The sequence below is a fragment of the Halpernia frigidisoli genome (assembly GCF_900113805.1).
GTDB classification, from domain to species: domain Bacteria; phylum Bacteroidota; class Bacteroidia; order Flavobacteriales; family Weeksellaceae; genus Halpernia; species Halpernia frigidisoli.
The window spans coordinates 1-115,343 of record NZ_FOQT01000005.1 but is presented as its reverse complement, the minus strand read 5'-3'; the positions used below and the strand labels follow the sequence as shown (position 1 = coordinate 115,343).

General features: G+C 32.7%; 117 protein-coding genes, 1 tRNA gene and 1 other RNA gene (1 of these 119 running past the window's edge). 62 read left to right on the top strand and 57 right to left on the bottom strand.

The features are described 5' to 3' along the window. From BM238_RS12835 to BM238_RS12800, 9 genes are all read left to right on the top strand, one after another. On the top strand, positions 1–90 hold the 3' end of the coding sequence (locus BM238_RS12835; RefSeq protein WP_090082012.1) for a hypothetical protein. The gene continues 1,848 nt to the left of window position 1, outside the view; the window shows 90 of its 1,938 coding nt (coding positions 1,849–1,938); its start codon lies beyond the left edge, outside the window; it ends in the stop codon at positions 88–90. Between the two features lie 5 nt (positions 91–95). Beyond that, positions 96–1,046: a hypothetical protein gene (locus tag BM238_RS12830; protein ID WP_090082008.1), complete on the top strand. Its 951-nt coding sequence runs from the start codon at positions 96–98 to the stop codon at positions 1,044–1,046. Positions 1,047–1,133: 87 nt separating this feature from the next. Continuing rightward, positions 1,134–2,402, top strand: a complete 1,269-nt coding sequence (locus BM238_RS12825; RefSeq protein ID WP_090082005.1) for a hypothetical protein — start codon at positions 1,134–1,136, stop codon at positions 2,400–2,402. 128 nt (positions 2,403–2,530) lie between these two features. Continuing rightward, positions 2,531–3,427: a DUF3828 domain-containing protein gene (locus BM238_RS12820; RefSeq protein WP_177205475.1), complete on the top strand. Its 897-nt coding sequence runs from the start codon at positions 2,531–2,533 to the stop codon at positions 3,425–3,427. 97 nt (positions 3,428–3,524) lie between these two features. Beyond that, positions 3,525–3,701, top strand: coding sequence for a hypothetical protein (locus BM238_RS14440; protein WP_177205474.1), 177 nt, complete (start codon positions 3,525–3,527; stop codon positions 3,699–3,701). Positions 3,702–4,147: 446 nt separating this feature from the next. Next, positions 4,148–5,218, top strand: a complete 1,071-nt coding sequence (locus BM238_RS12815; protein ID WP_143093396.1) for a hypothetical protein — start codon at positions 4,148–4,150, stop codon at positions 5,216–5,218. A 13-nt stretch (positions 5,219–5,231) separates the two neighbouring features. Continuing rightward, on the top strand, positions 5,232–6,404 hold the full coding sequence (locus BM238_RS12810) for an SH3 domain-containing protein (RefSeq protein ID WP_143093395.1): 1,173 nt from the start codon (positions 5,232–5,234) through the stop codon (positions 6,402–6,404). A 33-nt stretch (positions 6,405–6,437) separates the two neighbouring features. Further along, positions 6,438–6,920 (top strand): DUF4280 domain-containing protein, encoded by a 483-nt coding sequence (locus BM238_RS12805; protein WP_090081990.1) that lies wholly within the window; start codon positions 6,438–6,440, stop codon positions 6,918–6,920. A gap of 16 nt (positions 6,921–6,936) precedes the next feature. Continuing rightward, positions 6,937–7,548: a hypothetical protein gene (locus BM238_RS12800; RefSeq protein ID WP_090081987.1), complete on the top strand. Its 612-nt coding sequence runs from the start codon at positions 6,937–6,939 to the stop codon at positions 7,546–7,548. A 42-nt stretch (positions 7,549–7,590) separates the two neighbouring features. Here BM238_RS12800 and BM238_RS14435 read toward each other — a convergent pair whose 3' ends face one another. Next, positions 7,591–7,743 carry a hypothetical protein gene (locus BM238_RS14435; RefSeq protein WP_177205473.1) on the bottom strand — a complete coding sequence of 51 codons (153 nt, stop codon included), beginning with the start codon at positions 7,741–7,743 and terminating at the stop codon, positions 7,591–7,593. Between BM238_RS14435 and BM238_RS12795 the strand changes: the two genes are divergently transcribed. The 3 genes from BM238_RS12795 (at position 7,734) to BM238_RS12785 (ending at position 11,585) form a co-directional block, all read left to right on the top strand. Then, on the top strand, positions 7,734–9,080 hold the full coding sequence (locus BM238_RS12795; RefSeq protein ID WP_090081984.1) for a DUF5675 family protein: 1,347 nt from the start codon (positions 7,734–7,736) through the stop codon (positions 9,078–9,080). The two genes, BM238_RS14435 and BM238_RS12795, sit on opposite strands and share 10 nt — an antisense overlap. Next, positions 9,073–10,329, top strand: coding sequence for an SH3 domain-containing protein (locus BM238_RS12790; protein WP_090081980.1), 1,257 nt, complete (start codon positions 9,073–9,075; stop codon positions 10,327–10,329). The genes BM238_RS12795 and BM238_RS12790 overlap by 8 nt, the downstream gene beginning before the upstream one ends. A 386-nt stretch (positions 10,330–10,715) precedes the next feature. Beyond that, positions 10,716–11,585, top strand: a complete 870-nt coding sequence (locus BM238_RS12785) for a hypothetical protein (RefSeq protein ID WP_090081976.1) — start codon at positions 10,716–10,718, stop codon at positions 11,583–11,585. A gap of 215 nt (positions 11,586–11,800) precedes the next feature. On the opposite strand, the gene tssR is transcribed toward BM238_RS12785, so the two are convergent. From tssR to BM238_RS12740, 9 genes are all read right to left on the bottom strand, one after another. Beyond that, positions 11,801–14,170: a type VI secretion system protein TssR domain-containing protein gene (tssR, locus tag BM238_RS12780; protein ID WP_090081973.1), complete on the bottom strand. Its 2,370-nt coding sequence runs from the start codon at positions 14,168–14,170 to the stop codon at positions 11,801–11,803. A 14-nt stretch (positions 14,171–14,184) separates the two neighbouring features. Beyond that, complete coding sequence (locus BM238_RS12775) at positions 14,185–15,114, bottom strand: PKD domain-containing protein (RefSeq protein ID WP_090081968.1); 930 nt, start codon at positions 15,112–15,114, stop codon at positions 14,185–14,187. 13 nt (positions 15,115–15,127) lie between these two features. Further along, on the bottom strand, positions 15,128–15,655 hold the full coding sequence (tssO, locus tag BM238_RS12770) for a type VI secretion system TssO (RefSeq protein WP_090081964.1): 528 nt from the start codon (positions 15,653–15,655) through the stop codon (positions 15,128–15,130). A 10-nt stretch (positions 15,656–15,665) separates the two neighbouring features. Beyond that, positions 15,666–16,190: a type VI secretion system TssO gene (tssO, locus tag BM238_RS12765; RefSeq protein ID WP_090081959.1), complete on the bottom strand. Its 525-nt coding sequence runs from the start codon at positions 16,188–16,190 to the stop codon at positions 15,666–15,668. Between the two features lie 7 nt (positions 16,191–16,197). Further along, complete coding sequence (locus tag BM238_RS12760; protein WP_090081955.1) at positions 16,198–16,869, bottom strand: response regulator transcription factor; 672 nt, start codon at positions 16,867–16,869, stop codon at positions 16,198–16,200. A gap of 71 nt (positions 16,870–16,940) precedes the next feature. Beyond that, positions 16,941–18,086, bottom strand: a complete 1,146-nt coding sequence (locus BM238_RS12755; RefSeq protein WP_090081951.1) for a hypothetical protein — start codon at positions 18,084–18,086, stop codon at positions 16,941–16,943. A 5-nt stretch (positions 18,087–18,091) separates the two neighbouring features. Continuing rightward, the gene (locus BM238_RS12750) at positions 18,092–18,994 is read right to left on the bottom strand and encodes a TssN family type VI secretion system protein (RefSeq protein ID WP_090081948.1); all 903 of its coding nucleotides are present in this window, start codon (positions 18,992–18,994) and stop codon (positions 18,092–18,094) included. A 34-nt stretch (positions 18,995–19,028) separates the two neighbouring features. Then, a complete protein-coding gene (locus BM238_RS12745) occupies positions 19,029–19,973 on the bottom strand; it encodes a hypothetical protein (protein ID WP_090081944.1) in 945 nt (314 codons plus the stop codon). Between the two features lie 12 nt (positions 19,974–19,985). Then, the gene (locus BM238_RS12740; RefSeq protein ID WP_090081940.1) at positions 19,986–21,860 is read right to left on the bottom strand and encodes a type VI secretion system baseplate subunit TssF; all 1,875 of its coding nucleotides are present in this window, start codon (positions 21,858–21,860) and stop codon (positions 19,986–19,988) included. Positions 21,861–22,158: 298 nt separating this feature from the next. Between BM238_RS12740 and tssD the strand changes: the two genes are divergently transcribed. The 4 genes from tssD (at position 22,159) to BM238_RS12720 (ending at position 26,847) form a co-directional block, all read left to right on the top strand. Continuing rightward, on the top strand, positions 22,159–22,566 hold the full coding sequence (gene tssD / locus BM238_RS12735) for a type VI secretion system tube protein TssD (protein WP_090081936.1): 408 nt from the start codon (positions 22,159–22,161) through the stop codon (positions 22,564–22,566). Positions 22,567–22,792: 226 nt separating this feature from the next. After that, a complete protein-coding gene (locus BM238_RS12730) occupies positions 22,793–24,757 on the top strand; it encodes a type VI secretion system Vgr family protein (RefSeq protein ID WP_090081933.1) in 1,965 nt (654 codons plus the stop codon). A 12-nt stretch (positions 24,758–24,769) separates the two neighbouring features. Next, positions 24,770–26,041, top strand: a complete 1,272-nt coding sequence (locus BM238_RS12725) for a zinc metalloprotease (protein WP_090081930.1) — start codon at positions 24,770–24,772, stop codon at positions 26,039–26,041. Next, on the top strand, positions 26,038–26,847 hold the full coding sequence (locus tag BM238_RS12720; RefSeq protein ID WP_143093393.1) for a hypothetical protein: 810 nt from the start codon (positions 26,038–26,040) through the stop codon (positions 26,845–26,847). Before BM238_RS12725 ends, BM238_RS12720 begins: the two co-directional genes overlap by 4 nt. A gap of 970 nt (positions 26,848–27,817) precedes the next feature. On the opposite strand, the gene BM238_RS12715 is transcribed toward BM238_RS12720, so the two are convergent. Both BM238_RS12715 and BM238_RS12710 read right to left on the bottom strand, forming a co-directional pair. After that, a tRNA-Leu gene (locus tag BM238_RS12715) sits at positions 27,818–27,899 on the bottom strand. 172 nt (positions 27,900–28,071) lie between these two features. Continuing rightward, on the bottom strand, positions 28,072–28,839 hold the full coding sequence (locus BM238_RS12710; RefSeq protein WP_090081923.1) for an MBL fold metallo-hydrolase: 768 nt from the start codon (positions 28,837–28,839) through the stop codon (positions 28,072–28,074). 54 nt (positions 28,840–28,893) lie between these two features. Here BM238_RS12710 and BM238_RS12705 point away from each other — a divergent pair, with 54 nt between their 5' ends. Both BM238_RS12705 and BM238_RS12700 read left to right on the top strand, forming a co-directional pair. Then, positions 28,894–30,321 (top strand): nicotinate-nucleotide adenylyltransferase, encoded by a 1,428-nt coding sequence (locus tag BM238_RS12705; protein WP_090081919.1) that lies wholly within the window; start codon positions 28,894–28,896, stop codon positions 30,319–30,321. 11 nt (positions 30,322–30,332) lie between these two features. Beyond that, positions 30,333–30,782 carry a GAF domain-containing protein gene (locus BM238_RS12700; protein ID WP_090081915.1) on the top strand — a complete coding sequence of 150 codons (450 nt, stop codon included), beginning with the start codon at positions 30,333–30,335 and terminating at the stop codon, positions 30,780–30,782. Between the two features lie 28 nt (positions 30,783–30,810). Here BM238_RS12700 and BM238_RS12695 read toward each other — a convergent pair whose 3' ends face one another. The 3 genes from BM238_RS12695 to BM238_RS12685 form a co-directional block, all read right to left on the bottom strand. After that, positions 30,811–31,533, bottom strand: coding sequence for an ABC transporter substrate-binding protein (locus BM238_RS12695; RefSeq protein ID WP_090081911.1), 723 nt, complete (start codon positions 31,531–31,533; stop codon positions 30,811–30,813). Positions 31,534–31,542: 9 nt separating this feature from the next. Then, positions 31,543–32,859, bottom strand: a complete 1,317-nt coding sequence (gene mgtE, locus BM238_RS12690) for a magnesium transporter (RefSeq protein ID WP_090081908.1) — start codon at positions 32,857–32,859, stop codon at positions 31,543–31,545. 77 nt (positions 32,860–32,936) lie between these two features. Next, positions 32,937–33,515: a hypothetical protein gene (locus BM238_RS12685; RefSeq protein WP_090081905.1), complete on the bottom strand. Its 579-nt coding sequence runs from the start codon at positions 33,513–33,515 to the stop codon at positions 32,937–32,939. Between the two features lie 164 nt (positions 33,516–33,679). Here BM238_RS12685 and rpsO point away from each other — a divergent pair, with 164 nt between their 5' ends. After that, a complete protein-coding gene (rpsO, locus tag BM238_RS12680) occupies positions 33,680–33,949 on the top strand; it encodes a 30S ribosomal protein S15 (RefSeq protein ID WP_090081901.1) in 270 nt (89 codons plus the stop codon). A 142-nt stretch (positions 33,950–34,091) separates the two neighbouring features. On the opposite strand, the gene BM238_RS12675 is transcribed toward rpsO, so the two are convergent. After that, positions 34,092–34,334, bottom strand: coding sequence for a GlsB/YeaQ/YmgE family stress response membrane protein (locus BM238_RS12675; protein WP_090081883.1), 243 nt, complete (start codon positions 34,332–34,334; stop codon positions 34,092–34,094). Between the two features lie 324 nt (positions 34,335–34,658). On the opposite strand from BM238_RS12675, the gene BM238_RS12670 reads away from it, so the two are divergent. After that, positions 34,659–36,929 (top strand): polyribonucleotide nucleotidyltransferase, encoded by a 2,271-nt coding sequence (locus BM238_RS12670; protein ID WP_090081879.1) that lies wholly within the window; start codon positions 34,659–34,661, stop codon positions 36,927–36,929. A 78-nt stretch (positions 36,930–37,007) separates the two neighbouring features. Here the strand turns inward: BM238_RS12670 and BM238_RS12665 are convergent, their stop codons facing one another. Beyond that, complete coding sequence (locus tag BM238_RS12665; RefSeq protein ID WP_233741965.1) at positions 37,008–38,132, bottom strand: ATP-binding protein; 1,125 nt, start codon at positions 38,130–38,132, stop codon at positions 37,008–37,010. A 320-nt stretch (positions 38,133–38,452) separates the two neighbouring features. Between BM238_RS12665 and BM238_RS12660 the strand changes: the two genes are divergently transcribed. Beyond that, positions 38,453–39,811, top strand: coding sequence for an acyl-CoA dehydrogenase family protein (locus BM238_RS12660; protein ID WP_090081875.1), 1,359 nt, complete (start codon positions 38,453–38,455; stop codon positions 39,809–39,811). A gap of 34 nt (positions 39,812–39,845) precedes the next feature. Here the strand turns inward: BM238_RS12660 and BM238_RS12655 are convergent, their stop codons facing one another. Continuing rightward, entirely contained in the window at positions 39,846–41,033 is a 1,188-nt protein-coding gene (locus tag BM238_RS12655) for a hypothetical protein (RefSeq protein WP_090081872.1), read from the bottom strand. Then, positions 41,030–43,258, bottom strand: a complete 2,229-nt coding sequence (locus BM238_RS12650) for an AAA family ATPase (RefSeq protein WP_090081870.1) — start codon at positions 43,256–43,258, stop codon at positions 41,030–41,032. Before BM238_RS12650 ends, BM238_RS12655 begins: the two co-directional genes overlap by 4 nt. Before the next feature lie 118 nt (positions 43,259–43,376). On the opposite strand from BM238_RS12650, the gene BM238_RS12645 reads away from it, so the two are divergent. Next, positions 43,377–44,714, top strand: a complete 1,338-nt coding sequence (locus BM238_RS12645; RefSeq protein WP_177205472.1) for a cytochrome P450 — start codon at positions 43,377–43,379, stop codon at positions 44,712–44,714. A gap of 47 nt (positions 44,715–44,761) precedes the next feature. Here the strand turns inward: BM238_RS12645 and BM238_RS12640 are convergent, their stop codons facing one another. The 3 genes from BM238_RS12640 to BM238_RS12630 all read right to left on the bottom strand — a co-directional run bounded on the left by BM238_RS12640 (position 44,762) and on the right by BM238_RS12630 (position 48,047). Beyond that, complete coding sequence (locus BM238_RS12640) at positions 44,762–45,820, bottom strand: DNA polymerase beta superfamily protein (protein ID WP_090082743.1); 1,059 nt, start codon at positions 45,818–45,820, stop codon at positions 44,762–44,764. Positions 45,821–45,824: 4 nt separating this feature from the next. After that, positions 45,825–46,574, bottom strand: a complete 750-nt coding sequence (locus tag BM238_RS12635) for a nucleotidyltransferase domain-containing protein (protein ID WP_090081864.1) — start codon at positions 46,572–46,574, stop codon at positions 45,825–45,827. 84 nt (positions 46,575–46,658) lie between these two features. Next, entirely contained in the window at positions 46,659–48,047 is a 1,389-nt protein-coding gene (locus BM238_RS12630; RefSeq protein ID WP_090081860.1) for an RtcB family protein, read from the bottom strand. Positions 48,048–48,483: 436 nt separating this feature from the next. Between BM238_RS12630 and BM238_RS12625 the strand changes: the two genes are divergently transcribed. Together BM238_RS12625 and BM238_RS12620 are read left to right on the top strand one after the other, a co-directional pair. Further along, on the top strand, positions 48,484–48,816 hold the full coding sequence (locus BM238_RS12625) for a HopJ type III effector protein (protein WP_090081856.1): 333 nt from the start codon (positions 48,484–48,486) through the stop codon (positions 48,814–48,816). A 114-nt stretch (positions 48,817–48,930) separates the two neighbouring features. After that, a complete protein-coding gene (locus tag BM238_RS12620) occupies positions 48,931–49,950 on the top strand; it encodes a helix-turn-helix transcriptional regulator (protein ID WP_090081853.1) in 1,020 nt (339 codons plus the stop codon). A 202-nt stretch (positions 49,951–50,152) separates the two neighbouring features. On the opposite strand, the gene BM238_RS12615 is transcribed toward BM238_RS12620, so the two are convergent. Continuing rightward, a complete protein-coding gene (locus BM238_RS12615) occupies positions 50,153–51,343 on the bottom strand; it encodes a DUF1501 domain-containing protein (RefSeq protein WP_090081848.1) in 1,191 nt (396 codons plus the stop codon). Positions 51,344–51,414: 71 nt separating this feature from the next. Beyond that, entirely contained in the window at positions 51,415–52,791 is a 1,377-nt protein-coding gene (locus BM238_RS12610) for a DUF1800 domain-containing protein (protein ID WP_090081846.1), read from the bottom strand. Positions 52,792–53,043: 252 nt separating this feature from the next. On the opposite strand from BM238_RS12610, the gene BM238_RS12605 reads away from it, so the two are divergent. From BM238_RS12605 to BM238_RS12575, 6 genes are all read left to right on the top strand, one after another. Further along, a complete protein-coding gene (locus tag BM238_RS12605; protein WP_090081843.1) occupies positions 53,044–53,601 on the top strand; it encodes a hypothetical protein in 558 nt (185 codons plus the stop codon). A 113-nt stretch (positions 53,602–53,714) separates the two neighbouring features. Continuing rightward, positions 53,715–54,767 (top strand): glucokinase, encoded by a 1,053-nt coding sequence (locus BM238_RS12600; protein WP_090081841.1) that lies wholly within the window; start codon positions 53,715–53,717, stop codon positions 54,765–54,767. A 69-nt stretch (positions 54,768–54,836) separates the two neighbouring features. Then, positions 54,837–55,403: a YceI family protein gene (locus tag BM238_RS12595; protein ID WP_090081837.1), complete on the top strand. Its 567-nt coding sequence runs from the start codon at positions 54,837–54,839 to the stop codon at positions 55,401–55,403. Positions 55,404–55,462: 59 nt separating this feature from the next. Further along, entirely contained in the window at positions 55,463–56,104 is a 642-nt protein-coding gene (locus tag BM238_RS12590) for a hypothetical protein (protein WP_090081834.1), read from the top strand. Between the two features lie 396 nt (positions 56,105–56,500). Continuing rightward, entirely contained in the window at positions 56,501–57,919 is a 1,419-nt protein-coding gene (locus BM238_RS12585; RefSeq protein ID WP_090081830.1) for an L-serine ammonia-lyase, read from the top strand. A gap of 121 nt (positions 57,920–58,040) precedes the next feature. Continuing rightward, entirely contained in the window at positions 58,041–58,745 is a 705-nt protein-coding gene (locus BM238_RS12575; protein WP_143093392.1) for a hypothetical protein, read from the top strand. 18 nt (positions 58,746–58,763) lie between these two features. Here the strand turns inward: BM238_RS12575 and BM238_RS12570 are convergent, their stop codons facing one another. From BM238_RS12570 to BM238_RS12550, 5 genes are all read right to left on the bottom strand, one after another. Further along, positions 58,764–59,606 carry a prephenate dehydrogenase gene (locus BM238_RS12570; protein WP_090081821.1) on the bottom strand — a complete coding sequence of 281 codons (843 nt, stop codon included), beginning with the start codon at positions 59,604–59,606 and terminating at the stop codon, positions 58,764–58,766. 103 nt (positions 59,607–59,709) lie between these two features. Then, positions 59,710–60,078 (bottom strand): hypothetical protein, encoded by a 369-nt coding sequence (locus BM238_RS12565; protein WP_090081817.1) that lies wholly within the window; start codon positions 60,076–60,078, stop codon positions 59,710–59,712. Continuing rightward, a complete protein-coding gene (locus BM238_RS12560) occupies positions 60,079–61,275 on the bottom strand; it encodes an alanine dehydrogenase (RefSeq protein WP_090081815.1) in 1,197 nt (398 codons plus the stop codon). 37 nt (positions 61,276–61,312) lie between these two features. Next, entirely contained in the window at positions 61,313–61,720 is a 408-nt protein-coding gene (gene tsaE, locus BM238_RS12555) for a tRNA (adenosine(37)-N6)-threonylcarbamoyltransferase complex ATPase subunit type 1 TsaE (RefSeq protein ID WP_090081812.1), read from the bottom strand. A gap of 34 nt (positions 61,721–61,754) precedes the next feature. Further along, positions 61,755–62,417: an HD domain-containing protein gene (locus BM238_RS12550; protein ID WP_090081808.1), complete on the bottom strand. Its 663-nt coding sequence runs from the start codon at positions 62,415–62,417 to the stop codon at positions 61,755–61,757. A 169-nt stretch (positions 62,418–62,586) separates the two neighbouring features. On the opposite strand from BM238_RS12550, the gene BM238_RS12545 reads away from it, so the two are divergent. Next, the gene (locus tag BM238_RS12545; protein ID WP_090081805.1) at positions 62,587–63,441 is read left to right on the top strand and encodes a YicC/YloC family endoribonuclease; all 855 of its coding nucleotides are present in this window, start codon (positions 62,587–62,589) and stop codon (positions 63,439–63,441) included. Between the two features lie 123 nt (positions 63,442–63,564). Continuing rightward, positions 63,565–64,125 (top strand): guanylate kinase, encoded by a 561-nt coding sequence (gene gmk / locus BM238_RS12540; protein WP_090081802.1) that lies wholly within the window; start codon positions 63,565–63,567, stop codon positions 64,123–64,125. 45 nt (positions 64,126–64,170) lie between these two features. Here the strand turns inward: gmk and clpP are convergent, their stop codons facing one another. The 5 genes from clpP to BM238_RS12515 form a co-directional block, all read right to left on the bottom strand. After that, on the bottom strand, positions 64,171–64,863 hold the full coding sequence (gene clpP / locus BM238_RS12535) for an ATP-dependent Clp endopeptidase proteolytic subunit ClpP (RefSeq protein ID WP_090081798.1): 693 nt from the start codon (positions 64,861–64,863) through the stop codon (positions 64,171–64,173). A 62-nt stretch (positions 64,864–64,925) separates the two neighbouring features. Beyond that, positions 64,926–65,222, bottom strand: coding sequence for a type II toxin-antitoxin system RelE/ParE family toxin (locus BM238_RS12530; protein WP_177205471.1), 297 nt, complete (start codon positions 65,220–65,222; stop codon positions 64,926–64,928). Next, a complete protein-coding gene (locus BM238_RS12525) occupies positions 65,219–65,434 on the bottom strand; it encodes a hypothetical protein (protein ID WP_090081791.1) in 216 nt (71 codons plus the stop codon). The genes BM238_RS12530 and BM238_RS12525 overlap by 4 nt, the downstream gene beginning before the upstream one ends. Positions 65,435–65,487: 53 nt before the next feature. Next, positions 65,488–67,449 (bottom strand): DNA primase, encoded by a 1,962-nt coding sequence (gene dnaG, locus BM238_RS12520; protein ID WP_090081788.1) that lies wholly within the window; start codon positions 67,447–67,449, stop codon positions 65,488–65,490. Positions 67,450–67,645: 196 nt separating this feature from the next. Then, positions 67,646–68,539 (bottom strand): Brp/Blh family beta-carotene 15,15'-dioxygenase, encoded by an 894-nt coding sequence (locus tag BM238_RS12515; RefSeq protein ID WP_090081786.1) that lies wholly within the window; start codon positions 68,537–68,539, stop codon positions 67,646–67,648. A 139-nt stretch (positions 68,540–68,678) separates the two neighbouring features. On the opposite strand from BM238_RS12515, the gene BM238_RS12510 reads away from it, so the two are divergent. After that, on the top strand, positions 68,679–69,401 hold the full coding sequence (locus tag BM238_RS12510; protein ID WP_090081783.1) for a bacteriorhodopsin: 723 nt from the start codon (positions 68,679–68,681) through the stop codon (positions 69,399–69,401). A gap of 72 nt (positions 69,402–69,473) precedes the next feature. Here the strand turns inward: BM238_RS12510 and BM238_RS12505 are convergent, their stop codons facing one another. The 5 genes from BM238_RS12505 to BM238_RS12485 form a co-directional block, all read right to left on the bottom strand. Then, on the bottom strand, positions 69,474–70,148 hold the full coding sequence (locus BM238_RS12505; RefSeq protein WP_090081780.1) for a hypothetical protein: 675 nt from the start codon (positions 70,146–70,148) through the stop codon (positions 69,474–69,476). A gap of 109 nt (positions 70,149–70,257) precedes the next feature. After that, positions 70,258–71,454 (bottom strand): efflux RND transporter periplasmic adaptor subunit, encoded by a 1,197-nt coding sequence (locus BM238_RS12500; RefSeq protein ID WP_090081777.1) that lies wholly within the window; start codon positions 71,452–71,454, stop codon positions 70,258–70,260. Between the two features lie 30 nt (positions 71,455–71,484). Beyond that, positions 71,485–72,753, bottom strand: coding sequence for an ABC transporter permease (locus tag BM238_RS12495; RefSeq protein ID WP_090081774.1), 1,269 nt, complete (start codon positions 72,751–72,753; stop codon positions 71,485–71,487). Positions 72,754–72,856: 103 nt separating this feature from the next. After that, entirely contained in the window at positions 72,857–74,086 is a 1,230-nt protein-coding gene (locus BM238_RS12490; RefSeq protein ID WP_090081771.1) for an ABC transporter permease, read from the bottom strand. After that, positions 74,087–74,779: an ABC transporter ATP-binding protein gene (locus tag BM238_RS12485; RefSeq protein ID WP_090081768.1), complete on the bottom strand. Its 693-nt coding sequence runs from the start codon at positions 74,777–74,779 to the stop codon at positions 74,087–74,089. Positions 74,780–75,204: 425 nt separating this feature from the next. Here BM238_RS12485 and BM238_RS12480 point away from each other — a divergent pair, with 425 nt between their 5' ends. From BM238_RS12480 to BM238_RS12435, 9 genes are all read left to right on the top strand, one after another. After that, complete coding sequence (locus BM238_RS12480) at positions 75,205–76,179, top strand: ribonucleotide-diphosphate reductase subunit beta (protein WP_090081762.1); 975 nt, start codon at positions 75,205–75,207, stop codon at positions 76,177–76,179. Positions 76,180–76,349: 170 nt separating this feature from the next. After that, a complete protein-coding gene (locus BM238_RS12475; RefSeq protein ID WP_143093391.1) occupies positions 76,350–76,667 on the top strand; it encodes a hypothetical protein in 318 nt (105 codons plus the stop codon). A gap of 250 nt (positions 76,668–76,917) precedes the next feature. Beyond that, complete coding sequence (locus BM238_RS12465) at positions 76,918–78,573, top strand: ribonucleoside-diphosphate reductase subunit alpha (RefSeq protein ID WP_090081746.1); 1,656 nt, start codon at positions 76,918–76,920, stop codon at positions 78,571–78,573. Between the two features lie 73 nt (positions 78,574–78,646). Then, positions 78,647–79,246: a hypothetical protein gene (locus BM238_RS12460; protein ID WP_090081743.1), complete on the top strand. Its 600-nt coding sequence runs from the start codon at positions 78,647–78,649 to the stop codon at positions 79,244–79,246. Between the two features lie 85 nt (positions 79,247–79,331). After that, positions 79,332–80,219, top strand: coding sequence for a DUF72 domain-containing protein (locus BM238_RS12455; protein ID WP_090081740.1), 888 nt, complete (start codon positions 79,332–79,334; stop codon positions 80,217–80,219). 155 nt (positions 80,220–80,374) lie between these two features. Then, entirely contained in the window at positions 80,375–82,129 is a 1,755-nt protein-coding gene (locus BM238_RS12450) for a cbb3-type cytochrome c oxidase subunit I (RefSeq protein WP_090081737.1), read from the top strand. An 87-nt stretch (positions 82,130–82,216) separates the two neighbouring features. After that, entirely contained in the window at positions 82,217–83,212 is a 996-nt protein-coding gene (locus BM238_RS12445; protein ID WP_090081733.1) for a cytochrome c, read from the top strand. A gap of 7 nt (positions 83,213–83,219) precedes the next feature. After that, entirely contained in the window at positions 83,220–83,483 is a 264-nt protein-coding gene (locus BM238_RS12440; RefSeq protein WP_090081730.1) for a hypothetical protein, read from the top strand. Positions 83,484–83,495: 12 nt separating this feature from the next. Further along, positions 83,496–83,909, top strand: a complete 414-nt coding sequence (locus tag BM238_RS12435; RefSeq protein ID WP_090081727.1) for a cytochrome C — start codon at positions 83,496–83,498, stop codon at positions 83,907–83,909. A gap of 99 nt (positions 83,910–84,008) precedes the next feature. Here BM238_RS12435 and tyrS read toward each other — a convergent pair whose 3' ends face one another. Together tyrS and BM238_RS12425 are read right to left on the bottom strand one after the other, a co-directional pair. Then, positions 84,009–85,304, bottom strand: coding sequence for a tyrosine--tRNA ligase (gene tyrS, locus BM238_RS12430; RefSeq protein ID WP_090081722.1), 1,296 nt, complete (start codon positions 85,302–85,304; stop codon positions 84,009–84,011). Positions 85,305–85,577: 273 nt separating this feature from the next. Next, entirely contained in the window at positions 85,578–85,931 is a 354-nt protein-coding gene (locus tag BM238_RS12425) for a hypothetical protein (RefSeq protein WP_090081718.1), read from the bottom strand. Between the two features lie 137 nt (positions 85,932–86,068). Between BM238_RS12425 and hutH the strand changes: the two genes are divergently transcribed. Next, positions 86,069–87,556, top strand: a complete 1,488-nt coding sequence (gene hutH, locus BM238_RS12420; protein ID WP_090081714.1) for a histidine ammonia-lyase — start codon at positions 86,069–86,071, stop codon at positions 87,554–87,556. 2 nt (positions 87,557–87,558) lie between these two features. On the opposite strand, the gene BM238_RS12415 is transcribed toward hutH, so the two are convergent. Continuing rightward, complete coding sequence (locus tag BM238_RS12415) at positions 87,559–87,930, bottom strand: potassium channel family protein (protein WP_090081711.1); 372 nt, start codon at positions 87,928–87,930, stop codon at positions 87,559–87,561. Positions 87,931–88,081: 151 nt separating this feature from the next. Here BM238_RS12415 and BM238_RS12410 point away from each other — a divergent pair, with 151 nt between their 5' ends. The 4 genes from BM238_RS12410 (at position 88,082) to BM238_RS12395 (ending at position 91,349) form a co-directional block, all read left to right on the top strand. Next, entirely contained in the window at positions 88,082–88,930 is an 849-nt protein-coding gene (locus tag BM238_RS12410) for a 1,4-dihydroxy-2-naphthoyl-CoA synthase (protein ID WP_262490324.1), read from the top strand. 85 nt (positions 88,931–89,015) lie between these two features. Continuing rightward, the gene (menA, locus tag BM238_RS12405; protein ID WP_090081704.1) at positions 89,016–89,939 is read left to right on the top strand and encodes a 1,4-dihydroxy-2-naphthoate octaprenyltransferase; all 924 of its coding nucleotides are present in this window, start codon (positions 89,016–89,018) and stop codon (positions 89,937–89,939) included. A 2-nt stretch (positions 89,940–89,941) separates the two neighbouring features. Next, on the top strand, positions 89,942–90,655 hold the full coding sequence (locus BM238_RS12400; protein WP_090081703.1) for a phytanoyl-CoA dioxygenase family protein: 714 nt from the start codon (positions 89,942–89,944) through the stop codon (positions 90,653–90,655). Between the two features lie 13 nt (positions 90,656–90,668). Then, the gene (locus BM238_RS12395; protein WP_090081700.1) at positions 90,669–91,349 is read left to right on the top strand and encodes a metal-dependent hydrolase; all 681 of its coding nucleotides are present in this window, start codon (positions 90,669–90,671) and stop codon (positions 91,347–91,349) included. A gap of 43 nt (positions 91,350–91,392) precedes the next feature. On the opposite strand, the gene ffs is transcribed toward BM238_RS12395, so the two are convergent. Then, positions 91,393–91,490, bottom strand: an RNA gene (gene ffs / locus BM238_RS12390) — signal recognition particle sRNA small type. A 46-nt stretch (positions 91,491–91,536) separates the two neighbouring features. On the opposite strand from ffs, the gene BM238_RS12385 reads away from it, so the two are divergent. The 13 genes from BM238_RS12385 (at position 91,537) to BM238_RS12325 (ending at position 101,307) form a co-directional block, all read left to right on the top strand. Next, complete coding sequence (locus tag BM238_RS12385) at positions 91,537–92,115, top strand: DUF4199 domain-containing protein (protein WP_090081697.1); 579 nt, start codon at positions 91,537–91,539, stop codon at positions 92,113–92,115. A gap of 46 nt (positions 92,116–92,161) precedes the next feature. Continuing rightward, positions 92,162–92,452: a DUF6364 family protein gene (locus BM238_RS12380; protein WP_090081695.1), complete on the top strand. Its 291-nt coding sequence runs from the start codon at positions 92,162–92,164 to the stop codon at positions 92,450–92,452. Positions 92,453–92,454: 2 nt separating this feature from the next. Next, positions 92,455–92,877 (top strand): type II toxin-antitoxin system VapC family toxin, encoded by a 423-nt coding sequence (locus tag BM238_RS12375; RefSeq protein ID WP_090081692.1) that lies wholly within the window; start codon positions 92,455–92,457, stop codon positions 92,875–92,877. A gap of 13 nt (positions 92,878–92,890) precedes the next feature. After that, the gene (locus BM238_RS12370; RefSeq protein WP_090081689.1) at positions 92,891–93,841 is read left to right on the top strand and encodes a glycosyltransferase family 2 protein; all 951 of its coding nucleotides are present in this window, start codon (positions 92,891–92,893) and stop codon (positions 93,839–93,841) included. 2 nt (positions 93,842–93,843) lie between these two features. Next, a complete protein-coding gene (locus BM238_RS12365) occupies positions 93,844–94,245 on the top strand; it encodes a DUF5684 domain-containing protein (protein WP_090081687.1) in 402 nt (133 codons plus the stop codon). A gap of 38 nt (positions 94,246–94,283) precedes the next feature. Beyond that, on the top strand, positions 94,284–94,985 hold the full coding sequence (locus BM238_RS12360; protein WP_090081684.1) for a GIN domain-containing protein: 702 nt from the start codon (positions 94,284–94,286) through the stop codon (positions 94,983–94,985). A 130-nt stretch (positions 94,986–95,115) separates the two neighbouring features. Next, complete coding sequence (locus BM238_RS12355; RefSeq protein ID WP_090081682.1) at positions 95,116–96,828, top strand: phospho-sugar mutase; 1,713 nt, start codon at positions 95,116–95,118, stop codon at positions 96,826–96,828. A gap of 47 nt (positions 96,829–96,875) precedes the next feature. After that, positions 96,876–98,129: a pyridoxal phosphate-dependent aminotransferase gene (locus tag BM238_RS12350; protein WP_090081679.1), complete on the top strand. Its 1,254-nt coding sequence runs from the start codon at positions 96,876–96,878 to the stop codon at positions 98,127–98,129. A 59-nt stretch (positions 98,130–98,188) separates the two neighbouring features. After that, positions 98,189–98,656, top strand: a complete 468-nt coding sequence (locus BM238_RS12345; RefSeq protein ID WP_090081675.1) for a DUF2384 domain-containing protein — start codon at positions 98,189–98,191, stop codon at positions 98,654–98,656. A 9-nt stretch (positions 98,657–98,665) separates the two neighbouring features. Then, positions 98,666–99,130 (top strand): RES family NAD+ phosphorylase, encoded by a 465-nt coding sequence (locus BM238_RS12340; protein ID WP_090081671.1) that lies wholly within the window; start codon positions 98,666–98,668, stop codon positions 99,128–99,130. Positions 99,131–99,193: 63 nt separating this feature from the next. Beyond that, positions 99,194–99,928 carry a 3-deoxy-manno-octulosonate cytidylyltransferase gene (gene kdsB, locus BM238_RS12335; protein ID WP_090081668.1) on the top strand — a complete coding sequence of 245 codons (735 nt, stop codon included), beginning with the start codon at positions 99,194–99,196 and terminating at the stop codon, positions 99,926–99,928. 95 nt (positions 99,929–100,023) lie between these two features. After that, complete coding sequence (locus BM238_RS12330) at positions 100,024–100,689, top strand: histidine kinase (RefSeq protein ID WP_090081663.1); 666 nt, start codon at positions 100,024–100,026, stop codon at positions 100,687–100,689. Between the two features lie 96 nt (positions 100,690–100,785). Next, complete coding sequence (locus tag BM238_RS12325) at positions 100,786–101,307, top strand: glutathione peroxidase (RefSeq protein WP_394333979.1); 522 nt, start codon at positions 100,786–100,788, stop codon at positions 101,305–101,307. A gap of 44 nt (positions 101,308–101,351) precedes the next feature. On the opposite strand, the gene BM238_RS12320 is transcribed toward BM238_RS12325, so the two are convergent. Beyond that, the gene (locus BM238_RS12320) at positions 101,352–102,005 is read right to left on the bottom strand and encodes an NAD(P)H-binding protein (protein WP_090081655.1); all 654 of its coding nucleotides are present in this window, start codon (positions 102,003–102,005) and stop codon (positions 101,352–101,354) included. A gap of 76 nt (positions 102,006–102,081) precedes the next feature. Here BM238_RS12320 and BM238_RS12315 point away from each other — a divergent pair, with 76 nt between their 5' ends. Beyond that, a complete protein-coding gene (locus BM238_RS12315) occupies positions 102,082–104,160 on the top strand; it encodes a M13 family metallopeptidase (RefSeq protein ID WP_090081650.1) in 2,079 nt (692 codons plus the stop codon). 86 nt (positions 104,161–104,246) lie between these two features. Continuing rightward, positions 104,247–105,086, top strand: a complete 840-nt coding sequence (locus BM238_RS12310; protein WP_090081647.1) for an alpha/beta hydrolase family protein — start codon at positions 104,247–104,249, stop codon at positions 105,084–105,086. A gap of 3 nt (positions 105,087–105,089) precedes the next feature. On the opposite strand, the gene BM238_RS12305 is transcribed toward BM238_RS12310, so the two are convergent. From BM238_RS12305 to BM238_RS12240, 13 genes are all read right to left on the bottom strand, one after another. Continuing rightward, on the bottom strand, positions 105,090–105,911 hold the full coding sequence (locus BM238_RS12305) for a flavin reductase family protein (protein ID WP_090081644.1): 822 nt from the start codon (positions 105,909–105,911) through the stop codon (positions 105,090–105,092). Between the two features lie 132 nt (positions 105,912–106,043). Continuing rightward, on the bottom strand, positions 106,044–106,460 hold the full coding sequence (locus tag BM238_RS12300) for a GxxExxY protein (protein ID WP_090081640.1): 417 nt from the start codon (positions 106,458–106,460) through the stop codon (positions 106,044–106,046). Between the two features lie 101 nt (positions 106,461–106,561). Continuing rightward, the gene (gene fahA / locus BM238_RS12295; RefSeq protein WP_090081635.1) at positions 106,562–107,809 is read right to left on the bottom strand and encodes a fumarylacetoacetase; all 1,248 of its coding nucleotides are present in this window, start codon (positions 107,807–107,809) and stop codon (positions 106,562–106,564) included. 152 nt (positions 107,810–107,961) lie between these two features. After that, entirely contained in the window at positions 107,962–108,426 is a 465-nt protein-coding gene (locus BM238_RS12290) for a hypothetical protein (RefSeq protein WP_090081631.1), read from the bottom strand. A gap of 46 nt (positions 108,427–108,472) precedes the next feature. Further along, entirely contained in the window at positions 108,473–109,603 is a 1,131-nt protein-coding gene (gene hppD / locus BM238_RS12285; RefSeq protein WP_090081626.1) for a 4-hydroxyphenylpyruvate dioxygenase, read from the bottom strand. Positions 109,604–109,871: 268 nt separating this feature from the next. Beyond that, positions 109,872–110,351 carry a hypothetical protein gene (locus BM238_RS12275; RefSeq protein ID WP_090081617.1) on the bottom strand — a complete coding sequence of 160 codons (480 nt, stop codon included), beginning with the start codon at positions 110,349–110,351 and terminating at the stop codon, positions 109,872–109,874. A gap of 109 nt (positions 110,352–110,460) precedes the next feature. Beyond that, positions 110,461–111,303: a GLPGLI family protein gene (locus BM238_RS12270; protein WP_090081613.1), complete on the bottom strand. Its 843-nt coding sequence runs from the start codon at positions 111,301–111,303 to the stop codon at positions 110,461–110,463. After that, the gene (locus BM238_RS12265) at positions 111,287–112,042 is read right to left on the bottom strand and encodes a GLPGLI family protein (RefSeq protein WP_090081608.1); all 756 of its coding nucleotides are present in this window, start codon (positions 112,040–112,042) and stop codon (positions 111,287–111,289) included. Before BM238_RS12265 ends, BM238_RS12270 begins: the two co-directional genes overlap by 17 nt. Before the next feature lie 74 nt (positions 112,043–112,116). Further along, a complete protein-coding gene (locus BM238_RS12260) occupies positions 112,117–112,368 on the bottom strand; it encodes a hypothetical protein (RefSeq protein WP_090081603.1) in 252 nt (83 codons plus the stop codon). A gap of 352 nt (positions 112,369–112,720) precedes the next feature. Continuing rightward, positions 112,721–113,050, bottom strand: coding sequence for an SdpI family protein (locus tag BM238_RS12255; RefSeq protein WP_090081599.1), 330 nt, complete (start codon positions 113,048–113,050; stop codon positions 112,721–112,723). Then, positions 113,023–113,883: a sporulation-delaying protein SdpB family protein gene (locus BM238_RS12250; protein WP_090081596.1), complete on the bottom strand. Its 861-nt coding sequence runs from the start codon at positions 113,881–113,883 to the stop codon at positions 113,023–113,025. Before BM238_RS12250 ends, BM238_RS12255 begins: the two co-directional genes overlap by 28 nt. Beyond that, positions 113,880–114,401 (bottom strand): SdpA family antimicrobial peptide system protein, encoded by a 522-nt coding sequence (locus BM238_RS12245; RefSeq protein ID WP_177205470.1) that lies wholly within the window; start codon positions 114,399–114,401, stop codon positions 113,880–113,882. The genes BM238_RS12250 and BM238_RS12245 overlap by 4 nt, the downstream gene beginning before the upstream one ends. After that, a complete protein-coding gene (locus BM238_RS12240; protein ID WP_143093390.1) occupies positions 114,388–115,122 on the bottom strand; it encodes a sporulation delaying protein family toxin in 735 nt (244 codons plus the stop codon). The genes BM238_RS12245 and BM238_RS12240 overlap by 14 nt, the downstream gene beginning before the upstream one ends. Between the last annotated feature and the right edge of the window lie 221 nt (positions 115,123–115,343).

The window sequence follows — 115,343 nt, the reverse complement described above, 5'->3', positions numbered from 1 at the left end:
AAATTTTTAAGTGAAATGACAAAGCGTCCCGAATTAGATGTAATATTAATTGAAAACAATTGCTATCACACCCAAATAAACCAAAAATAGTAATCATGAAAAACCTAATCATAATTAGCACGTATTTTTTCTTTTTATCAGGTTGCAAAAAAGAACAGATTGTTTCTGCCCAAAATACTATAAGTACAAAAAAAAAACCTGATACTGTAAAAATTGAGGACAAAAATATCGTTATTTTTATAAATCCAACATTACCATATATTGACAGTTTAAAAAATTCATATAAAAATAAAGATGATTTTTATACCGTTGCAGATGATGCTAATTTTTATACCGCTGAAGCGGGAGATTATATCATTAAAAAAGGTGTTGATACAATTAATATCAATAATCGAAAAATATTAAAAATAGGTACAAAAGTTATAAATATTTCTAAATACAAACCTTGGACATTATTGCTTTATAAAAAAGGAGAATCACAAGTAAAAAATATTTTTTCGCTGGATATTGAGAATGAGTTTTCAAATTATTATGTAAAAAATAAAGAAAATAGTGATGGTGATTTAGAAAGTGTATTAATCAATAATAAATTTAATCCTTCAAATATTCTATTTAAAAATGAATTTGATTTTAATACTGATGGGTTAAAAGATTATATTTTAATATTAAACAAAGAAGATAATCTGAAAACGATTATTTTAATTGAACGAACGAAAAATAATTATTCATTATCATTTGCAAATGACAATGCAATTCCTTGTGAAGAGTGTGGTAATGGTGCAGAATCATTTTATGATTATAAAGTTGAAAAAGACAATATATTCTTTAGTTCTTCTTACAAATCAAATGAAAATATTTATAAAATAGATTTTAAATTTAAAAATAATAAAGACAATGCTTTTATTCTTGATAAAGTTATTATTTATAAAAGCGAGATTGGAGAATCATCCGAAAATAAAATCGTCTTAGATAAAAGCACCTTCGGTTTAAAAACATTAAAGGATTTCAATTATTCTAATTTTATTTCAAAATACATTCTTAAATAAATCCAAAACCCGCCAAAAGAAAAACCCACAGTAAAAAGTTCACCTGCAGAAAGCAAACCAGCAAGTAAGAAAGAGGAAGTCGGAATTATGGAAACGATTTCTAAAAAATGGGACGAACTTTGGGATTGGGGAGAAAGTTTGGGTACTGCGATAAAAGATAAAATGCCTACTTTTTCTGTGCCGGAGGGGAAAAGTCCTGCGGTGGTGAAAGGGGAAAAAGCAGAGAAGAAGGAGGAAAAAAATAAAAATGAATGCTGTATAATTGATGCAGAATATTTCGTTACAAACTATGAGAAAGAGTTCCCCCAAAAAGACAAAAAAGGAAATGCAATACCACTATCTTCGGTTGTAAAAAATAGTTTAACAAAGGTTTTCAAAAGTATTTCTGAATATTATGGGAATGAAAAGAAATGTTGCAATAAGTATAGGATTGCTTACATGCTAGCTACTGTAAAACATGAAACTGGACACACCTTTAATCCTGTTGAAGAAGCTAATTGGTTAAGCTGGAAAGTTAGAAAGAAATATTTTGAAGAGATGTATGATCCAATTTTAGGAAAAAATGAAGCAAGGAAAAATAAGGCCATTGAAATTGGTAATACTTCTCCTGGAGACGGGGTAAAATATTATGGTAGAGGTTATGTACAAATCACAGGGAAAACTAATTATCAAAAAATGAAGGATAAATTTAATGTAAATTTTGTAAATGACGTGACGAAAGTAACAGAGCATGAATGGGCAATGAAGATTTTGATATATGGGAGCGAAGATGGTGTTTTTACTGGAAAAAAATTGTCTAAATATATAAGTGATAATAAACAAGATTATACCAATGCAAGACGAGTAATTAATGGAACTGATAAAGCAGGAACAATTGCTGGATATGCTGAAAAAATTGAAAAATGTTTGAAAATTAAAGAATGTAATTGTGGTGATTTAGCAGTAAAAAAAGAGGAGGCTAATTCGACAATACCAAAAAAAGAATATGATGTGGATAATGCAGTTTCAAAACTAAATGTAAATGCTGAAACAAAGTCATTGGGAAAATGTGCAAAATATGTGAGATTGGCTATTAATGCGGGTGGAATAAAAAATATATTTGGACACGCTACAGAATATTACGATTCTGATAAATTACTAAAATATGGTTTTACTAAGGTAGGAACAAATTTAGATTCTGTAAGTTTAGAAAAAGGTGACATTGTTGCTTTCGGATCAGTTAAAGGACATCCTTACGGTCATATCTCAATGTGGAATGGAACAAATTGGGTTTCAGATTTTAAACAAAAATCTTTTTGGGTGGCAAAACAATATTCTATCGATAAGAAATATGCAATCTACAGATGGCATGAGTAGATTTCTACTCAATTTATTAAAATTTTAAAAAATCAATTTTTGTTATGAAAAACTTATTTTCTTTATTAATATTTATTTCTGTGCTTATAAGTTGCAAGCAAGAAACAAAAAACTTTAGTAAAATTGAATTGAAAAAAGATACAGTTGGTGTTATTAAATCAAAAGATGCAGTAAATACACTTAAAGAATATTATTTTAAATTCTATGGTTCAGACAAAACTATAAACGACAGGAAATTGTTGCAAAAATATGTTTCCGAAAGAGTATTGAAAAGAATAGATAGTTTAACCGCGAACCCAGAAAATCTTATTTTAGATTATGATCCCTTTATAAAAGGTCAAGATTATGATGGAAATGCAATTAGAAAAACTTTAAAAATAGAACCATTACAAAATGAAAACGAATACAGAGTGAGTTTTTCACAATTTGGTACACAAAATGAAAAATATACTGACATAGATTTACAATTAAAAAAAGGCAAAAAAAATAATTTTGTAATAGATGCTATTTTGAATGATGAATATTTAAATTTTAATAAAAATTCTAAAAAAAACGAACATATTAAATTTTACGTTTTAGATAGTGCTAAACTACAATTGCAAAAATACAGCTATAAAATATCTGTTTTAGAAAAAAATGAAAATAAAAATAAAGATAATGTTCAACATAATTCAAACCCAATAATCCTTTTTAAAGGAAATCAAAAAATTTCTGAAAATGATAATTTAATATTTTCATATAATGATAATTGTCCTGCAGATGGATTTCAACGGATAGTCTCAAAAAACAATTACTTTACAATTGAACAAACATATTGTAAAGACTTTTTAATTGCACATTCTTATACCACTTTCAAAGTAAATGAGAATGGAAATATTATTCTGTATAAATATGGAGAAGAATACAATGATAGAAGTAATCCTGATAAAGATATTAAATCTGTAACAAAAACTTCAAAAGATTTTGGAGATATAAAATTTGAGAATGTAACTGAAAATTTTCTTCACAATTTAATTCAAAATTGAATTTTTTGAAGAAGGCGCCTCAGATGATGACAAATACAAGAATCCGAAAAAAGCACGGGTAAATAAAAACGGAATTGCAGAAGTAAAGTTTAATTTGATGGAATACGCTTCGCAACCACTATTAATGCAGGTTTTTAATTTTAATTCTAAAACGATAAAGAAATTTTTTGTTACCGCAGTTTACGACAATAAGAAAGCCACAAACAAAGGCGCGGTAGAAGCGAGTGACGGAAATACACCAGAACAAAAAAAGATGATTTTGAGAGTATTTTAAGTAAAACTTCTGAAGTTTTAGGAGAAGGGTGGAAGAATATTGTAGAAGCGGTTGAAAAAGCCATAACGGCGTCGAGTGTTGATAATCAACAAACTGAGAAAGATAACATTGGTGGTTGTCCGAGATGTAAAAACAATTTTACCTTAGAACAAATTAAAGGAATTTGTGTTGGCAAAAAAGATAAAAATGGAAAAGAAGCATCTCTAATCAAAGATGATACTTTTATTAAATCTGCTTTACCATATTTAAATGATTACAGAAAAAAAGCAGGAATAAACACATGTATAACAAAAGCACATTTCTTAGCACAGATTTCTCAAGAAACCAAATTTTATGATCTCCAAGAACGCTTTAAATATACAAATCCTGAAAGAATGCGAAAGTTGTTCTATTCTTATTTTAAAAAGTTTGGCACGTTAGAAAAGCAACAAACAGAATCTAAAAGATTGTCAGATTTATCACTTAATTCCATTAACTGGATGGAAGTCGCAAATGCTATTTACGGAAAAACTCATCCTAATGGAAAATATAATACAGATAAAGATGACGGTTGGAGATATAGTGGAAAAGGATATAAACAGATTACTTGGCGTGATAATTATTCTTCTCTGCAAGTTGTCGCTAAAAATACTTTTGGAGTTGATGTAACTTGGATTGATAATGACAATCCTTATAAATTAAAGAATAACCAAAAGGATGCAATCCTTTCTGGATTAGCTTTTTGGAAACTAAAAAATATAACTGGAGTTGCAACTGAAATTAGCGATACTGCGGTAAAAAATGTAACCTCACTTATAAATCCAGCGTTAGCAGGATTAGATGAAAGAAAAAGATTCTTCAAAAAAGCTGTTGAAATTTTAGAAGTCGAAAAATGTAAACCAAAAGGAAAAATTAATATTTCTGATGAAAACGGAACAGTTGTAATAGTTTCAGGTACGGATACAAAAATAGAAAAGGATGCTTTTAAACCAACTGAATTTTCTTGGGTTATGTATAAAACTATTGTATTTAAAGACATGTCTTTGAAAACATATTATGAATTAGAAAAAGATAATCAACTTCCTTCGCCTGACTACGCAACATATTTAAGTAGAGATACACATCAAACATCAACTTCTAAAGGAAAAATTTTAAAACATTCTGATAAAAGATTTGGTCAGTATAATGAAATTCCTCCCGGTGAATATTTTTTAGTACCAGGTGTTTCTGGGCAGAAATATAAAATTTATGTAATTGATTCTGAAAGTAAATCAGCTGCTTCTGAAAATGGCATTGATGGACCAGATGGTTCAAGAGGTGGTGTTGCACTTCATCAATATTCGCCACGTTTTTCCGTGGGATGCTTTACATTTAATTCAGGAAAGAATACGAAACCAATACAAGATTTAATAGACAACATTCCCGATTTGCCAATTGGAGATAAAAAACCAGTAAGGTTTATTATTGAGCCTCGCAAAATTACAGAAAGCACTTGGGACGATTCAAGTTTTGGAACTAAAAAATGGAAAGGAATTTAAAATAAACTTGAATATGAAAATAATAAATTTATGCATCACAAGCATTTTTTTCCTTTTTCTTTCCTGTAATGGACAAGATAAAGATAAAAGTAAAAGTGTAGAACAATCAAAAATAAACAAAAAAATGAATTCTTTAAAAGAAGCACCTTATAATATTTCTGACGAAGGCGACGGAACAAAATCTAATTATGACAATCTTTCGCTAGAGTTTATTAATAAAGCGAAAAAAATACTAGAACAAAGAAGATTTCAATTTCCAAACGAAGAAAACTTTAATTTAGGAATTCAAGAAGTTTTCGGTTTTCAACTTTCTGAATATCAAAATATAATTTTTGCATTACAACCTTCAATGTTTCCCGAAGTTGCAATAAGAAAAGAAAATTTTGTTTTTATACAAGATCCGAGTGCTAATTCACCTGAATATTTGAATCCTGATTTATTATATCATTTCAATTCATATATATTTTATAATACACCAGTTTCCTATCTTTGGCTACAAACTCATGAGCAAGATGTTTTGTATAATTTGGTTATACATTACGGATATAACAAGGATAAAAAACTTGTTCAAACTGTTTTTAAAAAATTTGATTTCAACAGTTTATCTAATATGGAAGAATTAATTTTCAAAGATGATAATTCTCGAAAAATATTAAAAAAAGATATATTTGATGATATTGAAAATATAATATATAAAGGCCCTGTAGAAGATTTTTCTTATGCAAAAGAGGGGAATGGTTATTTGAGAATTGGTGATATTATTGATAAAATTTCTTTAAATCCTCAAGAATATGTCGAACCTGACCAAATCAAATCTTATTTATTTGAAAGAGAGTTAAATGTAGGAATACAAGGTGATATTGAAAGTTATCTTAATAAAAATAAAAACTATAAATCTATTTTAGAAAAAAATAACTATTATAATTTACCAAAACTGAAGGATTACGTGGACGTAATTTATCAATCTCCAAAGGATTTAGAAATGGAAAATACTACTTTTACCATCCAGGACCCAGATGGTTTTACCAACCTCAGAAAAGAAAAAAATTCCACTTCAGAAATTTTACAAAAAATAAAATCCGGAGAACATATCGATGTTTTAGATAATTCAGGAGATTGGTTTTTAGTAAAAACAAAAGAAGGAAATCAAGGATATGTTCATAAAAGCAGAATAAGATTTAATTAATAAAAAAAGCATTCGAATGAGTGCTTTTTTAGGATCACGTTCATTGAAATTTCGATAAAAAACCTTCCTGAAAAAAGAAAGTGCAATTGCAACCAGGGCTTCAAATTCCCAAAATTTAAAGTTACCAGTCACCAAAAATATTATTGGAATGATGCAGAAGGCAGCGCAGATCATCTGGCTTTTACTGAAGACGATTTCCAATTTAATCATCCTGCAACACCTTTTGGCAGTTGTGCGGTAAAAAACGGCAATCCCTGCACTTATGCACCGGCAGGAAAATGGATGAAAACGTACGACAAAGTAAAGGTAATGGGCAAAAGCTGCCTCACCGAAAAATCTGAATTGATGTGTACGACTGGTGGAAAAATTACTGTTATGAAACATGGGCAACAGAGTGAAGCGGGGAAAAGTAATTTGAAAAAAGCAGATGCAATTGAACAGCATATTTATAATCCGATTGTAAATTTTGATGAGTTTCAGGAAGAAACCACTGGAAACGAAGCAGAAGTTTGGTAACAAATAATTAGAAGTTATGGCAAAGAATGGAGTTTCAGCAATCTCGGGAATAACAGCACCTGTTGTGGGTGAAAAGCAAATTTATAATATTGTAAGTTGGTATCCATCAACACTAGATTCAGATAAAAATCCTGAAAAAGTAACCTGGGAACTTTTTAAAAAAAGAAGTTCTGGCGAATTTACAACTACCAATATAAAAAAAATTGGCAGGAGTGATTTTACTTTTGGAGAATCTTCTGCAGGCGAAACCTATAAATTGCAGGCATATCTTTACAATCCAGAAGGCGGCGGATTGATCATTACCCCAAAACCTGCAAAAATCCCGAAAATAAACAAAGTAGAATTATTTTATGTGGATGATACCAAAGGCAGTATTTTTAATTTTATGGAAAAGTTGCGGGCAAAAGCCAACTGCGTTAATATGCTTGGAAAAGAATTAATATTTACACTTTGGGAAGACGATGCTAAGGGAGCAGGACATAATTCAAAAAATCTTCCGATTGCAACACAAAAAGCACGCGTGAATCCGCAGGGTTTGGCAACGGTGGATTTTTCACTTTCACCACTTTTAATGCTTAAAGCGGCAAAAGGAGAACAGGATTCAAAGTTAGAATTTTACGTTACGTAGAATATTTTAAAAATAATAAGCATGCTACAAATAATGTAGATGTTAAAAATCCATTTCCTCAAACCCCGGCATCTCAAACCCCGGCATCTCAAACTCCGGCATCTCAAAAACCCAATGTTCCACCAAAAGCGAAAGATTCTCCGGCTGCTGCAAAACCTGCGAGCAAAAAAGAAGAGAAAGGAATAATGGGCACAATTTCCGATAAGGCCAGCGAACTTTGGGACTGGGCAGAAAGTGTAGGAACAGCAATGAAAGATAAAATGCCTACTTTTTCTATTCCTAAAGAGATAAGCACTGCGATCGTTAAGGCGGTAAATATAGAGAAGAAAGAAGATGTTAAAAAAGGAAAATGCTTTTGTAATAGGGACTTCACACCTGAAGAATTTGAGAGAATTATCCACGGTCTAAGAGATAGTGAAACAAGTGTAAAAAAAGGAAGTGAATATGCCTTATTTGATGCCAGTAATTGTAAATTGAAAACTGAAGAGAAAACTATAGATAAGTTGCGAGATCAGATAAATAGTATTTTTAATAAGTTTACAATAAACACTTGTATTAGAAAACTTCATTTCTTAGCACAGATATATCATGAAACTGATCGTCTGAGAACAACATTAGAATACGCAACTAATAAAGACTATAAACCCTATTTTGGAAGAGGATTGATGCAATTAACTTGGAAAAGTAATTATGAAGTCTATAAAGCATATAATGGTGTAGATTGTGTGAAAGACTATGATTTAATTTCAAATAATCTCACCTATGGTAGTGATTCTGCTGGTTGGTATTGGAAACAAGGAAAAGTTTTGAATGTTGGAAAAAGATGGAAAGGACCCACTGATGCTCCTGCCTATGTTAAAGTTCATAAACCAGATTATCCAAAGACTACTATATCATACAAAAAAGGAGATAAAACTGTGAAATATGGAACAGTTGATTTGGGCTTAATTGCTGATGATGATAAAGTTGACTTGATAAGTTATTTAGTCAACGGCGGTTCTAATGGTTTAAATGAAAGACGAAATTATGTTTTTACTCTTAAAAATATTTTTAAATATCCTCAAGAATGTATTAACGGACAAAAGAAAAAACCTGCACCATCGGGAAGCCCGACAGATACAGTAACAATTCGATTAGTGAGAAAATGGGAAACTCATAAATCTACTATCAGTGAATTTACTATTGATAACACAGAAATCAAAGGATATTTTCTTGAAGAAAAAGGACCCGATACAACAGTTTCCGGAAATGAACAAAGAATTCCTATCGGTACATATAATTTAGAATGGCACGCAGGAACGAAAATTAAAAAAGGATTAAAATTATATAATGATGTTGTATCAAAATCAAGAGCAATTTTAATACATTCGGGAAACACAGCAGATGATACAGAAGGTTGTCTAATTGCAGGATCGACGAAAACCACAGATTTTGTAGGCGGAAGTAAAGTGAAGTTAAAAGAAATTTTCGATTACGTAGAGGAAATAGGTATAAAAAACGCTAAAATTATTATAACACAATCATATGAATAGAATATTTTTATTGATAATAATTTCATTATTATTTTCATGCAAAAGTCCATCACAGGAAAATAACAATTCTTTAAATAAAACAGAAATTGCTAACAATCTAAAAGAATCTTTTGACAAAAAGGATGAAGTTTTATTTTTAGATAATTTCCCCAAAAATTTTGAAGGTTTTAAAAATACATTTGGATGGAATGATGAAAAGGATTCTTCCGAACCATTTTATAAAGAAGCCAACAATTACGTTGATTATTGGTTTTCTCTTATTCAGCAACTAAAGTATAAGAAATATGAAAATCAAATCATTTCTATATCAAAAGATGGAAAATGGGAAGCCGATGCTGTAAATTATTTTAAAGAAAAATCTTATAATTATATTAAAAATAATAAAAAGTATGATTTAATAAATTCTTTGTCAAGGAAAGATGCAGAATCTGTTTTATTTTTTCTATTTGATCCTTCTCATTCAAAGTATGATGAAGATTTTGTTACCAATTTAAATAAAGAAAAACAAGAGATAGTGAAAGGTATTTTTTCAAATAATATTTCCCCACAAAAGAAAAGAGGTCAGTTTAGTAACTACGAAAATAATGAAAGTTATTTTATAAAAACTTTTGATGTAAATAAAGATGGAATTCCTGATAAAATTGTAAGTAATAATGCCTATCAAGGAAACGATTTATTTGTTTTTTTAGGTGATAAGAATAAGGAATACAACCTAAATCTTGAAACAACCAATTTTTCAGAAGATGGAGGGAATATTATTCAAGATATAATTGCAATTCCTCATAGCAAAGGTTTGACTATTAAAACTTATTTTCCAGATCGTGGATATTTTGAGAAAGAATACAATCTTGTACCAGAAAATAATACTTGGATTTTGAAAAATACGATATATAAAACAATGTCCGATAACTCTGATACTGCTGTAAAATATATTTGTGATGTTACACAAAATATTGATATTACAAAATCTGGCTGGACAGATAAAATAAATCCAATTCCTGAAGAGAATGATAGAAATAAAAAATGTAGAGTAGAAACGGCAACGAAGATAAAAAAACAATCTATCATAAAAGATCCCGACGGTTTTACCAACCTCAGAAAAGAAAAAAACTCCACATCAGAAATTTTACAAAAAATAAATTCTGGAGAACATATTAATGTTTTAGATATTTCAGGCGATTGGTTTTTTGTAAAAACAAAAGAAGGAAAACAAGGATATGTGCATAAAAGCAGGATAAAAGCATATTAATAAAAAAAGCATTCGAAAGGATTCTTTTTTAAAATGTAAGTTCATTGACATTTGCGATATTTTCAGTTAACAATTCTTACCTTTAAAATTGACAATCTTTCGACCATAAAAATCAATCAAACGAATGCCATCAATAATAAAATTGATAGGAAAATTGAAAATCAATATTTATTATTCAAAATCTGATTTAAGTTAAAATCTTAAAGTAGTAAATATTATATATCTAAAGTTTTAAAAATAAACAAATTAGAAAAAATTGAAGATTTAGATAGTCTTTTTCGATATAGAGAAAAACAGTAAAGTAATTTTGCGTAAATTTAAGTTTAATAAAATTTGATTTTATATAAAGCATTCGAAAGAATGCCATTTTATTTAGAGATATAAAAATGACAATAAATAAATTTTACGCGATAATCTTTATAATATTATTCGCAACAGCGTGCGAAAAAAAAATTGATAATAAAGTTTTTATTAAAGCTAAAGAAACTGTATTTGTTCAAACTTCTCAGACCGTTTCAAATATTCCAAAAGTTGCTGATAATAAGGACAATGCGAAGAAATCATTTGTGATAAGTTATGGTTCAGGCTGCGCCATGACTTATAATGTAAAGAATATTGTACGAGAGAAAAACAACCAGGTAAAGGTTGATTTTATCGTAGAAAATTATCTTGACGAATTATTACAGAACTCAGATCAAGAAATCTATGTTTTTTATTTTGATAGTGATGGTAAATTACTAAATATCAAAAAGGAAGGTGAAGATGGAAGTTTTTTAGAAACCCAAATTCAAGATGCCCAAGACTCATTTAAAGAATTTGCTGCTAGTTTAATGAGTTCAAAGAAGATAAAAACTACCGGTCAAAATTCATTTATTTATGATAAAACGATAAATCCCAAAACTGTAAAATATGATTTAATCGACATTTTTTCCATCAAAAATCTGAAAAAATTCAGTTGTGACGAAAAAAAAGCGAGAGTTATTACATTACCCAATAAAGGTGATGTCAGATTACTATTAGTCCCCCAGGACTGTGGTGATTTCGATTACCGGTATTATTTACTTACTATAAAAAACAATGTAGTAGTTTCAAATTTACATGTAGAGGGTGTTTTTCAAGAACCTGATGATGCTGAATCAAAAGAGATTACAACATTTAAAATAGATAATAATTTTAATATAATTGTCACTACAAAATATTCAGATTCGACAAAAACTAAAAATTACAAAATTTCAGAAGATGGAAAGATATTTTAATTTCAATATGAAATTTTTATAAATTAATTCTAAAAATAAAAAAATTTTTACTAAAAATCCCGTGGGGTGCTGCACCATAAATATCAATACTTATAAATTGTATTCTAATAATACCTGGGAAACTATTAACAGGCAGGAGAAATTAGATAGCAAATAATTAATGTAAAGCAGGTAAAATAAAGCCGGAATTTTAAAAATTCCGGCTTTATTATTTATTATAGGGTTTCCTGTGGTGAGATCATCGGTGCAAAATAGTTGCTCAACCAGTAATAGGTTTCGCCGTTTTGATCAATTTTTATTACTGGATTATTTTTATTTTCCATTAAACGGTCTGCTAACATTCTGTACTGTTTAAAATACGCTCTCACTGCATCTTCCGGAATAATCTTAGAGTCTCTCCACCCATCAATCATATATTTTGTTAATATCTCTTCGGATGAAGTGTCAAAACCTGTGCTCAAGGTAACGGAATAGGCCATATTTTTATCATTTAGATCTCCAAGGTCTTTATCTTTTAATAAACTGTATTTTTTTAAAACTTTAAGATAAGAATTTAAAGCACTGCTTTGAGAAAAACTTTTGCTAAAGGAAAGGGTTTCTTTATATATTTCCTCGTATAAAAATCGCAGTCTGTCATACTCTTGGACAGAAATTAAAATTCCCTTTTGCACGATCGGAAAAGCATTTTTAAAGTCCTCAGTATATGTACCTTTTGTAAAAAAAGGATTACTGTATTTTACAAACTGTGCTGAAGTTTCGGACGGAAGTGGAACCGGCACATCTGCGAATTCTGAGCGAAAATCAGGTCTGATCTCAGTTTTCGTATTTGCAATAGATGATTGAAAGTACTTTGTTAACGATCTCTCCAGTTTAATATTTTGAGCGTTGGCCTGAGAAAGAAGGCTGTCTAAACTTTTTGAGAGTAGAGCGCTGGAATTAAATTCACCTTTTTTTGGATAAATTACAAATCCCTGCCACATACTTTTTTTAGGGTAATCTAAAGAATAAAGTCCCTCTTCCTGTTGCAAAAGGCTATAGTCATTTTTATTTAAAATTAATGATTGATCAGCAATCCTCTCTTTTTCTAACTCTGCTATATTTTTCCCTGAGTTCGTAATTATATTTTCGGATAAAAGAACAAAATTATTTGCTGACTCTGACGTTCCGGAATAAGTTTGATAAGAAATTATTCTCGCCCGAGCCGCAGATAATGTAGAAATAGCATTCACCATATTACTTTGATAATTGGAGTTTGATCCGATCAAAATAACAACATTCGTTTCATCTTTGTGCGAAGCCAAAACCTGACCAGCCATTTCCATACCTTCCTGCATTGGCTGTCCGCCGTTGCCGTTACATTTCATTGAAATAAGCTGTTTGTCTATATACTGAGAAACTTTTTCAGGATCTGCGCTTAATTCTGATGCCGCAACACTCTCACCGCAAGAATTATTTTTAAATAATACCGCTCCAAACTTTATATTGCGGAAATAATTGTTATTTTTTGCTTTTAGTGAAAGTTCCTGTAAAGTAGATTTAGCTACCGCGATATTTTGATCATTTTCACCGCTTGCATCTACAGTTAAAACAATATTTAAATTCTTTTCACCGGCCAATATTTCTTTATATCTAGGATAGTAAAGAGGTTGTCCTAAAATATTGTAGATAAAATTTTTGCTGTAATCCAGCGCATTGGTATAAAATTTCCCCTTTCCCAACATTTTGGGATCTAAAGGCATTGTACTGATAATATTTTCTAATGGCTCTCTATTAATTGCATCAGAAGCTGAAAACGCCGTTGTTGAAGCTGTTCCATAAGTGTCTTTTTTAATGGAAAGATTATTTTCCCCTGTAATTTTATAATCAGGAGAAACACGCAATGCAGAATTATCACCCCAAACTGTTACAATATTTGAACTTACCCAACCGTAAATATTTCCGGCGATACTGTCAATTTTCACAGACGGCGATTTTCCGATGAGAAATCGTTTTCCGTCATAAGCTTTTTTATAAATGTAGACCAACTGACCGATCGGAAGCTTTACTTTAGTCTGATTCGTAAGATCTGGTGAGCTGAAAACAAGAACTGAATCATTTTTCAAATATTTTTCTCCATTTTTTAAAACATCGGATTTATTAGGAGTAAGTGTTGCTTTTAGGTTAAAACCATTAGCACTATTTTTCACAGAATTCGTCCACAGTAGTAATTGATCTTCAGGAATCCATCCATATGTCTTTACAGATTTTGGAGGTAATTTCTGTAAAAGCGCATTTTGATTGTACTCTGCAACCTGCACCAAACCTCTAGAATCTCTTCTTTTTAAAACCAACAGAGGCTCCAGAAATTTAATTTCTTTAGGAGATTTTTCATCACCTTTTTTCATAAAAACAACATTGCTGTTTCTGTCAGATATTACAACCCACGGTTCTTTTTTTATAGGAAAACCATTTGTTATTTTAACCTGGTCAATAATACCGTAATCTGACGGCGTCGGCGTAGAGTTAGAAGGAATTCTTACGTTGCAGCCAATTATAATAAGTGAAACTGGGAAAATGTAAGCTGATTTTAATAGTTTATGTTTCATAATTATAGTCTTTATTATTCTTTGCTCTGTTTAACCTCCACTTTCGTCACACAGTTCTGACCCGGATCTACTGTTGTTGTAACTTCCTGAATCAGGTTGTTTTTATCAAATTGAAGCCCCGTGCAGTAGTAATAAAAAGATATATTTTTATTATTTGCGGAGACAGAAACATTGTCTTTGTTGCATAAATAAGTTCTCAGCAGATAATAATAATGCATGTTAAAATTGCTGCCGTTTGCGATCTGCTGAAGATGATATCTGAAATCATCATTAATTTTATTGATCACTTCACCTTCCGTTTGGGCAACAACCTGTATTTCCTGCTGATCTTGTACCGGATAAGATGGAAGTATTTTTATCTGATGAATAACCGGTTCCAGATCACCGTCTGTGTAAAGCGTCACAACATAAGTTCCGGGATTTTTAAAAGCGTAGGTGACCATTTTGTCTTTCGCATCAATATTTCCCGATTCTCCAAACTTCCACGAATAAATTTTAGCATCATTTGAAACTGCGCGAAATAGTACATTCTCAAGTTGCATTGCCTGTGAAGGTGCATCTATAATTGTTGAAGTACGGATTGCAGGGTCGGCAACTGCTGAAACAACTGCAGAAGAAACCAATATAGGAAATGTTTTAGTAAATTCATTATCTAAAATAAGTGAAACTTGATAATAGCCCGGCTTTTTGTAAATATGAATACCTTTTTTATCAGTAGTTTCCGCACCATCGCTAAAAACCCATTTTCTCGTTTTACCAAAAGGTGTTTTGTCTTCGAAATTGACAGATTCTCCCACATTGACGGAATTTGGTGATATTGTTGCCACCATATCTTCTGAAGTGTAACCTTTTTTTTGCAATGCCCAGATAAGCAGACCGGCCAGTATAATGACGCCTGCAGAAATGAGCAAAATGTTTTTCCTGTTTTTTTGTACGTAATTCATGGTTTTTTATGTTTTATCTGCCGTTATGCATTATCATTGCATTTTCTCTTTGATACATTTGTTGGGATTTTTCTTTTACATTGATCAGGCAGTTATCGTATTGCTGTTTAAAAAGCACTACATTTTCTGCCGTATTATGCATATCCTGCTTATCGAGCTGATACATTTTATAAAAATTGGCAATTTTTGCATACCCTTTTTGCCGCGGATCAGTAACTGAAGTAATTTTAAAGGCATTCCCGATATCGCTTATACCAATATCAATATCATTTTCCTTGATAGGATCATATTTTTCAGGATCTAATTTATCTAATTTAACAAAGGTGCTGTCAATTGTTTTTTGCATTGATTTTTGTGCCTCATCAAATTTAGATTTTTCCTGGAGAACCAAGACTGAATGGAGGTCTGCATCCGAAAATGGAGAACTGAATTTTCTTAGAGTTATTACAGAAAGAATTAAAATCGTGATGAGCATCATCCCTAATAAATATAGAAAATAATGTCTTTTTTCTTTGTTTGATAATGTAATATTTACCTGCATCTGAAATTTATTAATATAGTTTTCCTTTAGGTTTATTTTTCTTTTTTATGACCTCAGTTACTTTTCCATTGGTTCCCATGCATTCATTTAACAATCGCGAAATACTGCTTTTTTCAGTTTTTTTCTTTAAAAGTTCATTTTTGTATTTAAGCATCGGCTGCATTTGTTTTAAAAGTACGGAGATCTGTTTTAAATCTGCAGTACTGTCTTTTGCAATCAACTGATTACCAATTTGGATATCCTGAATAATCGAATTTCGAAGAAACATGTCATTTGAAATTCTGTCGCTGCTCATCTGCGACATTTTTTCGTAGATCGTGTCTAGTTTAATGTTAAGAAGTTCGTTTCTGCCAAGCATATCATGATAAGATTCCAAATCATTACGAATCTCTTTATTTTGCATTTCAGCACTTTTAAAAAATAAGAAAACTGTGCAAAATGCCATTCCGCAAAGGATTATGAAAGAAATAATAAAATTTCTTGTCCCTTTTTGTACATCGCCTTTGTTGAGTCTTTTTTGTCCGTACGTCACCATAATATTGCTAAATACTTGAATTATAATAACCTTTTTCTACACAAAACCTCACCAGGTCAAGCTTGCTTTTTAAACCAAGTTTTTCTGTAAGTCGTGTAATATAAGTGTCGATTGTTCTTGCGCTGAGATTAATTCTTTCACCAATTTCTTTATTGCTAAATCCTTCATAAGAAAGTTTAATGATCTGTATTTCCGTTACCGAGATTTCCAGCTGTTCACGTTTTTGACGGTCCATGTAGTTTTGTACCGATTGCGACTGTGAGGCCCATTCCTTCTTGTAATCTTCATAATCATTGTTTTTTGAAAGGATACAGTTTCGTAATAGATCTTTAATTATAATACTGTTTTTTTGACAGTAAAATACATTTGGGATATCGTTTAAAAAAGTTGCCATATCTTCCTGAAAGGTATCGGAATAAGTAAGAATTGGTACGGAGTTATTTGTTGCCCTGATAAATTTTATAGCTTCCAAACCGCTAAGAATTGGCATGTATAGATTTAGAATAAAAACATCTTCCTGCCTCCTGTAAAGTCTGTTTATAAGCTCATTACCATTGTTACAATCATTAACAATGGAATAGAAAGGATTTTCAAGCAGCATTTTGATCAAAAACTGTTTAAAGTAAAAATCATTTTCAGCAATCGAAAAGCGGACTAAATTAGTTGAACTATTTCTCATTAAAACCTATTTAATTAAACTTTTACTTTCGAGAATTAATAATGTCAGTTACTTGACATTGTTTATTTTCACTAATCTAAAACACTCCAGCCTTTTTTCGGATCATTTGTAGATTTTACCTGTTGCTCATTTACGATCACATTTTCTTTACGCTGTCCTATGTAATCCAGTTCGCTCAATTTTCCTAAAACCTGCTCCAAGCTTTTTAGCATGATCTGGGTATTATAAAAAATTTCTCCTGTGTCGTGATGCACATAATCAATTTCTGCAACATTTGAAAGTTGGTTCAGAAGAGTATGCGGCGCTACTTCGCTCCATTCCAGACTGTAGTTGAGCATTTCTTCAAGTTCTGCAGGAATCATCATCTGTGTATCATTGTAAAGATGAAGTGCGAGTTTAGAAAAAACATTCATCATAAAAATTGGCGGTTGATTGTAAACTATATTTTTAAAGGAAAAATAGTTCTCACTGATATGATTTACAACAGTTTTACAAACTGTTTTAACGTTAAAAGCGAGCTCATCATTTTGATTTTTATGCGCAACTTTTTGTAAAATTTTAAATGCATAAATCCTCAAATTGCTCATCGAGTGAGAATATTGATTATAATATTCTACAAGTTTTGGATGACTTTCCAATGAAGTACAGGGCGGAATAAAACGTTCATCAACCTGCGCTATGCCGGATTTTATGGTTACTTTTCCTAAAATAATATAATTACCGCCGGAATATCCGTTGATCAAAAGCGCAGTATCAATAAGTTCAATTTTTGAATTTGCTTTTGTGAAAGGATGACGTGGCGGAATCTCTTCAGAGTTTATTTCGCCAAAAGATACTTTATCAAAAGGATTTACAGAAGCCAAAATATAATAATCGCCATTGCTTTCATTATTATCTGCCGGCATATCTTTAGCTAAACTTCGGATATTTACCTTAAAATCACTGATCTCGATTCTGTGGCCGGACATGGTAACTGCAGACAGTTTTTTAATTATAAGCTGTGCGTCATTTGTTGCAGTAGATTGAATTTCAAAAATTCTTTTGTCTCCGTAGCTGTCTGAAAACGGAAGCAGACCATAATTAAATGCATTGATTTTAACAGAATTTGCATCGCGAACAGAATCCAGTATAAAATTTTCCTGTTGTACAAGATGTTCCCGGGAAATTTTCATTCCATCAACCCAGTTTACAGCATAATGTTTTATTGCCTCTATCATAATTTTTAATTTTTAAATGCGTGGCCCTCTTCCTTATTATTTATCACTCTTTTGCACATCACATATTCATTTTCAGTAAGATTGTTACTTGTTATATCTTTTTCAAAATCAATATATTTTCTCATACTGAAAAAAGACTTTTTTACATAAAATATCCAATAAAATGCTTTACCAGTTTCATCAAAAAGCTGAATTTTAGAATTTGCATTTTTAAAGTTATAATCATCTACCACACGAAAAAACCATTCGCCGAAGGTAATTTCCGTTGGTAGAGTTTTGGCTTTTATATTAAACCGTTGGTCATCATCTACTTTTTTGCTTAATTCTACATTTAAAACCATTAGAATATCAAAATCCACACCTTTAAAGTTATAGGCTTTCTGTTCGGGATCAAACTGCCAGGTTTTGTAGATATCAAAAGGAATGCTGATAAACTGAAGGTAACTGTAGTAAAAAATCAAAGGAATTACGAAAATTGAAAGACTGCTTGCAGCCATATACTCATTGCCCAGACCTTTACCAATATAATTAAAAATTAGCGAGAAAAAGTAGCCGCCTACGATAAGGCAGGTAAAAGTTAAAACCATCTCAAAAAGTATGGCTTTCCACATTTTTTCAAAGTGTTTTCTAAAATAATAGTGGAGTAGGTTAACATGTAAGATACCCAAACCCAAACTTATAAACATGCTGAAAAGATACCAATAAGGACTAAAAAGATTGCTGGCAAATCCTAGAAAACCAAGTAATGCAAAAATCAATGAAGTTAAAAGAACGTAAATAATTATTGTTCTGATTTTAATATCAGGTTTGCCTTTACGTATCGCGCTCATTACGAAGATCATAATGACAGCGAAGATCGGCATCAGCAAATACCTTAAAAAAATTCCTTTAATAGAGCTCAACTCCATCCGTTTATTATTTTAGTTTATAAATATAATTAAATTAAATGAAAGTGGAATAACTTAATCGGTTGGTATTTTCATGATCATTAAGATAAAATGAATGTGCGTTTTTTTCAGTCAAAAAATCCTCAACAATATTCACAGAAAGCGGAAAAAGATAGTCGTAAACTTTCAATAATAACTCACGGAAAGGATGTCCCGGTATAAATTTAAAAATATCTCTATAATAAACCGGCCCGATATCGACTTTCCAGTTTCTCTCACCATCCATATGTTTTCCGTTTGGTATTAGTGAAATACCGAGTTTTGCTTTACCCAAAACCATTATATCTGTACTATCATCATAAAAATCTACTATGTTGGGAACAAAACTGATTTTAACTTTTAATTTTAAAAAAGCAGACAAAAAATTTTCTATTCGGTCGATATTTCCGCGGATCTCGTGTAAAAAAGGAATGATGTAAAATAATATTTTTGCGGTATCCCGATCAACTTCTTTTATTAAAGGCCAAAGTTCAGCAAGCGTGTTCGTTAAAACATCAGATTTATCGGCGACGGAATATTCGGATTCTTTTAAAAGCGCTAAAATTTCAGTATGAAAAACTTCCAGTTCAAAAGGTTGAAAAAAATTGCGCGCATTTTCTTCCACTTCCTTTTGCTTCCTGATTTCTTTCACCATACTTTCCACACCTTTATTGTAATTTCCGAGCGTTGGCGGATGAAATAATCCCTCCGGTAAGTAATCGTAAAGGCTCTCGCGATAAGTCTCGATCATGATTGTTTCTTCGTCAAGACCGTAATTGCTGAAGTAAATTTTCTTCAGATCCTTTAAATAAGGTCTGTCATTGATTCCTATTCTTTTTATAAAAATATCAGAATTTTCATCATAATATTTTAAAAGATTTGCAGCGATAGTTTCTGCTTTAAAATCGGTTCCTAAAGTATTATAATTGAGTTTTCCGAGATAAGTGGTGTCCTTCTTCATTGGATATCTTGCTTAAACTTCCAAAAGTGCTGCGTCTTCTTTTATAACTAATCTGTATTCTATACCGTCGATCGCCTTGTTTTTAATATTATTTTTAAGTGTTGAAGCCATATTATTCCAGTATTTACTGCCAAAAAAAGAATAGTCCTGTACTGTAATTTCAATGTCAACAGTTCTTATAAATCCTTCGCGGGGCTTGTCACTAATCATTGTACCACGTGTAACGTTAATTTTTTTCAGCGAATCTTTAAGGATCATTCTGCAGTAATTTTTTACGTCTTCTACCGAGATTATTTTGTCTTTTGTGGTCAAGGCATATTTATAGGCTAAAATAGTGTCAGATTGTTTCTGTTCTTCTGCGCCGCCTGATGTTTGCGTAAGAAGCGTAAAAGTTTGAGCTCTCTTTTGTGAATTTAAAACCGTTCCGGGCCGTATATTATTTGCTAAAGTGCAGTGTGTGATCCAGAATGAAGCGTAAGTATGTGCCGCGTTTTCCAACGGTTCTATTATAACATAATTAACGTCTTCCCGAAGTTCCTGATTTGCGATTTCTACCTTTTTCATAAGTCCTTTCATTTTTTCAGAAATTTCTCCGAGAACATCTTTTACTTTATCCCGGTTGATGATGGAAAAAGCAGCTACTTCATCGCGCAGCAATTCCATAACGTGAGACATTAGATCTGTCGCATTTCTCTTGGTAAATCTTTCCATTCCGCCTTTTCTTAAAGTATAAAGGTTGCCATCCAGTTCTTCTGTGGGCGTGAATGGTATTTCGATATATTTTTTTCCCCGTCCGTCTATCACTTCATCCACGTAAAGAAAAAATTCATCATCTGAGGTTTCTAATGGGATATTGTTGCCCATAATGTCCAAAGCATATTCCGTTTTTTTCCACCCACGGTTATACACGGGAAAAGCATTTAATACAAATAGAAAATTTTCGAGAATTTCTGCAGTAAACTGCGGTGGAAATTCCAGCTTAAGCCAAAGTATTTTTTTGCCTCTGTACGGCCCCCAAACAGTGCTGCCATCATCTAGATCTTCCGGTAATCCCGCTTCAATTTTTTTAAACATGGAAGGATAAATACCATTAACTTCAATAAATTTTTCCTGATAAGTATTTTTTATGTCTTCTTTTATCTTTTGTTTTATAGACTGAAATTCAAATATTTTCTCAAAACCCTCAGCTTCACTTTCTTCTCTGTAGCTTAAACCCGAAGTGATTTCCAAAGGAATATCATTGTGATAAACCTTGATATGCGGTAAAAGTCTGTAGACAAAATCTACATTCTCATACGTAGGATTTGAACAGAATATTGCGATTTTTGACGGAAAAACTTCAGACGTATAATCACTGATATCTATCCCCAGTTTGATGGTTCTGTAATCTTCAACTTTGTTTTCCAGCCGAACCATTGGTATCTTATTCATCTCCTCATCAATACTGTAAGCCGTGTTTCCTACAATAATTAAAGATGTCTGTGCTTTAATTAATTCTACACTGTCAACCGATGTAAAAGCAATCTCAATCTGTTTATCTGAAGTATTTTTATAAAGTGAGTTAAGTTGTTTTTTTAAAAAATACTCCGAATGCTCCATTACGAGTTCATGATCTTCATCCGGATAAGAAAATGCTATGGCATGAGCTGGATTTGGGTGGGCGTATTTTGTGGGAGTAAGTAAACGCGATAATTTTTCAAGAATTCTTCCGTTTATACTTTCTATCTCGTTGTTTGCCTTAAAAATTTCTGTGCTGAAGGCATCAATAAGCAACTTAACGAAAGGGTCAAGTGATTGTATGTTTTTTAAGCCCCACAATTTTGTTGCATTTTGCAACATTCTGGCTTTCACAGCTTCTTTAGAAAATTTCTGCTGATTTAAATTCATATTTTTGAAATAAAAAATCTGTAAATTTTATCAAATTGTCTCGCGTTAATAAAGTAATAAAACTACAAAAAATATTCTGACAACAATTTTTTTTTTAACGATTTACCAGAATAATTTTTGTTCACAAAAGAATTTTTCACACATAAAAGTTTGTGTGATTTTAATAAAATATTTTGTAAAAAATCAAATTGTCGTAGAATTACTACAAATTTTTTCCAAAACTGGTTCTATCTTTGAGATATTAAAAATGTAGGAAATTAAATCAAATCATCAAATAATAATTTAAAATTTAGAAATTATGGCAGCTAACAATTCAAGAGGCGTTCTGAAATTCAACGGAGGAGCAGAGCAAAAAGTGTTAAAATTAAATTACAGCGTATCAAGATCGACTGACGTTTCAGGTCGTGTTGCATCAGATCCATCAAATGCTTTAATTAAAATTACGATCGAGGCAACTGAGGATGCACATGTACTTGAAAGTTTATTGAATGGTAAATACAAACCAACAACAGGTGAAATTACTTTCAATAAATCACACGAAGAAGGAACTCTGATCACTTTAAAATGGAATAATGGTTATGTGATTCAGCATGAAGTTGAATTTGACGCGATTGATTCTGACAATATGTTGATTTCTTTCGTGGTAAGTGCAGAGAAAATCGACTACGGTACATCTGCTTATGAAGGAGTTTGGCCAGGTAAATAAATGCATGGTTTAATATAAATTGCATTTTCAAACTTTACAAAAATTCCTGATAGAGGTGCAAATGCATATTTATCGGGAATTTTTTTTAAAATAGAGATTTATTTTTTTAAAATATTATTGGAAATTTAGATCATTTCTTTTGAAAATTCTTAACTTTAATCCACTTTGACTACATCATCTCTTTAAAAATCTGTAAAAGATTCATAACCAAAAAAAAATTAAAATTATGGCAAATACAAACGGTGTTTCCACACCCTCATTTAAGCCGGATAACAGTTCAAAATCTATCTCAGCGAGCCAGGTTTTTGGTATAAATAGACTTGTTAAACTTTTGATTGTTATTGACGGTAAAATAATTTCCCATTACAAACATTTTAATTTAAGCCAAAATACAGGTAAACACCACCGTTTCGAACTTATACTGGCTTATGATTCTTTGGGCAGCAGAGAAAATCAAAATCTTGAATCTTCGAATGATTTTTTAGGCAAAAGGATAACGGTTGTTCAAAAATATAAAGATATTAGCCATAGCCCCGAACGCACATTTGTCGGGGTTATCACTGAAGTCTCCTACCTGCAGGAACAAAGTGGTCTTGGAAATATTGTAATCTCGGGTTATAGCCCTACAATTTTGCTAGATGGAGCACCACATATTCAGAGTTTTGGTGGTGAACAGCCGGTAAATATGAGCATTATCGCTAACCAATTGATCAAAGAAGGTATAGATACTGCGAAGTATGATGTGCGAGTAGATGCAAATGACTATTCTGAAATTATTTACAGTTCGCAATACAATGAAACACACTATAATTATCTCGCAAGAATGGCGGAAGCCTACGGCGAACAATTTTACTATGATGGTGAAGTTCTTCATTTTGGTAAACTACCTTCGCAAAACCAGCCTGTTAAACTGATCTATGGCAGCAATGTGAATGACATTAAGATTCAGATTAAAGCAGTACATACAAAACCATCGTTTTATGGCTATAACAGTAGCCAAAATGCAAAACTAACTTCAGGTCTAACGCCTGCAACACATAAAAGTGATCTTGCAAATATTGCCTATAAAAAAAATGACGGCGAAAGCAGCATTTTTAAAACACCTTCTTTACAGATTGCACCCATACGCGCCAATACGGACAAAGATGTAGTGTATTCCCAGACCAGTGCTTCCGGCAGTAAAGCTGTGGAAGTTTTACATGTTAGCGGAACCACAACCATTCCTTTTTTATATCCCGGCTGTGTTGCGGATCTTGAAATGCGTAAGGAGGAAAGTAATCAAACTACACATTTTACACGTGTAATGATCACGGAAACGACCCACGCAGTGGATACGGTCGGTCATTATATAGGTACTTTTAAAGCCATCGCAAATGATACAGGTTTTCTGGCCCAACCGGAATTCGTAAATCCCGTTGCGCAGCCACAGTTAGCCACAGTTATCTCTAATACTGATCCTTTGGGACAGGGAAGAGTTTCTGTACGATTTGACTGGCAAATGCATGATGCGACAGATTTTATCAGAATGATGACTCCGGACGCGGGCGGAACAGATGAGGTCACCCAAAACAGGGGTTACGTTGCCATCCCAGAAGTTGGTGATCAGGTGATGGTTGGTTTTGAACACAACCATCCGGATAAACCTTTTGTTATGGGTGGAATGTTTCATGGCGGTACGGCTTTAGGTGGATTTACAGATAACCGTGTAAAATCTATTCAGACCAGAAGCGGGCACAAAATTATTTTTACCGAAGATGAAAGCATTATTATTACTGATAAATCCGGAAATGAAATTCATTTAGACACGACAGGAAGCAATATTAACATTACAGCACCTGAAACAATGACGCTGAACTGTAAAAATATGAATATTAATGTGGCGGAGAATATGAATACGGTAGTGGGAATGGACGCGAGTGAAAGTATAGGCATGAATATTAGTCAAACAATCGGATTAAATTCAACACAAAGTATTGGCGCCATGAAAATGACTTCTGTAGTTGGTGATGCCAGTTTATTTATCACCGGAAAATTGACGGAAATGATTGACGGAGATGTCCACAGTGAAACAAAAATGGAGAGAAATGAAGTGAGTGAAGGAAAGATCACTTCTCAAAGTACAGGAACGCACGAACATCATTCTGATAAAATTGTTCAAAATAATAGCGCTGAAAAAAGTAATAACTTTTAATTCAATATTAGCATGAGTAGAACGAGAATTGTAAAAGGAAATATTACTAAAATTACCGGCGGTAATTACAGAGTTTATTCTAAAGATAATATTGTGAACAGCGGTTCGAAAGTTATTCAGAAAGGTAAATCGGATGGAGTTAGTTACGGGACACCGGGATCTCCACCGCCAAGTCCCGTTATTGCAAAATGTTTAGTTTTTTTTCGACCAACAAACGCCTGGGAAGGAGAGTTTGGTTTTGATTGGGTAAGAGTTAATGATAGTCATCTGGCAGTAGACAACAGATACAATGGGATAATCGGGAGTTATGGCTCCGTTTATGCGTCAGAATCTGGCGCAGTTTTTACACCCAGTCCTGCAGATTATCGCAGTATATTAAATCAGTATAATAATTTTGGAACGTATAAGGGTCAATATTATGTTCCGAATATGACCATATTATCAGGTGACACTGCAATTTTGGATGCAGTGGTTCACATAGAGGAAAAAGCTGATAGTATGCAATATATTTATAACACTGATGTTTTTGAGTTGACTATTTTGAAACAGTTTACAGTTGCAGTTGGTATAAATCACGATGACAGTTGTATACGTATAAAGTGCAAAAAAATATTTAATTCAGCGGAAAGCATTAGAGTGATGGCAACAAAGAATGGTCAGACAAGTAAAGTCGGGGAGATAAGAGTTTTACCAAACAACAATGTAAAAAATATAGATATTTTGATGATACCTGTTTCAGTTGAAAAGATGAATGCAACAGGCGCTGTAAAAGGTAATGAAAAAGTTTTAACAAGAAATGCGATGAAACAATCCTATCTCAACGCTAATATTTCTGAAAAAACTTCACCTACTGTAGTAGGAGGATTTTTCTTCAATTTATTTTTTACAACAACAGATCCTTCCGGTAATGTTGTGATGGACCTATCTCGTTGGAGATCGATACACTCAGCACTGGAGAGTGCTTTCTTTGATAATCCAGCTAACAGCATTTATAGAAATCATTATCGGGTTTATATGATGCCAAATTCATTGAGCTTGAATGGAGTTGCTGAAGGTATAGGCAATACAAAAGTTGTTGCAGCATTTGGAAATAGAAATGATTCTAGTACTGCGCATGAATTAATGCACGCAATGGGATTATACCATACATTTGATAATGACAGTCAGTTTACATTTGAATATAGAAAAACTGATAACATAATGGATTACACACATCAGATTCGTAAAAAAAGATTTTCCACAAATAAATTCCAGTGGAAAATATTAAACCGGTCCGTTTCATGAAAAATATATTAATTACTATATTTCTAATTATTTTATCCTCCTGCAATGGACAGGATAAAGACTCTCCTGCACATCAAAAAGAAAAAATTATGAACAGCGAAACCATAGATTTAGGCAGATTTAAAAATTATCCTGATGTTATTACAGAAGCAAACGAAAATAATATGCCAAAAATGGAAGACACGCTTTCAGATGGAACTGTCGTAAAATATTCTAAGTGGGAAAATAAGGAAGATGGTTATAAAATCTATTATAGAAAAATGATAACTCCACTTCCTCCTTCATTATTTTATACAATAAAAGATTTTTATCCGAGTGGTATTATAGAACAGGAAACCAATTCCTTCATTGGGACGCTTGCAATTCCGCCTTTTTACAATTCACTAAGTGTAAAAGAGTACGATGTGGATGGTAACCTGAAGAAGACGGAAGTTAATTCTGGTTTTGATGCTAATATGAAGGTGAAATTTAAAGATCTTTTATCGTTATTACAAAAGGAGGCGATAATTACAAATGTTAAAGATCAAGATAAGGAGAAACTGCGTTTTCACTTATTTGATAATCAAATTGATATCAATGAGATTACTCCTGAACGTATTATACAAAAACTAGCAGCTGAAAAATATAATGGAAAGATCTTAAATGCCAACAGTGATGTTGAAAGAAGAAATATAACAATTTCATTAGAAGCTAACTTCTGGAAAGTAACGAAAGATATTTATCCTTTCGGATATTTTGACTATACGATTGACGCCAATACTGGTGTTGTAAAAAGTACTTCATACCGTGAAGATAAAAGACCGTAATTTTTGTTCGATCACTTTTAGTGAATGATTTGCATATGATATTAAAAGAAGAATAACTAAAAATAATCTAACATTATCTTTTTAGTAATATTTTTTTTAAATTAAAATTTCTACCATTTTTTATCTAAAAAATTATGTCAAAATTCGATTTGATAAAAACCTTTTAATTGAAATATTTTTCAAAATATATAATCAGCAAATTGTAATTATCTTAAAGCATTTGTTCAGAGGCTTTTTTTTCTGGTAAAAAAAATAAATTTTAGAAAAAGTTGATAGCCCAGCTGGCGCGATCATCACGCTCGTGCCAAAAAAATAATATCTGTTTTTTTTGGTGCAGATATAGGGTAGACTCTACCGGGTTTGATGTTCCTTATCTCGATCTTACTGTTGCCATTGTTTTGTCGGCAGAATGTGTAGAAGATCAGGTGTGCTCCATTTCAAAATTCTGATAAGCCTCCATGGGAATTTTCAGTAGCTCTTATATTTTCTTCATCAAGAAATCCTCAAATAACTTATGATTTATCGTACAAAATTTTAATTATTCTTTTAAAGAATAAAATTTGATAAAATAGGATTTTAAATGCAACATAATAAAATTACAATAATTATTTAAAATTATAATATAAATACTTGTAATCAATTATTTTTTAAATTATTGTATTTCAGTGGTATAGGGATATAACCTTTTTAAGTGCAGTAGATATTTAATAAATCTGTTGAAGAATAAGTAATATGAAAATTCTTATCAATCTAATCCATTTATAAAAGAAAGTATTAATTAATTTATTAGTCGAATAAGGTAATGTATTCAATGTAAATCAGCTTGAAAGTAATTGAAATTTAGCAATACAAAAACCTTTTATTTATACTTACAAAATGTGTAAAAAATAAATTGCGGACAAATTGCGGACAGATTTCAACTTATAAAAACATAAAACGCTGCTAATCAAAAGATTAGCAGCATTTAAAGTACCCGGTGCCGGAATCGAACCGGCACATCGTGAGATACTAGAGTTTGAGTCTAGCGCGTCTACCAATTCCGCCAACCGGGCTTGCTAAATTGGTTTGCAAATATAGCATTATTATTTATTTTTAAAAGTTTTACACCAAAATATTTTAAATTTTTAAAAATGGTTATTTAAAATTTATTTAATCGGTTAACTGGAAATTCCCTTCTAAAATCTAAAATCTAAAATCTAAAGTGTAAAATTTTCATCCCAAAAGCTAAAATTCAATTTCCAAACCGTCATAAGCTAAAAAAATATTTTCCGGTAATTCTTTTTGAACGATTTCGTGCAAACCAAATTCGTGGCTGATATGAGTTAAATAGATTTTCTTCGGTTTTAAAATTTTATTGAGTTCTAATATTTCCGGCAAAACAAAATGAGAAATATGTTCCGGTGCTTTTCGCAAACAGTTGATAATTAATACATCCAGATCTTTTAATAAAGGAAATGTTTCTTCTGGAAAAAAACTGGCATCCGTTATGTAACACAGATTTTTAAATTTAAAACCCAAAATTGGCAGTTTATAATGCATCACAGGAATTGGCGTGATCTCTACATTTTCTACGGTAAATTTTTCAGCGCCAATTTCATTAATTTCGAAAGTCGGAACGCCGGGATATTTTATTTCTGTAAACGCGTAAGGAAATTTATTTTTAATTTCATGCACAACTCTCGGCAATGTGTAGATCGGCATATCTTTTTTATTCCGAAAAATAATAGGTCGAAGATCATCCAAACCAATGACGTGATCCGTGTGTTCATGGGTTATCAGCACTGCATCAACTTGAGATTCATCATTGTCCAGCATTTGCATCCTGAAATCTGGCCCGCAATCAATAAGGATTTTTTTTCCTGAATTTGAAGTAATCAAAGCGGAGGCACGAAAGCGCCTGTCTTTTAAATCTTTGGAAGTACAAACCTCGTCTTTACAGCCAATTACCGGGACGCCTTGCGAGGTGCCGGTTCCTAAAAATTTCAACTTCATTGTTTTCGAGGTTGGTTTTATTTTGGTAAATTTACAAAAATTTAAATGTAAAGGATGACTCAGAAATTGACGCCGAAACAGAAGGCTTTAGCGATAAATTTAGATTCGTCTATATATGGAACTTTTGCGGAAATTGGCGCCGGACAGGAAACCGTTCGTCATTTTTTTCGAGCAGGTGGCGCTTCACAGACGATTGCAAAAGCAATGTCTGCTTATGATAAAGATTTTAGCGACGCCATTTACGGTAAAGAATATAAAAACCGATACGTTACGCAGCAACGCTTGCGAAAAATGTTGAGGTATGAAGTTTCTTTAATTGAAGAACGCTTAGATCGTGAATCTAATCCCGGTAAACGTTTTTTTTCCTATGCGAATACAGTGACGACAATAAATTTTGACAAAACCATGAAAGGTCACGGTTGGGTCGGAATTCGTTTTCAAACTAAAGAAAATGAGGATTATAATGAGATCGTTATTCATGTAAAATTTATCGAAAACGACGCCACTTTGCAGCAGGAAACTCTGGGAAGTTTAGGTGTAAATTTAATTTATGGCGCTTATCATTATCAGGACAATCCACGTCAATTAATAGAATCTTTATACGACGATATTGCTCTTGATAAACTCGAGATTGATATGATCGATTTTAGCGGACCGGTTTTTCAATACGTTGAAAACCGTTTGATGAGTTTGCAACTCGTAAAATTGGGAATGACGGAAGCTGTTATTTTTAACTCTGACGGCAATAATATGTTGCCCGCGGATGTACTTTACAAAAAGAATATTTTTGCTGTTCGGGGAAGTTTTCGTCCTGTGACGCTGGTCAATATTGATATGTTTGAAAACGGACTCGATATGTTTGCCAAAGATGCCGGTTGTGAGAAAAAGCAAACCGAGGTTTTATTTGAGATTACAATTGCCAATCTTCGTGCTTTTGGTGATATTGATGAACGGGATTTTTTAGATAGAGTAGATGTTTTGGCTAAATTAGGTTACAATATTTTGATCTCTAATTTCTCAGAATATTACAGAATGGTAGAATATTTTGCCACATTTACCAATAAATATATTGGCGTTGCAATGGGCGTAAATAATCTTTTAGATGTTTTTGACGAGGAATATTATAAAAATTTATCTGGTGGAATTTTGGAAGCTTTTGGTAAATTTTTCCGGAAAGATATGCGCGTTTACCTTTATCCATACAAAGATCCGGTGACGCATGAACTTTTGGATTCTAACAATTTAAAAGTTAATAATAATCTTAAAGAGCTTTACAAATATTTTAAAATAAACGACAGAATTGTCGATATTGTTAATATTAACCCCGATTATTCTGAAATATATTCCCGTGAAATTTTGAGAAAAATTGCAACTAACGAAGCCGGTTGGGAAGATCAGTTGCCAAAAGGCGTTGCAGAAATGATCAAGGAACGCGGAATGTTCGGCTATCGCGAAGAACTTACTTTTGAACAATTTAAATAAAAAATTAAAAAATGTCTGATATAAAAAAGAGACTTTCAATTATTTTAGAAAGTCCAACTCACAATACAGAAATAAAACTGAAAAAAATCTGTCAGTTGCTTGATCAGGAAATATCCTATTTTAACTGGACAGGATTTTACTTTAAAAACGGTGACAAAGATGAATTAAAACTTGGACCTTATGTTGGCGCAGAAACAGATCATACTATAATTCCTTACGGAAAAGGAATTTGCGGACAGGTTGCAGTTTCGAACGAAACTTTTGAAGTGCCTGATGTAAAAGAGCAGGATAATTATTTGTCGTGTTCCATCGATACTAAGGCAGAAATCGTAGTTCCAATTTTTAAAAATGGGGAAAATGTTGGTCAGATCGATATTGATTCTCACAAAATAAATCCATTTACAACGGAAGACAAAGAAATGCTCGAATGGCTTTGTGAGGAGGTTGGGAAGATTATTTAAGAAATCTTTTAAATAGGTTTAAAATAAATTAAATACTATCAACTAAATTTTGGTAGTATTTTTTGTATTCAGCAATATGACTTCCAAACCAGGAAAATGCTTCACCATCTACAAGTAAAATTTTCACATTTGGTAAAAGTTTTTGTAATTCTAAAACGTGTTTTTCATTAAAAGGAAAAGGTTCGGTCGAAAGAAAAAGATATTGGGCGTCTTTTATGTCTTCTAAATTAATTTCAGGATATCTTGTTCTATTTTTAAAAATATTTTCACAGCCGATTTTTTCTAATATTTCATTGATAAACGTATCGCCGCCAATCGTCATATAAGGATTTTGCCAAATTAAATACGCAACTTTTTTTGGCTGATTTCCTTTAAAATGACTGTAAATAGTTTCAATTTCTTTATTAATTTCTTCAGCTTCCTTATTTTTCTTTAAAAGCATTCCCAGTTCCCAAAGAAAATTTTCATTGTCTTTTAAATTTTTAATATCAGAAACCCAAACTCTGAAATATTGCTGTAATTCTTCAACCTGTTCTTTTGTATTTTCTTCTTTATTGGCTAAAATTAAATCGGGTTTTAATTCTTTAATTTTATCAATATTTAGATTTTTAGTTCCACCAATAATGGGAATATTTTTAACCAGGTTTTCAGGATGAATGCAGAATTTAGTTCTTCCAACCAAGTCGTGATTTCCTAAACCGAGATCGAATAAAGTTTTAGTGATTGAAGGAACAAGCGAAATAATTCTCATCAAAGAAAGTTATAAAAGTTTCCCAGAAAGAAAAAGACCTGCAACAGTGAAGTAAATAATTAAGCCGGTAACATCTACTAAAGTAGCAACAAATGGCGCCGAGGAAGTTGCGGGATCAAGGTTTAATTTCTTTAAAATAAAGGGGATCATAGAGCCTGAAATTGTACCCCAAAGAACAATCGCGACCAGGGAAATTCCAACACTAAAACCGATATATGGCCAAAATTCGCCGTAATCGTAAATGCCTGTTTTTTGCCAGACCATAATTCTTGTGAAGCCGATAATTCCCAAAATTCCACCAAGTAGCAATCCTGTGAAAATTTCTCTTTTCATTACGTACCACCAGTCTTTCAGCGATATTTCCTGCAAAGCCATGGCGCGGATAATCAAAGTTGCAGCTTGTGAACCGGAATTTCCACCACTCGAAATAATCAAGGGAACGAATAATGCCAAAACAACGGCTTTTTGGATCTCACCTTCGAAAAATCCCATGGCTGAAGCCGTAAGCATTTCGGAAACGAATAAAATAATCAGCCAGGTGCCACGTTTTTTTACCATTTCTAAAAGCGAAGTCTGCGTATAAGGATCGTCTAAGGCTTCCAAACCACCAAATTTCTGAATGTCTTCAGTATTTTGAGATTCTATTTGATCTAAAATATCATCAATTGTAACAATTCCCACCAAAACGCCGGAATCTGTAACAATTGGTAATGCACTTCGGTCATATTTTTCAAAATAGGGAACCGCGTCTTCTTTTGTGGTTGTCGTATTAATGGCGACGAATTCGTTATCTGTCAATTCAGAAATTAACTGATCTTCTTCTGCTAAAAGCAAAGTCCCGATCGTGATATCGTCAATAAGAACATTTTTTTCGTCAACAACGTAAAGAAAGTTCATTGTTTCCACACGTTCGCCAACTCGTTTTATCTGCTGAAAACATCTTTTTACCGTCCATTCTTTACGAATTTGGATGTAATAAGGTGTCATTAAACGCGCAATGGAATTGGAATCGTAACCTAAAAGTTTAAGCGCAACGCGTCTTTCCTGCGGATTTAAAAGATTGATCGAGGATTTTATGAGTTCATCCGGGAAATCTTCAAAAAGCTGCGTCCTGTCATCCGGCGACATTTCATTTAAAATGTCTGCAACTTCGTGCGAAGCAATACTTCGGATGGTTTCTTCCTGAAAATCGGGATCCAAATGTGAAAAAACCTCTGCTTTATATTCTTTGGGAAGCTTTAAAAATGCCAAAAGCCTTTTATCTGCGTGCAGTTCACTCAGATTTTCAGCAATATCGGCAGGATTTAAAATTTGTTCCGTAGTCATAAAACAACAGCATTATTTGGTCGCGCAAAAATAATGGAAATTTATTTAAAAAGGCAGTTAAATTTTATTAATATCAACTAGAGCTTTCTCTCGATCATATTATTGCTTCTCACTTGCTGCGACATTTTTTTGATCGCGCCAATAGTACCGATTTTGATGGAATTTTCTGCTGAACCAAGCATTCTTCCATTAGTTTTGAAAGTGTTGTAGGAAGTTTCTATTACAAAATTACCTGCAGCATCATATAATTTAATACTTACCGTCACCTGATTAGAAAAAACATATTTTCCGATACCTACTTTAAAGTATTTAACTTTTGGAATTAAGATGGCTTCTGCGCGGTTATTTATACAAAGATCTTTTAACGTTTCAACTTCTGAATGGTCATAGGTTGTATCAAAACTTACGCGCAGCAATTTGTAATTACCTAAAAGTTTCATTTCGTCACTTAATGCACTAAAATAAGCGGTATTTGTCGCTTCCTTTATCTCATCAACATCAGGAAAAACTTCCGGATCAAAAACGATGATCCGCTGCACATTTACCAATTTTAAATTCCTGTTAATATATTCTACGCGATTTCCTGCAGCGGCGCAACTGATTATGATGCACGCACTTGCGGTGATAACGATTCCAAAAAATAAAACTTTTTTCATTCGGATTTTGCTGTTACAAAAATACGACCATAATTGTAATATTATAGGATATTTCCTGTAAATTTTACGTTAATTTTATTTTTGGTTAAATTAAAGTTTCTCGGTTAAAATATAAATCGTACTTTTGCCGCCGTTACATAATAATCATTTAAAATAATATTGGAATGTACTTAACACCAGAAGTAAAAGCAGAAATTTTCGCAAAACATGGCGAAACATCAGCAAACACAGGAAAAGCGGAAGGGCAAATTGCTCTTTTCACTTTCAGAATCAACCACCTTTCAGGTCACTTGAAAAAGAACCACAAAGATTACGCAACAGAGAGATCTCTTGTACTTTTGGTAGGTAAAAGAAAAGCACTTTTAGATTATCTAAAAAAGAAAGACGTTTTACGTTATCGTGCTATTATTGCAGAATTAGGATTAAGAAAATAATCTTTTAGCGATAAAAAATTTAGAAACCGTTTCATTTTTGAAGCGGTTTTTTTTTGCTTTTATGTTTAAATATTTTTAATAAAATTAAATAAAAAAAGCAACCCAAATATGAGTTGCTTTTATATTAATAAATGACGTTTTATTAAACTTTTCTACCGGTTAGCAAATTTATAATTGCCAGTAAAACAATTGCACCAACGGCGCCTGTTAAAATTTGACCAACAATTGCAGTTCCGAAAAATGTGCCTAAAAGCCAGTAGCCAATAAATCCACCGATAATTCCTACGATTATATTGCCAATCAATCCCAAACTTCCGCCTTTAAAGATTAATGAACCCAGCCAACCTGCAATTCCTCCGATAATTAATGTCCATAAAATACCCATAATGTTAAATTTTTAAATGTTAATAGTTGTTAATTGGCGAAAATCACATCTAAATTTATGCCGAAGTTATTCGGAAGTTCCCGTGAAACCGAAATAAATCTTAAAATATTATTTTTAAAATATGGTTTTCATACTTTTTTTAAATGTTAAAATTTCTATATAAAGTACTATCTTTTTTAATTATTAGTTTAAAATTTTTACTTTAAAGTTGGGATGATGATGAGTTAGACAGTCATCAAAAATTCCGTATCTTCGCACGCGTAAAACAAGTTTATATATTAACCGCAATCAATACGGATTGCACAGAAGAAACAATTACAATTTATGAATGCTCCACAAGCAATTATTGAAAAATTTCAATTAAAAGATGGGCGTGAAATCACGCTTGAAACAGGAAAATTAGCGAAACAAGCCGATGGTTCTGTTGTCGTAAGATGTGGCGGAACAATGCTTTTAGCAACTGTTGTCGCCAGTAAAGAAGCCAAAGAAGGTGTAGATTTTCTACCATTAACAGTAGATTACAGAGAAAAATTCTACGCAGGCGGAAAAATCCCGGGAAACTTTTTTAGAAGAGAAGCAAGACCTTCAGACGAAGAAATCTTGACAATGAGATTAGTTGACCGCGTTTTGCGTCCACTTTTTCCATCAGATTTTCACGCGGAAGTTCAGGTGATGATCTCTTTGATCTCTTATGATAAAGAAGTAATGCCGGAAACTTTAGCCGGTTTAGCCGCATCCGCAGCGATCGCAGTTTCTGATATTCCTTTCAACGGACCAATGTCTGAAGTTAGAGTTGTAAGAATCGACGGACAACTTTCTATCAACCCAAGTATGGAAAATGCTGCGAAAGCAGATCTTGATATGATGGTGGGCGGAACTAAAGATTCTATCGTAATGGTAGAAGGCGAAATGAAAGAAATTTCTGAGGCTGAAATGATCGAAGCGATTAAATATGCACACGAAGAAATTAAAGTTCAGGTTCAGGCGCAGGAAAATTTAGCGGCAAGAATTGAATCAAGCAAAACAAAAAGAGAATATTCCCACGAAAACCACGACGAAGAAATTCGCAAGAAAGTTTGGGCAGAAACTTATGATAAAGTATACGCTGTAGCAACTTCACCTTCTGCAAAAGAAGAAAGAAGTGAAAACTTTAAAGCCGTTTTGGTTGACTTTTTAGCACAATATTCTGAAGAGGAATTAGCAACAGTAAAACCTTTCGCAAAAGTATATTACCACGATGTGGAAAAAGAAGCAATGCGTCAAATGGTTTTAAATGAAGGTGTTCGTTTAGACGGTAGACAATCAGATACAATTCGTCCAATTTGGTCAGAAGTTGATTATTTACCAGGCGCTCACGGCTCTGCAGTTTTCACAAGAGGTGAAACGCAATCTTTAACGGCAGTAACTTTAGGTTCTGTGAAAGATGCGAATATGGTAGATACGGTTGCCATTAATTACGATCAAAAATTCTTTTTACATTATAATTTCCCACCATTTTCTACGGGTGAAGCAAGACCTTTAAGAGGAACTTCAAGACGTGAAGTAGGGCACGGAAATTTAGCGCAAAGAGCGTTGGCAAATATGATCCCAACAGAAAATCCTTACACAATTCGTATTGTTTCTGATATTTTAGAATCCAACGGTTCATCTTCTATGGCAACGGTTTGCGCCGGAACTTTAGCGTTGATGGATGCAGGTGTGCAAATTACAAGACCCGTTTCCGGGATTGCAATGGGATTAATAACAGATCCAAAATCTGGAAAATTCACAGTGCTTTCTGATATTTTAGGAGACGAAGATCATTTAGGTGATATGGATTTCAAAGTAACAGGAACTGAAAAAGGAATCACGGCTTGCCAAATGGATATTAAAGTAGAAGGTTTAACCATGGAAATCATGGAAACCGCTTTAAATCAATCTAAAGAAGGACGTTTGCATATATTAGGTGAAATGATGAAAACATTAGATGCACCAAGAAATGATGTGAAACCACACGCTCCGAAAATGGAAGTTATGGAAATTTCCAAAGACTTCATTGGCGCGATCATTGGACCTGGAGGGAAAATCATTCAGCAGATGCAGAAAGATTTCGAAACGGTTATTGCGATTGAAGAAATTGGCAATATCGGTAGAATCGAGATTTCTGGGGTTTCAAGAGCAAATATTGATGCGACTATCGCAACAATCAAACAAATCTGTTTCGTACCAACTGTAGGCGAAGTTTATAATGGTAAAGTAGTCAAAGTGATGGATTTTGGTGCTTTCGTAGCAATTGCAAAAGGTGTTGAAGGTTTACTTCACATCTCTGAAATCGAATGGGCGCGTTTGGATAAAGTTCCTTACAATGAAGGCGATATGGTAGAAGTTAAATTTATGGGCTTTGATGACCGTAAGAAAATGAAACTTTCCCGTAAAGTTTTGTTGGAAAGACCTCCACGTGAGGAAAGACCGGCTAGAGAAGACCGTCCACAAGGCGATCGTCCACAGCACAATTATGACCGTGGAACTGAGCGTCCGCAACATAACAACGACAGACCTCAGCAGAGAGATGACAGACCAAGACCGGAAAATGGTCAGAATTCTGAAAATAATTAAGATTTAAATCTTTTTATAATAGAAACTCCCGATTTATTCGGGAGTTTTTTTGTTTTCTACATTTATGTTTTAGTGCAATTATTCTACTAAAAAATCCCGAAAATTTTTCGGAGAAAGGATTTCAATTGTAGTTTTATAAGTTTCTTTAAAATTAGTGTTTGCCTTTATTTTTGCATTTTCGTTCCATTTTATTTCAAAGGCAGAGATTTTACCGGCGGTTTCTTCTACATAATCTATTTCCTGCTGAGAAGTGGTGCGCCAAAAATAACTTTTGGTGTAAGGGTTTTCATAATTATTTTTTTTCATTCTTTCGGAAATTAAGAAGTTTTCCCAAAGTGCGCCTTTGTCCACACGTAATTCTAAAGGGCTGAAATTCCCTATCAAAGCATTTCGCACGCCGTTGTCCCAAAAATATATTTTTCTTGCTTGTTTCAGTTCATTGCGGATATTTCTATTAAAACCCGATAAAGTGAATACCACAAAACTTTTTTCTAAAATTTCGATATAGGTTTTCACTGTATTTTTATCAATTTTTAAAAGATTGGCCAATTCATTTAGAGAAACTTCACTTCCCATTTGCAAAGCAAGAGCCTTTAAAAGATTTTCTAAAACCTGGGGTTTCTGGATGTTGTAAAATGATAAAATATCTTTGTATAAATAACTGTCTGTCAATAATTTTAGACGCTCCTTTTCTTCACCAGGATTGGTGATGATTTCCGGGTACATTCCATATAGCAAGCGTATTTCTAACTGTTGTTGGCTTTCCAGATAGCCATAAGTTGCTTCTAATTCTTGCCATGTTACGGGAAACATTTCATATTCCGATTTTCTGCCAGTTAAACTTTCGGATAGAGAATTTTTTAAATCAAAAGCAGAAGATCCACTCATGATGAGTTGTACTTCAGGAAAAATATCGACAATTATTTTTGCAGTTAAGCCACTGTTTGGAATTCTTTGCGCTTCATCAATGAAAATGTATTTTTTTCCGGCAATTAAATTTTTAATTTGTTGTGTATTTATGTTGCTCCACATTTCACGTACTACAGGATCATCACCATTTAGAAACAGCAAATTTTCTTTGTCTTGCAAAACATTATTGATACTTGTAGTTTTACCAATCTGTCTTGCTCCAATAATGATAATTGCTTTTTTTTTGAATAATTTGCTTTCAATCTTACAATCAATGGCTCTTTTTATCATCATAATATATTTTCTATTCACCAAATATAGCAATAATCGGTGAATTGATTCACCAAATATCTATTAATTTGGTGAATCAATTCACCGATTTTACTTTTAATTGAAATTATAAATCATTTTTAAAAACTTAAGAATATAAACAAGTTCAGATTTCGAATAATACTTTTTTTAAACTCCGCTAGGTGCAACGCCTCCGCGAACTCAAATCAAAATAATTGTCACAAACCTCTGTGTTCTCTGCGTTAAAAATTTATTTCAATTTTAACAATCGCTCTAATTCAACTTCAAAACTTTTCCGTACCTTTTTATTCAAATAAAATTTTATGTCAAACCTTTTTTCCAAAGTCAGAAACGCGATTGAAATATTCAAATCTATTGATCTTGATGAACTCTCCAAAATATCCGGGAAAGTAGATCTTCCAAAAATGATGGAAGGTTTTTCTAAAATGAACGATAAGCAAATAAAAATGCTGATGCGCGCCATCGATCCGGAGAAAAAGAAGAAAGAACTTCCGCCTGTAGACGGGGATTTCTACGATGTTTTCGAAACTTTGACGCCAGAACAAAAAGAAATTCAGATGAAAGTGCGTCACTTTATGGAAAATGAAGTCAAACCTTTGGTGAATGACCATTGGCTGCACGATTCTTTTCCCTTTGAAATTATTGAAAAGTTTAAAAAACTCAATGTTTGCGGCGTGACTTACGAAGGTTACGGTTGTCCGGGTTTGCCCTTTTTAATGGAAGGCGTTTTGGCTATGGAAATGGCGAGAGTTGATGCTTCGGTGGCGACTTTCTTTGGTGTGCAATCCGGTTTGACGATGGGTTCCATTTACCTTTGCGGCTCAGAAGCGCAGAAAGAAAAGTGGTTGCCACAACTTCAAAAGTTTGATAAAATTGGCGCGTTTGGTTTAACGGAACCCGAAGTTGGTTCTGGCGCAGCAGGCGGTTTAACGACTACCTGTAAGAAAACCGAAGGCGGCTGGATATTAAACGGACAAAAAAAATGGATCGGCAATGCCACTTTTGCGGATGTCATTATCATCTGGGCGCGAAGTTTGGACGATGGCGAAGTGAAAGGTTTTATTTTAGAAAAAGACAATCCCGGTTTTAAAGTAGAAAAAATTAGAGGAAAAATGGCACTTCGGATTGTTCAAAATGGTTTGATCACTTTAACCGATTGTTTCATTTCCGATGAAAATAAAATGGAACACGCCAACTCTTTCAAAGATACCGGAAATGTGTTGCGAATGACACGCGCCGGCGTGGCGTGGATGGCGACCGGTTGCGCAAGAGGCGCTTACGAAAGTGCTTTGGCGTACACCAAAACCCGCGAACAGTTTGGGAAACCCATTGCATCTTTCCAGATGATACAAGGACATTTGGTAGAAATGCTTTCTAATCTTACGGCCATGCAAACCATGGTTTTCCGTCTCTCTGAAATGCAGGATGAAGGTATTTTAAAAGACGAACACGCGTCTCTCGCCAAAGTATTCTGCACCATGAGGACCCGCGATATTGTTTCCCGTGCCCGCGAAGTGCTCGGTGGCAACGGCATTTTGCTGGAATACGACGTCGCCAGATTTGTCGCCGATGCCGAAGCCATTTATTCCTACGAAGGCACGAAAGAAATTAATTCTTTAATTGTCGGTAGAAGTATTACTGGGTTTAGTGCGTTTGTTTAGAAATGAAAACATTTTTTTCTATTATAATATTATTTCAAATTAATCCTAGTTGTGTAGCAATGTCTTTTTTATATTTTTCAAAAGGCGCATTTGTGTCTTGCTTTTCATAAATTATTGAACCGAAAATTTGTTTTTTGAAAGTTTGTGTATCAATCATTATCCCCTTTTCTGCAAAAATATTTTCAATTTCAATCAGTTGGGAATTTGAATAATCTTTTCTTTTTTCTATCAAATCAAATGAAATATTTTTATGGAATTCATATCTTGATTTGATTTTGAAGATTTCTAAAAACTCATCAACACCATCCTCTGAGTGAATATTTTCAATTTTTACTTCAACATCATCAATCTGCTTAACTTGGCTAATTTTCATTTCAAAGTCTTTATCATTAACGTCAAAATTTATTTTGAATTTAAAAAGTTTATCAAGTTCGAAATTGTCCGATGTAGGACAAAGTTTTGCAAGTTCAGTATTAACAGTAAATTCTTTGATATGTTTGAATTTAGAATTGCAGGAATAACATGAAGGGACTAAATTATAAAGACTTAATGAAAGAAACGAAAATTCATTTTTTGGTAGAACATGATCTAAGGTGTAATGATTTCTTTTTATTACGATGTTTTTTAAATCAACATTTGCAGAATTTTTTAAATTTGAAGAATTCCAAAGTTTAAATAATTTTGCATAAACTCTTGGTCCCAATAGTGGTTTTAGGTCATTAATAATAATATTTGGTAATCTCTTGTTAATAATTTCTTTCGCTGTTTTATCTGAAATTTCATCAACTAATCCCAGAACTTCTTTAGGTGCTTTTGAAATAAATTCCTCAGTTGAACTAAATTGGTAATGCTCTTCAAATGTGTTAACATAATCAACATTACAATAATGGCACGATTGCAAATCAATACCATTATCCATGAAAAAACCTGAAATTGATTTTTGAAATGTTTCGTAAGTATATTTTATTTTATTTTTTATTCCAGATTTAAAAAATGATTCTAAATTTTTTCTTTGCAATGATTTTCTTACTTTATCTTGAATAATTATAAGTTCAGAAAAATCACTAATTAGAATTTTTTTCAAACTATAATCTTTATCAATCTTTTTTAATATGAAATTAATTTTTTTTTCATCTAATTTTAATTTAATGAGATTATAATAAGTATTATTAAACTTCTGTTTTTCAAAATCGTTTTTGTAAGGATATTTTATTTTTCTCATTGTGAAGATTTTGAATTAATTTGTTCATCAATTTTGTCTATTTCTTCTCTTAATTCTCTTCGTTTTTCTATTAAATATTTTGGATTAAACATTTTATCGAGTTCATCAAATTGATTTTGCAATATTTTTCTGATGTAATCTTCCCCAACCATTTGTATTATGCTTTTAAAATACTCTTTCTGATTTAGAAAATCACTGTCAATTAAATCTTCTTTTTTCTTATAAAAATCTAAAAACTCATTTATCTTTGATATTGCAAATTTTCCTTTTGTACTTTCAAGAAAAAATCCGTTGGTTAGCATTTCATGTATGTTACCAGCAAAAGTGTTATTTTGATCATAAATTTGAGGTTGAGATTTATTTGTTTTTTTATTAATGTCTAAAAATAAAATATTTTGCTTCGGGATATCTGATAAAATGAAAGGGGAATGTGTTATGAAAATAATATTCACATTCGGAATACAATCTGAATATCGATTTTCAAAATCAATTTTTCTGATATATTCAATTAAATCAAAAATGAATGTTCGTTGTAATTCTGGATGATAATATAATTCAATTTCATCAAGAATAATATTAAAATTATTGTAGACAATTAATTCTTTTTTCTTCGGATTTTTATTTACAGATAGTAAATTTCTTAAATGATACACTACTGAATTTAAACTGTAAATCTTTTGTTTTTCACCAGAACTTAAATTTGAAAAATTATTATTATCATTAACTGTATTAAAGAACAATTCAATTTCAAAAAATGGCGGCGGTATGAATTCTATTAAATCCACAAAATCAGAACCGTGAGTGTAAGAATTTATTTTTTCTTGCAATTCATCAATTGAAAATGTTTCTTCTACATTAAGAATATTGTCATCTACATAATTTTGAAAGTGATAAAAGTTTAACGCTTGTTTAATCTTTAAAGAGATATGGCTTCGATCTTGAAAAATATCTACGATCAATTCATTTTCGAGTTCTTTATTGAAAAATTCATCATCTTTTACTGCAATAAATTTTTTAAAAGTTGGATACCTTTCAGCAATATTATCAATTTTTTTTAAAATGTATTCTAAAGTTTTTTTGTAAATTTTTCCTTTTTTAATTACAAAAGTAGAATAATCAAGTGTATTTAAATCTGGCATTTTTCCATCTATTGGATCAGTAAAAAAATATGTGTAGAGTTTGGGAAAAAAAATTGAACAAAAATATTCCCAATAAACTAAAGTATCTGATAGTTTTTTGTCAATAAATTTTAATTTTATTCTTTTAATTTCTTTACCTTCTGCTATAGTTTTATTGTTGACATCTTTTGCGAATATTAGTGCCAATAGCCTTGACTTAACTAAGTAGTTTTCAGAATTTATATCAATGTTTCCATCATTTCTAAATGGATTTAAAACTATTGGCGTTTGATATGAATCATTTTTATGGAAAAGTTTTTCAATCCACAATCCTGAATCTTTAGAATTTAGACCATAGATAGAATAATTGATAACAAGATTATAGAAAAATAAACCAGATACTATTTTGAAATCACCCTTGGTTTTTATTTTAAAATCGTCAATTATTTTTAATTCACCATCTTCAGATTTATAAGTTATTAAATTACAATTGTTATCATGCAATTTAAGTACGTAATTAACATCGTTTATTTCATAAAATAATTCAATGTGTAAATCATTTGTATTTTTGTCATAATCAATTATTTCTTTTTTCTCTACCCTCTTGTGTAATTCATAAAATAGAGAATTGTATTTGTACTTTAAATGCGAATCATCATTTAAATTGAAATCTTTATTTTCAAAATTTTCTTCAATTAAAATAGCAGTTGCTCTCAATTCTGCGGAAAACATCAAATCATCGGTTTTACTTATTTTAGGAGTTTCTTCTAACTCTTCATCCTCTATGATTTTAATTATTCTTGATATTTTAAAAAATGTTACGTAAATTAATTCCATTAAACTACTTTTACCGCTTCCATTTTTTCCAACAATTGCTGATATACTTATATTCAAATCTTTTTTTCCATGTAAACCACAGTTTATTTCTTGATTGTAAAGTTCTGAAATAGTTTTATGAGTGTTAATATTTCTATTGTCAAGAATTATTGGAAATTCTGAGAAATCGAAATCATTCCCAAACTGATAAAAACGATCTATCTGTAAATTTTTTAGAAATTTTTCATCGCAACCTTTTAACGGTCTTATTGCAATTAATTTAAAGTTCATATTTTAGTTTTCTCTAAATTTATGAATAATAATCAAAAAAAAATACGGTTTACCTTAATCGTAAATTTCCCATCAAAAAATTTTTCCCGTAATTTCGCTTCAAATACAAAACCCAACTGTGTACAATTATCCACCAAAAGTTAGCGAAAAAAATATCTGGAAAACCCTGTTGAAGTTGAACAGCGATCCGATCGCCATTATTTCTCAAAATTTTCGGGAACTGGGAAATACCTATACTTTGAATTCTTTTTTGGTGAATAAGCGTTTTGTCTTTAGCCGCGATCCCGAACTGTTCGATTACGTGATGCGCAAAAATCAAAAGAATTATGAGAAATCTGCTATTCAAACCCATGTTTTAGGCAAATATCTAGGTAAAGGTTTACTGACTAATACGGGCAAAAACTGGCTGAAACAGCGCCGCCTCGTGCAGCCGAATTTTAGCACTAAAAATATAGAATTGCTGCATCAAACGATGGTGGATGAAATAAAAGCCACGATTGAAGATCAGATCAAAAATGAAACGATCGATCTTTATAAGATGACCAACAGTCTCACTTTTAATATTATAGCGAAAACTTTATTCGGAAATTCTATCGACTATGATCAGATCCTGAGGATCTCGGGTTCTATTACGGAGATCCAGAAAATGTTCATCAAAGAAGTGCGAAAACCATTTTTGATGTCGTGGTATAAAGTCTCGGGACAACTGAAAAAACACCTTCAACTGTCGGATGAAATGCGCGTTGTTTTCCGGGAAATCATTCTGAAAAGACAAAGTGAAACGGGTGACTTTAATGATATTCTGCAAAATCTCTTGCAGTCGAGATACGAAGACAGCGGCGAGCCAATGGCGATGGAACAGTTGATAGACGAGATCATCATCCTCTTCGTTGCCGGCCACGAAACTTCTGCCAATACGCTGGCTTTTACCTTGTTTTTAATTGAAAATAATGAGAGCGAAAAGCAATTATTAGTAAAGGAGATCAACGATCTGGGCGGCGATTTTTTATCTTTAAAAACACTTTTCGGGAATTCTAAAACAATGACGATCATCAAAGAAGCTTTGCGATTGTATCCACCCGCGTGGATCATTGATAGAGTGGCTTTGGAAGATGATTCTTTTAAAGATTTTTCCTGGGAAAAAGGAACGATCGTAGAATTTTTGCTTTACGATATGCACAGAAATCCGGTAGATTGGGAACAGCCTAAATCTTTTCTTCCGGAAAGATTTGAAGAGGAAGATATTAAAAGCAAACCGTATTTCCCTTTCGGAAATGGCGCGAGATACTGCATCGGCGAACATTTTGCCTTTATGGAAATGATCCTTTTTTTAAGATTGTTTTATAAAAAACACCAGTTGGAAATTGAGACGAAAGAAATGAAAACTATTGCGTTGATCACTTTAAGGCCGGTGGAATTGAGAGGGAAGATTGTTTTGAATAATTTTGAAAATTAAAAATAGAGCATTTAACGAAATAAAAAAACCACCGAAATTTCGGTGGTTTAACTGTACAACTTTTCTCTGATCTCAATTAAAACTTTCGTTGTTTTTTCAAGATTTGGGAAATCCGGAAGTTTGGAAATGGAATGGTAATAATCAATTGATTTTATTAAATCTTCTGCTTTTTCCATCACTTTTTCATAAGACCAGTTTCCGGCTTTTATATCTAATAATTCTTCCCGGTTTTCTACTTTTATCTTCAAAGTATTATTCTTAAAAATACCTTCACAAGATTGCAAAAGCCTAATTGTGTGCATCATATTTTTACTGTCATAATTTTGTCCGTGGTTTTGGTTCACGTTGTAGCGGTCTTCATTTCTCTCCGAAACCCATTTCCAATATTCCCGGTAATCTTTGCAATAAACTGAGTAAGCATCAAGATTGCAAAATAGATACGCAAGCGATTTTTCACCTTTTGGAATTGAAGATAAAGAAACCTGATTAGATTCTTCATTCTGGATAATTCCTCTGTAGCCTAAAGTTGCAGTTTCATCGTAGAAAAGGGCAAAATTTCCTTTGGTATTGTCAATGTTTATCAGTCCACATTTTTCCTGACTCTTTCCATTTTCTACAAGCCATTTTTTTAAAGAAACTGAACCGTTATTTTCTAAACTATAACAGAAATCAAGAAGTGATTTTCTTTCTTTTTCGACAGGATTTAGTATTTTTTTGTTGAGCCCTTTTGCTTTTCTGATTTGTGAAATCGCATAACCTGCAAAAGTGTCCTTACATAATTTAGATAAAAAATCTTCTGGAATTAGCAAATCCATCAAAGGATCTTTATGCAAAATACAATCTTCAGGAGTCGCCAAAATTTCCAAAATATTCGGATTATTTTTCTGTAATAATTCTACAAATCTTCCAATTTCATAATAAACTTCATCATTGGTTTCATTGGAAATCTGAGGGATATAATTTAAACCAAAAAAATCTATTTTCGGTAAATAATAAACACCTTTGATATCTGTATCAGAATTTTCTGTTGTCAATCCAAAAGAGCGGCTTCCGGAAATTGCTTCGAAAAGGATGAGTTTGTTTTCTTTTAAATATTTTATTGTCAACATTTTACAAATTTAATATTTCTACAAAGACTTTCTCTGCTTCTATTTTATCAAAACTTCCTGCACTTAAACTTTTCGCTTTTTCAGAAATGATTTCTATTTCATTTTTTAAATAATCAAAAAGTTCCCAATCGTTCGGATGATAATATTTTTCACCATTTTCAGATTTCAAGACTAGAAGTTTGTTCACTTTTTCAAGAATTTCATTTTGCAATAAATCCAGCATTTCATGAAAATTAACTGGTGGAAAACTATCTTTTTCGATCACCCATTTGCAGGCTAAAGTGGTTCGTAAACAGTAAAAATAATCTTTCAGTTTCACTTCATTTTTGTTGCAACTTTCCAGATATTTTTTACTCATACTCAAATAATGAAAAACAACCGAAATTGGCGAAAATGCATTTTTTGCTAAAGGTTTCATTAACTCTAAAAACTTGTCGTTTTTCACATAAAAAATATAAGAATATAAATGTTCTAAAAGAGGAACATTTGATTTTAGTAACAATTGAAAAACTTTTTTTAAATCCCAACCAGAACCGTCTAAATCATCTTCGGTCATAAATTCTAAAGTATCTTTCTTTTCCCAAGGTGATAGATACCAATCTGTTGGATTTTTGTAAATAAAACGGATGTCATAATCGCTATCTGGAGAAGCAAATCCCCAGGAACGACTGCCGGATTCTATCGCCAAAAGTATTTTTATGTTTTTCTCTTTTTCAAGAGATTCAAGTTTATCTATTATTTTTGTTTTCATATTTTTTAAATTTAAGAATTTAATTTAAAAAAGAACATCAAACCTTTTTTAAGGTAGATGTTCATTATCAAATTTTTGAAAAAATCATTTCTTCACAAAAAACTTTTTCTTCTTCTTTTTCCAGGGCGCATTTTTCTGCACATCGCCTGCCATAATGCAACCGTAAGGCAAAACTTCATCGATTACTTCACAAAGACCAAAATCTTCAATTTGCTGTCTCACGTTTTGCGCATTTTTGTAGGCGCTTGGCAATTCAGAAATATCAATATCAGTAGAAAAAAAACGGATATCGAGACCTTTTGTTTCTTCTTCAAACACTTCGTCGATGGTTTTGTGTGCCAAAGATTTTTTGTGTTGCGTACGGCTGAAATTTCTTCCTGCACCGTGAGGAGCGAAACCTAAATTTCTACCGTTCGTGGCTCCACGCACGATCAACACAGGTTCTGCCATATTCAGAGGGATCAATCTTGGACCTGTGATGTCCGGTAAAAATTTGTCGTCCAACGGCGTCGCTCCTTTGGCATGGTAGAATAAATCTCCGTCTCTGAATACGAAATTATGCTCATTCCAATATCTGTCTAATTTTTCTGTTTTTAACTTCTCTAAAGTCGCATTATGAATAGATTCATGGTTTTCTTTCGTCCATTTTCTGATCAATTGCAAGGCTTCCCAATATTGTTCGCCTTCTTCGGTTTCGAAAGGGATCCACGCGTTTTCTTTCAAAGTTTCTGGTGATAATATTTTTCTAAAATTTTCCGCTACTTTCATTCCCTTGTCGTACAAAATTGCGCCTGGCGCTCTGGAACCGTGGTGCGTCACCAACATTGTGTTTCCCGTATTTTTGGAAGTTCCGACAAATAAAAAGTGATTTCCGTCGCCTTGCGTTCCCATGTGAGATCTTGCGATGCTAATTAAGCGCTCTTCCTTTAAGAAAAAATTTTCTCTAAAACCTGCCATTAATTCCTCTGACATCGGCATCTGCGCGCCTCTTTCTCTGCCGCCATATCCAAAATGCGTGATGGAATGTGCAGCATCTAAAACTTCTTTTGGATCAATTTTTCCAAAATCGGTCAACATGACGGAGCAACAAATATCTGCGGAGTGAAATCCCGGGTGAATCGCGTTTTTTGCAACTACAATTCCACCGACCGGAATATGACCTTCCGGACCCGTTGGACAGGCATCTGGCATAATTGCGCCAGTAGTTAAAGTCGGCGTTTTCATCAATTTCGTCATCGTTTTCAAAACTTTTTCCAAATTGTCATTTTCACTTTCGTTATCTGCGCGAATGTTGACAATAAAATCTACGCCGTCCTGAAGCGGCATTGGTTCCGGATCTCTAAATTGTTCCAAATAATCCTGCATTTCAATGTCTGACATTTCGTTTGTGTTGATAAATTCCAAGGCTTCTGTAAACCATTTCCCCGGTCTAAATCCTAATTCTATTAACTCGTTTCCTGTAATTGTTTTCATAATTTTATTTTTTTATGGCAGACATTTCCGCCTTCCGTTCCCAATCTTTTTTTAAAATACAAAAAAAGGATTTCCACTTAAGTCGGGCTGCGGTTTTTGTTTTTTAATAACAGTTGTTGTTATTTGATAGTGCAAAGTAAATACGCAAGTGCGCAATGTTTTTGCGTAGTTAAATTATTTTTAATTATTTTTGAAAAAACTTTTGTTTTGGAGTAATCTAAAATTACATTAGTTTAATTTTTTAAAACAGATATCAATAGGAATGGGATTTAGCCCGTTATGATAATTGAATTGAGGTATTGGCTTTAGCCGAAATGTTCCGTAAGTTTTGGCTAAAGCCTATATTTGATTATCCTTCAAATCGGGCTAAAGCCCGATGCTATTGATATTAGAATAATAAAACCGAAAAAAAATTTTAGATTATAAAATAAAAAAAATGATTTTAGAACAACTAAAAAATTCACCAGAAACTATTGAATTTAAGGAAGTCATCGCATTCATAGATGAGAATTATGATTTTACGCCAACAAAATTCACAAATGGAAAAACAGTGAATGAAGCCAATGAAAATCATGGCTCGTGTAAAGTTTTCAGTTTTGCGAAATTGAAAAATTTAACCAAATACGAAACGCTTTCGCTTTTTGGTGCTTTTTACAGAAAAGATGTTTTGGGAAATCCCGAAGCAAATGATCATCAAAATATCAGGAATTTTATGGAATTTGGCTGGGACGGAATTTCATTTGAAGGTGACGCTTTGAGCAAAAAATAGTTTTGATTTTAAAAACGAGTTTGCGCCCCAGCTTGAGTGGAAATCCTTTTTTTGCATTTGAAAAAAATATTGGGAACGGAAGACCGATAAAGGCGCCCAAATAAAATTTAAAAAATGTCATCTAACAAAAATGCTTTAATTCGCTATAAAACTTTAGATAAATGTCTAAAGAACAAGTATAAACAATATTCTTTGGAAGATCTGATGGAAGAATGTTCCGAGGCATTGTTTGAGTTTGAAGGCAAAGAATCTTTTGTTAGCAGGCGAACGGTGCAACTTGATCTGCAAAATATGCGCAGTGAAAAGTTTGGTTATGAAGCACCAATTGAGGTTTATGAGCGAAAATTTTACCGCTACTCTGATCCGGATTACAGTATTCACCAAATTTCTGTGACAGAAAATGACCTGAAAACGATGAATAATGCAGTTCAGATCTTGAAGCAATTCAAGGATTTTTCGATGTTTAAGGATATGAATGGCGTAATACAAAAACTGGAAAATTCGATTCATTCGACGCATCAAAAATCGATTATACATCTGGATAAAAACGACCAGTTGCGGGGTTTGGAATATATTGATGTTTTGTACGAAAGTATTTTAAATAAGAAAGTTTTAAGGATTTTATACAAAAGTTTTAAAGCAAGAGAAGCCAATTATATGACCGTTCATCCTCAATTGTTGAAGGAATATAACAACCGCTGGTTTTTGATTTGTTTTACGAAAAACAACATTTTAAATCTCGCTTTGGACAGAATTGAAGAAATTCTGGCGGACGAAAAAACAGTTTACATTGACAAAGATTTCAATGCTGATAGGTATTTCGGGGAAGTAATTGGTGCGACGGTTTCCGATACGCAAAGACCTCAAAACGTCATTTTTTTGGTCACTCATAAACATGCGCCGTACGTTAAAACAAAACCTTTTCACCATTCTCAGGTTATTTTAGAGGATAATGAAAAGGGCGTTTTATTCAAGATCTGCGTGCAATTAAACTTTGAATTGGAAAGAATGATTTTAGGAATGGGGGAGTTTATTACTGTTATTTCACCAAAAAAATTAAAGAAAAATATTGTTAGAAGTTTGAAATTGGCGAATGAGAATTATACAGGAAAAGAGATGGACAATTTGAAATGATTTTGGCAAATAAATTGCAAATACCCAAATTAATTAAAAAACAATTAAAATGAAAAAAGCATTATATAGAAGACTTTTAGTTTGGGTCGCACCAATCGTTTTGGGATACATCATGAAAAGAATAACAGGTCCGAAACAAAAAGCGTTGCCAGCAAAAACGCTTTAAGATAAAAAAGCCTTAAATTTTTGAGGCTTATTTTATTTACACAAAATCATAAACGCCATTTTTCCAGCCTAAAATCTTTGTAGAATCTGCATTTAGCCAGTTTTTTAAAACTGTTGCGTAAACTTTTCTAAAATCTTCGGTATAAATGAGATCGCCATCGTTGAGGTTTTGCAAATCTGGAAGTGCGTTCAACACACCTTTTTTCTTTAATCCGCCAGAAAGGAAAAACATTTGGTTCGCCGTTCCGTGGTCTGTTCCGTTACTCGCATTTTGAGAAACTCGGCGACCGAATTCTGAGAAAGTCATCAATAAAACCTGATCAAAAAGATTATTTTTTTTCAAATCTGCCACAAAAGCTTTCACTGCGTCATTGATGTCACCAAATAATTTTTCCTGTCTTTGGTTTTGATTGATATGCGTGTCAAAACTTCCAACCTGCAAATAATAAACTTTGGTATTAATGTCAGATTTTATCAAAGAAGCGACGGTTTTAAAATCTTTACCGAGCGCCGATTTTGGATAATCTTCCGTCGTACTTTTCGCTTTGCTTTTATCAAAAATATAACCGGCATTATTTATCGTAGAGCCTAAAGTTTGGTAAAGATAATCAACCGTTTCCCCGTCGTGATTGTGGTTTTCAGCCAGAGTTTTAAAATATTTTTCCTTACTTGTATCGTACATTTTTTTAGGATCTTTAAAGGCAAATGCTTTCTTTTTTTCACCTTTCATTGCCAAACTGAGCATATCATCAACTTCTAAAGCCTGCGTTGGATGATCGCAATTGTAGCATGCTTCATCAAGGTAACGCCCGATCCAGCCGGTTTCTACAAAATCTTTGCTGTCACTTGCAGATTGCCAGATGTCCATACTTCTAAAATGTGATTTATCTGGATTTGGATAACCGACGTTGTTTAAAACCGCCATTTCGCCATTGTCGTAAAGTTCTTTAAAGAAACTTAAGGCTGGATTAATTCCTGCTTCATCTGTTAATTTTAATGCATTTTTTATGGAAATTGTTTGCCTTTCTTTAAAATAAATATCATTTCGCATCGGAATAATGGTATTTAAACCATCGTTCCCGCCGCTGAACTGAAGCACAACCAAAATTCTGTTTTTTTGTTCTTCCACGGCATTTTCATAAGTCATGGCTTTTAGAAAATTGGGCAACATAAATGAAGCCGCAGCTAATGAACTTACTTTTAAAAATTCTCTTCTTTTAAGTATCATGGGAAAGGATTTTAAATTTTAAATGATGGATTTTAGAGTGTTTTTTACCAAAATCTTTTAAATCACAATTATTAACAAAGTTGAAATTCAGGAACGCTCATTATATTAATGATCGTCATTTTAATGCTGCCGTCAGAAAACTGGTCGATATATTTACCGTCGCCATTCATTTTTTTCTGTAAAAGAATATCGGCGACATTTCTGCCTTTAAATTCGGCTTCCACTTTTGGCCAGTCGATCGTGAAATTATCGTTCACTGTATTTTTATTTTTCTGGACGATATTTCCCATACCCATTTCCAGATCGTCATCAGCTTTTGGCTGAACGTCCAAAGGCCGAAGTCCGCTCCAGATTTGTGGCAATTGCATTCTTAAAAATAAGGTAGAACTGTCTATCCAGGCTTCACCGGAAGGCCAACCGGCCACATTTGGTGGGTAAAGTAACATTTGCCCCAATAATTTTTGGTAAACAATTAAGCCTTTAGCATTTTCGATTTTTGTTGGAAGAATGCGTATAATTCCAGCCATCAGTTCAATCGGTGATTTTATTTTTGCCCCAATATTTTTTTGATCGTAAAACCAGGTCGAGGTAAAAATATTGGTCATCAGTTTTTTAATATCATAATTGGAAGCATAAAATTTTTCACTTAAATCTGCGACTATTGACTCATCAATTGATTCATTAACAAAAAATTTGTAAATCTTTCTGGTGATAAATTTTGCAGTTGCTTTTTGGGAAAGAATTATATCTAAAGCTTCATCGCCATTAAAATTTCCTGTTTTGCCTAAAAATGTTTTACTTCCGGAATCATGTAAAAATGGTCTTGCGAAGAAAACCCCGTTTTTTTGAAATCCCCATCCGGTAAAAGCACGCGCACCTTCTTTTACATCTTTTTCTGTATAATTTCCGCGTCCCATTGTGAAAAGTTCCATCACTTCACGCGCAAAATTTTCATTAGGATGGTCTTTTTTATTTTGTTGATTATTTAAAAACTGAAGCATCGCCGGAGATTTTGAAACCGCTTTAAGTAAATCTCCAAAATTTCCCAACGCATTTTCCCGGACAATATTTAGAAGATCCTGATTAAATTGAGAATTGATTACACGAGTCGCAAAATGTCCGTTCCAGAAGAACGCCATTTTTTCCTGAAGCTGGTTTTCAGAATTGACCATTTCATTAAAAAATTTCAAGTTCAAACCGATATTTTGTTCACGGTTCTTGTGCAATTTTTCTTTTTTAGAATTAGCGTCCATTTTTGCAAGTGTTGTATAATCTAAATTATCCTCGGGCGAAACAATGGAAATCGGTTTTAAGGATTTTTTTGAATTCATCTGCGACCAAAATTCTTCAGTACTTTTTTTACTGAGATCTGCAATCTGGTGAAATTGTATTCCAAAACCTGCACGCGAAAGCAAGTGTTTGTTTTTTTCAAAAGTGGAAACTGCCATAAGTATCGTTCGCTTTTTGATAGAAGTTTATGGAAAAAGTTAAAATCAAAAGATTATAATAATCGTTAAATAAAGAAAAGAGAATAATTGTCATGAAATTAAACAGGTATTTAACTTTTTAAAATAGATGTTTTTTATAAATATATGATATTCAATACTATAAAATTATTTAAGGAATTTTTATGGAATTTTAGAAGGTTTTTTGGCATAATTATTTCTAAAGTTTTGTTTTTAAAATTTAAAATAATAATTATGAAAATGATCAAACAAACAATTTTAGGTTTAGGATTATTGACTGCAGGTATTGCAACAGCACAAAGTGCAAAAATGACAAATATTCTAAAAGTAGGTGTTAATGCAGGTGTAACGGTACCGAATGGAAATGCCTCAGCAAGTGTAGGTGCAGATCTTTCTTACCAGTATTTGGTAACGCCAGGTTTTGGTTTAGGTGTTGCAACTGGTTATAATCAGTTTTTTGGTAAGGATAATAACAATGATTTTGCAGTTATTCCTGCAGCTTTACTTTTAAGATATTATCCAATGCAAACTGGTTTTTATGCAGGTGCTGATGTCGGTTATGGTTTTATAACAGGAAATGATTTTGTAAATTCAAATTCAACAGTCCAAAGACCGGATGGTGGTTTTTATTTAAAACCAGAACTTGGATATCACAATACAGACTGGAATTTCTTTGTTCACTACACGAAAGTTTTCACGGGTGATAAAGGACAGATCGGATCTCAGAAATACAACGCCGGAACAATAGGAGCCGGAGTTGCTTACAACATTCCATTAGGAAAAAAACTTTAATTAAGTATTTTTTAAAAAACCTTTTCAATTTGATTGAGAAGGTTTTTTTTATTTATTTTTTTGAATTGTTTTGAAAACCTCAATTAATTTATATCTTTGAGAAAAGTAACATTATGAGCGAAACTGCAAAATTTAATCTCTATTTGCCAGGTCTAAAAAATCCGCAAAATGAAAACTTAAATATCGTCTCTGCCGACATCCGCGCAGAAAAAACATCTTTTAATTATTTTCAGGTAAAAGACGGAAATTTAATTAACAAAGGAGAAGATGTCTATAATACTTTTGATTTTTCTTCATTTTCTGAAATGGTCAGTCAATTTATTAATGATCAAAAATTAGAGAAACCTAATCGCTTGTCGGTTGGTGTTCCCGGACCTGTAATTAATGAAAAATGCGTGGCTGAAAGACTTCCGTGGTCTTTAGTTGCTTCTGAAATAAAAAGTGAAAGTGGCATTGAGCATGTTTATTTAATTAATGACATGGAAGCAACGGCCTATTTTATGGGAAATCTGACGTCGCACTGTCTTTCACCGATTTATGAACATGGTGGTATTTCTGACGGAAACGTTGCAATTTTAGCACCAGGAAATGGTTTGGGCGAAGCCGGAATGTTTTGGGATGGCAAATATTTAAGACCTTTTGCTACAGAAGGCGGTCATTCAGAATTTTCCCCAAGAACTGACGTTGAGGTAGAATTTTATCAATATTTAAAGGCAATTTATGGAATCGTAAGTTGGGAATCAGTTTTATCTAAAGATGGCTTATTTAATATTTACAGATTTTTACGGGATGTGCAAAGACATAAAGAACCGGAATGGTTGACAGCAAAAATCCAAAGTGAGGAAGATTTCGTTAAAGTGATCTGCGAAGCGGCTACGAATGAGAAAGAAATGATATGCGTCTTGACTATGGATACTTTTATTGATTTTCTTGCGAGAGAAGCAAACAGTTTGGTTTTAAAATTAAAAGCAACCGGCGGTTTGATCATTGGTGGTGAAATACCTTTGACTATTAAAAATTATATTGACAATGATAAATTTTACAAAAAATTCATTATCAGTGATAAAATGGAATCGCTCCTCAAAGACGTCAATATTTATTTTCTTTTAAATGACAAAACAATCGTTTCTGGTGCAGCTTATTATGGCGCTTTTCACGTCAATTAAAATTAATTATCATAGGGTAATTTGGCGTGCCCACATTAGATATATCTTTGCCAAAATAAATTTTAAAAAATGAAAAAATTAATCTTGGGCTTCGTTTTAGTAGGAAGCATGATTTCAGCGCAAACAAAAAAAGTCATTTCTTCTGACATTCATTGGTGGGGCTATAAAGTAGCAAAAACTGAAGCTTCTTCTCACAACGGATCATTAAAAATGACTTCTGGAAATGTGATAATGAAAGGTAATAATATCGTTGGCGGTACTTTTTTACTTGATATGACAACAATCAACAGTGAAGATCTTAGCGGTGAAATGCAGGGAAAATTAAACGGTCACTTAAAAACCGGTGATTTTTTCGAATCAGAAAAATTCCCAACGGCGACTTACAAAATTACATCTGTTACTAAAAACAATGATAAGATGTATCCTTTTTTAGTTAAAGGTAATTTAACAGCGAAAGGTGTGACAAAAGCGGTGAATTTTCCAGCATCTATAGGTTTAAATAAAGGTTTATTAACTTTAAAGTCTAATAAATTTTCTTTCAACCGTCAGGATTTTGGCATTGCTTACCAGTCAACTATGAAAGACGTTTTTGTAAAAGATGATGTAGATTTACAGATCAATTTACAAGCAAAATAAATACAGAATTTTATAATTAAAAAGCAGTTTTCGGACTGCTTTTTTTATTTTTGTAAAGTATGAAACTTTATATAATTAGCGGTTTGGGTGCGGATTTTACGGTTTTAAATAAATTAAAATTTAACCCAAATCTGCAGATTATTTTTATAAACTGGTTGATCCCGGAATTAAATGAAACATTCGAAAATTATGTTTTCCGAATGGCTGAACCAATTACTGCCGAAGAAGATTTCTATCTTTTAGGATATTCTTTTGGTGGCATTTTAGTGCAGGAAATTCACAAAATAAAACCTGCAAAAAAAGTAGTAATTCTTGGAAGTATTAAAACGGATGGCGAAAAATCATTGGTCATGAAAGCCGGGAAAATATCCAGAATTCCGAAAATTTTACCTTTAAAGTTTTACAGTGGAGTTTCTGTTGATTCTTTTGCATTTATTCGAAAGTTTTTTGATTCTAAAAATTCAAATATTCTAACTTATTTTAAAGTTCGCGATCCGTACTATTTGAAGTGGTCTATCCAACAAATCCTTGACTGGAAGATGGAAAAACTTCCTGAAGTTATTCAGATTCTCGCAGACAAAGACCTTGTTTTTCCTTTAAAAAACAGCCAGCCGGATTACATTATAAAAGGCGGAACACACCTTTTTCCATTAACTAAATACAAAGAAGTTTCAGCGATTTTAGGGGAAGTTTTTAAGTAATATTGAATTAACTTAATTCCCATCCATTTTCCCGGAAGGCGTAATCAGTGGTGATAGAAAAATAAAAAACGCCGTAATTACCATTTCGAAAGTCATAATTTATAATCGCAAATGTAGATTTGGAATTTCCAGTTATCAGCTATTTGACTGCTTCGAATATTTGTTTTTTAATTTTTTTATGGCAGACATTTCCGTCCTCCGTTCCCACTTTTTTTTCTGCTAGCTTCGGCTTCGCTCAGCCAGCAGAAAAAAAGAGTTCCACTCAGGCCGGGCTGCATCACTGCCATTTTTCGAAGATATTTTATTCTTTATCTAATTTTTTTCTTTTCTTTTAATTCAATTAATGTTTGTTTCAAATTTTTATCTTTGTCGCACAAGCAAAAAATATTTTAAAGCATGCAGTCCATCAGTATATTCGAAATTATAAAAGTTGGTATTGGTCCCTCAAGTTCGCACACGATGGGTCCGTGGAATGCGGCTGAGTTTTTTTTAGATAAAATAAGAAGAGAAGATGTTCTACAAAATGTAAACGAAATATCTGTAGAGTTTTTCGGCTCTTTGGCAAAAACTGGTGTTGGTCATGGAACTGACATTGCGGGAATGCTGGGTTTAAGTGGTGAAAATTTTAAAACAATTGATACCAAAAAAATCGATGAGAAAGTAGCAATTATCAGAACTACAAATACTTTAAATCTTGGAGGTGAAAAATTATTGCCTTTCATTTATGGCAAAAATTTAATTTTAAATAAAGAAAAATCCCTCGACTTTCATCCAAACGGAATGATCTTCACGGCATATTTTGAAGATGGAAAAATTCTAACACAAGATTATTATTCTGTTGGCGGTGGTTTTGTCGCTACAAAAGAAGAAAATTCATTAGAAGAAACCTGCATCAGAACTCTTTATCCGTGTCATAAAGCCGCAGATCTACGAACATATTGTAATAAATTAAACTTAGATAAAATTTCAGATCTTATTTATCTTAATGAAGAATCCTGGCGCACAAAAGAGGAAACTCAAGCAGAGGCTCTTTATATCTGGAAACAAATAAAAGAATGTATTTACAAAGGCGTCAATGCGGAAGGAAGTTTGCCCGGCGGATTAAATGTGACGCGCCGTGCTGCGAATTTGAACCGAAAGCTTTTAGGCGATAAAATTTATAAAAATATCGATGAATGGTTTCAGCTCGTGGTTGATGCCGAAGAAACTTTTACCACAATTAATAAATGGGTGTCTTGTTTTGCTTTGGCCGTTAATGAAGAAAATGCCAGTTTTGGTAGAATTATTACTGCCCCAACAAACGGTGCAAGTGGTGTAATTCCGGCAGTTTTGATGTTTGCGCAGGCTTTTACAGAATTTACGAGTGATGATTATATTATCAGATTTATTTTAGTGGCAGGTGAAATTGGCACTTTATTTAAGAAAAATGCAACTATTTCTGCTGCGATGGGCGGTTGTCAGGCAGAAATTGGTGTTTCTTCGGCGATGGCAGCTGCAGGTTTGACAGAAATTATGGGTGGAACTCCCGGACAGGTTTTAATGGCGGCAGAAATTGCGATGGAGCATCATCTTGGTTTAACCTGCGATCCAATTGGTGGCTTGGTACAAATCCCATGTATAGAACGAAATTCAATGGGCGCGATAAAAGCAATTACGGCGTCAAATATCGCTTTGGAAAGTGATCCTGAAAAAGCAAAAGTTTCTCTAGATCAAGTGATACAAACGATGTGGGAAACTGCGCAGGGAATGAACGAACGTTTTAAAGAGACTTCGGAAGGTGGTTTGGCGATCGCGGTGAATGTAGCGGAATGTTAGATAAACAATGAATATTTATTCGATAAATTCTAAAATCATTTAGTTAATTTTAAAAACAATCCTTTAGATATAAAATTCAAAATTATTAATTAAATTAGCAAAAATTAAAACAATTCTTTTAATGAAATCATTCTTAACTGTATTTACCATTGCAATTTCTACAACAACAATTTTTTCACAAACTTCTGCTGTCAATAAAGCAAACATAATTATAGAAAAAGCTATAACGGCACAGGGCGGCAAAGATTTATTAGAAAGTATAAAAACGATGTATTCCAAATCTGAAACTGTAATGGATGGGAGAAATGTAAATTGGGTTACAAAAGAAATGGCGCCAAACAAAGGAAGTTTTGAGATTATATACGAAGGTAGAGTTGTTTACAAGTCTTTCTATGACGGAAAAGTTGGTTATGAATATGTTCGGGGTGAAAAAAAACTAGCAGATCCGGAAGAATTTAAAGACAAAGATTACAGAAAGCATATTATCAATGAATTAGATTATATTGATCCAACATTATATAAGCTGGAATATATCGGTGAAGAAAAAGCCAACAAAAAAGACTGTGAGAAGATAAAAGCAACTCTTATTAATGGTAAAGTAACTTATCTATATTACGATAAAAAAACAAATCTTTTAGCGGAAAGAGAAGTCATAAAGAATGGTGAAAAAAATTCATTTTCAACTATACTTTACGATGATTATAAAAAATTTGGTGATTTAATTTATGATACTAAAAATACTTTTGTATCCGAAGATGGTAATCAAATTTCAAAAATTGTTGAATTATACTACAATAAAAATATAACGGATAAAGATTTTCAATAGAATAAAATTGTTAAAAATCTACTTCAGAATTCCCCGAATTTTATTTGCGTTCGTAATCAGTTCTTCCAGATACTCAAAATTATCCTTTTCTAAAGCCGATTTAAATTTGCGGAGTTGTGTGATGTGTTCATTTAAAACATCAAGAACATTTTCTTTATTTTGTCTAAAAATCGGCACCCACATTTCCGGATGAGATTTTGCCAAACGAACAGTGCTGCTAAAACCAGAACTCGCGAGTTGAAAAATAGTATCTTCTTCCCGTTCTTTCTCTAAAACTGTATTTGCTAAAGCATAAGACGTAATATGAGAAATATGAGAAATATAAGCCGTATGAATATCGTGGTCTTCAGAATTCATGAATAATAAATTCATTTCCAGATTTTCGTATAATTTTTTAACTAGATCTAAAGCATCTTTTGCAGAATTTTCTTCGTCACAAATCACCGCTGCTCTTTCAGCAAAAGCGTCTGCTGTTGCAGCTTGTGGACCCGAATTTTCTGTTCCCCACATTGGATGAGTTGCCACAAAACGATTTCTTTTTGGATTATTTTCGATAGATTTTGCAATACCGGATTTTGTGGAACCAACGTCCAAAACAGTTTGTTTATCGGAAATTAAATTTAAAATTTCAGGTAAAATGTTTTTCGTTGCATCCACAGGAACGGCAATAATGATGATATCAGAATTCTTTACCGCGTTTTCTAGATCAGAAATCTCATCTATAATGTTCAACTTTTTGGCTTCCGCTAAATGATTTTCATTAAAATCAACACCAAAAACTTTGCTTACAAAATGCTTTTGTTTCAATTTCAACGCCATTGAACCGCCAATTAAACCAACACCAATTAACGCTAAATTCATATTTTAATTAATTTACCAATGTAAAAATCTAACAGTTCACCAATTTTAAAAATAAAAATTTAAATCAAAAATAATATTTTCACGACTTTACAACCCAACAAATTTATCTAAGTGTTTTTAAACTCATGAAAGTCGCAGTATCCTTTGCCTTTTGAAATTCTATTTCAAACTTTGGATTTTTTGCCGGATACATTATTAAATATTTAGGAAAGGGTTTTTCCTGCGCATTGCTTCGATCAAAATCTATTTTTCCATTTTCAAATATACTGTCACGCAAAAATTTTTCTGTTATTTTTTGAGCGTCAGTTTCCTGCTTAAAATCGGGAGAATATTTAAAAATTTCCGTTAAAGTTTCTGCTTTTACGCGTGCGCTTGGAAAATAGGAGCAACTTGCATCTTTTTTACCAAAAATAAAAAGCACAAATAAAATTCCCGGAACTAGACCTATCAAATAAAATTTTAATTTCTTCATTTAGAAAATTAAAAGATTGATGTCGTGATAAGTTAAATTAAAACGGTCGCAGATCATTTTCTTTGTGTGACGGCCTTTGTACATATAAAGGCTGTCTTTCATTTCGTTTCTTCTTACAAGCATATTTTCAAAACCGCCTTCATCGTCGTAAGTTAAAAGATAACTCAGGAAGAAATTACTGATTGCCTTACTTGTCGTGCGTGGCATTTTTGAAGTTAAATTTGGCAAACCACAGTGTATAACGCCGTGTTTTATAATATACGGATCTTCCATGTCGGTAAGTTCCGAAGTTTCAATTACTTTTCCATTATCGATCGTCACGTCAATTATGACGCTGCCTTTTTTCATGTTTTGCACCATTTCTTCGGTCACAATTGGCTGAGCACTCCATTTTGAAAAAGCACCGATCACAACGTCTGCGCGACGTAAACTTTTAGATAATTCCTTAGGATCTATTATTGAAGTTGGAACGCGGCTGTCAACCAAAGAGTGAATTCTGCGAAGTTTGGATAAAGAATTATCAAATATTTTCACACTCGCGCCCAAACCCACTGCTGCTTTTGTCGCAAATTCGCCCACAATTCCGGCGCCAATGATAACAACTTCTGTAGGACGAACGCCTGTAATTCCGCCTAACATTAAACCATTCGACAACGCTAAAAGTTCAGAAGAGTAGAGTATTGCGATATTTCCCGCAATTTCACCGATCAAACGAACAAGTGAAAGTTGCTTGTATTCATCAGAAATGAATTCAAAAGCAATTGCATTTATTTTTTTCTCTCCTAATTTTTTAAAATAATGCTGATCCCGAAGATTAATTTGCAAAGCAGAAATAAGATAACTGCCGCACTTTAAATATTCAATTTCTTCTGTAGTTGGCGGATTTATTTTTAAAACAAGATCCTGTCCAAAAGCTTCTTCAGCACTTTCTGTAATTTTAGCACCAGAATCTGAATATTGAAGATCCGTAAAAAATGAACCTTGTCCCGCGCCTGCTTCAATAGTAATATGATGCCCATTATTTATCAAAACCTGCACAGCATCCGGCGTAATACACGTTCTGCGTTCATTAAGACAAGTTTCTTTCGGAATACCGATGCTGAATTTTTTTCCTTTTTTTACCACTTCCAGTTTTTCTTCCTGTGGCATCAGATCTTCCTCTGTAAACGGTGTAAATATATTACCGGGATTACTCATACTTTTTTTTCTGTTTTTAATAACGTACAAAGATATATCATTTAAAAATTATCTCCCTTGTTAAACCCTTAGTTTCTATGCTCATTTCATGATGTGGGAAATCGGCAAGATCTTCGGAGTAAATCTCCGGCCACTCTATTATTGATAAATAGGCGCTTTCCAGATATTCTTCAATACCAATATCGTAAACTTCGTCTAAATTTTTTAAGCGGTATAAGTCAAAATGAAAAACCTTTCCTTTTGGCGTATCGTATTCATTTACAATAGAATAGGTGGGTGAATTTACTTCATCGCTACTTCCTAAACTTTTTAATAAATATTGCGTAAAAGTAGTTTTTCCGGCGCCAAGATTTCCTTTTAAAGTTAGAACAGAAAGTTTTAATTGTGGTAAAATTGATGAAACTACGTTTTCCCAATCTTCTAATTTATCTATTTTAAATGTCATTGTTTAAATAATTACTTTGCTAATTTATTGCATTTTAAAATTTCACTTCCCATTCCCCGAGAAATTCATCTAAGAAAGTTTGCATAAAATCGTGTCTTTTTTCAGCCATTTTTTTTGCAGTTTCAGTGTTCATTAAATCTTTTAGAAGTAATAGTTTTTCATAAAAATGATTGATCGTCGTCCCGTTAGATTTTTTGTATTCCTCTTTTGACATCTTTAGTTTAGGCAAAATTTCAGGGTCGTACATCAGATTATTTTTAAATCCACCAAAGTTGAAAGTTCTAGCAATTCCGATTGCGCCAATTGCGTCCAATCTGTCTGCATCTTGCACAATATGCAATTCTTTAACAGGATTTAATTCTGAAATTTCTGTCTTCTCATTTCTATTTTTAAAAGAAATGTTTTTAATAATAAATAGAACTTTTACAATTTTTTCTTCTTCTAAATTTTGACTTTCAAGAAATTCACGGGATATTTTTAAAGCCAGTTCTTCATCGCCATCGTGAAATTTTGGATCAGCGATATCATGTAAAAGCGCGCCTAATTCAATAATTTCAATTTCGCCACCTTCTTTTTGAGATATTTTTTTACTTAATTTCCAGACGCGTTCGATATGAAACCAATCGTGGCCAGCTTCTGCATTTTTCAATTTTATTTTAACAAAATTTACTGTTTCTGTAATTATCGAATTTTCCATTGTACAAATTTAAAATTAATGGATGATATTACTTAAGGTTGTTTAGACTAATTTTTAAATTTATAAAATTATGTGATTTTTATATTTTTATTTCCTTAAATGACTATTATTCAGTAAATATTGTGCATTAATTCATATAAATAATTATATTTGTTTTCTAAATCACTATATGATATTATCGATGACAGGCTTCGGTCGGGCGGAAGAAAATTTTGATGGTAAGAAAATTACTGTAGAAATAAAATCCTTAAACAGTAAAACATTTGATTTAAATATCAGAGTTCCATTACGTTATAAGGAAAAGGAATTTGAGATCAGAAAGGTTTTAAATGATCAATTGATTCGTGGAAAAGTGGACTGCTACATCAATTGTGAATCTCATTCTGAAAATTCTGCCGTAAAAATTAATCAGGAATTAGTTCAAAATTATATATTACAACTTGCAGAAGCTTCGCCTGATGCGCCGCATTTCGAATATTTGAAAATGGCGGTTAGAATGCCGGAAGCAATTTCTGCCAAAAATGATGAACTGGAGGAAAGTGAAATCGCATTTTTATTTGAACTTATCCGCAAAGCAATCTTTAATTTTCAGGAATTTCGTTCCACGGAAGGTAAAATTTTAGAAGAAGAATTGACAAAAAATATTCTCAGCATTGAAAAAAATCTAGCGAAAGTGATTCCTTTTGAAGATGAAAGACTTGATGCGGTAAAAGAGCGTTACAAAAAAACCTTGTCAGAATTCCAAAATATTGATGAAACCAGATTTTATCAGGAAATGGCCTATTATTCTGAGAAACTGGATATTGCAGAGGAAAAAGTACGTTTGGCGCAACACCTAAAATATTATATTGAAGTAATGAAGGAAGACGCAAACGGAAAAAAACTAGGTTTTATCGGTCAGGAAATTGGTCGGGAAATTAATACTTTAGGCTCAAAAGCCAACCATAGTGAGATCCAAAGATTGGTTGTGGAAATGAAAGATGATTTAGAGAAAATAAAAGAACAGACTTTGAATGTTTTATAAGTAAGAAGTAAAAAATTTATTTTAAGACTAATAGAAATCTTAGCGTTCTTAGGTAAAATTTCTTTGCGCCTTTGCATGGAAATCTTCAGCAATTTTATTTAAAAAGATTATTTTTGCCCTATCATGGAAAAAGTCATCATCTTTTCAGCGCCTTCGGGAAGCGGAAAAACCACTTTGGTAAAATACGCCATAAGCAAATTTGAAAATCTTGCATTTTCTGTTTCTTGTACTACGAGAGCGCCACGCGGCGAAGAAATTCATGAAATAGATTATTTTTTTATTTCGCCTGATGAATTTAAATCCAGAATTTCTACCGAAGAATTTGTAGAATTTGAGGAAGTTTATAAAGATAAATTTTACGGCACTTTAAAATCTGAGGTTAAAAAAAATTGGAAAAATAGTAAAGTCGTTATTTTTGATGTCGACGTGAAAGGCGGCGTTGCTTTAAAAAAATATTTTGGCGAAAAAGCGCTTTCAATTTTCATAAAACCACCTTCTGTGGAAGAGTTGCAAAGACGTTTAACATTACGCGGAACTGACGATGTAGAAACCGTGAAAATACGTGTAGAAAAGGCAACAGAGGAATTAACTTTTGAAGATAAATTTGATAAAATTATTATCAATGATGATCTCAATAAGGCAAAATCTGAACTCGACAAAATAATTTCTGAGTTTATCAAATAAAAAAAGACGTTTAAAAAACGTCTTTTATCAAGTATTTAGAAAAATTTATTTCTCAGTTTTACGAAGCAAAACCTCATCGATCATGCCGTATTCCACGGCTTCACCGGAAGTCATCCAGTAATCACGTTCAGAATTTTTCTCAACCCAATCGTAATCTTGCCCAGAATGTTGTGCGATAATATCGTAAAGTTCTTTTTTCAACTTCAACATTTCGCGTAAATTAATTTCCATATCTGTCGCAACGCCTTGTGAGCCACCACTTGGTTGGTGAATCATCACTCTTGAGTGTTTCAAAGCAGAACGTTTTCCTTTTTCACCTGCCACCAAAAGAACTGCGCCCATTGAAGCCGCCATTCCTGTACAAATTGTCGCAACATCTGGCTTGATGATTTGCATCGTGTCATAAATTCCCAATCCTGCGTAAACACTTCCACCAGGTGAATTAATATAGATCTGAATGTCTTTTGAAGCATCAGAACTTTCTAGAAATAACAATTGAGCAGTCACAATATTCGCAACCTGATCGTCGATTCCTGTTCCAAGGAAAATAATTCTATCCATCATTAAACGGGAAAAAACATCCATTTGCGCCACATTCATTCTTCGTTCTTCCATAATGTAAGGAGTTAGATTCGTTGGTCCGAAACCGCCATACATTCCCATATATTTATCCGTCGCCGTGCCGCTGTTTCCCATGTGTTTCACAGAGAAATCTCTAAATTCTTTATATATATCCATTTTAATTTTTTAATATTTTTTAATTCTCAAAGTCTGTTCCAATTGTAAATTTAGCCATTTTGTCATTCAAATTTAGGTTTTCTTTTAGCATGTAATATGGCGTCAATGTAAATTATTTTTTTGTCATCGTCAATCCAATAGATAATCGAATAGGGAAAACGAACCAAAGGAACTTTATGCAGATTATATTTATCTTGATGCTTTTCAAAAAGATAAGGGTTGTTTTCTATTAAACTTAAATACTCTTCGATTTCATGTGCAAACTCAAATCCTAAACCTATTTTCTTATCTTCATACCAAGAAATTGCTTCTTCAAATTCTTCGGCAGCAGGAATAAGAAATTCAATTTCGTAATTCAATTTAAGATTCTGTTTTTCACAGATTTCCAATTTTCTGTATTGATTTTCCCTGCTTCAAAATCTTTTTTACGTTTAATTGCCTCGGCCCATTGCTTTTCTGAAATTTCGTTTTCTTTAATTAACAGTTTTGCAATCTCACCTTTTTCTTTAGGTGCAAGTTTATTTATAATTTTTAAAAGTTCCTCAAACGGAAGATTTACAGATATTTCCATTGTTTTATTTTTATCAAATTTAGAAATTTTATTGAAATAATTTAGCCATTTTGTCAGACAATTCTATTCAGTTCTTTGTCTATCTGGTTTTTTAATTGTGTCAAAAGCATTATTTTTTTTAAATCTTCCTGGCTAAAATCGCTATCCGGATTTTCTAATTTTTTTCGCGTTTCGTTTATTAATGTTAAAACAAATTCCCTTTTGTGCCTAAAAATAACGTCCTGAACTATATTTTGGACCAATTCATCTTCTCTTTTAAAATAAATATTGTGTTGTTCCCAGTTGCTTAGTTCATGAACGGTCATTAACGAATTTGCCACTTTTGAAGTCACTTCTTCGTCCATTAAAGTCAGAAAAAAATCACCATTTCTGATTTCTTTATTTTGAAGTCCTGATTTAATATCATCTACAATTTTTTGGTTTAAAGCAATTTGTATTTCATAATTATCTTCCTCTAAGTGATTTATAATTTCCTCAATAACTGTTATTTGGTATTTTTCAGTTTTATTTTCTTCGGAATTTTCATCTTCGGTTTCCTCTAAATCTCTTTCTTTTTCTAAAATCTGATCGCCATATTTTAGCATTAATTCAACCAATTTTTCCTCTAAAATCAAAAGCGGATTTATTGCAATGACGTCTGCAACTTTTTCTAATTTTGTTGGTATATGAAGTTTTCTATTTAATTCAGATTCTTCTTTAAGTACTTTTTTTTGTTTTAAAAGCGCCATCTCATTAAATAGACTTTTTTCTGAAATGCCAAATCTCTTCGAGATTCGAGTAAAGTAAAAATCTTTTTTCAACTCACTATAGTAAGATAATGATTCTACAATACTTTTAATAGCCGCAATCTGTTTAGTTAAATCGTTACCCGCTTCCTCTAAAAGTATATCTGCTTTAAACTCAACAAAATCTTGTGCTTCGGTTTTTATAAAATTTTCAACAAAATCTTTCGGATGTTTTCTGCTAAAAGAATCCGGATCATCGCCATCTGGAAATAGTAAAATACGAATATTCATACCTTCCGCTAAAAGCAGATCGATGCTTCTAAAACTCGCCTTTATTCCCGCTGCATCGCCATCAAATAAAATCGTGACATTTTCGGTGAGTCTTTTTATTAATTTAATTTGATCGTTTGTTAAAGCCGTTCCCGAACTGGCAACTACATTTTCAATTCCAACCTGGTGCAATGCGATCACGTCCATGTAACCTTCCGTCAAAAGACAAAGATTTTCCTTTGAAATCGCTTGTTTACTTTGGCTTAAACCATAAAGAACTTTCGATTTATGATAAATTTCCGTTTCCGGCGAATTGAGATATTTGGCGGCTTTTACATTGTTTTTTAAAATTCTGGCACCAAAACCCAAAACTCTTCCGGAAAAACTTAAAATAGGAAACATGACGCGTTCCCGAAATCTGTCAACGCCTTTTTCAGCGTATTCCGGGAAAATAGAAAGTCCGGATTTTTCTAAAATTTCTTTATTATAACCTTTCTCTAAAGCATATTCCGTAAAAGCATCGCGTTGTTCCGGCGAATAACCCAGTTGAAATTTTTTAATAATATCATCACGCAATTCCCTTTCTTTAAAGTACGCAAAACCAATAATTTGTCCTTCTTCGGTTTCGCGCATCTGTTCCTGGTAGAAATTATTGGCAACTTCATGAATTTTATAAAGTAATTCACGATCAGTTTGCGACTGTTTTTCTTCTTCAGAATATTCCCGGATATCTTCCTCAACTTCGATTCCGTATTTTTTTGCGGCATGTTTAAGTGCTTCAGGATAAGTAAATTGCTCAATTTCCATTAAAAAAGAAATCGCCGTGCCGCCTTTTCCTGACGAAAAATCTTTCCAGATCTGCTTGCTTGGAGAAACAACGAAACTCGCTGTTTTCTCGTCGTGAAAAGGACTTAAACCTTTAAAATTAGAACCTGCGCGTTTCAATTGCACATATTCACCAATAATTTCTTCAACTCTGATTGTTGAAAATATCTTGTCAATTGTGCTTTTTGAGATCATTTTGTAAAAATAAGAATTTAGATTTTGAAATATTATTTTATTTCAATTTTTTGGGCGCCTTTATCCGCCTTCCGTTCCCACTTTTTTTGTTTCGCTGCGCTGCACAAAAAAGAGTTCCACTCAAGTCGGGGCGCAGATTGTTTTAAAAAATCAAAGGTTTTTCACGTAGAAACAAATTTTAAATAAAGTAAAATTATCAATCTTCTATTTCTTTTTTAGTTCCAAACATTGAAATTATGACCCAAACATGCGGAACTGTTATCGCCGCTAAAAAGGCAAAAAACATAGCTTCAAAAAGTTTTTCATCTTTAAAAACAAAATATAAAATGGCGATTCCAACTATTGAAATTAACCAAAACCAAAGTGCAGATTTACAGTATTTAATAAAATTATTTTTGTTCCAGCTTCCGTACAAATACTGAACCTGATCAATCATAGAAGGAATGCTGTGCCAGAAAATAAAATAAATGGCGAAGCCCCAAAGTAGTGCGGCGGTTTTAAAAATTACGGCAAAAACTATTAAAAAAAACAATTCTAAAACTAATTTTGCTTTAAATGTAGAATTTTTAAAAAACATGTAAGTGCCCGTTAAAAATAGCATAAGAGTTGAAATGTAGAAAGGGATTTCTATAACTGACTTTGAAATTTTATAATCAATTATCGTAAAGACAATATCTCTGACGTCATTTTGGTGAAAGAAAAAGAGCAGAAAAAGGATAAAAAAACCATAAAAAAAGACAAAAGTTTTTTTAATAAAGTCACTTTTGATATGTAATTTATTCGTCCAGTGTTGTTCACCAAAGTGAAATGCGCTGATCAAAATAAATGATAAAAGAGCTAACTTAGGTATGAAATAAAATAAAATAACGACTGATAATACAACGCTTACATATTTAATTAAAAGAACAATAACTGATTGCTTTTTTTTATTTTTAATTTTATTTAGCAAAAAAAGATCATTTGCACCGTGCAAAATCCCGAAACTTAAGATCAAAATGAATGAACTTACAAATTGAACTTCTTTAGAAAAAAAATTAGTTAACCAAATACAGAAAAAACTGATAACGACTTTAAAGTTTTGATTCTTCATGAACGTAAAGATAAAAACAAAATTTATAAAAAGTTATCATAATTTAAGGTAAAATAATTTACTAAAATGTGTAATTTATTAAAATAATTGTCTAAATTTGATGTAATTAATTTAATTAAAACTTAAAACTTAAAACTTTATGCAAACTTTAACTTTACTTTCGACCACAATGGTCAAAATGGCTTCTGACGATTATGTTGGATTTACATTCTTTGTTGGTTGTATGGCAATGATGGCAGCATCAGCTTTCTTTTTCTTATCGCTGAATCAGTTTGATAAGAAATGGCGTACATCAGTTCTGATTTCCGGGTTAATCACGTTTATTGCTGCGGTCCATTACTTCTACATGAAGCAATATTGGGTAGACGTTCATGAGTCGCCAACTTTTTTCCGTTATGTGGATTGGGTTTTAACCGTTCCATTGATGTGTGTTGAGTTCTATTTGATCTTAAAAGTAGCCGGTGCAAAAACCGATTTACTTGTACAAATGATTTTGCTTTCTTTAGGGATGTTAGTTACTGGATATCTTGGAGAAACTGTTTTCAGCGGACAAGCTGCACTTTGGGGTGCGATTTCCGGTGCATTTTACTTCGTAATTGTTTATATAATTTGGTTCGGTAGTGCAGCGAAATTAGCAAAAGCAGCTGGTGGAAATGTCTTGGCATCACATAAAATTTTATGCTGGTTCGTTCTTGTTGGCTGGGCAATTTATCCGCTAGGTTATATGCTTGGGACAAACGGCTGGTACACAAGCCTTTTGGGTTCTGGAAGCGTAGATGTTGCTTATAACATTGCTGATGCGATCAATAAGATTGGTTTCGGATTAGTAGTTTATACTTTGGCAACAAAACAAACCACTTAGATTTAAGTACAAATTTAAAAACCGGCTTCTTAACTGAAGCCGGTTTTTTTTATGATTTTTTTTAGAATAGTTTTATTCTTCCTCGTCTTTTTCAGCAAGCTCAAAATCTGCATCAAATTCTTCAGCAATTAACTCGTCTTTGTTCAGCCAATAATCAGATGTTAAAATGGTGTAATTTGATTCATCTTTTTTATCAAGTTTCCAGATAATATCTTCAGCTTCATCAAATCTTTTTTCAGTCGACATTTGGTCAGAAAATAATCTCTTAATTAAATTACTCTCAGAAAGTCCGTTATTTAAAGATTTTAAAACGATTTCTTTGGTAATTTCTTCTTTAGAATTATCTGCGGAAGTTAATTCAAATTCAACTTTTGTGGCTTTTGCGTTTGGAAATTTTCCATTAAATGCTTTAAATAAAAGTTGGTTTATATTGAAAAGGTCGTAATGCAAACCAATTTCGGGATATTCTTCTGAAATTTTATCGAGTAACATTTCGTTGGATATCTGATCTATTTGTCCTTCATTTAAATTTTCCGATAATTTATAAGTCAAAATAATTTTTGCGGCTTCGTTTGGTTCAAAATCAGTGATTGCCATGAAAAGCATTTCGCGTAGATTTTCCGGTTTTATGGTGTCTGCTTCGGGAAAACTGTATAGTTCTAAAAGTTTGACGAAATCTTCATCCTTCCAGTAATTTTCTATTTCTTCAATTGTTGAAGCACTGTTTAATTTTACGTTGAATTTCATAATATTCTTTCTTTAAAGCTATTTAAATAAATTTTAATTTAAATATCCGAAACCTCCAACTGCAAAAGGCGAACCGAAGTCCGCCTTTTAAGTTTTAGAGAAAAATAAATTAGTTTGATTTATCCTTTAACGCTTCCTTGTCTTTATCGGAAGGATTCCAGACTTTGATCTGGTCATTTTTGGTAATTCCGGAAAGTACCTGAACATTTATGCCATCAGAAGCGCCCAGTTTTACATAAACTTTTTTAAAAGTTCCGTCCGCTTGTTTTACTTCTACAAAAGGTTTATCGTTGCCTTTTACTTTTTCATATTGAACTAAGGCTTCGTCTAAAAGCAAGGCGTTTTTTACAGAACTTAAAATAATTTCACCGTTTGCAGAAAATCCTGCACGGATATATTCATCAGATTCATTAAAAACATCACCTTCAATCGGGAATTTTATCGTTCCGTTTTCTTCCGTTCCTTTCGGAGCGATCATCGTTACTTTTCCGGGGAAAGTTTTGCTTTGAAGTGCGCCAATTACTATATTCATCGGCATTCCTTCTTTTAATTTTCCGGCTTGGGCTTCATCAATTGTTCCTTTAAACTGCAAAGAATTAAGGTCAGCAATAGAGCAAATTGTTGTCCCGGCGTTAAATGAATTCGCTTCAATTACCTGACTTCCTACTTTTACAGGAACTTCTAAAACTGTTCCCGCTACTTTTGAACGAACCTGTGTGCTTGCCAAACCTTGCAATTCTGGTGTTGCGCCGGTTCTAACAATTTGCAATTGTTTTTGTGCGGTATTTAACTGCTGAACCGCATTTTTGTAAGCCTGTTGCGTGGACGTCAATTGCTGTTGAGACGTAATGTATTCCTGTTTAGAGATCACACCTTGGGAAAATAATTTTTGCTGCATTGCAAACTGTTTCTGTTGATTATCTATATTCATTTTTGCATTACTGATCTGCAATTGTGAATTTTGAATCTGTTGCGTGGCATCATTTACCTGAGATAAATTTGGGATAATTTTTATTGTTGCAATCAATTGACCGGCAGTTACGTGATCGCCTTCTTTCACTAAAATTGTATTGATAATTCCTGCAATATTTGGTTTTATCTCAATTTCTTCACGCGGAACAATTGTTCCTGTTGCCAAAACTTTGTCGTCCATATTTTGCACGATTGCGGTTTTGGTAAGAAATTCATCACTTTTTTTAGAGTTTGAGTTCACGAGATAACGGATTCCCATTATTAGCAATAACAAAAATAAGATCCCGATGATCCAGTAAATAATCTTTTTTGCGGTAAATTTTTTCTTTTCCATATTGGTTAGTTCTATAGTTTTTTTAATTTTTTATTCTGTTCTTAAAGCTTCTATTGGTCGGATCTTAACGGCTCTTTGCGCAGGAATCATTCCTATTACTAAACCCAGAAAAACCATGACGGCCATTGCTGCCAAAACTTCGCCGTAATTGACGGTCGGATTATAAAACGGGAATTTATCCTGACCTTTTGTCATAGCATCTAAACCCATCAAAAGCAGTATGCCGAAAATAAATCCCAAAAGTCCGGAAGTTATCGTGATGACTACACTTTCAAGCAAGATCTGATTTCGTACTTCTGCAGGTTTTGCGCCTAAAGCACGACGAATGCCGATTTCTTTAGTTCTTTCTTTTACGGTAATTAATAAGATATTTGAGATCGCAATGACTCCCGCTAAAATGGTTAAAGTTCCTACGGTGATAGTCAAAAGTTGCATTCCTGTTAGAAATCCGGTTAATTTCCCGAATAATTTTGCAAAATTAAAACTGCCAAACGCATTGGTATCGTCGGGTGAAACGTTATATTTTTTCTTAAGTTCATTTTTTACTTCATCTTCCAAAACGCCGATATCTGCATTATCTTTCCCAACAATAGCAAAATATCCTGCTTTGTCACCGTCATTATACATTTTAGTAAAAGTGGTAAATGGAATATACGCTGAACGATCACTGCTGATGCCGCCTTGTCTTTGTACACGAAAAACGCCAATTACATTGAAAAAAATGCCCTTTACTGTAACTGATTTACCAATTGGGTTTTCATTCTTTTTTGCATCGAAAAAATTCTTATAAATCTCTTCACCTAGAACAATTACATTTTTATTTCCGGTGATATCTGCATCATTTAAATATCGACCGAAAATTAAGGTTTTCTGCGAAATTTTGTTTCCAATAGGATAATCTCCATTTAAAGTATAGGTTTCGTTTTTGCCATCTTTTGAAAAAACGACTCCACCGCTGCCAAAATTCCCTTGTGAAGTTTGTGGCGAAATAAAGGATATTTCCGGAATTTTTTTCTCTAAAACCTGAATATCGGGTAAATGCAAGGCCATTTGTCTTCCCTTCGGAAATCCATTATAAGGAATGTTTGTGTTTTGTGCCCAAAGAAAAATAGAGTTGGTTGCTGTTCCCGCAAAAGCTTTGTCAAAACCATTTTCCATACCTTTTGCCGCACCCAAAAGTGCAACGAAGAGAAACATTCCCCAACCCACACCGATCATGGTGAGGAAAGTTCGAAGTTTATTTTCCCGTAAGGAATAATAAATCTCTTGCCACGTGTCTATTTTAAATATGATGTTCATATTTGGTTTTTAGTTGATGGTTTTCGGCTTATCTTTTTTATCAAAACCGAATTTATATTACAATATTTTTTAATTTTCATCTAAAATCTAAAATCTAAAATCTTTACTCGGTGCGTAACGCTTCAATCGGTTTAATTCTACTTGCCCGAAATGCCGGCACAAATCCTGCGATCAATCCTGCAAAAACAAGACAGACAAAAGCCACAATTATTAAACCCCAACCAACGGACGGATCTTTTATAAAATATTTTTCTAAACTGTCACCGACGAGAAATAAGGTTAAAATTCCTAAACCAACGCCGATAATTCCGGAAATTACTGTGATCACAACACTTTCCTGAATAATTAAACCCACGATCGCACTTGGTTTTGCACCGATCGCTTTTCGGACACCAATTTCTTTTGTGCGCTCTTTCACGATATAAACCATAATGTTACTGATCCCGATAATTCCCGCCAGTAATGTTCCCAATCCTATAAAGCCAACAATAATGGTAATAATTAACAAAAACTGAAAAGTATTTTCCATGTTTTTGGCATTATTATTTACGCGGACTGCATTCTCATCATCAGGCGAAACTTTTAAACTTTTCTTTAGATTTTTTTGTAGTTTATCGCTGTATTTTATCGCTTCCGCTGGCGACATATTTGGATTATAGGTAAGATAAACCGTACTTAATGTATCAGAACCTTTTTTTAATTGTTGAAGCGTAGAAATCGGTACACTAATCATTCTTTCATCATTATCACCACCATCATCAGAAAAAACGCCCACTACTTTAAACATTGTTCCGTTTAAACTAATATCTTTTCCAACCGGTGAACCATTTTTTATAAGATCGCGCTGAACCATTCTGCCGATAACTGCCACATTTTGTTTGGCGCTAATATCTGCATCATTAATGTATCTTCCGTCTAAAACCTTTCTGTTTTCAATATATGTTTCATTTTTATCAGCGCCATTTACCTGATAAGAACCGCTTTCTCTGCCATATTTTACGACCATACTTGCCGTGTATCTTGGCGAGGAATATTCAATACTTGCAGGATCTTCTTTTTTAATATTTTCAAAATCACTGTTTTGCAAAACGACCAGTCGATTGGTTTGCAACCCATCAAAAGCTATACTTGTTTTACCGGTTGAAATTGAAATTAAATTGGTGGCATCTCGTGCAAAACCTTCAGTAAAAGCGTTTTTTAAACCATTTCCAATACCAAAAAGAACAATAAAAATAAATAATCCTAAAGCCACGGTAAAGCCTGAAAGTATCGTCCGCAATACATTACTGCGAATAGATTCAAAAATTTCCCGCCATCTGTCTATATCAAACATTTAGACTAAAACTTTTTGGTTAATAAATGAATCACTTTCTATAATTCCATCTTTTAAAATCACATTTCTTTTGGTTTGCGCTGCAACATCGTTTTCATGCGTTACAACAATTATCGTTTTCCCGCTGTTGTTGATTTCCTGAAGTAATTTCATGATCTCATAAGTAGTTTGGGAATCAAGCGCGCCGGTTGGCTCATCCGCGAGGATCACTTTCGGATCTGTCACCAAAGCTCTTGCGATCGCAACCCTTTGTTTTTGTCCACCAGAAAGTTCGTTGGGTAAATGTGTCGCCCATTGCGCTAAACCTACTTTTTCAAGATATTCCATCGCGCGGATATTTCTCTCTTTTCTTGGTACATTTTGATAATAGAGTGGAAGTGCTACATTTTCCAGAGCATTTTTGTAGCCAATTAAATTAAAGGATTGAAAAATAAATCCCAGGAATTTACTTCGGTATTCGGCGGCTTTTATTTCTGTAAGATCTTCAATGGGAAAACCATCTAGATTATAAATACCATCATCTTTTTCATCTAAAATCCCGATAATATTAAGAAGCGTCGATTTTCCACTTCCGGAAGAACCCATGATAGACACAAATTCACCTTCGTCGATGCTAAGATCAATTCCTTTCAGCACGTGCAGTTTACTTTTGCCTGTGTCGTAAGATTTGTTGAGGTCTTTAATTACTAACATTAAGTGCGGTTTTAGTTTTCTAATTGGTAGAAGATTTTCAGAATTTGTTACATGTTTTAAAAACTGAATTTTTCTTTGTATTGTTTAGTTTTTAAATCCAGTTATAGATTAAATTTTAAAATTTTGTTTAATAAATTATTACTTCTAAAAGCCTTTATCAACAACTTTTTGTCATAATCAGTTGATAGCAAAGAGTCTGTGTGATTGTGGAAAACTTTTGGACTTAAAAATCAAAAATTTAACATTTTGACGGCGTTTTCATTTTTAATTTCGGCTTTCAAGTTCTACTTTTGTAAACACGACAAAAATAAGTGCGTATTTTTAAATATTATTCGGTACAATTGATAAATTATTGATTATCAAATATTTAAATTTCAACGAAAAGTTTCTGTCTCGTTTTTCATCACCTAACAACTATTTTAAATATGGGCATTTTCGACAAAAGAGTAAGTTACAAACCATTTGAATATCCTGAAGTTACACAGTTCACGGATGCCATCAATAAATCATTTTGGGTTCATTCTGAAGTAGATTTTACCGCGGATATTCAGGATTTCCATTCTCAACTGGAGCCTAAAGAAAGAAACGCGATCAAAAATTCACTTTTAGCGATCGCACAAATTGAAGTTTCTGTGAAAACTTTTTGGGGAAATCTTTACACGCATTTGCCAAAACCAGAATTTAATGGACTTGGTTCTACGTTCGCCGAATGCGAATTTCGCCACAGTGAAGCCTATTCAAGACTGTTGGAAGTTTTGGGTTACAATGAAGATTTTACTTCTGTCGTAGAAGTTCCTGCCGTAAAAGAACGCATCGATTTCCTTGGAAATGTTTTGAAATTTGCTAATTCTACGACGCCAAAAGAATACGTTTCTTCATTGTTGCTTTTCAGTATTTTAATAGAAAATGTGTCGCTTTTCAGTCAGTTTGCGATTATTTTATCGTTTACAAGATTTAAAGGTTATCTTAAAAATGTATCCAACGTAATTGGCTGGACTTCCGTTGATGAGCAGATTCACGCCAACGCAGGAATTTATTTGATTAATACCATTCGCAAAGAGCAACCGGATCTTTTAACAGAATCTGATATTGAAGATATTTACACTTTGGTAGATCAGTCCGTGGAACTTGAAGCAAAATTATTAGACTGGATCTTTGAAATGGGCGAAATTGACAATATTTCAAAAGAAGATCTTTACAACTTCATGAAATACAGAGTGGATGACAGTTTGAAAAAAATCGGCATGAAACCGCGTTACAATATTTCGCCGGAACAATACCGGCCAATGATGTGGTTTGAGGAAGAAGTTTTCGCCAACTCTATGGATGATTTCTTCGCCAAAAGACCTACTGACTATACAAAACACGATAAAAGTATTACTGCGAACGATTTGTTTTAATTGAGAAGCAAGATTAAAGAGCCAATAACCAAGAAAATGAAAATTTTTAGAATTATTTGGGCGCCAGTTTCCGCCTTCCGTTCCCAATCTTTTTTTCAAATGCAAAAAAAGGATTTCCACTCAAGTCGGGGCGCAAATCCAAAAAGGCGAATTTTAAATTAGAACTCAAAATGATGGAGGGAAAAATATTCATTGACGTCTATGAAATCGGAAATGTGGATTTCAAAATTATTGATGAAAATATGGGCGTAATTGGCGGAGATTTTTTATCAATTCACAATTATGATAAATTTAAGAGCAAAGTTCAAAATTTCACAGAAAAAAATGGAAATGCAAATTCAGCGGATTTTAATTTTGAAATTTTAATAAAAAATATAGAATTAAATCCAATTGGCGGAATTACATTGCTTGATTCAAAAGAGTTTGATGAAATGTATTTAGATGCTGCAGGATTAGATTTGAGAGAGCTAGAAAAAATTACTGATTAGAAAATTGCTTTAAAGAATATTTCCTATTTCATCGAGGTGAAAAAATCTTACGAAAGAGAAAAAAACGATTTTAATAGCCCCGATTGAAACGGCATCCTTTTTATTTTTTTTTGAAAAAAATAAAAAGATATAGTGGAAAGCGGGAAGACATTTAAAAAGAAGCGGAAACTTTCTGCTCCCAAAAAAGGTAAAAATAAAAATAAAAGATTGCTTCGTTCCTCGCAATGACAGCAACTACAAAATAAAGAAAATGGAAGAAAAAAAAGAAATCTGGTGGCTGAACGAAGAGTCTGAGCAAATGCTGAACCGCGGTTATCTGCTGAAAGGCGAAACGGTGGACGGCGCAATTTTAAGAATTACGGGCGCAGCGGCAAAAAGACTTTACAAACCGGAATTGCAACCGGCTTTCGAAGAGATGATCAGAAAAGGCTGGATCAGTTTTTCTTCACCGGTTTGGGCCAATATGGGAACTGAACGCGGTTTGCCGATCTCGTGTTTTAATGTTCATGTTCCGGATAATATTGAAGGAATTACGCATAAATTGGGCGAAGTAATCATGCAGACCAAAATTGGCGGCGGAACTTCGGGCTATTTTGGCGAATTGAGAAATCGTGGAACTGCAGTTACTGACAACGGAAAATCTTCCGGCGCGGTTTCTTTTATGAAATTATATGACACTGCGATGGATGTGGTTTCTCAAGGTGGCGTTCGCAGAGGTGCTTTTGCGGCGTATCTGGATATTGACCACGGCGATATTGAAGAATTTTTGTCGATAAAAGATATTGGAAGTCCGATTCAGAACCTTTTTACCGGAATTTGTGTGCCGGATTATTGGATGAACGACATGATAGAAGGCGATACAGAGAAAAGAAAAATCTGGGCGCGCGTGCTGGAAAGTCGCCAACAGAAAGGTTTGCCGTATATTTTATTCACCGATAATGTGAACAGAAATAAACCGCAGGTTTATAAAGACTTAGGTTTAATGGTGAACGCGAGTAATCTTTGCTCGGAAATTATGTTGCCTTCCACGGAAAAAGAATCTTTTATCTGCTGTTTGTCTTCCATGAATCTGGAATTATATGATGAATGGAAAGACACAAACGCGGTACAATTGGCGATCTATTTCTTAGACGCAGTTTTATCAGAATTTATTGAAAAAACGGAAGGGAATTATTACTTAAATGGTGCGCGGACTTTTGCTTTGCGTCACCGTGCTTTAGGTTTGGGCGTTTTGGGTTACCATTCTTATCTGCAGAAAAATAACATTCCGTTTGAGAGTTTTGAAGCGACACAATTTAACGCAAGAGCCTTCAAACATATCCGTTCTGAAGCCGATATTGCAAGCAGAGAATTAGCAAATATCTACGGCGAACCGGAAATCTTAAAAGGTTACGGAATGCGTAATACGACGGTAATGGCGATTGCACCAACGACTTCAAGTTCGGCAATTTTAGGACAAACTTCTCCGGGAATTGAGCCTTTTGCATCGAATTACTATAAAGCCGGTTTGGCGAAAGGTAATTTTATGCGTAAGAATAAATATCTGGCAAAATTACTTCAGGAAAAAGGTCTGGATAATGAAGAAACGTGGCGTGCAATTATGTTGAACCACGGTTCTGTACAGCATTTGAATGAATTGACGGAGGAAGAAAAATTGGTTTTTAAAACCTTTAAAGAAATCTCGCCGATGGAAGTGATTTCTCAAGCAGCACAAAGACAGCAATACATCGATCAGGCGCAAAGTTTGAATTTAAATATTCCTGCAACGATGCCGATAAAAGATGTCAATTATCTTTACATCGAAGCCTGGAAAAAAGGCGTGAAAACCTTGTATTACCAAAGAAGTTCGTCAGTTTCTAAGGAAATGATGGTGAATTTTGTAAGTTGTAGTGCGTGTGAGGCGTAACATTGAAATAAAAAGGCAAAAGTATAAGGTAAACCGTAGAATTTTTCTGCGGTTTTTTTTATCTTTGATTATTATGGAAAAAATTAGTTTCTTATTTTTTACTTTGTTGTTCGGTTTAAAACTAAATGCACAGAAAAAGGAAGTTTATGTTGATGATAATTTTAGTGAAATAAGTAAAAAAGAATTTCTGCGCAACAATGATAAAATGTTTTATTCTTGGTCTGATAATCAAGATTCTATAACTTACAACATCAGAGTTCAGAGAATCGCAGAAGGAAAATTAGATGAAGTTCAATTAAAAAAAATTAAAGACTTTTTTAATCTTCAACAAAATTTCAACAAAAAATTTACAATAAATTATTATCAGGGAATTGATGATTGTAATAAAAATTCAGATCAAAATGAATATGTTTTTTCTGATTTAAAAGAATATATTAAAAAATTTGAAAAAATAAACTCACCATTATTCCTCGTTTATGCTGATGAAAAAGGCTTAACAAATAGACTTCAAAAGTTTGAATGGATTTATGATAAAGCTAAGATAATAGAAGAAATATTTTTTAATTTTCATTATCCCTGCGATTCTGCAATCGTAATATCGCCAGACGGAAATTTCGTCTTATTTAGAGGTGAACATAAATGGGAATGGGTTTTTAACATTGCCTTCAAATAGAAAAATTAAGAATAAGTAGATTTTGATTCGTTCTTTATCTTTGTTAAAACCAAAACCTAATTTCTAACACCTAAAACCTAAAAAAATGAAATTCGGACAAGTCCCAAATCCTTCGGAAATTGATTTTACGCTGCCAAAAGATCATCTAAGAACGAGGGAAATTTTAAAGGAAAAGAAGTCCAAAAAATTTCAGGCTTTTGTGGGTTGCGCAAAATGGAACAAAATAGATCTGAAAGGATTTTACCCGAAAGGGACAAAAGATGAATTGAGTTATTATTCTACGCAGTTTAATTCCATTGAATTAAATGCTACTTTTTACAGTTTGCCAACGCCGGATCGGGTTTTAACCTGGAAAGACAAAACACCGAAAGATTTTAAATTTTTCCCAAAAATTCCAAATACAGTTTCTCATTACCGAAGATTATTGAATATCACGGACGTTGTTACAAATTTTGCAACATCGGTTTTAAATTTTGATGAAAAACTGGGAATGGTTTTTTTGCAACTTCATGATAATTTTAAACCAAAAGATTATGACAGGCTTGAGAAATTTGTAAACGACTGGCCAAAGGAAGTACCACTCGCGATAGAATTAAGAAATGAAGAATGGTTTGCAGACGAAGAAATTTTTAACCAAATCTGTGAAGTTTTCGAGGAAAATAACGTCACCAATATTATTGTAGATACAGCCGGAAGACGCGATATTCTGCATATGAGATTAACGACGAAAACTGCTTTTATAAGATATGTTGGCGCAAATGATGACAGTGATTATCAGCGTTTGGACGACTGGATCGAACGGGTAAAAATCTGGAAAAAAGAAGGTTTGGAAAATTTTTATTTCTTTGTGCATCAGAATATTGAGAAAGCTTCGCCGCTACTTTCTGCTTACTTTGTTGAAAAATTAAACAAAGAAATTGGAACTGAACTTCATATTCCAAAAATGGCGGATGAAAATCATATACTTTTTTAAATATTTAAGGCAAAAAAATATTTTTTTCTCGCAATAAATCTTTAATTTCGTTAGAGAATTACATCCTTGTTTTTAAGATAAATTTAAGAGGGTGTGACAACCAAATTGTTATATTTTATTAACAAAACCTTCGCAGGCTTTAATTTTTCACTTTTATGAACAACGGTCTATTTGGAGAATCTGGCATCCAGATCACATTACTGCTTATTCTTTTACCTATAATTGTCGCTTTAATTATTGGTGTTGTAAAGCTTTATAATTCTTATTTAAATTTAAAAAGAAGAAAAGAACTTTCAGATTTTACAAAAAATCTTGGAAATCTTACACCGGATGAGCTGGAAAATTTTAAAAAAAGACAGGACGAACTGGATTACAAATTGCCGGGAAATATCCTTTCCGGAGATTTACCTGTTTCGGACAAAACGGGAATTATTTCCAACATTAATACGATAGAAAATATCCGCGTTATTCCGGAGAAACAAAGTTTTCAATCGCAACAATATGTTTCCAAACATTTATCTAAACTCATCATTTATTTTATTGGAAGTGCCGTCGCCTGGCTAATTATTGCGACATCAGTTGGAGAATATTTAGGTATAAAATTCGTTGCACCGGACGTTGATCATCAAAGCTGGTTGAGTTTTGGCAGATTAAGACCCGTTCATACCAATATGGTTTTTTGGGGTTGGGCATCTACCGCGATGGTTGGTTTGGCTTACTATGTGATCCCGCGCGTAAGTAATGTGCGAATTTTTAGCCTAAAAATTGGATATTATTCTTTGTGGTTTATGAATTCTGCAGTTGCGCTGGGTAGTATTTCTCTGATGGCGGGCATTAATAATTCCGGCGGTGAATATCGGGAATATATTTGGCCGGTAATGTTACTTTTTGCAGTTGGTATTGCGCTTTCACTTTATAATTTTTTGAAAACTATCGCGAGCCGTACCACTCACGAGATCTATGTTTCAAACTGGTATATAGTTTCGGCAATGATGTACGTGATCGTTATTTCATTGACTGGTTATCTTCCTTTTTGGCAAAATGGTCTGGGCGAAACTATAACACAAGGATATTATATGCACCAGGGCGTAGGAATGTGGTTTATGTTTTTGGTTTTAGGCTTAATGTACTATTTTCTTCCGCAACAATTAAATAAACCAATCTACTCTTACAGCTTAGGGATTTTAGCTTTTTGGACACAGATATTATTTTACACGGCTTTAGGAAGTCACCATTTTATTTTTAGTGCGATTCCCTGGTGGTTGCAAACTGTAGCGATCGTTTGTAGTGTTGGGATGATCATTCCTGTTGTTTCCGGAACGACTAATTTTCTTTTAACCTTTAATGGTGCGTGGTATAAATTGAGAACCAGTTATACTTTACCATTTTATTTAATAGGAATTATATTTTATTTTACCGGCTCAATGCAGGGAACCGTTGAAGCATTTCGGTTCACAAATTTGATCTGGCATTTTACTGATTTTACGGTTGCGCACTCGCATTTAACGATGTATGGAATCATTACGTTTATGCTTTGGGGCTTTATTTATACGTTAGTTCCTAGATTAACGGGTAGAGAACCAAAAAAAGTTTGGGTCGGAATTCATTTTTGGCTGGCTTTAGTTGGGTTAATGTTTTACACAGTTTCATTAATGATTGGTGCAACAGAAAAAGGAATGTTGTGGATGGCAGGAAAACCTTTTGTGGAAGGATTAACTTTAATGGCGCCTTTTTGGCTTTGGCGCGCGATCGGTGGTACGATGATGTGGATTTCGCATCTTGTTTTTGCCTACAATTTTTATACAATGATCAACCGAAAACCAAGAATTTTGATTCCAAAGTCGCCTGCAGAGATTTTAAATGCAAAAAAAATGATGACCAATCAGGAATTTAATACTACAAAAAATTAATACTATGAAATCTTTTTTGACAGGATTTAACATAAATAAGAAAAGTAGAGAAACCGCAAGACTATTTAAAACAATTAAAATCTACTTATGAAAATGTACAGTAATCATAAACTGCTTTTTTGGACGGCATTATTATTTTTCGCTTTTTTAACTTTAAATGTTTGTATTCTTCCGGCACTTACAAATCAGGATATTTATCAGCCGCTTCCGGACGCCAAACCTTTAAGTAAAGATGCGGCAGCTGGAAAATTAATTTATATTGAGAATGGTTGTGTTGCCTGTCATACGCAGCAGGTTCGCGAGGCGGATATGGACAAAGTTTATGGCTCAAGACCTAGCATATCTGCAGATTATGCGGGTAACAAAAGATTAAATGTTTGGCAGAATACAGCCACTTTAATGGGAACGGAACGCACCGGACCGGACCTTACTTCAATTGGCGAACGTCAACCAAGTACAGATTGGCATTATGTCCATCTTTATCAGCCGCGAGCATTGGTGAAACAATCCATAATGCCGGCATTTCAATGGCTTTTCGAGGAGAAAGATTTTTTGCAAAAAGGTGATCTTGAAGTAAAAGTGCCTGACGAATATAAAAAGCACAAATCAAAATACATTGTTGCTACCAAAAAGGCTCAGCAGCTTATAGCCTATTTATTATCTTTAAAACAAACCCCTTTACCAAAAGGAACAGCACCTGTTGAATTTATTTATAAACAGGATTTTAAAAAAGAAAATGGAGCAGCGGGCGCTGTTGCAGGTGGACCAAACGGCGAGGAACTTTATACGACGCACTGCGCGTCTTGTCACCAGGCAACTGGCGAAGGTTTACCGGGAGCATTTCCGCCTTTAAAAGGAAGTCCGGTCGTAATAGGTGATGATATAGAAATGTTTGTCACAATTATGATGAAAGGTTACAACGGCAGACCGGGCTATGGGCCAATGCCTGCGGTTGGTACAACGGCAAACTTCACACCCGAAATCGTACATGCAATAATGAATTATGAAAGGGGAGCCTGGGGAAATAAAGCAAAACCGGTAAGTTTGGAAGACGTGAAAGCAGCCTACGATAAAATTAAATAAGAGAAAAATGAAAAATTTAAAACAAAAATTGACTCTGATTTTTTTACTGATCATTAATTTTAGTTGGGCTTGCGAAGCCTGTAAACTGGCTCAACCGCCCGTTACCAGAAGTTATACGCATGGCGCAGGTCCGCAGGGGAATTTGGATTGGGTCATTGTCGCAGTGGTGACAGCGATCATCATTTATACTTTAATTTTCTCTGTAAAATATTTAGCAAAACCAGGCGAAAAAAAGAGCAATCATATTAAATATTCCATTTTGCAGGATTAAATTTTAAAGAAAATGACTAAAGATCACAGCAAAGTTTTTCTCTTTTTAGATGATGAAAAGCAACCAATAGCAGAACTTGAGACGCCTATTGTTTTTAATTTTGACACCAATAAAATTCCGGATGGCGAACATATTTTAAAAATTGTCAGCAAATCTATGACTGGTCGTGAAGGTATTCGCTTAATTAATTTTCAGGTTAAAAACGGACCAACGATTAGTGTGGAAGGTCTAAGTGAAAACGATATTGTAGAAGGAAGTTTGCCTTTAATGATCAATGCTTATGACAAAGGTTTGCCTAAAAGTTTCGTAATTGAAGGTAGTGAAACGCCACAAACAGTTCCTGTGTGGGTTTGGGTGATGATCATGATCATTTTAGCGTGGTCAGCTTATTATTTAATAACTGAATATTCTAACGGGATTTTTTAAATAAATTTTATCAAAATATAAAAAAGCAGATTTCAGTTTGAAATCTGCTTTTCTGTATAAAATCTAAAATCTAAAATCTAAAATCTAAAAATCTCAAGTCTAAATCCCTTTCACAATAAAATAATTCTTCTTCCCTTTTTGAAGCAATAAAAACTTTCCATCCACAAAATCTTTTTCCGTAATTTGAATATTTTCGTTAATCTTTTCTTTATTTAATGAAATCGCATTTCCCGCAAATTCACGTCTTGCTTCACCTTTAGATTTTAAAAATCCACTTTGCTCAGACAATAAATCAACAATATTTCCTTCTAAAATCTCACTTTTAGAAATTTCTTTTTGCGGAACGCCGCTAAAAATTTCAAGAAAAGTTGCTTCATCTAAATTTACTAGATCTTCCGCAGTCGATTTCCCAAACAAAATATTTGACGCTTTAACCGCTTTTTCAAATTCTTCTTTTCCGTGAACCCAAACCGTAATTTCTTCCGCTAAAGTTTTTTGCAACAATCTTTCGTGTGGCGCTTCTTCATGAGATTTAATTAAATCATTTATCGTTTCTTCCGACAAGAAAGTATAAAATTTAATAAAACGTTTCGCATCTTCATCCGTAGAATTCACCCAAAACTGATAAAATTTATAAGGCGAAGTTTTCTTCGCATCCAGCCAGTAATTTTCACCCGCTTCACTTTTCCCAAATTTCGACCCGTCAGATTTAGTGATCAAAGTTGTTGTCAAAGCAAATGCTTCACCTTGCACTTTTCTTCGGATCAATTCCGTGCCGGTCGTGATATTTCCCCATTGGTCAGTTCCGCCCATCTGGAGTTTCACATTATTATTTTGATACAAATGCAGGAAATCAAAACCCTGTAATAATTGGTAAGTAAATTCCGTGAAACTCATCCCTTCCGCGCCATTTTCGCCTGTCAGTCTTTTCTTCACAGATTCCTTCGCCATCATGTAATTCACGGTCAGATTTTTCCCGATATCACGCACAAAATCCAGGAAAGAAATACTTTTCATCCAGTCAAAATTGTTCACCAATTCCGCTTTATTCGCCTCATTTCCCTCAAAATTTAGAAACTGCGACAATTGTTTTTTAAGACAGGAAACATAATGGTTCAAAGTCGCTTCATCTAGCAAATTTCTCTCGTTAGATTTTCCACTCGGATCGCCGATCATTCCCGTTGCGCCGCCTACCAAAGCAATTGGCTTATGACCATGCTGCTGAAAATGCGCCAAAATTTTGATCTGGATCAAACTTCCAATATGCAGAGAATCCGCCGTCGGATCAAACCCAATATAGCCTGTCGTCATTTCCTTATCCAGTTGTTTATCGGTTCCGGGCATCATATCGGCGTAAAGTCCGCGCCATTTTAGTTCCTCAATAAAAGCGTTCATCGTTCGTAATTTTAAGTCGCAAAATTAAGGAAAATAATCAGAGTTTTAAAAGTTGTAAAATTCTTGATTTGGGCAGACATTTGACTTTGTCGAATGTCTATTTACTATTTTATTTGGGCAGACATTTCCGCCTTCCGTTCCCAATCTTTTTTTCAAATGCAAAAAAAGGATTTCCACTCAAGTCGGGCTGCAATTTGTTTTATAATAAGTTTATGAAATTAAAAAATAAGGAAAGTTCTTTGTGGAAACTGATAGTTTAAGTTCTAATTTTATTTATGGATTAGGTAATTTCAAATCTTGATTTTCATAATCAAATCGTTTAACGTTATTTAAATTTTTTATAATTAATTTTAAAGATCCTTTAGGTTTTATAATTGAATCATTTACTTGTATTTTATTTTCCCATTCTCTATAAATTATTATACTATCTTTTTTGTTATAAATAATGTAAGGAATTCCATGGTTTTCAAAGTCTATAGTTTTCTTGTAAATAGTTGATTTAATATCTTTTTTTCGTAATTGATCTAAGTAAGAATTTTCACTTTTAGAAGGAGAAATAAATTTGTAAATAATCATTATCAAAATAATAAATACAATCATAAATAAGTCCCGATTATTTTTTTTCATCTTCTTAACTTTTCCCGCATATTTCAAAGATAAAATTTTATTCCTAAATTAGTATTGATTTGAAAACATTTAAATTCTAATAAGAGCAACAGTTTTTAAAATTATAATATTCCGTACTTTTAAAAAAAATTACCATCATGAATTATGGCATTGACCATTTTACAATTGAAGACCTTTTAAACATTATTGAAAGACCAAAAATTGCAAAATTAAACGCAAAAGCAAAAAAGCAAATTACAGATTCGCAACAAAATGTAAAAAAAATAATTGCTTCAGATAAAACGGTTTACGGTATAAATACAGGTTTTGGACCTTTGTGCGACACCAAAATTTCAGAAGAAGAAACTGAACAATTACAACATAATTTAATTATTTCTCACGCCGTCGGTGTTGGAAAACCGATCTCAAAAAAACTCTCAAAAATAATGATGGTCGCGAAAATTCATGCACTTTCAAAAGGTTTTTCGGGGGTTTCCTTAGAATTAGTAGAACGTTTAATTTTAATGGTCGAAAAAGACATTATTCCTGTAATTCCTGAGCAAGGTTCTGTCGGCGCATCCGGAGATTTAGCACCTTTGGCGCACATGGTTTTGCCACTTTTAGGCTTGGGAAAAGTCTGGAAAAATGATTTTCCGGTTCCGACAAAAGAAGTTTTAGAAAAGTACAATATTGAACCTTTAATTTTAGGATCAAAAGAAGGTTTAGGTTTAATCAATGGAACGCAATTTATCTTAGCGCATTCCATTTTAGGTTTACAAAAGTTCGAATATTTATTGGATTTAGCAGATTTAACGGCAGCGATGAGTTTAGAAGCCTACCGCGGTTCTGCAAGTCCGTACAAAAAAGAATTGCACGAAATCCGCCCATTTGAAGGCAGTAAAAAAGTCGCTGCAAGAATGCGAAAATTTCTAAAAAACTCTGAAAATCTTCATGCCCACGAATTTTGCGATCGTGTACAAGATCCATATTCAATGCGTTGCGTACCACAAGTTCATGGCGCAAGTAGAAATGCGTTCGAACATTTAAAAAATTTAGCAGAAACAGAACTTAATTCTGTTACAGATAATCCAATTGTAATTTCCGATGAAGAAGCCATTTCCGGTGGAAATTTCCATGGTCAACTTTTAGCAATGCCTTTAGATTACGCAACTTTGGCGGCGGCAGAATTAGGAAATATTTCGGACCGAAGAAGTTATTTATTGTTAGAAGGAAAATATGGTTTGCCAAAATTATTAATAGAAAGCAGCGGCTTGAATTCCGGTTTTATGATTCCACAATACACAACTGCGGCTTTGGTTTCTGAAAACAAATCCTTGTGTTTTCCGGCTTCCGCAGATTCGATTCCAACGAGTTTGGGACAGGAAGATCATGTTTCGATGGGAAGTATTTCAGGACGGAAATTTAACCAGGTTTTAGGAAATTTAGAAAATATTTTAGCCGTAGAATTGATGTTTGGCGCGCAAGGTTTAGAATTTCGAAGACCTGCAAAATGCGCGAAATTTGTGGAAGATGCTTATGATTTAATCAGAACAAAAGTGTCAAAATTAACAAACGATCGATTAATAGGCGAAGATATTTTAGCGATTTCAGATTTAATAAAAGAAAGAAAATTTACTGTAAATTAAAATTAATTTTTAGTATCAACAGATTCTTCCATGTGTTTTTTTACTATTCGTTGATGTCTTTCATTTTTTACAAGTTGGCTTTGTTTAAGATCTCGAATATGCTGCGTCACAGTATTGACAAAAAGTAAAATTAATACCACACTTGTAAACATATAAAAGATATTGAAAATTTTGCCCGCGTCACTTTTAGGTAAAACTCCTGCATTTCCGGTCGTCACCATAGTAGAAACGGCATAATTCACACAGTCGATCCATCGCCAGTGTTCTAAAAACCTAAATCCAAAGACGCCCAATATTAAAATGAAGAATGTCGTATAGATTAAATAGCGGTAACTTTTTTTACTTATAAATGTTTTGGCGGTCGCGATTATCATTCTAATTTTTTTAAATATTAATGATGTAAAAGTAGCATTTTAGTTCTGCTAAATTGTTTTGTAAAAAATAAAAAAAGCTTAATCTGAGCAGGCTTAAACTTTCTCATTTTTACTTTTACCTTTTTGTGTGAAACACTATCTTTACAGCAAAATTTTTTCAAGCATGATAGACTGGAAAACCGTAAAAGAATACGAAGATATTACCTATAAAAAATGTGGTGGCGTCGCAAGAATTGCCATAAACAGACCGGAAGTTCGCAACGCTTTTCGCCCAAAAACCACTTCAGAATTATATGATGCTTTTTACCACGTTTCAGAAGATTCTTCTATTGGCGTCGTTTTACTAACTGGCGAAGGTCCGAGCAAAAAAGACGGCGGCTGGGCTTTTTGCAGCGGCGGCGATCAAAATGCACGCGGTGAAAAAGGTTACGTTGGCGAAGACGGACGTCATAGATTAAATATTTTGGAAGTTCAAAGATTAATTCGTTTTATGCCAAAAGTGGTGATCGCGGTTGTTCCAGGTTGGGCAGTTGGCGGCGGACATTCACTTCATGTAGTTTGCGATTTGACTTTGGCCAGTAAAGAACACGCGATTTTCAAACAAACTGATGCAGATGTAACCAGTTTTGATGGTGGTTATGGTTCAGCTTATCTGGCAAAAATGGTCGGGCAAAAAAAAGCGAGAGAAATTTTCTTTTTAGGACGAAATTATACGGCGCAGGAAGCCGCAGATATGGGAATGGTAAATGCTGTAATTCCACATGCAGAATTGGAAGACACGGCTTATGAATGGGCGCAGGAAATTTTAGGAAAATCGCCAATGTCTATCAGAATGCTAAAATTTGCCATGAATTTAACGGACGACGGAATGGTCGGCCAACAGGTTTTTGCAGGTGAAGCAACGCGTTTGGCGTACATGACAGATGAAGCAAAAGAAGGTAGAAACGCGTTTTTAGAAAAAAGAAAACCTGATTTCGGGGAAAATAACTGGATATCTTAAATTTAGTTGGTAGTTGTTGGTTGTCAGTTGATAGTTTTAGAATTATTCCCGACAACCAACAACTGTCGACTGACAACTAATAAATATGAAATATTGGATTAAAGCCGCACGTTTGCGCACATTGCCCCTTTCGATGAGCGGAATTGTCCTCGGTTCTTTTATCGCAAAATGGCGCCTAAATTTAGATGGAAAAACTTGGGATTGGAAAATTTTTGCTTTGGCGATTTTAGTTACCCTTTTATATCAAATTCTTTCAAATTTTGCCAATGATTATGGCGATGGAATCCGCGGGACAGATTTAAACAGAAAAGGTGAAGCAAGAGCCGTTGCAGCGGGACATATTACGGCAAATCAAATGAAAAACGGGACAATTGTTCTAGCAATTTTATCTTTGATTGCAACAATTATACTTTTATATGTGGCTTTTTTACCAGATTATATTAACGCTTTTTACACTTTTATAGGTTTAGGAATTGCCTGTATTTTAGCGGCAGTAGGCTATACTATTGGAAAAAAACCTTATGGCTACATGGGTTTAGGTGATATTTTTGTATTCGTGTTTTTCGGATTGGTTTCCGTTTGCGGGAGTTATTTTCTTTTTACAAAATCATTTTCCTGGGATATTTTATTGCCCGCAACTGCTATTGGACTTTTTAGCACAGCAGTTTTAAATTTAAACAACATGCGTGATATTGAAAGTGATGCTTTAACCGGAAAACATACTTTTGCTTTAAAATTAGGATTTAAAAAGGCAATGGTTTACGAAGTTATTTTATTGCAGTTGCCTTTGATAATTATGCTCGCCTTTATGCTTTACAATAAATTACATGAATCCGGACACTATTATGCTTTCATATTCTTCATTTTGATGTTGCCGTTAATGGCGATCAGAAGAAAAATAATGGAAGTTAAAGAACCGCAGGAACTTGATCAGTTTTTAAAGCAAGTCGGGATTATTACTTTTATGATGAGTGTTTTAGTAGCAATTGGCTTAAATTTTTTCAATTAAAAATGGAAAATTCTAACAGAGATTTTTTTGAAAAATTTGGCTATCGAATTATAGAAAATGTGTATTCCAACGAAGAAATTAATTCTATAGTTGATATGATTGAAGATTTGCAAACTCAAAATCTTCAGAAAGAAACTTTCCGCAAAACAGAAGATTTATTTGCAATTAGACAGTTTCATAAAGAACTGCCAGAAATCTTGCCATTGATTTTTAATGAAAATTTTAAAAAAATTATTAAAGAATTTGCGGCCGAAGATTATTTTATTGTAAAATCTATTTATTTTGATAAACCCGAAAAATCTAACTGGTTTGTTTCGTATCATCAAGATTTGACCATTTCAGTTGATAAAAAAAAGGAAATAGATGGCTTTAAAAATTTCACAACCAAGCAAAATCAATTTTCAGTTCAACCACCAATCGAATTTTTAGAAAATATTGTGACTTTTAGAATTCATTTGGATGACACATCTTCTGAAAATGGTGCTCTCAGAATAATTCCTGAATCGTTCAGAAAAGGTATTGTTAAGTGTGAAAAAATAGATGTTAATGTAGAGAAATGTTGTGACTTGAAAAAAGGAGGAATAATGTTAATGAAACCTCTTACTTTGCACGCTTCAAGCAAAACGACTAACGGAAAAAGGAGAAGAGTTATACATATAGAAATGGCAAATAAAAATTTGCCTTTCGGAATAAATTGGAGCGAAAAAATTAATTAAAAATTAATTTAAAATGAAAATAAAATTCTTAGGACAAAACTGTTTCCTTTTTACTTATGAAGGAAAAACAATACTTGCAGATCCATTTTATAATTTCTCAAAAGACAAATCGGGCTTTGATATTTCTGCACAAAAAATCGATTATATCTTAATTACTCATGCGCATGGAGACCATATTGCAGACGTTGCAGAGGTTTTGAAGCATTATCCAGAGGCAACAGTTATCGGTCAGCCAGAAATTTGCGGCTATTTTAAAGCAAAAAATAACATTGATCTTAATTTCGGTGGTTCTGCAGAAATTTCAGATTTAAAAATTTCAATGGTTCCGGCGTCTCACACAAGTTCTTTCCCGGATGGAAGTTATGGTGGAGAACCTTCCGGTTACGTTTTAAGATCACCTGAGAAAAATATTTATTTAGCAGGAGATACCGGCGTGATTCCAGATATGGCGCTTTTCCCAAAATTATTTGGCGAAATTAGTTTATCAATTTTACCAGTTGGCGGTCATTACACAATGGATGCAAAACAAGCGAGTTTTGCTGCTGCAGAATTATTAAAATGCCCGAAAGTGATCGGTTGTCATTTCGATACTTTTCCACCAATTGAGATCGATCATCATGTGGCGAAAAACTTATTTAGCGATAGAAATGTCGAATTAATTTTGCCTGAGGTAGGCGAGGAATTTACAGTTTAAAGCAAAAAAAAGAGAATAAACATTCTCAAATTTTAAAATAAAAAAATGGCAAGCGATCTACATCACACCGCTACAACCAATTACCTTTGCTGCGTTCCCACCCTGGAGGATTTTCGGGAGCTGGTTGTGTAGGACTTGCCGGTGCAAATATACAAATTTTAATAAAATTTGAAAATAAAAAGTAAAAATGAGATTAAATATCATTCAGAAAGGACTTATGTTATTCATTATCACCATGATAATTTTTTTCCTTGTCTATTATTTCTTCGGTGATCTTCATTATTTTGACAATACGATGATGGCAAATTCATTTGTAATGCCAATAGTTTATGCTTTAGTCGCATTTTTCTCAGTAAGAAATATCTGGAAAAAAGAAAATACAATAAATTTTAGTCTGGCTTTTAAAAATGCATTTTTGCCAATGTTTATAGGCGGTTTTTTATCCATATTATCTATATTTATTTTTTTAAATTATTTAAATACACCGGCGAAAGATCTCCTTAATTACCAATATGTTTCTACCCAAAAAGCGCAATTGGATGAAGAATATTCAAAATCAAAGAAAATCCTGGCGAAAAAAGAAGACATTGCAGATCTCGAACAAAAATATCAGGAACGTTTGCAAAGTTTTGCACCTGAAAGAGTTAAAGATAAAGATATGTTCACTGCAAGATTTTTCATGTTGTATTTCGCTGCAATTTTAATTTATGACTTAATTTTTTCTTTATTCATAGGTGCTTTTTTTAGAAGTAGAAGTGCGAAATAATTTGACGGTTTTAATTTAATACGTATCTTTGGCAAAATTACACGTAATGACAACGAAATTAACTTTAACAATAGAGAAAGACATCATAGAAAAGGCAAAAATCTATGCAAAAGGAACGCAAAGAAGTCTTTCGGAAATGGTGCAAAAATATTTGGAAAATTTAGGAAAAGTCGAAGATAAAGAAGAACTATCGCCACAAATGAAAAATCTATTAGATAAAATTCCAAAAAAATCTCTGGTTAATGAATTAGCGGGAAGTTTAAAAATGCCTAAGAATTTCACAGATGAAGAATTGGATAATTTTAGAAGAGATTATCTTGAAAATAAATACAAATAAGTATGGTTTTTTTTCTCGATACTAATGTTATTCTTGATTTTTTATTAGAAAGAATTCCTTTTGACGAAGCCGCAAATGAAATATTTGATTTGGCTGAAAATAAAGAAATTTCGCTTTTCACTTCTACACATGCTGTTGCAACTTGTCATTATTTTGGTAAAAAAAATTTTAGTGAAGAAAAAATTCGTACAACTTTATATAAATTGTTAGATTTAATAAGTATTATAAGCGTTGATGAAGAAATTTTAAAAAAATCACTAAAGTCTCATCATAAAGATTTTGAAGACGCTATTCAAATTTTTTGTGCTCATAAAATTGAAAATTTAGATGCGATTGTTACCAGGAATTTGAAAGATTTTTCAACTTCTGAGATACAAGTTTTCGCACCAGAAAATGCATTAGATTACATTAAAAATAAAAAATAATCATTTACAATAAATGAATTTATCAATAGTTATCCCACTTTTAAACGAGGAAGAATCTTTGGAAGAATTATTTTCCCGTATAAAATCTGTTTGTGAAAATAGTCAACTTTCTTATGAAATTTGGTTCATCGACGATGGAAGTACAGATATGTCATGGCCCATAATTCAGAATCTTTCCTTACAATATCCTGAAATTCATGGTATTAAATTTTCCAGAAATTACGGCAAATCTCAGGCTTTGCACGCGGCTTTTGAGAAAGTGAAAGGCGATGTGATTATTACTATGGATGCTGATCTGCAGGATTTTCCGGAAGAAATTCCCGGACTTTACGATAAAATTATTTCAGAAAATTACGACATCGTTTCCGGCTGGAAAAAGAAACGGTTTGATAATGTGATGACCAAAAACCTACCATCAAAGTTATTTAATTCTGCCGCAAGAAAATTATCGGGCGTCGAACTTCATGATTTTAATTGTGGTCTAAAAGCCTACAAAAAGCAAGTCGTGAAATCGATCGACGTTTATGGCGATATGCACCGTTATATTCCGGTTTTGGCAGCGAATGCGGGTTTTAGAAAAATCACAGAAAAGGAAGTTCAACATCAGGCAAGACCGTACGGCACTTCAAAATTCGGAACGGAACGTTTCGTTCGGGGATTTTTAGATTTGGTCACACTTTGGTTTGTGAGCCGTTTTGGCGGTAGACCGATGCATTTTTTTGGGGCAGTTGGAACAATAATGTTTGCTTTTGGTTTTTTATCTGCATTTTGGCTAGGTTTATCTAAATTAATTGATGTTTCCCGCGGAATTTACGGTCATCTTTTAGCAAATAATCCATGGTTTTTTATTGCTTTGACGATGATGATTTTAGGAACATTGCTTTTTATCGCAGGCTTTTTAGGTGAAATGATGATCCGAAATAATCGCGATCATAAGAATTATTATGTTGAGGAAACTTTATAACGATGGAAAATAATCAGCAAAATATAAACATTTTTATTATATTGATTTTTGCATTAACTGCAATTTTATTTACCATTTTTTTATTAGTTTGTCGTTGGAAAATTTTTGAAAAAGCAGGTCAAGATGGTTGGAAAAGTTTAATTCCAATTTACAATATTATTATTTTACTTGAAATTACTAAAAAACCAAGTTGGTGGATTTTTTTATTATTAATTCCAATATATAATTTTTACATAGCAATCACATTAAATATTCGTTTATCTAAAAGTTTTGGGAAAGATGATCTTTTTGGAATTTTGTTGACTTTTCTTAATTTTATTTTTGAACCCATTTTAGCCTTTGGAGATTCTAAATATAATCCTAATTTAATATCAGATGATCAAAATTCTACATCTTGGACGTAATTTTGTGGTTACTTTAGTCTCAAAATGTAAATAATACTATGAAATACCTTTTTTTAATCTTATCAATTTTCACAATTTCTTCCTGCTCAAAGGTGAAACCAGAAGGCGCGATAGAAACGCACGAAATAAAAATTGCAGATTTTAACCAATTAAATTTGAAGGGAAAATTTCGGGTTTTTTATATTCATTCGCAGAAAAATTTTGTTGCGGTAGAAACCAATCCAAAATTTTTTAAAAATCTTGACATTAATGTTGATGATAATATTTTAAATATTGAAGAAAAACACCAAACGCAAGGTCTTGATTTTTATAATATTAGCATTTATTCCAAAGATAATTTAAGCCAAGTCAAACTTGCAGATTCTGTAGAATTTAATATTTCGGGTGAAATAAAATCACCGGATTTCAAACTCAATATAAAAAATAATGCTAAATTTATTGGTGCTGTTAACTCTAAAAAATTAGATTTGGAAATGATTGATAAATCGCGTGCCAATCTTTTGGGTAAAACAGAAAATGCATTTATCAAGATTTCTGATACAGCCAGTTTAATTGCACCTTATTGGTATGTGAATGATTTAAATATAAATTCTGATAAAGGAAATTATTCAGAAGTAAGTGTGTCAGATAAAATTAGCGGCGATGTGAAAAATACGGCGTCTTTTACTTATTACGGTTCGCCAATAAGTGCTTTTAAAATAGAAAAAACGGCAACCGTAGAAAACAAAAAACTTAATTAGTTTTACAAAGTTTTATGTAGTTTCAAATTGTTTTATAAAGTTTTAATATTATTAAACAAATTTGAACGACATTAAACAAATTAGATTGAAATCAAACAACATCAAACAACATCAAACAAAATAAACGACTATGACATCCACCGAACAAGCAAAACTTTGGCTAAATGATACCTTCGATACTGAAACTCAGGAACAAGTACAAAAATTAATTGATTCTAAATCTCCAGATCTTGACGATAGTTTTTATAAAAGTTTAGAATTTGGAACTGGTGGAATGCGCGGTGTAATGGGTGTTGGAACGAATAGATTGAACAAATATACACTTGGACAAGCCACGCAAGGTTTGGCAAATTATTTACTTCAGCAATTTGCTGGCGAAGAAATTAAAGTCGCAATTGCTTACGATGTTCGTCATAATTCTAAAGAATTTGGTAAAATGTGCGCCGATGTATTAACGGCAAATGGTATTAAAGTTTTACTTTTTAAAGAATGCAGGCCAACGCCGGAATTGTCTTTTACGGTTCGAGAAAAAGATTGCAACGCGGGAATTGTTTTAACAGCATCACACAATCCGCCAGAATATAATGGCTATAAAGTCTATTGGAATGACGGCGCACAAATCGTTCCGCCTCACGATTCAGCAATTATAAATGAAGTCCAGAATACAAAATTTGACCAGATTAAATTTAACGGAAATGATGATTTAATTGAATGGATTGGCGAAAAACAAGATGATATTTACATTGATGCTTGTATCGAAAATTCAACTTATCAAAATATTGGAAAAGACAATTTAAATATCGTTTTCACTTCAATTCACGGGACTACTTATGCTACGGTTCCGAAAGCCTTGAGAAAAGCAGGTTTTAAGAAAATCGATCTGGTTCAGGAACAAATGGTGCCAAGTGGAAATTTCCCAACGGTCGAAAGTCCAAATCCTGAAGAACCAGCCGCTTTACAAATGGCGATGGATTTAGCAAAAATCGTTAATGCAGATATCGTAATTGGAACAGATCCAGATGGTGACAGATTAGGAATTGCAGTGCGGAATTTAGAAAATGAAATGCAACTTCTTAATGGAAATCAGTGTAATACGATTTTAACTTACTATATTTTAGACCAATGGAAACGTCGGGATAAATTGAAAGGAAATGAATTTATTGGTTCTACGATTGTAACTTCTGATATTTTCTTTGATATTGCAAAGCGTTTTGGTGTAGAATGTAAATCTGGTTTGACGGGTTTTAAATGGATCGGAAAAATGATCCGCGATACTGAAGGAACACAAAAATTTATTTGTGGAGGCGAAGAAAGTTTTGGTTTTATGACTGGTGATTTCGTTCGTGATAAAGATTCTTGTGGCAGTATTTTGCTGGCTTGTGAAATTGCAGCATTCTGCAAAGCGCACGGCAAAACAATGTATCAATATTTAATTGAAATTTACCGCGACCTTGGACTGTACTTTGAAAGTTTGACTTCGATTACTAAAAAAGGAAGAGACGGCGCAGAAGAAATTAAGCAAATGATGGTTGATTTTAGAGAAAATCCACAGAAAGAATTAGCAGGTTCAAAAGTGACTGAAGTTAAAGATTACCAGGAACAAAATTGTCTTTATTTGCAGGAAAACAGGAGAGAAGTGATGGATGAAATTCCGAAATCTAATGTGTTGATTTATTACACGGAAGATGGTTCTAAAATTTGCATCAGACCTTCGGGAACAGAACCGAAAATTAAATTTTATTTCTCTGTTAAAGATAAAATCGAATCGGAAGCAGATTTCAAAGCAAAATTAGTAACATTAGATGAAAAAATTGAACTGATTAAGAAAGATCTGAAACTTTAAAGATCAGAATTATCTATCAATTTTAAAATATTATTATTTCAAAAAAAATGAAAGTATCAAAACTCGCGGAAAACTTAGTAGGTTCAGAAATTATAAAAATAGGAAATCAAGTAAATGATCTAAAATCTCAAGGTGCAAAAATTGCCAACTTAACTATTGGTGATTTAAACTCAAATATTTATCCCATTCCACAACTTTTAAAAGAAGAAATTTCTAAGGCTTACGACAATAATTTGACCAATTATCCACCAGCAAGCGGTTTACTTTCTCTACGAAAATCGGTTTCGAATGATATTAAAAATCGGTGGAATTTAGACTATTCTACAGATGAAATTTTAGTTGCAGGCGGTTCCCGCCCTTTGATTTATGCTTTTTTTAAAACAATAGTTGACAAAGGTGAAAAAGTGGTTTATCCAGTTCCTTCCTGGAATAATAACCATTACGCTTATTTAACTTCTGCAGATAAGATTGAAGTTGAAACGACACCTGAAAATAATTTTTTACCAACCGCAAAAGATTTAAAACCACATTTAAAAGGTGCGGTTTTATTGGCGCTTTGTTCGCCTCTAAATCCTACAGGAACGATGTTTACTAAAGATCAATTAGCGGAAATTTGTGAGTTGGTTTTGGAAGAAAATAAATCCCGTGGTGAAGATGAAAAGCCGCTTTACGTAATGTACGACCAGATTTATGCTAATCTTACTTTTGGCGAAACGCATTATAATCCAGTTTCTTTGTATCCCGAAATGGCTGAATATACAGTTTTTATTGATGGAATTTCTAAATGTTTAGCAGCAACCGGCGTTCGTGTTGGTTGGGCTTTTGGCCCGGAATTGATCATTAAAAAGATGACTGCTTTATTAACTCACGTTGGTGCTTGGGCACCAAAACCTGAGCAGGAAGCAACGGGAATTTTCTTTGAAAATAAAGAAAATGTTGATGAATTTGTGGATGATTTTAAAGGTAAAATCGAAGAAAGTTTAAAGGTTTTACACGCAGGAATTCAGGATTTAAAAAATCAAAATTTTGCGGTTGACAGTATTGTTCCGATGGGCGCATTGTATTTGACCATTAAATTAAATTTTATTGGAAAAAATCAGCCAGACGGAACTAAAATAAATGATTCTACAGATTTAGTTTTCTATTTAATTAATGAGGCAGGAATCGCACTCGTGCCTTTTTCCGCTTTTGGAAATTCTACTGAAACACCTTGGTTTAGGGCTTCTGTTGGCGGATTAAGTCTTGAAGAAATAAAAGAGATGCTCCCAAGATTAAAATCTGCTTTGGAAAACTTAAAATAGTTGGAAAAAATTCGTTTTGTCAGTGGAAAAAATACTACATTTGTAGTAAATAAAATGAGATGAAGAATTCTAATGAACAAAATACTGACAAAGCAGGCATCGTTTCTGAAGCAGGAATTGTATATGGAAATAATTCTTTTAGAAATTTTGTGTTTCAAAATGATTATTCTTTAGTAAAACAAGCAAAATCGGGTATCAATACAAATGTGTTTTATACTTTTACAGAATCTATTAATTTATCGGAAAAGGTTGTTGCAGCAATGATCAACTTATCGCCAAGAACAATTAGTAATTATAGAGACGCTAATAAAAACTTAGAAGCGCATCACAGTGAGCATTTATTAAAATTAATTTCACTGTTTGAAAAAGGTAAAGAATATCTAGGAAATATCACGGAATTTAATAGATGGTTGAAAATACCATTTTGGAATTCTGACGAAATTCCTTTTGATTTTTTGAACACTTCTGGCGGTGTAGATTTATTGAGCGTTCGTTTAGAAAGAATGGCGCAAGGTTATCCCGTATAATTTTTTTAAATGCTGTTATACCGAATCGCTCACAAAAAATTTACTCAAAATCTATCTGTAAGTGGATTTTCAGGAAGGTGGAATAGTGATGGAAAAATGGTTTTATATACTTCAGAAAATATTTCATTGGCTCTTTTAAAAAACATGATTTACCGTGCCGGTTCTGGTTTTAACAATGATTATAAAATCATGATCATCGAAGTTTTAAGTAAAAAAATAGAAGAAGTTGATATTAAAAAATTACCTAAAAGTTGGCGGGAATTAGATGCGTATTCAGAACTTCAAGAAATCGGAAATGTTTGGTATGACCTTCAAAAAAATCTAATTCTAAAAGTTCCCTCTTCTGTTTTACCGGAAAATTTCAACTATATTTTAAATACCATTCATCCGGATTTTAAAAAAGTAAAATTGGTGGACGTTTTAGATTATGAACCTGATGAACGACTGGAAAATATTCTAAAAAAATACTCATAAATTTAAATTCTTAGAACAAGCGCTGGTCAATTTTATTGATCTTTAAAAGCATAAATATTCCAAATGAAAATAATAGCCGTCATTCCTGCAAGATTTGAAGCCACAAGATTTCCTGGAAAGTTAATGGAAATACTTGGTAATAAAACAGTTATTTCTACCACTTACGAAAATGTCGTTGCGACAAAATTATTCGATGAGGTTTTTGTAGCCACTGATTCCCAGATTATTTTAAAGGAAATTGAAAAAAATGGTGGCAAAGCAGTCTTTACCCAAAAACATGAAACTGGAAGCGACCGAATTGCAGAAGCCGTAAAAAATATCGACTGTGATATTGTTGTAAATGTTCAGGGAGATGAACCTTTTTTAAATAAAAAACCCTTAAAAGAATTAATTTCAGTTTTTAAATCTGATAAAAATAATGAGATTTCTTTAGCTTCACTTAAAACTAAAATGTTTGACGTAAAGGAAATTTCTGATCCTAATAATGTGAAAGTTATTACGGATCAAGATGGTTTTGCGCTTTATTTTAGCCGGTCTGTAATTCCTTATCCAAGAGAAATGTCAAAAGCGACAGAATATTTTAAACATATTGGTGTCTATGCGTTTCGAAAAGATGCGCTTTTAAAATTTACAGAATTAAAAATGCGTCCCTTGGAAATTTCCGAAAAAATAGAATGCATCAGATATTTAGAATACGGCATGAAAATCAAAATGATAGAAACCGATTTCGTCGGTATTGGAATTGATGTTCCCGAAGATCTGGAAAAAGCGCGCGCTTTACTCATAAAAAAATCTTAAAACTGATTTTTAACAACTTTCGTATTTTATTTAATAACTATATTTGACAATTACGATTTACCTTTAAATTTATTTTCAACGTTTTTAGTAGTTTAATGAAGAAGTTAACCATTTTATTCAGTCTTATATTTAGCGCATTAATATTTTCGCAGTCTGCAAAAGAAATTATTGATCAAAACTTAGAACTTTCGGGCGGTATTACTAACTGGAAGCTTTTAAATTCCATTCTTTTACAAGGAAAAGTGTCATTGGGAATTAATGATATTTATCCGATCAAAATTTACCAACAGCGACCAAATCTGACCAAAACTGTTATTACAATGGGAAAGAAAGATACAGCTATCGAGGGTTTTGACGGTGACAAAGGTTATGCGATGAATTACGCGACGAATAAAATTCAGGTTTATGAAAATTATAAACCGGAAAGTTTTGATAATGACTTTATTGATTATGAAAATAAAGGTTTTACTGCGGAATTTCAGGGTAAAGAAAAAATTGGTGAAAATGTCTGCTACAAAGTAGAACTAACGAAAAATGTAAATAAAACCATTTATTATTTTGATGTTAAAACTTCGATGCTTTTAAAGGAAATTAAAAAAGATGAATCTCTAAGTTATTCCGATTATCGAAAAGTTGGTTCATTTTTAATGCCTTTCAGGATTGAATCTTCATCACCTAAAAAAGATGGCGATTATGTGATGCTGGTAAATAAAATTGAAACCAACAGGCAGTTTCCTGACAATACTTTTAAATTTAAATAAATTTTTAAAATAAATAATATGAAAAAAATATTCATTTTACTGCTAAGTGCAGGTGCATTTCTACAGAATTGTACGGGACAAAAAAAAGATAAACCAATGGCAAAAGATGAAACGATGACGAAATCTGAATCAGTTGTAAAACCAGAATCAATCTATGATTTTAAAGTTTCAGGTTTAGAAGAAGGAAAAACAATAAATTTTGCTGATTATAAAGGCAAGAAAATTTTAATTGTAAATACAGCTTCGGAGTGCGGATTCACACCACAATATGCTGATCTTGAAAAAGTTGCTGAGCAATATAAAGATAAAGTTGTTGTTATTGGTTTTCCTGCGAATAATTTTGGAGGTCAGGAACCGGGAAGTGATAAGGAAATCAGTACATTTTGCACCAGAAATTATGGTGTAACTTTTCCGATGGCGTCAAAAGTATCAGTGAAAGGTGACGATATTGCGCCGATTTTTAAATATTTAACTAATAAAGATTTAAACGGCGTAAAAAACACAACTATTTTATGGAATTTCACAAAATTCTTAGTTGATGAAAACGGACATTTGGTTGACAGTTTTATAAGCACTACAAAACCAACAAGTGAAAAAATCACCAAATATTTTCAATAATATTTTGTCTTCAAAATAGTAACCGGCGATTTAGCCGGTTTTTTTTATTTAATTTTTTCAGCAAAATTGAAGATAGCGGAAAGTTTTATTTCAGAAAAACCTTTTGATTTTATTTTTGCTGCGTTGACCATTGCTTTTGCTAAAACTGATGTTGGCAATGGTTTTTGACTTTTGAATAAGCCTAATTTATTCACAAAATTCAAAGCTTTTATGCTTAAAACTTCGACCGATCTTTCACTGTTTTTACGCTCCAGAATTCCCGGTTGAAAATAGGTAGTTTTCTCAAAATTTAATTTTTTAACTGCGTCTTCCAGTTCGCCTTTGATCCGATTGTAAAATAACTTCGATCCTGAATCTGCTCCATAAACTGAAACCAGGATAAAATCTTCTACACCATTATTTTTTGCTGCTTCTGCGAAATTTAACTGATAATCATAATCAACTTTTCTCTGTGCTTCCTTGCTTCCAGCGTCTTTTAAAGTCGTTCCCATACATGAAAAAGCGACATCGCCAGTCACCAGATGTTGCCAGTTTTTTGGTTGATCAAAGTCAACAACGTGTATTTTACATTTTTTAGTTTCAGATTTTATGTTATTTCTTACGAAAAGATGAACTTCAGAAAAATCCTGATCTTCCAGTAACAATTTTGTTAAATCTTTACCTGTCGCGCCTGTCGCGCCCAATACTAATGCTTTCATAAAGTTTTCTTCAAATATAAATTTTTTAATTATCTTTACTATATATCAAATACTAATATTATAATTTACTTTTTAAATGAAAAAATTTACGATAAGTGTATTTTCACTTTCCGCGGTTCTATTTTTTAATCTTTCAAATGCGCAAAAAAAGCCAATGAAGGATGCTAAACTAATGACGACAAAATCAGCCAATGTAAAAGATGTTGGTTTAAATTTAACTTACGGCGATTCTTCGGTAAGACCACAGGATGATTTTTATAATTATGTTAATGGTGGATGGATGAAAACTGCTGTTATTCCATCAGATAAACCAAGTTGGGGTTCTTTTAATGAATTGCGTGAGCAAACGGACAATTCTTCCTTGGAAATTTTAAATAAAATTTTAAGCGAAAAATATACGGCAGGTTCTGAAGGACAAAAAATTCAGGCTCTATATGCATCATTTTCTGATTTGAAAACGAGAGATGAGCAGGGCATAAATCCTATTAAATCTGATTTAGCTAAAATTGATGCTTTAAATTCTATTGGAGATCTTCAAAAATATCTTATCGAAGCAACAAAAACCGGGGATAATCCATTTTATAATTGGGGCGTTTCATCAGATTTGAAAAATTCTAATATGAATGCTATTTACTTAGGCGGACCAAGTTTGGGTTTAGGTAAAGATTACTATCAGAAAAAAAATGAAGCAAACACAAAAGTTTTAGCAGAATATCAGAAATATGTTGCTTCTATGCTAAACGTTTTAGGTGAAAAAGATGCTAGTGCAGGTTCAGAAAGAATTGTTTCATTTGAAAATAAACTGGCTTCCTACTTATTGACTTTAGAGCAGGGTAGAGATGCTACTTTGAGATATAATCCAGAGACGATGGCTCAGCTTAAAGGTTTGGTGAAAAATGTTGATTTGCCAACATATCTTACAAGCGTAGGTGTAAATACTGACAAAGTAATTATCGGTGAGCTAAATTATTATAAAAATATGGATTCTTTTATGACGGAAAGCAATTTGCCGTTAATCAAAGAGTATATGAAATATAATATGCTTTCAGGAAACGCCGGCAGTTTGTCCCAAAAATTAGATCAGATGAAATTTGATTTTTATTCTAAATATTTACAGGGACAGGAAGTGCAAAGACCAATAGATAAACGTGGCTTGGGCTTGGTAAATGGCGTTTTAGGCGAAGCTTTTGGTAAATTATATGTTGATAAGTATTTTCCAGCTGAGGCGAAAGAGCAAATGTTAACTATGATAAGCTACATAAAAAAAGGATTTAAAGAACATATTGCCAATTTGCAATGGATGTCGCCTGTAACAAAGGAAAAAGCACAGGAAAAATTATCAAAATTTACCGTGAAAGTGGCTTATCCGGATAAGTGGAAAGATTATTCTAAATTAGCTTTAAAGTCACCATCAGAAGGTGGAACACTATATTCCAATTTACAAAATGTATCAGATTGGAATTACCAGAAAAAACTGGAAAAAATCGGTAAACCAGTTGATAAAACTGAGTGGGGAATGACGCCTCAAACGGTGAATGCTTATTATAGTTCTTCAAATAATGAGATCGTTTTTCCGGCTGCAATTTTACAGCCACCGTTTTTTAATTTTAAAGCAGATCCTGCAGTAAATTTTGGTGGAATTGGTGCCGTAATAGGCCACGAAATTTCTCATGGTTTTGATGACAGTGGTTCTAAATTTGACGGAGATGGAAATTTAAATAACTGGTGGACAGACGCTGACAGAAAAAACTTTGACGCAGCAACTACAAAATTGGGCGAGCAATACAGCGCTTATGAACCCGTAAAAGGCACTTTCGTGAACGGTAAATTTACAATGGGTGAAAATATTGGCGATTTAGGAGGTTCTTCCGTAGCCTACGATGCACTTCAAATGTATTTAAAAGACCACGGAAATCCGGGAAAAATCTCTGGATTAACTCAGGATCAAAGATTTTTTATGAGTTGGGCAACCGTTTGGAGAACAAAATCTACGGATAAAGCGACCAGTAATCAGGTGAAAACAGATCCGCACTCGCCGGGATATTACCGTGCATTTGGTCCGATCATCAACTTAGATGCTTTCCAAAAAGCGTTTGATCTGAAACCTGGTGACAAACTTTATAAAGCGCCAGCAGACAGAATCAGAATCTGGTAATCTTAATATTTAATTTTAAGGCCTTTCAGAATATTCTCTGAAAGGCTTTTTTATTTCTTAACTTTAATGCTTATTAAAATCTAAAGATGAAATTCAGAACAGAACAAAATATAGTTTTAGAAAACAAAACAGGCAGAAAGTTTTTAGTGGACAATTACACGCCGGAAACGTCGGAAAAATTACCATTGGTGATTTTTGCGCATGGTTATAAAGGTTTTAAAGATTGGGGCGCGTGGAATTTAATGGCAGAAAAATTCGCGAAATCAGGTTTTTTATTTGTTAGTTTTAATTTTCCTATGAATGGAATTGGCCTAGAAAATACCTCAGAATTTAGCGATATTGAAGCATTTTCTGAAAATAATTACACGCAGGAATTAGATGATCTTAATGTCGTGATTGATCATTTTTCAAAGTTCGAAAATGTTGATTCTTCTAAAATAACTTTACTCGGTCATTCTCGTGGTGGCGGAATTTGCGTTTTAAAAGCGGCGGAAGATTCAAGAATTTCTTCTTTAATTACTTTGGGAAGTGTAGATTCCATGAACCGTTTTGTAACCGGTGAACAATTGGAAAATTGGCAAAATACCGGGATTTATAATACGTTTAACAGCAGAACGAAGCAGCAAATGCCTCACAAAATTCAGTTTCTAAATAATTATCTGGAAAATAAAGAAAAGCTGGATGTTGAAAAAGCCGCAAAATCTTTAAATATTCCAACTTTAATTATTCACGGGAAAAATGACGAAAGTGTAAAAACTTCAAATGCAAAGAATTTAAATAACTGGATTAAAAATTCCAAAATAATTTTAGTGGAAAATACCGGTCACACCTTTAATACCAAACAACCCTGGACGGATTTTAAACTTCCGGTCGCAATGAATTTTGTGGTAAATGCCACGATTGATTTCCTTAAAAATATTGCTTAAATTTTATTGTCTTAAAATCGTCCAGGCTTCAGAAATTTTACTTTCTAAAAGTAAATTCTGTGCTTTTTTATGTATTTCTAAATCAGATGAAAAATTTCCGCTTGGAAGTTCTTCAACATTAGCCAACATTCCAAGATCATTTCCGGTAAAAACAGATGATTTCTTAATTTCATCAGGCAATTGATCATAACCAATTCCTTTTTTAACCAAAGGTTTTGGCACTTCAAATAAGGTTTCTGCGGAAGTTTTTCCATACCAGTTTCCGCCCAATCTTGATACGAGATTCAGTTTCTTTTGGTCTAATTTTTCATTTTCATCTAAAAATTCTTCCCGAACGTGAACCTTTAAAACTTCACAAATGATCAAATTCCCTGCGCCACCTTCTTTACCTAAAGCTTTTATTTCTAAAACTTTACACTCCATATTCACCGGACTTTCAACAATTAATGGCGGTTTAACCAAATCGGCGGGTTTCATGGTTAAACCTGTTTTTACAAATTCATTGACACCATCGTCATATTCTGTGGAAGAGAGAGAAACCTGCTGCACCATATCAAAATTTACATTTCCAATCACAACTTCCGGTACTTCCAAAAGATTTTCTAATGTATGTTTTGTCGTATTATCGCGAACTCTTCTGGCTGGCGAAAAAATAACAACCGGCGGATTTGACGAAAAAATATTAAAAAAACTGAAAGGTGACAAATTCACATTTCCATTTTTATCAACGGTAGAAGCCAGCGCAATTGGTCGAGGAGCGATCGCTGTCTGCAATAAAGTTTGTAATTCGAGATTATTAAGGTCTTTTAAGTTGATTGATTTCATAGTTTATTTTACACATTAGTTTATTAGTGACAGCTTCGATTTTAGTGAACATAAAAGCACATAAGTTTTATAAACAAATTTGATTATTAGTATTTAAAACTTTGATTTTAGTTTGGAAGCAATATAAAAGTTTTATGTTTTATTTAAATTACTAAAATATTTGCTGACGAAGGTTTCATGACCTTCGTGATAGATATTGTTAACATTAAAATTCACCAAAATTGATTTTGGAACTTTTAATAAATTCATGTAATTCATGGTCTGAGCGCGGTGAACATTATTTATATCCGCTACAGATTTTATTTCCAGAACGATTAAATCTTCAATAAGGAAATCGCATTTTACTTTGCAATCAATCATTTTTCCTTTATAATCAAACGGAATTGACAGTTCAGATTTATATTTTATGCTAATTATTTCAAACTCCTTTTTCAAACACTCGTGATAAAAATTTTCAAATAAACCAGCGCCAGCAATTTTATGAACTTCGATACATGCTCCCGTAATTTTGTATGTTAATTCATTTATAAATTTCTGTGTAATTTCCATAAATTTTTTTTAGTTAAAAGAATTTTCTATTTTCTAAACTAATGTGTTCTAATGTTAACTAAAATAAGGATAAGTAAAAAAAACTTATGTGTTTTAATAAATTATTTCGCAGGCAAAATCTTCCCCGAAACTTCCCCAAAACCAACACGAATTCCATCTTTTTCTGCCCACCCTTTCATGGTAATTGTGTCATTATCATTGATGAATTTTCTTTCTGAGCCGTCATTTAAAGTTAAAGGATTCGTTCCTCGCCACGTTAATTCCAACATAGAACCATAAGAAGATTTGTCTTTCCCGGAAATTGTGCCTGACGCGTAAAGATCTCCAACCTCAACATTACAGCCATTTACCGTGTGATGCGCAAGTTGCTGCGCCATATTCCAGTACATATATTTGAAGTTACTTTCTGAAATTAAATTTTCATCGCCGTTTTCAGGTTTTAAATAAACTTCTAAATTAATATCAAAGTTTTTGTCACCATTAAATTTTAAATAATCTAAAACTTCAGGTTCCTGCTTTGGTGAAGATGTTCTGAATGGTTCAAGCGCTTCCAAAGTCACGATCCACGGAGAAACCGATGAGCCGAAATTTTTCCCTAAAAATGGCCCGAGCGGCACGTATTCCCAGGATTGAATATCTCTTGCAGACCAGTCGTTAAATAAAACCATCCCAAAAATGGAATCTTCAGCTTTTTCTACTGAAATTGAATCGCCCATTTCTGTATTTTCATTAACGATAAAACCCATTTCAAGTTCAAAATCCAGTTGTTGTGATGGACCGAAAATTGGTGAATCTGCGCCAACTGGTTTCGTTTGTCCTTTTGGGCGAAAAATTTCCACGCCTGAAATTACAATTGAGGATGCTCTGCCGTGATATCCCACGGGAATATGTTTCCAGTTTGGCAACAATGCATTTTCAGGATCACGAAACATGGCGCCAACATTTGTTGCATGTTCAATACTAGAATAAAAATCGGTATAATTTGGAACGTGAACAGGCATCATCATCTGCACCTGATCAAGATCAAAAAAACAGTCGGCTATACTTTTTTCATCTTTAGACAAAGAAGAATTTTCAGAAAATAATTCCTGCAATCTTAAACGAACTGCATTTGTGACAGGTTTTCCCAGTTCTATAAACAGATTTAAAGTGTAAGCTTCAAAAAGATTGTCGTCTAAACCTTCAATATTATCTAAAAATCCAAAGTCATAAAGCGTGGCAAGATCTACCACCATATCGCCGATCCGCGTACAGCAGGCAATATATTCATTGTTAAAAACTGCTACACCAAAAGGAATATTATGAATTGAAAAATCTGATTTTGAGTCGTATTGAATAAAAGAAGTCATAAAATTTAATGTTAAAATTAATGTGTAAAAGATACGAAATCGCTATTAAAAAACTTGCAAACAAGCAAATGAAGATAGCGAGATAGCATAAAAAAAAAGGAAATATTTATGAAAATAAAAAACTTTGCTCCGTTGAAGAAGCAAAGTCTGTGTTATTTTTTATCTAAATAGTGGGTTTCAAGCCATTTTTCTCTAGTGTTGATATCTATCAAATACCAGTAACCTTTGTAAAAATTTAAAAGTAAATTATAAACTTTTGGCATTGCGATTTTTTCGCCTTCCAAAATATCAGCGCGAACAGAAATACTGTTGTGGTTTCTGACAATGTCACCATTAAAAATATTAGAAAATTGATCGCCGGTTTTTTTATCATCAATTAACTCGATGATCTGAACTTTATTTTCAGGTAAAAATTCGATGATGTGACGTTCAGAATGATCATCTGCATTTACTAGAACAAAGAATTTTTTACCTTCAATGTTGTAGTTATCGTATTCTTTCTGGGTTTTAGTGTTTGCTTCCAGTTTATCTAAAATCTTGGAAATTGAGCCAAAATTTTGTGCTTGCAGGTTAAAAGTGGCCATTAAGAGAACACCCGTTACCAATATTTTTTTCATGAATTTTATTTAAAATTAAGCGGCAAATATCCAACAAAAAATTTGATTATAAATTACCTCTTTTTTCCTGTTCTTTTTCTAACGCTTCAAATAGAGCTTTAAAGTTACCCGCGCCAAAACTTTGTGCGCCGTGTCTTTCGATGATTTCATAGAAAAGAGTAGGGCGATCTTCTACAGGTTTTGTAAAAATTTGAAGCAAATAACCTTCTTCATCGTGGTCAATTAAAATTCCCAGTTCTTGTAATTTTTTGACATCTTCATCAATAACGCCAACTCTTTCCGGGATCATATTGTAGTAAGCTTCCGGCGGTGCGCCAAGAAATTCTACGCCTCTGGATTTTAAATCAGTTACAGTTTTTATAATATCTTTTGTTGCAACAGCAATATGTTGAACGCCTTCGCCTTCATAAAAATCCAGATATTCTTCAATTTGGGATTTTTTCTTTCCTTCCGCTGGTTCATTGATCGGGAATTTAGAAAAACCGTTCCCGTTGCTCATTACTTTTGACATTAAAGCAGAATATTCTGTATTGATCTGTTTGTCGTCAAAGGATAAAATATTAACAAATCCCATTACTTCTTCATACCATTTTACCACAGGAATCATTCTGTTCCAACCTACATTTCCTACACAATGATCTACGTATAAAAGTCCGACATCAGTAGGATTGTAGTCGCTTTCCCATTTTACAAAACCTGGCATAAATTCACCAGAATAGTTTTTTCTTTCGATGAACATGTGGACAGTTTCGCCGTAAGTGTATATTCCCGACATTCTTACTTCTCCGTTTTCGTCTGAAATAGTGGTTGGTTCCATGTACATTTTTGCGCCACGTTTTGTGGTTTCTTCATACGCGCTGTAAGCATCATCTACCCAGAGTGCCAAAATTTTAACGCCGTCACCGTGAATTTTTTGATGTTCTACAATTGGCGAACTGGAATTTAAACCTGAAGTTAAAACCAGTTTTATTTTCCCTTGTTTTAAAACGTATGAAACACTTTCGCGATTTCCGGTTTCAGGACCTGAGTAAGCTAGACTTTGAAAACCAAAAGCCGTTTTATAATAATGCGCCGCCTGTTTCGCATTACCGACGTAAAATTCTAAATAATCTGTACCGTTGATCGGCAAGAAATTCTCGGCTTGTGCTATTTTTTCGGCGAAAGTAAGTGTGGACATCTTGTTTAATTTTATGAGTGAAATTTACAAAATTTATAAAGAATTGAAAGGTCTGATTTTGAGGCTTTCTTGATTTTTAAATGTGCTTTTTTATTTCGGTAGAAGATATTTATATGCTAAAATCTATTTTAGCGTTTTGGCGTTTGGCGATGTTGCGGCTAAAAATGCAAAACTTTTCTATTATAAACGAAACTTCGGAAAATCTGAAATCTTTAAACTTTGCGAAAATTCCGCACTATTGCAAAACCGCTGTTGTGCGTTCGTTTTTTTAACCAAAACCATTTACATGTAAATCTTTTAGTTCATCATCGTTAATGTAATATTTTATTTGCCAATAATAACTTCCACCATCGTTAACCAAATAAAATGTATTTAACCACATCTTTGGTTTTTCATTGTCACTCAAAAAAGAATTGATTAAAAGATACTTTTTTCCGTCTTTATCAATACATCCAAAATACTGTCGCTTATATTTAATTAGATTTTCCTCAATTACGGGACCTGACGATTGATTTATGTGATTTTTATTTATTACTTTAAGTTCTGTTAGTAATTTTAATTCTGCTTTATCAATTTCTATTTTAGAAGGTGTAAAACGATTTTTCGGCAAAAATTTTCCATACGATTTAGGAAATATCGCAATATTAAATTTTTCTGTTTTATAATTTTTAGCAATATTTTTCTGACTGAATAATAAAGGCGAAAAGGTGAGAAATACTAAAATTGAGTAAAAGATTTTAATTTTCATAGTATTTATTTAAAATGTCGCATAACGGTTGGGTATTTGCGAAGAAAGCCCCTATTCACAGAGTAAATTTGGGGCTTCTTTTGCAAATACCATGTTGGCAGAAGATTCTTTATTTGTATAGCGAAAGTTCGATAAAATTGTTATCACGTTTTATTTTTTCTTTTTGCCTTTCTTCCTCAATCCGAATCATATCAGAAATTGAGTAATCTTTTCCATCATAATTAATACTATATCCAAGTTTAGAATTCAAAAGTGAAAATTTTGTGTCTTTGGCAGGGTCTTTCTTATAAATTTTCCACTGTTTATTAAAGTCTTCACTACTTAATTCTTTTTCATTTAACTTATTTATTTTGAAGAAATTGTTATACCCATATGAATTTTTTTCAATACCTAAAAATTCAAATTTATGATTAGATTTTGAATCTTCAATTTCTAAAATTAATCCAGGTAATCCAAAAAATTTAAATGGTCCATCATTAATTGGAATTTCTTTTGAATACCAAGCAACCCAGTCTCTATTTCCAAAATTTGCAATTGCTTTTTGAACTGGAAAACCTTTTAATATTTTTCTTTCTGGTTCTAATTTCCATTTAATTTTTGTGCTGTCGTTTACTGCATAATTTGTTGAACCTAAAGTTGTATGAAATACCAATTCGAAATTTGGATATTTTTTTTCTACAAAAAATTGAATTTTAGAATTGTCTGCCTCCACAACATTTTCATTTTTTTTATGTTTTGCTATGGAAATAGAATCATATTTATATTTAGGATAACTATAAAAGACCGAACCTTTATCTTCAGTATCTAATACCATCATTTCACTTTCAACAAAATTATTAGTTGAATCTTTTTTGAAACTGTAATTATACATTACTCTAAACTCTTGCGCTGCAACTATTGTATTTAAAAATAAAATTAAAAACACAAAGAGCAATTTATTTTTCCCACTCATAATTTTTTTCTATTCCTCCTCTAATAATTTTTTTATTGGTAAATACCGTTCCAGAAGGTGCACCTCCAATCATTTTATTAAACTTTTTTTCATTTTCCTGATTTTTTAATTCTAAAAAATCTTTCAGGCTTATTGTTTTTACATTCTCTGGCAATGATGGGGTTTCTACTTTGCTTTGATTATTTTCTTCAACTGAAATAGCTATCCATGAATTAAATTCAGGATTATCATTATCACGAATTTCTAAAATTAAACCATTTAGTCCTTGAAATTTATATGGACCGCTATTATAATTCAATTTTTTAGAATAAAATGCAATAATGTTTGAACCGCGAAATTCTAAAGTTGCTTTATTGCAAAGATATCCTGCAATTGTTTTAGTTTCCTTATAGCTCGTATTCCAATTTATTTTTGGCAACAGGTCTTCTATGTAATAGTTAGTACCATTAATATAGTTGTTAAAGATCACTTTATTATCAAAGTTTTTGTAATAGATAATTTTATGTAGTTTCTCCTTTATAAAGAATGCTGCTTCGTTGGTTCCTGAATTCATTGCTTTTTTTTCATCAAAACTATTATTAACGATTGAATCTCGAATGCTGAGCACCTTATTATTAGAAATATATAAATCCTCTTTAAAATTTGTATATTTCGACGTCTGATTTAAATATTCGACATGTAAATTTTGAGCAAGGATTATATTTGATATTAAAAATAATATAAAAATTGATTTTCTCATTTTATTAAATTTAGATATAAAAATGTGGTAGAGATAATTACTACCACAGATTTTAATTAGATTTTAATTAAGTTTTAATTACCTTCATTAAGTTCGTCTAATCTGTATTTCCCTAAATCTTGACAATTTTGGTAACTGTATGCCCAATAAGTTTCAGTCCAAGTATAAGTTGAGCCATCACTACCATAAGCTGTAAAAGTCATAGTACAAGTTCCTTTCGAAAATGTAACATTATCTTTTGTCACAACTGTAGAATTACTTTCAACCGCAGAAAGATTCATTGACAAAAGCGTAGTCGCAACTACAGAAAAAAATAATTTTTTCATATAAAATTTTTTATTTAAAATATACCTACTTTCAGGTTTCTTAAGGTCGCTGTTTCGGTTAGTCCGACCGCTGGTTTTCAATTCAAATAGGTACTTTGGTATCAAAGCGTTTCAAGTATTATCTAAAAGCGTGAATCAAAGTTCCACTTTCGATTTTTTGATAACTTTTCTTATGAATTTTCTGCCAACGGTTTGCGTATTGGCGATGGTGCGGCTTTAACGCGGAAACTTTCTTAATATAAATTAATCTTCGGAAAATCTAAAGTGGTTAAACTAACGATTCCTCCGCACTATTGCCAATACGATGTTGCAAGATGCCATATTCCGAAGTGTTTCGACTTGTTACGAATATTTAGTTTAGTTTCTTTAATTCTTTTTCAGTAATGATTATCGCATAGACAGATAATATTGTAAACTGCACTCCTGAAATAATTAAAATAGATTTTGGATAAACACCAAAAATAACAGGTATTTGGGTAATTAAAATTATAGGTATGGTAATTATCCATTTCTTCGTAAAAAATGATTGGGCAAATTCCCAATTTTTCTCATTTTTCATAGACAATTTTGTTCTATAACCTATCATATAATTAATTTCTTTTGGTTTATAAAAATAGAATAGTAGAATAACACTAAAAATTGATAAATCAAAAATTAAAATGTTTTGGATATTTTCTGCCATAATGTAAAGTTTAAATTATAATTTTTGTTTAAAGGAATTAAGTAAATGCTGGACGCTGCTAACATCATAAAGAAAAATGATGCTAAACCATGAAATATTAGAATGTTGAAGTGAAATATTGTCGCAACAATAAAAAGTACAATTCTTCTTTTATCATTCTGACTAACAAATATAAATGATGCCAAAATAAATTCTAATAAAATTGTTCCCCATGTAATTATTGTAGTTATATATTCATTTGCTAAAAAATGTTGAGCAAAATTTCTGAAAGGTTCTGCAATACCAAAATACTTATGAGTTAGCCAATAATAAGCCGCGGTGCCATTAGACCATTCTTCAATCGCTAGTTTACCAACAAAAGCATGTAAGTAAATTACACAAATCTGTACCAAAATTAAATTGTAAAAAATTTTTTGAATTAACTTTAAAAAATAGTTGCTATTGAATGTGATTCCATTTGAATTCCAGTGATTTTGGCTTTTGTCTAGTACTGTAAGCGGTAAAAGTAATAGTGTTAAATTTGACGCAATTTGGTCACCTCCGTCAAAGACATCACAAGAAATCAAAAAACTATATGTTACATACCAATGTAGAATTCCAGAAAATTTTGGGTAGAATCCTGAAATAACAAATAGTAATACCATAATGGCAAAAAATTTCGCCAGAATGGTATTACCTAAAATAAAAAATAAACTTGCATTATAATATGTAAAACTAACTTCGGGCGGATTATTACCAAACAACGTGTAATTTGAATTAGATATAAGTGTTAATAAAGTTCCTATGGCTAAACTAGTTCTGCAAATGTTATATGCATTTAATGAAACTTTCATTTAATAGTAAATTTATAATAATATTTTTTTGGTGATTTAAAATTTGATGCCCATGCCCAAGGAATTCGTTCTTCACTTACAGCGACGTAATTGCCTGTCTTTAATTTCGAATCAGAATTATGACCAAATCGGAATGTATTGAAGTTTTTATCAGCAAAAACTTCTTCGTTATTAGTAAATTTCCTCCATTTTACAGGCGTGCTAAAAACTGACCCCATTGCAAAACTTACTCTCCTATTATTTCTTTTTAATCCGAAAATTAAATATAAATTTAGAGATGAACTGGTATTGATACAACGAAGTTTATTTTTATCAAATTTGTAAAGCATTATTTCGTTCTCACGAGCATTTCTCGTGAAAAATGCCCACCCTTGTGGTATTGCGTTTTTAATAATAACTGTTTTATCATTAAAATGAAATCCATTTTCATTATTAAATGAAGTTAGAACAATAAAAACAATACCAATAGTGATTAATAAATGTAAATTAGATAAACATAATTTTTTAAAGTTTCTCATAAATTTGATTAACCAATATTTCATTTTTTAATTTGCTGTTACTTAAATCCATTTTGTTACAATTATTTCTAACATAATAATAGCAAAAGACGAATGCACCAATATTTACTGCAACACCTACCGAGACGGCTAAAGCAATATAAACAGCAACTCCGATAAATGTTGGTCCAATCAGACTTTCAATTTCTTTATCTCCATATTCTTTTTGCATATAATCTTTGAAAGCTTGTTGATTTAAAGTTCCATCCTCATTTGTAAAAACCTTTACATCAACATTTTTTGCTATTTTCATTCCAAGAACATAGCTATCTCGCAATTCTGGAATTGCCATTAAAGCTTTTTCGATTACAGTTTTTAAGTCTTCAATTGACGCCGAAATTCTATAGTGATCTTTGGAATATAAATCACTTTTAAATTCATCAAAATATTTGGGATTTTGCTCCAAAATTTTATCATCTATTTTATTTATTGTCTTAATATATAAATCTTTTTGTTTTTTATCCAAAGTACCCGTAATGGCATTCATTTCGTTTACATGGTCAAGATTTAATTTATTTGAAGTACCAAATACAATTTCATTAAAAAGTACTTTTCCAGAAACTTCCTCTGGTTTTTCAAAATTATCCACGTCATTCGACCTATTGCAACTTACAAATAGGAAATTGAACAGTATTAGTACAATGAAATAAGGGTTTTGTGAAATTCTTCTAATTTTTTTCATGTTTTAAATTTTATAAATTAATTTTTCTGCTTTGATACAAACATTAATTAGCAGGTTTATTAATATTCGCATTTTCTGAGAAGGTTAGCCTCTTTTTTAACCGTTGTTTGTTATATGGTTTCTTGCAACGTTTTGCGTATTGGCGATGGTGCGGCCTTAACGCGGACTTTCTCTATTAAAAATAATGTTCGGAACATCTAAAATCGTCAAACTTGCGATTT

Excerpts from the sequence above, each read along its gene's own strand:
- BM238_RS12830 (WP_090082008.1), top strand. The coding sequence starts at position 96 with ATGAAAAACCTAATCATAATTAGCACGTATTTTTTCTTTTTATCAGGT.
- BM238_RS12825 (WP_090082005.1), top strand. The coding sequence starts at position 1,134 with ATGGAAACGATTTCTAAAAAATGGGACGAACTTTGGGATTGGGGAGAA.
- BM238_RS14440 (WP_177205474.1), top strand. The coding sequence starts at position 3,525 with ATGGAATACGCTTCGCAACCACTATTAATGCAGGTTTTTAATTTTAAT.
- BM238_RS12810 (WP_143093395.1), top strand. The coding sequence starts at position 5,232 with ATGAAAATAATAAATTTATGCATCACAAGCATTTTTTTCCTTTTTCTT.
- BM238_RS12800 (WP_090081987.1), top strand. The coding sequence starts at position 6,937 with ATGGCAAAGAATGGAGTTTCAGCAATCTCGGGAATAACAGCACCTGTT.
- BM238_RS12795 (WP_090081984.1), top strand. The coding sequence starts at position 7,734 with ATGGGCACAATTTCCGATAAGGCCAGCGAACTTTGGGACTGGGCAGAA.
- BM238_RS12790 (WP_090081980.1), top strand. The coding sequence starts at position 9,073 with ATGAATAGAATATTTTTATTGATAATAATTTCATTATTATTTTCATGC.
- BM238_RS12785 (WP_090081976.1), top strand. The coding sequence starts at position 10,716 with ATGACAATAAATAAATTTTACGCGATAATCTTTATAATATTATTCGCA.
- tssR (WP_090081973.1), bottom strand. The coding sequence starts at position 14,170 with ATGAAACATAAACTATTAAAATCAGCTTACATTTTCCCAGTTTCACTT.
- BM238_RS12775 (WP_090081968.1), bottom strand. The coding sequence starts at position 15,114 with ATGAATTACGTACAAAAAAACAGGAAAAACATTTTGCTCATTTCTGCA.
- tssO (WP_090081964.1), bottom strand. The coding sequence starts at position 15,655 with ATGCAGGTAAATATTACATTATCAAACAAAGAAAAAAGACATTATTTT.
- tssO (WP_090081959.1), bottom strand. The coding sequence starts at position 16,190 with ATGGTGACGTACGGACAAAAAAGACTCAACAAAGGCGATGTACAAAAA.
- BM238_RS12760 (WP_090081955.1), bottom strand. The coding sequence starts at position 16,869 with ATGAGAAATAGTTCAACTAATTTAGTCCGCTTTTCGATTGCTGAAAAT.
- BM238_RS12755 (WP_090081951.1), bottom strand. The coding sequence starts at position 18,086 with ATGATAGAGGCAATAAAACATTATGCTGTAAACTGGGTTGATGGAATG.
- BM238_RS12750 (WP_090081948.1), bottom strand. The coding sequence starts at position 18,994 with ATGGAGTTGAGCTCTATTAAAGGAATTTTTTTAAGGTATTTGCTGATG.
- BM238_RS12745 (WP_090081944.1), bottom strand. The coding sequence starts at position 19,973 with ATGAAGAAGGACACCACTTATCTCGGAAAACTCAATTATAATACTTTA.
- BM238_RS12740 (WP_090081940.1), bottom strand. The coding sequence starts at position 21,860 with ATGAATTTAAATCAGCAGAAATTTTCTAAAGAAGCTGTGAAAGCCAGA.
- tssD (WP_090081936.1), top strand. The coding sequence starts at position 22,159 with ATGGCAGCTAACAATTCAAGAGGCGTTCTGAAATTCAACGGAGGAGCA.
- BM238_RS12730 (WP_090081933.1), top strand. The coding sequence starts at position 22,793 with ATGGCAAATACAAACGGTGTTTCCACACCCTCATTTAAGCCGGATAAC.
- BM238_RS12725 (WP_090081930.1), top strand. The coding sequence starts at position 24,770 with ATGAGTAGAACGAGAATTGTAAAAGGAAATATTACTAAAATTACCGGC.
- BM238_RS12720 (WP_143093393.1), top strand. The coding sequence starts at position 26,038 with ATGAAAAATATATTAATTACTATATTTCTAATTATTTTATCCTCCTGC.
- BM238_RS12710 (WP_090081923.1), bottom strand. The coding sequence starts at position 28,839 with ATGAAGTTGAAATTTTTAGGAACCGGCACCTCGCAAGGCGTCCCGGTA.
- BM238_RS12705 (WP_090081919.1), top strand. The coding sequence starts at position 28,894 with ATGACTCAGAAATTGACGCCGAAACAGAAGGCTTTAGCGATAAATTTA.
- BM238_RS12700 (WP_090081915.1), top strand. The coding sequence starts at position 30,333 with ATGTCTGATATAAAAAAGAGACTTTCAATTATTTTAGAAAGTCCAACT.
- BM238_RS12695 (WP_090081911.1), bottom strand. The coding sequence starts at position 31,533 with ATGAGAATTATTTCGCTTGTTCCTTCAATCACTAAAACTTTATTCGAT.
- mgtE (WP_090081908.1), bottom strand. The coding sequence starts at position 32,859 with ATGACTACGGAACAAATTTTAAATCCTGCCGATATTGCTGAAAATCTG.
- BM238_RS12685 (WP_090081905.1), bottom strand. The coding sequence starts at position 33,515 with ATGAAAAAAGTTTTATTTTTTGGAATCGTTATCACCGCAAGTGCGTGC.
- rpsO (WP_090081901.1), top strand. The coding sequence starts at position 33,680 with ATGTACTTAACACCAGAAGTAAAAGCAGAAATTTTCGCAAAACATGGC.
- BM238_RS12675 (WP_090081883.1), bottom strand. The coding sequence starts at position 34,334 with ATGGGTATTTTATGGACATTAATTATCGGAGGAATTGCAGGTTGGCTG.
- BM238_RS12670 (WP_090081879.1), top strand. The coding sequence starts at position 34,659 with ATGAATGCTCCACAAGCAATTATTGAAAAATTTCAATTAAAAGATGGG.
- BM238_RS12665 (WP_233741965.1), bottom strand. The coding sequence starts at position 38,132 with ATGATGATAAAAAGAGCCATTGATTGTAAGATTGAAAGCAAATTATTC.
- BM238_RS12660 (WP_090081875.1), top strand. The coding sequence starts at position 38,453 with ATGTCAAACCTTTTTTCCAAAGTCAGAAACGCGATTGAAATATTCAAA.
- BM238_RS12655 (WP_090081872.1), bottom strand. The coding sequence starts at position 41,033 with ATGAGAAAAATAAAATATCCTTACAAAAACGATTTTGAAAAACAGAAG.
- BM238_RS12650 (WP_090081870.1), bottom strand. The coding sequence starts at position 43,258 with ATGAACTTTAAATTAATTGCAATAAGACCGTTAAAAGGTTGCGATGAA.
- BM238_RS12635 (WP_090081864.1), bottom strand. The coding sequence starts at position 46,574 with ATGAAAACAAAAATAATAGATAAACTTGAATCTCTTGAAAAAGAGAAA.
- BM238_RS12630 (WP_090081860.1), bottom strand. The coding sequence starts at position 48,047 with ATGAAAACAATTACAGGAAACGAGTTAATAGAATTAGGATTTAGACCG.
- BM238_RS12625 (WP_090081856.1), top strand. The coding sequence starts at position 48,484 with ATGATTTTAGAACAACTAAAAAATTCACCAGAAACTATTGAATTTAAG.
- BM238_RS12620 (WP_090081853.1), top strand. The coding sequence starts at position 48,931 with ATGTCATCTAACAAAAATGCTTTAATTCGCTATAAAACTTTAGATAAA.
- BM238_RS12615 (WP_090081848.1), bottom strand. The coding sequence starts at position 51,343 with ATGATACTTAAAAGAAGAGAATTTTTAAAAGTAAGTTCATTAGCTGCG.
- BM238_RS12610 (WP_090081846.1), bottom strand. The coding sequence starts at position 52,791 with ATGGCAGTTTCCACTTTTGAAAAAAACAAACACTTGCTTTCGCGTGCA.
- BM238_RS12605 (WP_090081843.1), top strand. The coding sequence starts at position 53,044 with ATGAAAATGATCAAACAAACAATTTTAGGTTTAGGATTATTGACTGCA.
- BM238_RS12600 (WP_090081841.1), top strand. The coding sequence starts at position 53,715 with ATGAGCGAAACTGCAAAATTTAATCTCTATTTGCCAGGTCTAAAAAAT.
- BM238_RS12595 (WP_090081837.1), top strand. The coding sequence starts at position 54,837 with ATGAAAAAATTAATCTTGGGCTTCGTTTTAGTAGGAAGCATGATTTCA.
- BM238_RS12590 (WP_090081834.1), top strand. The coding sequence starts at position 55,463 with ATGAAACTTTATATAATTAGCGGTTTGGGTGCGGATTTTACGGTTTTA.
- BM238_RS12585 (WP_090081830.1), top strand. The coding sequence starts at position 56,501 with ATGCAGTCCATCAGTATATTCGAAATTATAAAAGTTGGTATTGGTCCC.
- BM238_RS12575 (WP_143093392.1), top strand. The coding sequence starts at position 58,041 with ATGAAATCATTCTTAACTGTATTTACCATTGCAATTTCTACAACAACA.
- BM238_RS12570 (WP_090081821.1), bottom strand. The coding sequence starts at position 59,606 with ATGAATTTAGCGTTAATTGGTGTTGGTTTAATTGGCGGTTCAATGGCG.
- BM238_RS12565 (WP_090081817.1), bottom strand. The coding sequence starts at position 60,078 with ATGAAGAAATTAAAATTTTATTTGATAGGTCTAGTTCCGGGAATTTTA.
- BM238_RS12560 (WP_090081815.1), bottom strand. The coding sequence starts at position 61,275 with ATGAGTAATCCCGGTAATATATTTACACCGTTTACAGAGGAAGATCTG.
- tsaE (WP_090081812.1), bottom strand. The coding sequence starts at position 61,720 with ATGACATTTAAAATAGATAAATTAGAAGATTGGGAAAACGTAGTTTCA.
- BM238_RS12550 (WP_090081808.1), bottom strand. The coding sequence starts at position 62,417 with ATGGAAAATTCGATAATTACAGAAACAGTAAATTTTGTTAAAATAAAA.
- BM238_RS12545 (WP_090081805.1), top strand. The coding sequence starts at position 62,587 with ATGATATTATCGATGACAGGCTTCGGTCGGGCGGAAGAAAATTTTGAT.
- gmk (WP_090081802.1), top strand. The coding sequence starts at position 63,565 with ATGGAAAAAGTCATCATCTTTTCAGCGCCTTCGGGAAGCGGAAAAACC.
- clpP (WP_090081798.1), bottom strand. The coding sequence starts at position 64,863 with ATGGATATATATAAAGAATTTAGAGATTTCTCTGTGAAACACATGGGA.
- BM238_RS12525 (WP_090081791.1), bottom strand. The coding sequence starts at position 65,434 with ATGGAAATATCTGTAAATCTTCCGTTTGAGGAACTTTTAAAAATTATA.
- dnaG (WP_090081788.1), bottom strand. The coding sequence starts at position 67,449 with ATGATCTCAAAAAGCACAATTGACAAGATATTTTCAACAATCAGAGTT.
- BM238_RS12515 (WP_090081786.1), bottom strand. The coding sequence starts at position 68,539 with ATGAAGAATCAAAACTTTAAAGTCGTTATCAGTTTTTTCTGTATTTGG.
- BM238_RS12510 (WP_090081783.1), top strand. The coding sequence starts at position 68,679 with ATGCAAACTTTAACTTTACTTTCGACCACAATGGTCAAAATGGCTTCT.
- BM238_RS12505 (WP_090081780.1), bottom strand. The coding sequence starts at position 70,148 with ATGAAATTCAACGTAAAATTAAACAGTGCTTCAACAATTGAAGAAATA.
- BM238_RS12500 (WP_090081777.1), bottom strand. The coding sequence starts at position 71,454 with ATGGAAAAGAAAAAATTTACCGCAAAAAAGATTATTTACTGGATCATC.
- BM238_RS12495 (WP_090081774.1), bottom strand. The coding sequence starts at position 72,753 with ATGAACATCATATTTAAAATAGACACGTGGCAAGAGATTTATTATTCC.
- BM238_RS12490 (WP_090081771.1), bottom strand. The coding sequence starts at position 74,086 with ATGTTTGATATAGACAGATGGCGGGAAATTTTTGAATCTATTCGCAGT.
- BM238_RS12485 (WP_090081768.1), bottom strand. The coding sequence starts at position 74,779 with ATGTTAGTAATTAAAGACCTCAACAAATCTTACGACACAGGCAAAAGT.
- BM238_RS12480 (WP_090081762.1), top strand. The coding sequence starts at position 75,205 with ATGGGCATTTTCGACAAAAGAGTAAGTTACAAACCATTTGAATATCCT.
- BM238_RS12475 (WP_143093391.1), top strand. The coding sequence starts at position 76,350 with ATGATGGAGGGAAAAATATTCATTGACGTCTATGAAATCGGAAATGTG.
- BM238_RS12465 (WP_090081746.1), top strand. The coding sequence starts at position 76,918 with ATGGAAGAAAAAAAAGAAATCTGGTGGCTGAACGAAGAGTCTGAGCAA.
- BM238_RS12460 (WP_090081743.1), top strand. The coding sequence starts at position 78,647 with ATGGAAAAAATTAGTTTCTTATTTTTTACTTTGTTGTTCGGTTTAAAA.
- BM238_RS12455 (WP_090081740.1), top strand. The coding sequence starts at position 79,332 with ATGAAATTCGGACAAGTCCCAAATCCTTCGGAAATTGATTTTACGCTG.
- BM238_RS12450 (WP_090081737.1), top strand. The coding sequence starts at position 80,375 with ATGAACAACGGTCTATTTGGAGAATCTGGCATCCAGATCACATTACTG.
- BM238_RS12445 (WP_090081733.1), top strand. The coding sequence starts at position 82,217 with ATGAAAATGTACAGTAATCATAAACTGCTTTTTTGGACGGCATTATTA.
- BM238_RS12440 (WP_090081730.1), top strand. The coding sequence starts at position 83,220 with ATGAAAAATTTAAAACAAAAATTGACTCTGATTTTTTTACTGATCATT.
- BM238_RS12435 (WP_090081727.1), top strand. The coding sequence starts at position 83,496 with ATGACTAAAGATCACAGCAAAGTTTTTCTCTTTTTAGATGATGAAAAG.
- tyrS (WP_090081722.1), bottom strand. The coding sequence starts at position 85,304 with ATGAACGCTTTTATTGAGGAACTAAAATGGCGCGGACTTTACGCCGAT.
- BM238_RS12425 (WP_090081718.1), bottom strand. The coding sequence starts at position 85,931 with ATGAAAAAAAATAATCGGGACTTATTTATGATTGTATTTATTATTTTG.
- hutH (WP_090081714.1), top strand. The coding sequence starts at position 86,069 with ATGAATTATGGCATTGACCATTTTACAATTGAAGACCTTTTAAACATT.
- BM238_RS12415 (WP_090081711.1), bottom strand. The coding sequence starts at position 87,930 with ATGATAATCGCGACCGCCAAAACATTTATAAGTAAAAAAAGTTACCGC.
- menA (WP_090081704.1), top strand. The coding sequence starts at position 89,016 with ATGAAATATTGGATTAAAGCCGCACGTTTGCGCACATTGCCCCTTTCG.
- BM238_RS12400 (WP_090081703.1), top strand. The coding sequence starts at position 89,942 with ATGGAAAATTCTAACAGAGATTTTTTTGAAAAATTTGGCTATCGAATT.
- BM238_RS12395 (WP_090081700.1), top strand. The coding sequence starts at position 90,669 with ATGAAAATAAAATTCTTAGGACAAAACTGTTTCCTTTTTACTTATGAA.
- BM238_RS12385 (WP_090081697.1), top strand. The coding sequence starts at position 91,537 with ATGAGATTAAATATCATTCAGAAAGGACTTATGTTATTCATTATCACC.
- BM238_RS12380 (WP_090081695.1), top strand. The coding sequence starts at position 92,162 with ATGACAACGAAATTAACTTTAACAATAGAGAAAGACATCATAGAAAAG.
- BM238_RS12375 (WP_090081692.1), top strand. The coding sequence starts at position 92,455 with ATGGTTTTTTTTCTCGATACTAATGTTATTCTTGATTTTTTATTAGAA.
- BM238_RS12370 (WP_090081689.1), top strand. The coding sequence starts at position 92,891 with ATGAATTTATCAATAGTTATCCCACTTTTAAACGAGGAAGAATCTTTG.
- BM238_RS12365 (WP_090081687.1), top strand. The coding sequence starts at position 93,844 with ATGGAAAATAATCAGCAAAATATAAACATTTTTATTATATTGATTTTT.
- BM238_RS12360 (WP_090081684.1), top strand. The coding sequence starts at position 94,284 with ATGAAATACCTTTTTTTAATCTTATCAATTTTCACAATTTCTTCCTGC.
- BM238_RS12355 (WP_090081682.1), top strand. The coding sequence starts at position 95,116 with ATGACATCCACCGAACAAGCAAAACTTTGGCTAAATGATACCTTCGAT.
- BM238_RS12350 (WP_090081679.1), top strand. The coding sequence starts at position 96,876 with ATGAAAGTATCAAAACTCGCGGAAAACTTAGTAGGTTCAGAAATTATA.
- BM238_RS12345 (WP_090081675.1), top strand. The coding sequence starts at position 98,189 with ATGAAGAATTCTAATGAACAAAATACTGACAAAGCAGGCATCGTTTCT.
- BM238_RS12340 (WP_090081671.1), top strand. The coding sequence starts at position 98,666 with ATGCTGTTATACCGAATCGCTCACAAAAAATTTACTCAAAATCTATCT.
- kdsB (WP_090081668.1), top strand. The coding sequence starts at position 99,194 with ATGAAAATAATAGCCGTCATTCCTGCAAGATTTGAAGCCACAAGATTT.
- BM238_RS12330 (WP_090081663.1), top strand. The coding sequence starts at position 100,024 with ATGAAGAAGTTAACCATTTTATTCAGTCTTATATTTAGCGCATTAATA.
- BM238_RS12325 (WP_394333979.1), top strand. The coding sequence starts at position 100,786 with ATGGCAAAAGATGAAACGATGACGAAATCTGAATCAGTTGTAAAACCA.
- BM238_RS12320 (WP_090081655.1), bottom strand. The coding sequence starts at position 102,005 with ATGAAAGCATTAGTATTGGGCGCGACAGGCGCGACAGGTAAAGATTTA.
- BM238_RS12315 (WP_090081650.1), top strand. The coding sequence starts at position 102,082 with ATGAAAAAATTTACGATAAGTGTATTTTCACTTTCCGCGGTTCTATTT.
- BM238_RS12310 (WP_090081647.1), top strand. The coding sequence starts at position 104,247 with ATGAAATTCAGAACAGAACAAAATATAGTTTTAGAAAACAAAACAGGC.
- BM238_RS12305 (WP_090081644.1), bottom strand. The coding sequence starts at position 105,911 with ATGAAATCAATCAACTTAAAAGACCTTAATAATCTCGAATTACAAACT.
- BM238_RS12300 (WP_090081640.1), bottom strand. The coding sequence starts at position 106,460 with ATGGAAATTACACAGAAATTTATAAATGAATTAACATACAAAATTACG.
- fahA (WP_090081635.1), bottom strand. The coding sequence starts at position 107,809 with ATGACTTCTTTTATTCAATACGACTCAAAATCAGATTTTTCAATTCAT.
- BM238_RS12290 (WP_090081631.1), bottom strand. The coding sequence starts at position 108,426 with ATGAAAAAAATATTGGTAACGGGTGTTCTCTTAATGGCCACTTTTAAC.
- hppD (WP_090081626.1), bottom strand. The coding sequence starts at position 109,603 with ATGTCCACACTTACTTTCGCCGAAAAAATAGCACAAGCCGAGAATTTC.
- BM238_RS12275 (WP_090081617.1), bottom strand. The coding sequence starts at position 110,351 with ATGAAAATTAAAATCTTTTACTCAATTTTAGTATTTCTCACCTTTTCG.
- BM238_RS12270 (WP_090081613.1), bottom strand. The coding sequence starts at position 111,303 with ATGAGTGGGAAAAATAAATTGCTCTTTGTGTTTTTAATTTTATTTTTA.
- BM238_RS12265 (WP_090081608.1), bottom strand. The coding sequence starts at position 112,042 with ATGAGAAAATCAATTTTTATATTATTTTTAATATCAAATATAATCCTT.
- BM238_RS12260 (WP_090081603.1), bottom strand. The coding sequence starts at position 112,368 with ATGAAAAAATTATTTTTTTCTGTAGTTGCGACTACGCTTTTGTCAATG.
- BM238_RS12255 (WP_090081599.1), bottom strand. The coding sequence starts at position 113,050 with ATGGCAGAAAATATCCAAAACATTTTAATTTTTGATTTATCAATTTTT.
- BM238_RS12250 (WP_090081596.1), bottom strand. The coding sequence starts at position 113,883 with ATGAAAGTTTCATTAAATGCATATAACATTTGCAGAACTAGTTTAGCC.
- BM238_RS12245 (WP_177205470.1), bottom strand. The coding sequence starts at position 114,401 with ATGAGAAACTTTAAAAAATTATGTTTATCTAATTTACATTTATTAATC.
- BM238_RS12240 (WP_143093390.1), bottom strand. The coding sequence starts at position 115,122 with ATGAAAAAAATTAGAAGAATTTCACAAAACCCTTATTTCATTGTACTA.